Source organism: Paraburkholderia sp. RL17-373-BIF-A (genome assembly GCF_046030175.1).
GTDB lineage: Bacteria > Pseudomonadota > Gammaproteobacteria > Burkholderiales > Burkholderiaceae > Paraburkholderia.
Map to the genome: position 1 here is coordinate 57672 of NZ_JARESO010000013.1, position 115343 is coordinate 173014.

At 62.7% G+C, this 115343-nt stretch carries 101 protein-coding genes, 3 pseudogenes and 3 riboswitches (1 of these 107 only partly in view); of the genes and pseudogenes, 52 read left to right on the forward strand and 52 right to left on the reverse strand.

From position 1 onward, the window contains the following. The first annotated feature begins 45 nt into the window (after positions 1–45). The 4 genes from P0D80_RS18000 to P0D80_RS18015 all read left to right on the forward strand — a co-directional run bounded on the left by P0D80_RS18000 (position 46) and on the right by P0D80_RS18015 (position 8287). Entirely contained in the window at positions 46–2214 is a 2169-nt protein-coding gene (locus tag P0D80_RS18000) for a hybrid sensor histidine kinase/response regulator family protein (protein WP_408285783.1), read from the forward strand. Between the two features lie 142 nt (positions 2215–2356). Then, the gene (locus P0D80_RS18005; protein ID WP_408285785.1) at positions 2357–2647 is read left to right on the forward strand and encodes a hypothetical protein; all 291 of its coding nucleotides are present in this window, start codon (positions 2357–2359) and stop codon (positions 2645–2647) included. Between the two features lie 251 nt (positions 2648–2898). Then, on the forward strand, positions 2899–7098 hold the full coding sequence (locus P0D80_RS18010) for a CheR family methyltransferase (protein ID WP_408285787.1): 4200 nt from the start codon (positions 2899–2901) through the stop codon (positions 7096–7098). A 166-nt stretch (positions 7099–7264) separates the two neighbouring features. Continuing rightward, positions 7265–8287 carry an alpha/beta hydrolase gene (locus P0D80_RS18015; protein ID WP_408285789.1) on the forward strand — a complete coding sequence of 341 codons (1023 nt, stop codon included), beginning with the start codon at positions 7265–7267 and terminating at the stop codon, positions 8285–8287. 58 nt (positions 8288–8345) lie between these two features. On the opposite strand, the gene P0D80_RS18020 is transcribed toward P0D80_RS18015, so the two are convergent. Together P0D80_RS18020 and P0D80_RS18025 are read right to left on the reverse strand one after the other, a co-directional pair. Beyond that, positions 8346–8765 carry a secondary thiamine-phosphate synthase enzyme YjbQ gene (locus P0D80_RS18020; protein WP_408285791.1) on the reverse strand — a complete coding sequence of 140 codons (420 nt, stop codon included), beginning with the start codon at positions 8763–8765 and terminating at the stop codon, positions 8346–8348. Between the two features lie 57 nt (positions 8766–8822). Next, on the reverse strand, positions 8823–9143 hold the full coding sequence (locus tag P0D80_RS18025) for a thioredoxin family protein (protein WP_408285792.1): 321 nt from the start codon (positions 9141–9143) through the stop codon (positions 8823–8825). A 253-nt stretch (positions 9144–9396) separates the two neighbouring features. Here P0D80_RS18025 and P0D80_RS18030 point away from each other — a divergent pair, with 253 nt between their 5' ends. From P0D80_RS18030 to P0D80_RS18050, 5 genes are all read left to right on the forward strand, one after another. Beyond that, positions 9397–9693 (forward strand): DUF2628 domain-containing protein, encoded by a 297-nt coding sequence (locus P0D80_RS18030; protein ID WP_132377249.1) that lies wholly within the window; start codon positions 9397–9399, stop codon positions 9691–9693. Between the two features lie 144 nt (positions 9694–9837). Next, positions 9838–10350: a hypothetical protein gene (locus tag P0D80_RS18035; RefSeq protein WP_408285793.1), complete on the forward strand. Its 513-nt coding sequence runs from the start codon at positions 9838–9840 to the stop codon at positions 10348–10350. A 173-nt stretch (positions 10351–10523) separates the two neighbouring features. Then, a complete protein-coding gene (locus P0D80_RS18040) occupies positions 10524–11852 on the forward strand; it encodes a sugar efflux transporter (protein WP_408285794.1) in 1329 nt (442 codons plus the stop codon). Between the two features lie 373 nt (positions 11853–12225). Further along, on the forward strand, positions 12226–13263 hold the full coding sequence (gene gnd / locus P0D80_RS18045) for a phosphogluconate dehydrogenase (NAD(+)-dependent, decarboxylating) (protein WP_408180157.1): 1038 nt from the start codon (positions 12226–12228) through the stop codon (positions 13261–13263). Positions 13264–13278: 15 nt separating this feature from the next. Beyond that, on the forward strand, positions 13279–13971 hold the full coding sequence (locus P0D80_RS18050; protein ID WP_408285796.1) for an HAD family hydrolase: 693 nt from the start codon (positions 13279–13281) through the stop codon (positions 13969–13971). A gap of 82 nt (positions 13972–14053) precedes the next feature. Here the strand turns inward: P0D80_RS18050 and P0D80_RS18055 are convergent, their stop codons facing one another. Together P0D80_RS18055 and P0D80_RS18060 are read right to left on the reverse strand one after the other, a co-directional pair. Next, positions 14054–14590, reverse strand: a complete 537-nt coding sequence (locus P0D80_RS18055; protein WP_408285798.1) for an ankyrin repeat domain-containing protein — start codon at positions 14588–14590, stop codon at positions 14054–14056. A gap of 124 nt (positions 14591–14714) precedes the next feature. Next, a complete protein-coding gene (locus tag P0D80_RS18060) occupies positions 14715–14840 on the reverse strand; it encodes a hypothetical protein (RefSeq protein WP_408180155.1) in 126 nt (41 codons plus the stop codon). 397 nt (positions 14841–15237) lie between these two features. Between P0D80_RS18060 and P0D80_RS18065 the strand changes: the two genes are divergently transcribed. Further along, a complete protein-coding gene (locus tag P0D80_RS18065; protein ID WP_408285799.1) occupies positions 15238–17631 on the forward strand; it encodes a phosphoketolase family protein in 2394 nt (797 codons plus the stop codon). 13 nt (positions 17632–17644) lie between these two features. Beyond that, entirely contained in the window at positions 17645–18805 is a 1161-nt protein-coding gene (locus tag P0D80_RS18070) for an acetate/propionate family kinase (RefSeq protein ID WP_408285926.1), read from the forward strand. A 3-nt stretch (positions 18806–18808) separates the two neighbouring features. On the opposite strand, the gene P0D80_RS18075 is transcribed toward P0D80_RS18070, so the two are convergent. Further along, complete coding sequence (locus P0D80_RS18075) at positions 18809–19069, reverse strand: BON domain-containing protein (RefSeq protein ID WP_408285802.1); 261 nt, start codon at positions 19067–19069, stop codon at positions 18809–18811. A gap of 121 nt (positions 19070–19190) precedes the next feature. Continuing rightward, entirely contained in the window at positions 19191–20402 is a 1212-nt protein-coding gene (locus tag P0D80_RS18080) for a D-amino acid dehydrogenase (RefSeq protein ID WP_408285804.1), read from the reverse strand. A 184-nt stretch (positions 20403–20586) separates the two neighbouring features. Then, positions 20587–20680: riboswitch (glycine riboswitch) on the reverse strand. Between the two features lie 209 nt (positions 20681–20889). On the opposite strand from P0D80_RS18080, the gene P0D80_RS18085 reads away from it, so the two are divergent. Then, positions 20890–21522, forward strand: coding sequence for a LysE family translocator (locus P0D80_RS18085; protein ID WP_408285806.1), 633 nt, complete (start codon positions 20890–20892; stop codon positions 21520–21522). A 30-nt stretch (positions 21523–21552) separates the two neighbouring features. Here P0D80_RS18085 and P0D80_RS18090 read toward each other — a convergent pair whose 3' ends face one another. Then, positions 21553–22782, reverse strand: coding sequence for an MFS transporter (locus tag P0D80_RS18090; protein WP_408285807.1), 1230 nt, complete (start codon positions 22780–22782; stop codon positions 21553–21555). 283 nt (positions 22783–23065) lie between these two features. Between P0D80_RS18090 and P0D80_RS18095 the strand changes: the two genes are divergently transcribed. Further along, on the forward strand, positions 23066–23461 hold the full coding sequence (locus P0D80_RS18095; protein ID WP_408255127.1) for a PaaI family thioesterase: 396 nt from the start codon (positions 23066–23068) through the stop codon (positions 23459–23461). A gap of 26 nt (positions 23462–23487) precedes the next feature. Here P0D80_RS18095 and P0D80_RS18100 read toward each other — a convergent pair whose 3' ends face one another. Together P0D80_RS18100 and P0D80_RS18105 are read right to left on the reverse strand one after the other, a co-directional pair. After that, positions 23488–24015: a GNAT family N-acetyltransferase gene (locus P0D80_RS18100; protein ID WP_408285809.1), complete on the reverse strand. Its 528-nt coding sequence runs from the start codon at positions 24013–24015 to the stop codon at positions 23488–23490. Positions 24016–24023: 8 nt separating this feature from the next. Beyond that, the gene (locus tag P0D80_RS18105) at positions 24024–24596 is read right to left on the reverse strand and encodes a helix-turn-helix domain-containing protein (protein WP_408180147.1); all 573 of its coding nucleotides are present in this window, start codon (positions 24594–24596) and stop codon (positions 24024–24026) included. A 369-nt stretch (positions 24597–24965) separates the two neighbouring features. Here P0D80_RS18105 and P0D80_RS18110 point away from each other — a divergent pair, with 369 nt between their 5' ends. Together P0D80_RS18110 and P0D80_RS18115 are read left to right on the forward strand one after the other, a co-directional pair. Continuing rightward, complete coding sequence (locus tag P0D80_RS18110) at positions 24966–25670, forward strand: YceH family protein (protein ID WP_132377236.1); 705 nt, start codon at positions 24966–24968, stop codon at positions 25668–25670. A gap of 11 nt (positions 25671–25681) precedes the next feature. Then, entirely contained in the window at positions 25682–26410 is a 729-nt protein-coding gene (locus P0D80_RS18115) for a class I SAM-dependent methyltransferase (protein ID WP_408285811.1), read from the forward strand. A gap of 9 nt (positions 26411–26419) precedes the next feature. On the opposite strand, the gene P0D80_RS18120 is transcribed toward P0D80_RS18115, so the two are convergent. The 6 genes from P0D80_RS18120 to P0D80_RS18145 all read right to left on the reverse strand — a co-directional run bounded on the left by P0D80_RS18120 (position 26420) and on the right by P0D80_RS18145 (position 32813). Further along, positions 26420–26938 (reverse strand): SLATT domain-containing protein, encoded by a 519-nt coding sequence (locus P0D80_RS18120; RefSeq protein WP_132377235.1) that lies wholly within the window; start codon positions 26936–26938, stop codon positions 26420–26422. Between the two features lie 105 nt (positions 26939–27043). Next, the gene (locus P0D80_RS18125) at positions 27044–28321 is read right to left on the reverse strand and encodes an acyl-CoA dehydrogenase family protein (RefSeq protein ID WP_408285813.1); all 1278 of its coding nucleotides are present in this window, start codon (positions 28319–28321) and stop codon (positions 27044–27046) included. A 142-nt stretch (positions 28322–28463) separates the two neighbouring features. Continuing rightward, positions 28464–29369 carry an ABC transporter permease gene (locus P0D80_RS18130; protein ID WP_408285814.1) on the reverse strand — a complete coding sequence of 302 codons (906 nt, stop codon included), beginning with the start codon at positions 29367–29369 and terminating at the stop codon, positions 28464–28466. 2 nt (positions 29370–29371) lie between these two features. Continuing rightward, positions 29372–30286 carry an ABC transporter permease gene (locus tag P0D80_RS18135; protein WP_408285816.1) on the reverse strand — a complete coding sequence of 305 codons (915 nt, stop codon included), beginning with the start codon at positions 30284–30286 and terminating at the stop codon, positions 29372–29374. Between the two features lie 95 nt (positions 30287–30381). Further along, positions 30382–31677: an ABC transporter substrate-binding protein gene (locus P0D80_RS18140; RefSeq protein WP_408285818.1), complete on the reverse strand. Its 1296-nt coding sequence runs from the start codon at positions 31675–31677 to the stop codon at positions 30382–30384. 77 nt (positions 31678–31754) lie between these two features. Next, positions 31755–32813, reverse strand: coding sequence for an ABC transporter ATP-binding protein (locus P0D80_RS18145; RefSeq protein WP_408285820.1), 1059 nt, complete (start codon positions 32811–32813; stop codon positions 31755–31757). A 14-nt stretch (positions 32814–32827) separates the two neighbouring features. Between P0D80_RS18145 and P0D80_RS18150 the strand changes: the two genes are divergently transcribed. The 4 genes from P0D80_RS18150 to P0D80_RS18165 all read left to right on the forward strand — a co-directional run bounded on the left by P0D80_RS18150 (position 32828) and on the right by P0D80_RS18165 (position 35459). Next, entirely contained in the window at positions 32828–32986 is a 159-nt protein-coding gene (locus P0D80_RS18150) for a hypothetical protein (RefSeq protein WP_408285822.1), read from the forward strand. A gap of 176 nt (positions 32987–33162) precedes the next feature. Then, entirely contained in the window at positions 33163–34128 is a 966-nt protein-coding gene (locus tag P0D80_RS18155; protein WP_408285824.1) for a polysaccharide deacetylase family protein, read from the forward strand. Then, the gene (locus tag P0D80_RS18160; RefSeq protein ID WP_408285825.1) at positions 34125–34859 is read left to right on the forward strand and encodes a GntR family transcriptional regulator; all 735 of its coding nucleotides are present in this window, start codon (positions 34125–34127) and stop codon (positions 34857–34859) included. The genes P0D80_RS18155 and P0D80_RS18160 overlap by 4 nt, the downstream gene beginning before the upstream one ends. A gap of 9 nt (positions 34860–34868) precedes the next feature. Then, complete coding sequence (locus P0D80_RS18165) at positions 34869–35459, forward strand: flavin reductase family protein (RefSeq protein WP_408255102.1); 591 nt, start codon at positions 34869–34871, stop codon at positions 35457–35459. A 19-nt stretch (positions 35460–35478) separates the two neighbouring features. On the opposite strand, the gene P0D80_RS18170 is transcribed toward P0D80_RS18165, so the two are convergent. After that, on the reverse strand, positions 35479–37065 hold the full coding sequence (locus tag P0D80_RS18170) for a gamma-glutamyltransferase family protein (protein ID WP_408285827.1): 1587 nt from the start codon (positions 37063–37065) through the stop codon (positions 35479–35481). A gap of 552 nt (positions 37066–37617) precedes the next feature. On the opposite strand from P0D80_RS18170, the gene atzF (P0D80_RS18175) reads away from it, so the two are divergent. The 3 genes and pseudogenes from atzF (P0D80_RS18175) (at position 37618) to P0D80_RS18185 (ending at position 40662) form a co-directional block, all read left to right on the forward strand. Further along, positions 37618–39420 (forward strand): allophanate hydrolase, encoded by a 1803-nt coding sequence (gene atzF / locus P0D80_RS18175; RefSeq protein ID WP_408285928.1) that lies wholly within the window; start codon positions 37618–37620, stop codon positions 39418–39420. Between the two features lie 59 nt (positions 39421–39479). Next, a pseudogene (locus P0D80_RS18180) lies at positions 39480–39866 on the forward strand (BMP family ABC transporter substrate-binding protein); the annotation flags it as partial. A 64-nt stretch (positions 39867–39930) separates the two neighbouring features. Beyond that, the gene (locus P0D80_RS18185; RefSeq protein ID WP_132377225.1) at positions 39931–40662 is read left to right on the forward strand and encodes a GntR family transcriptional regulator; all 732 of its coding nucleotides are present in this window, start codon (positions 39931–39933) and stop codon (positions 40660–40662) included. 30 nt (positions 40663–40692) lie between these two features. Here P0D80_RS18185 and P0D80_RS18190 read toward each other — a convergent pair whose 3' ends face one another. The 3 genes from P0D80_RS18190 to P0D80_RS18200 form a co-directional block, all read right to left on the reverse strand. After that, positions 40693–41736, reverse strand: coding sequence for a rod shape-determining protein (locus P0D80_RS18190; RefSeq protein ID WP_007177320.1), 1044 nt, complete (start codon positions 41734–41736; stop codon positions 40693–40695). Positions 41737–41895: 159 nt separating this feature from the next. Next, positions 41896–42960 (reverse strand): ABC transporter substrate-binding protein, encoded by a 1065-nt coding sequence (locus P0D80_RS18195; protein WP_408285830.1) that lies wholly within the window; start codon positions 42958–42960, stop codon positions 41896–41898. Between the two features lie 166 nt (positions 42961–43126). Beyond that, positions 43127–43264, reverse strand: a riboswitch (guanidine-I (ykkC/yxkD leader). A 108-nt stretch (positions 43265–43372) separates the two neighbouring features. Beyond that, on the reverse strand, positions 43373–43741 hold the full coding sequence (locus P0D80_RS18200) for a MarR family transcriptional regulator (protein ID WP_408255093.1): 369 nt from the start codon (positions 43739–43741) through the stop codon (positions 43373–43375). 156 nt (positions 43742–43897) lie between these two features. Between P0D80_RS18200 and P0D80_RS18205 the strand changes: the two genes are divergently transcribed. Further along, on the forward strand, positions 43898–44788 hold the full coding sequence (locus P0D80_RS18205) for a sugar phosphate isomerase/epimerase family protein (protein WP_408285831.1): 891 nt from the start codon (positions 43898–43900) through the stop codon (positions 44786–44788). Positions 44789–44797: 9 nt separating this feature from the next. After that, complete coding sequence (locus P0D80_RS18210; RefSeq protein WP_408285833.1) at positions 44798–45859, forward strand: isopenicillin N synthase family dioxygenase; 1062 nt, start codon at positions 44798–44800, stop codon at positions 45857–45859. Between the two features lie 26 nt (positions 45860–45885). Here the strand turns inward: P0D80_RS18210 and P0D80_RS18215 are convergent, their stop codons facing one another. After that, complete coding sequence (locus P0D80_RS18215) at positions 45886–46113, reverse strand: hypothetical protein (RefSeq protein WP_408285835.1); 228 nt, start codon at positions 46111–46113, stop codon at positions 45886–45888. Between the two features lie 159 nt (positions 46114–46272). After that, positions 46273–46404: riboswitch (guanidine-I (ykkC/yxkD leader) on the forward strand. Between the two features lie 58 nt (positions 46405–46462). On the opposite strand from P0D80_RS18215, the gene P0D80_RS18220 reads away from it, so the two are divergent. From P0D80_RS18220 to P0D80_RS18255, 8 genes are all read left to right on the forward strand, one after another. Next, entirely contained in the window at positions 46463–47218 is a 756-nt protein-coding gene (locus P0D80_RS18220) for an urea amidolyase associated protein UAAP1 (RefSeq protein WP_408180133.1), read from the forward strand. Between the two features lie 11 nt (positions 47219–47229). Further along, on the forward strand, positions 47230–47886 hold the full coding sequence (locus P0D80_RS18225) for an urea amidolyase associated protein UAAP2 (protein ID WP_408285837.1): 657 nt from the start codon (positions 47230–47232) through the stop codon (positions 47884–47886). Further along, positions 47883–51476, forward strand: a complete 3594-nt coding sequence (uca, locus tag P0D80_RS18230; RefSeq protein ID WP_408285838.1) for an urea carboxylase — start codon at positions 47883–47885, stop codon at positions 51474–51476. The genes P0D80_RS18225 and uca overlap by 4 nt, the downstream gene beginning before the upstream one ends. Beyond that, positions 51473–52954: an allophanate hydrolase gene (gene atzF / locus P0D80_RS18235; RefSeq protein ID WP_408285840.1), complete on the forward strand. Its 1482-nt coding sequence runs from the start codon at positions 51473–51475 to the stop codon at positions 52952–52954. The genes uca and atzF (P0D80_RS18235) overlap by 4 nt, the downstream gene beginning before the upstream one ends. Next, the gene (locus P0D80_RS18240; protein WP_408180130.1) at positions 52941–53912 is read left to right on the forward strand and encodes an ABC transporter permease; all 972 of its coding nucleotides are present in this window, start codon (positions 52941–52943) and stop codon (positions 53910–53912) included. Before atzF (P0D80_RS18235) ends, P0D80_RS18240 begins: the two co-directional genes overlap by 14 nt. Positions 53913–53976: 64 nt before the next feature. Continuing rightward, on the forward strand, positions 53977–54891 hold the full coding sequence (locus P0D80_RS18245) for an ABC transporter ATP-binding protein (protein WP_342960411.1): 915 nt from the start codon (positions 53977–53979) through the stop codon (positions 54889–54891). Between the two features lie 266 nt (positions 54892–55157). Beyond that, positions 55158–55835, forward strand: a complete 678-nt coding sequence (locus P0D80_RS18250; protein ID WP_132377213.1) for a heavy metal response regulator transcription factor — start codon at positions 55158–55160, stop codon at positions 55833–55835. Continuing rightward, positions 55835–57295 (forward strand): heavy metal sensor histidine kinase, encoded by a 1461-nt coding sequence (locus tag P0D80_RS18255; RefSeq protein ID WP_408285843.1) that lies wholly within the window; start codon positions 55835–55837, stop codon positions 57293–57295. The genes P0D80_RS18250 and P0D80_RS18255 overlap by 1 nt, the downstream gene beginning before the upstream one ends. A gap of 14 nt (positions 57296–57309) precedes the next feature. On the opposite strand, the gene P0D80_RS18260 is transcribed toward P0D80_RS18255, so the two are convergent. From P0D80_RS18260 to P0D80_RS18270, 3 genes are read right to left on the reverse strand one after another with little or no spacing between them, the layout of a single operon-like run. Beyond that, positions 57310–58788, reverse strand: a complete 1479-nt coding sequence (locus P0D80_RS18260) for an efflux transporter outer membrane subunit (RefSeq protein WP_408285930.1) — start codon at positions 58786–58788, stop codon at positions 57310–57312. 40 nt (positions 58789–58828) lie between these two features. Then, complete coding sequence (locus tag P0D80_RS18265) at positions 58829–60145, reverse strand: efflux RND transporter periplasmic adaptor subunit (RefSeq protein ID WP_408285844.1); 1317 nt, start codon at positions 60143–60145, stop codon at positions 58829–58831. Positions 60146–60164: 19 nt separating this feature from the next. Then, positions 60165–63413, reverse strand: coding sequence for an efflux RND transporter permease subunit (locus P0D80_RS18270; protein WP_408285845.1), 3249 nt, complete (start codon positions 63411–63413; stop codon positions 60165–60167). Between the two features lie 305 nt (positions 63414–63718). Here P0D80_RS18270 and P0D80_RS18275 point away from each other — a divergent pair, with 305 nt between their 5' ends. Continuing rightward, positions 63719–64006 carry a DUF4148 domain-containing protein gene (locus tag P0D80_RS18275; protein WP_408285847.1) on the forward strand — a complete coding sequence of 96 codons (288 nt, stop codon included), beginning with the start codon at positions 63719–63721 and terminating at the stop codon, positions 64004–64006. A gap of 42 nt (positions 64007–64048) precedes the next feature. Here P0D80_RS18275 and P0D80_RS18280 read toward each other — a convergent pair whose 3' ends face one another. The 4 genes from P0D80_RS18280 to P0D80_RS18295 form a co-directional block, all read right to left on the reverse strand. Next, positions 64049–64219 (reverse strand): hypothetical protein, encoded by a 171-nt coding sequence (locus tag P0D80_RS18280; RefSeq protein WP_165923918.1) that lies wholly within the window; start codon positions 64217–64219, stop codon positions 64049–64051. A gap of 130 nt (positions 64220–64349) precedes the next feature. After that, positions 64350–65495: a substrate-binding domain-containing protein gene (locus tag P0D80_RS18285; protein ID WP_132377208.1), complete on the reverse strand. Its 1146-nt coding sequence runs from the start codon at positions 65493–65495 to the stop codon at positions 64350–64352. 67 nt (positions 65496–65562) lie between these two features. Continuing rightward, positions 65563–66564, reverse strand: a complete 1002-nt coding sequence (locus P0D80_RS18290; RefSeq protein WP_106308951.1) for an ABC transporter permease — start codon at positions 66562–66564, stop codon at positions 65563–65565. Continuing rightward, positions 66561–68177: a sugar ABC transporter ATP-binding protein gene (locus P0D80_RS18295; RefSeq protein WP_408285849.1), complete on the reverse strand. Its 1617-nt coding sequence runs from the start codon at positions 68175–68177 to the stop codon at positions 66561–66563. The genes P0D80_RS18290 and P0D80_RS18295 overlap by 4 nt, the downstream gene beginning before the upstream one ends. A gap of 251 nt (positions 68178–68428) precedes the next feature. Here P0D80_RS18295 and deoC point away from each other — a divergent pair, with 251 nt between their 5' ends. The 7 genes from deoC to P0D80_RS18330 all read left to right on the forward strand — a co-directional run bounded on the left by deoC (position 68429) and on the right by P0D80_RS18330 (position 77881). Then, positions 68429–69439: a deoxyribose-phosphate aldolase gene (gene deoC / locus P0D80_RS18300; protein WP_408181406.1), complete on the forward strand. Its 1011-nt coding sequence runs from the start codon at positions 68429–68431 to the stop codon at positions 69437–69439. Positions 69440–69455: 16 nt separating this feature from the next. Beyond that, positions 69456–71843 (forward strand): aldehyde dehydrogenase family protein, encoded by a 2388-nt coding sequence (locus tag P0D80_RS18305; protein ID WP_408285851.1) that lies wholly within the window; start codon positions 69456–69458, stop codon positions 71841–71843. Positions 71844–72024: 181 nt separating this feature from the next. After that, on the forward strand, positions 72025–72987 hold the full coding sequence (gene rbsK / locus P0D80_RS18310; protein ID WP_408285853.1) for a ribokinase: 963 nt from the start codon (positions 72025–72027) through the stop codon (positions 72985–72987). Between the two features lie 34 nt (positions 72988–73021). Beyond that, positions 73022–74068 (forward strand): ABC transporter permease, encoded by a 1047-nt coding sequence (locus P0D80_RS18315; RefSeq protein ID WP_132377203.1) that lies wholly within the window; start codon positions 73022–73024, stop codon positions 74066–74068. A gap of 95 nt (positions 74069–74163) precedes the next feature. Further along, positions 74164–75168 carry an autoinducer 2 ABC transporter substrate-binding protein gene (locus P0D80_RS18320; protein WP_132377202.1) on the forward strand — a complete coding sequence of 335 codons (1005 nt, stop codon included), beginning with the start codon at positions 74164–74166 and terminating at the stop codon, positions 75166–75168. Positions 75169–75247: 79 nt separating this feature from the next. Continuing rightward, positions 75248–76807, forward strand: a complete 1560-nt coding sequence (locus P0D80_RS18325; protein ID WP_408285855.1) for a sugar ABC transporter ATP-binding protein — start codon at positions 75248–75250, stop codon at positions 76805–76807. A 15-nt stretch (positions 76808–76822) separates the two neighbouring features. Further along, positions 76823–77881, forward strand: coding sequence for an ABC transporter permease (locus P0D80_RS18330; protein ID WP_408285856.1), 1059 nt, complete (start codon positions 76823–76825; stop codon positions 77879–77881). Positions 77882–77936: 55 nt separating this feature from the next. Here the strand turns inward: P0D80_RS18330 and P0D80_RS18335 are convergent, their stop codons facing one another. Then, positions 77937–78662 (reverse strand): DeoR/GlpR family DNA-binding transcription regulator, encoded by a 726-nt coding sequence (locus P0D80_RS18335; protein WP_132377199.1) that lies wholly within the window; start codon positions 78660–78662, stop codon positions 77937–77939. Positions 78663–79140: 478 nt separating this feature from the next. Here P0D80_RS18335 and P0D80_RS18340 point away from each other — a divergent pair, with 478 nt between their 5' ends. The 3 genes and pseudogenes from P0D80_RS18340 to P0D80_RS18350 all read left to right on the forward strand — a co-directional run bounded on the left by P0D80_RS18340 (position 79141) and on the right by P0D80_RS18350 (position 81682). Then, complete coding sequence (locus P0D80_RS18340) at positions 79141–79542, forward strand: hypothetical protein (RefSeq protein ID WP_408285857.1); 402 nt, start codon at positions 79141–79143, stop codon at positions 79540–79542. Further along, positions 79539–79991 (forward strand): hypothetical protein, encoded by a 453-nt coding sequence (locus P0D80_RS18345; protein ID WP_408285858.1) that lies wholly within the window; start codon positions 79539–79541, stop codon positions 79989–79991. Before P0D80_RS18340 ends, P0D80_RS18345 begins: the two co-directional genes overlap by 4 nt. 360 nt (positions 79992–80351) lie before the next feature. Further along, a pseudogene (locus P0D80_RS18350) lies at positions 80352–81682 on the forward strand (alkaline phosphatase family protein). 475 nt (positions 81683–82157) lie between these two features. On the opposite strand, the gene P0D80_RS18355 reads toward P0D80_RS18350, so the two are convergent. Next, positions 82158–82658, reverse strand: a complete 501-nt coding sequence (locus P0D80_RS18355) for a hypothetical protein (RefSeq protein ID WP_408285860.1) — start codon at positions 82656–82658, stop codon at positions 82158–82160. Positions 82659–83412: 754 nt separating this feature from the next. On the opposite strand from P0D80_RS18355, the gene P0D80_RS18360 reads away from it, so the two are divergent. After that, on the forward strand, positions 83413–84069 hold the full coding sequence (locus P0D80_RS18360; RefSeq protein ID WP_132377193.1) for a hypothetical protein: 657 nt from the start codon (positions 83413–83415) through the stop codon (positions 84067–84069). Positions 84070–84158: 89 nt separating this feature from the next. Here the strand turns inward: P0D80_RS18360 and P0D80_RS18365 are convergent, their stop codons facing one another. From P0D80_RS18365 to P0D80_RS18385, 5 genes and pseudogenes are all read right to left on the reverse strand, one after another. After that, positions 84159–84752 (reverse strand): hypothetical protein, encoded by a 594-nt coding sequence (locus tag P0D80_RS18365; protein WP_408285861.1) that lies wholly within the window; start codon positions 84750–84752, stop codon positions 84159–84161. 822 nt (positions 84753–85574) lie between these two features. Further along, the gene (locus P0D80_RS18370; protein ID WP_408183647.1) at positions 85575–85991 is read right to left on the reverse strand and encodes a hypothetical protein; all 417 of its coding nucleotides are present in this window, start codon (positions 85989–85991) and stop codon (positions 85575–85577) included. A 12-nt stretch (positions 85992–86003) separates the two neighbouring features. Next, positions 86004–86651 (reverse strand): hypothetical protein, encoded by a 648-nt coding sequence (locus P0D80_RS18375; RefSeq protein ID WP_408285863.1) that lies wholly within the window; start codon positions 86649–86651, stop codon positions 86004–86006. 139 nt (positions 86652–86790) lie between these two features. After that, on the reverse strand, positions 86791–87483 hold the full coding sequence (locus P0D80_RS18380; protein ID WP_408285934.1) for a hypothetical protein: 693 nt from the start codon (positions 87481–87483) through the stop codon (positions 86791–86793). 136 nt (positions 87484–87619) lie between these two features. Continuing rightward, positions 87620–88062 (reverse strand): annotated as a pseudogene (locus P0D80_RS18385) (acyl-CoA dehydrogenase family protein); the annotation flags it as partial. 59 nt (positions 88063–88121) lie between these two features. Between P0D80_RS18385 and P0D80_RS18390 the strand changes: the two are divergent. Together P0D80_RS18390 and P0D80_RS18395 are read left to right on the forward strand one after the other, a co-directional pair. Then, a complete protein-coding gene (locus tag P0D80_RS18390; RefSeq protein ID WP_408181394.1) occupies positions 88122–88844 on the forward strand; it encodes an ABC transporter ATP-binding protein in 723 nt (240 codons plus the stop codon). 127 nt (positions 88845–88971) lie between these two features. Next, entirely contained in the window at positions 88972–89853 is an 882-nt protein-coding gene (locus tag P0D80_RS18395; RefSeq protein WP_408181392.1) for an alpha/beta fold hydrolase, read from the forward strand. Positions 89854–90068: 215 nt separating this feature from the next. Here the strand turns inward: P0D80_RS18395 and P0D80_RS18400 are convergent, their stop codons facing one another. After that, positions 90069–90995, reverse strand: coding sequence for a LysR family transcriptional regulator (locus P0D80_RS18400; protein WP_408285866.1), 927 nt, complete (start codon positions 90993–90995; stop codon positions 90069–90071). Between the two features lie 136 nt (positions 90996–91131). Here P0D80_RS18400 and P0D80_RS18405 point away from each other — a divergent pair, with 136 nt between their 5' ends. Both P0D80_RS18405 and P0D80_RS18410 read left to right on the forward strand, forming a co-directional pair. Further along, on the forward strand, positions 91132–91677 hold the full coding sequence (locus P0D80_RS18405; protein WP_408181390.1) for a carboxymuconolactone decarboxylase family protein: 546 nt from the start codon (positions 91132–91134) through the stop codon (positions 91675–91677). Positions 91678–91738: 61 nt separating this feature from the next. Beyond that, a complete protein-coding gene (locus P0D80_RS18410; RefSeq protein WP_408285867.1) occupies positions 91739–93340 on the forward strand; it encodes a 2Fe-2S iron-sulfur cluster-binding protein in 1602 nt (533 codons plus the stop codon). Positions 93341–93502: 162 nt separating this feature from the next. Here P0D80_RS18410 and P0D80_RS18415 read toward each other — a convergent pair whose 3' ends face one another. The 4 genes from P0D80_RS18415 to P0D80_RS18430 form a co-directional block, all read right to left on the reverse strand. Further along, entirely contained in the window at positions 93503–94069 is a 567-nt protein-coding gene (locus P0D80_RS18415; protein WP_408285868.1) for a cysteine hydrolase family protein, read from the reverse strand. Between the two features lie 424 nt (positions 94070–94493). Then, the gene (locus tag P0D80_RS18420) at positions 94494–95462 is read right to left on the reverse strand and encodes a zinc-dependent alcohol dehydrogenase family protein (protein WP_408285869.1); all 969 of its coding nucleotides are present in this window, start codon (positions 95460–95462) and stop codon (positions 94494–94496) included. Between the two features lie 203 nt (positions 95463–95665). Continuing rightward, positions 95666–96397 (reverse strand): SDR family NAD(P)-dependent oxidoreductase, encoded by a 732-nt coding sequence (locus tag P0D80_RS18425; RefSeq protein WP_408285871.1) that lies wholly within the window; start codon positions 96395–96397, stop codon positions 95666–95668. Positions 96398–96577: 180 nt separating this feature from the next. Continuing rightward, positions 96578–97546, reverse strand: coding sequence for a quinone oxidoreductase family protein (locus tag P0D80_RS18430; RefSeq protein WP_408181380.1), 969 nt, complete (start codon positions 97544–97546; stop codon positions 96578–96580). Between the two features lie 102 nt (positions 97547–97648). On the opposite strand from P0D80_RS18430, the gene P0D80_RS18435 reads away from it, so the two are divergent. Next, positions 97649–98242 (forward strand): TetR/AcrR family transcriptional regulator, encoded by a 594-nt coding sequence (locus P0D80_RS18435; RefSeq protein ID WP_408181378.1) that lies wholly within the window; start codon positions 97649–97651, stop codon positions 98240–98242. Positions 98243–98252: 10 nt separating this feature from the next. Here the strand turns inward: P0D80_RS18435 and P0D80_RS18440 are convergent, their stop codons facing one another. The 3 genes from P0D80_RS18440 to P0D80_RS18450 form a co-directional block, all read right to left on the reverse strand. Then, the gene (locus P0D80_RS18440; protein WP_408285931.1) at positions 98253–99143 is read right to left on the reverse strand and encodes an NAD(P)-dependent oxidoreductase; all 891 of its coding nucleotides are present in this window, start codon (positions 99141–99143) and stop codon (positions 98253–98255) included. A gap of 140 nt (positions 99144–99283) precedes the next feature. Then, a complete protein-coding gene (locus P0D80_RS18445; RefSeq protein ID WP_408285872.1) occupies positions 99284–99751 on the reverse strand; it encodes a MaoC family dehydratase in 468 nt (155 codons plus the stop codon). Between the two features lie 259 nt (positions 99752–100010). Then, on the reverse strand, positions 100011–100910 hold the full coding sequence (locus tag P0D80_RS18450) for a LysR family transcriptional regulator (RefSeq protein WP_408181414.1): 900 nt from the start codon (positions 100908–100910) through the stop codon (positions 100011–100013). 325 nt (positions 100911–101235) lie between these two features. On the opposite strand from P0D80_RS18450, the gene P0D80_RS18455 reads away from it, so the two are divergent. After that, positions 101236–101883, forward strand: a complete 648-nt coding sequence (locus P0D80_RS18455; RefSeq protein ID WP_408285874.1) for a glutathione S-transferase family protein — start codon at positions 101236–101238, stop codon at positions 101881–101883. A gap of 68 nt (positions 101884–101951) precedes the next feature. Continuing rightward, positions 101952–102359, forward strand: coding sequence for a DUF427 domain-containing protein (locus P0D80_RS18460; protein ID WP_132377170.1), 408 nt, complete (start codon positions 101952–101954; stop codon positions 102357–102359). Positions 102360–102443: 84 nt separating this feature from the next. On the opposite strand, the gene P0D80_RS18465 is transcribed toward P0D80_RS18460, so the two are convergent. Further along, positions 102444–103388: a LysR family transcriptional regulator gene (locus tag P0D80_RS18465; RefSeq protein WP_408181370.1), complete on the reverse strand. Its 945-nt coding sequence runs from the start codon at positions 103386–103388 to the stop codon at positions 102444–102446. A gap of 173 nt (positions 103389–103561) precedes the next feature. Here P0D80_RS18465 and P0D80_RS18470 point away from each other — a divergent pair, with 173 nt between their 5' ends. Next, a complete protein-coding gene (locus tag P0D80_RS18470; protein WP_408285876.1) occupies positions 103562–104779 on the forward strand; it encodes an FAD-dependent monooxygenase in 1218 nt (405 codons plus the stop codon). Positions 104780–104992: 213 nt separating this feature from the next. On the opposite strand, the gene P0D80_RS18475 is transcribed toward P0D80_RS18470, so the two are convergent. From P0D80_RS18475 to P0D80_RS18515, 9 genes are all read right to left on the reverse strand, one after another. Next, complete coding sequence (locus tag P0D80_RS18475; RefSeq protein ID WP_408285932.1) at positions 104993–106984, reverse strand: sigma-54-dependent Fis family transcriptional regulator; 1992 nt, start codon at positions 106982–106984, stop codon at positions 104993–104995. A gap of 356 nt (positions 106985–107340) precedes the next feature. After that, positions 107341–107547, reverse strand: a complete 207-nt coding sequence (locus tag P0D80_RS18480) for a hypothetical protein (protein ID WP_408285878.1) — start codon at positions 107545–107547, stop codon at positions 107341–107343. Positions 107548–107647: 100 nt separating this feature from the next. After that, on the reverse strand, positions 107648–109285 hold the full coding sequence (locus tag P0D80_RS18485) for a molecular chaperone GroEL (RefSeq protein ID WP_408285880.1): 1638 nt from the start codon (positions 109283–109285) through the stop codon (positions 107648–107650). Positions 109286–109327: 42 nt separating this feature from the next. Continuing rightward, positions 109328–110212 (reverse strand): iron-sulfur cluster assembly protein, encoded by an 885-nt coding sequence (locus P0D80_RS18490; protein ID WP_408285882.1) that lies wholly within the window; start codon positions 110210–110212, stop codon positions 109328–109330. Beyond that, positions 110209–111234 (reverse strand): amidohydrolase family protein, encoded by a 1026-nt coding sequence (locus P0D80_RS18495; RefSeq protein WP_408285885.1) that lies wholly within the window; start codon positions 111232–111234, stop codon positions 110209–110211. Before P0D80_RS18495 ends, P0D80_RS18490 begins: the two co-directional genes overlap by 4 nt. Positions 111235–111316: 82 nt before the next feature. Beyond that, entirely contained in the window at positions 111317–111670 is a 354-nt protein-coding gene (locus P0D80_RS18500) for an MmoB/DmpM family protein (protein WP_018434416.1), read from the reverse strand. Between the two features lie 44 nt (positions 111671–111714). Beyond that, positions 111715–112797, reverse strand: coding sequence for an aromatic/alkene monooxygenase hydroxylase subunit beta (locus P0D80_RS18505; RefSeq protein ID WP_408285887.1), 1083 nt, complete (start codon positions 112795–112797; stop codon positions 111715–111717). 60 nt (positions 112798–112857) lie between these two features. Next, the gene (locus P0D80_RS18510) at positions 112858–113940 is read right to left on the reverse strand and encodes an NADH:ubiquinone reductase (Na(+)-transporting) subunit F (protein WP_408285889.1); all 1083 of its coding nucleotides are present in this window, start codon (positions 113938–113940) and stop codon (positions 112858–112860) included. Positions 113941–113997: 57 nt separating this feature from the next. Further along, positions 113998–115343: the 3' portion of an aromatic/alkene/methane monooxygenase hydroxylase/oxygenase subunit alpha gene (locus P0D80_RS18515; RefSeq protein WP_132377163.1), read on the reverse strand. The gene runs 325 nt beyond the window's last position; 1346 of the gene's 1671 nt are visible here — the last part of the coding sequence; the start codon falls outside the window, past its right edge — the gene reads right to left on this strand; it ends in the stop codon at positions 113998–114000.

The window sequence follows — 115343 nt, forward strand, 5'->3', positions numbered from 1 at the left end:
CCGAGCATGTCGTGCCGTGGCATCCCTGACCTGTATTGACCTTTCATGGAGATCGTGACCGTGCAGCGTGCGGAACGTGCCGCAGTCGATTTCCCCATGCCGTCGCGCAATTTCGCGGCGACGCGGCGCATGCTGCTGATCGTCCTCGCCGTTTCGGTCGTCTTTCCTCTGATCTGCCTCGCGGGCTACGGCTACTTCGATTACCAGCGCCGGATCGCCGATTCGAACGACATGATCGACCGCCTCGCGCGCGTCGCCGAGGAACAGGCCGTCAAGGTGCTGGACCTGAACCAGCAGATGTCCTCGCGCATCGTGGAACTGCTCGGCAATGACGACGACGCGCAGATTCGCGCGCGCGAAGCGATGTTGCACAACCGTCTGCGCGGCATCGGCGGCGACTTTTCGCAGGTCGCGTCGATCTATCTGCTTGGCGCGAAGGGCGATCTGCTGGTGTCGAGCCGCACGTTTCCCGCGCCCGTCATGTCGATCGCGCAGCGCGAGGATTTCACGAGCGCGAGAGCGATGCGCCCGCATCCGTATTTTTCGCTGCCGATGTTCGGCCCACTCTCGCAGACCGATGTGTTCACCACCGCGACGGGCCGTTCGGGCGCCGACGGCCAGTTCCTCGGCGTGGTCACGGTGGCGCTGCGCAACGAGTACTTCTCGCGCTTCTATCGTGAACTGACCAACGGCGATTCGTCGCTGGCGCTGGGCCTGTACCGGCAGGACGGCAATTTGCTGGTGCGCTATCCGCCGTGGCCGGCGGGCGCGAAGCCCAGCCCGCGGAGCAAATTCACTCAGGCGTTGCGCGACAAACAGCTGTCCGGCCACGTCCGTCTGAATTCCACGGTGGATGGTGTGGAGCGCCTGCTGGCGTTTCGCCGTGTCGGCGACTATCCGCTCTATGTGATGAGCGCCTACGCGACGTCGTCGATCGGCGAAGCATGGCGGCGGCACTTCATCATGATCGCGGCACTCACGGCCGTGCCCTGCATCGCCATCTGGCTGCTGGTGTTCTACTCGCTGCGCCAACTGGAAGGCGAGCGCCGCGCGTGGGAACGTTGGCAGGGCGAAGTGGCGATGCGTCTGTCAGCCGAAGCCTCGAGCCGGCAACTGCAGCGCATGGGCGCGCTCGGCAATCTCGTCGCCAACGTCGCGCACGATTTCAACAATCTGCTGATGGTGGTCGCCGCCAACACGGAGCTCGCGCGGCTCAAGCGCTTTAACAACGTGGAGAAGGAAGTGCTGGCGGTGGAGCGCGCCACCGCCACCGCCGAATCGCTCACGCGGCGTCTCCTGAGCGTGGCGCGCAAGCAGCCGCTCAAACAGCAGCCGCTCGATCTCGCCACGTGGATGCCCGGCGCCGCCCCGCTGATCGACGCCGCGCTCGGCGACAACGTCGAGCTGGTCTTGAACATGGTCGATAAGGTCTGGCAGGTGCTGGCCGATCCGACCGACCTCGAATTCGCGATCATGAACCTGGCCGTGAACGCGCGCGACGCGATGCCGCGTGGCGGACGCTTCGTGATTCGCTGCCAGAACAACCGGCTGGTCGGCAGCGATACCTTGCTGCCCGACGGCGAATACGTGCTGATCGCCTGTTCCGACGACGGCGAGGGTATGCCCGAGGCCGTCGCGCGGCGCGCCTTCGAGCCGCTCTTCACCACCAAGCTGCGCGGTTCGGGCACGGGCCTCGGCCTCGCGCAGGTGCTTTCCATGTGCGAACAGGCAGGTGGCACGGCGAAGATCGACAGCGTGCCGGGCAGCGGTACGACGGTCAGGTTGTATTTGCCGCGATATCGCGAACGCCAGAAGGCGTCCGTGGTTCAAGCCGAGACGGTGCAAGCGCCGGTGCCCGCGCCGAGCGGCGTCGTGCTGCTGGTGGAAGACAACGAAGATGTCGCGGCGGGCGTGGCGGCGGTGCTGGAGACCTTCGGCTGCGAGGTGCGCCATGAACCGACCGCCGACCAGGCGCTCGATGTGCTGACAGGCGGCGCGCGCTTCGAGCTCGTGCTGTCCGACATCCAGATGCCGGGCAAGCTCAACGGCATCGACCTCGCGGAGAAGGTGCGCAGTGCGTGGCCGTCACAGAAGATCGCCTTGATGACCGGCTACGCCGACGAACTCGAACGCGCGCGGCGGCTGGGCGTGGCGATACTCGCCAAGCCGTTCAACATCGACGAATTGCACGCTCTGGTGGCGTGTGAACCGTAAGGCTCGCCATTCGCGGCGCACGCCTGGCATGTTCGAAGTGTTTCATGACTCACGGCACACCCCTTGCTGAGGGGAAGATGAGGTATGCGTATTTGGCTGAACCGGCCGGCGCAACCCACTTCTTTTCGCACAGGAGAAAGTCATGCACCTCAGAAACAAGACTCGCAGCGCAGTCCTCATCTCGGCCTTGCTCGCCGCTTCCTCAATTGCGATGGCGCAAGGCAGCGGGGGTGGCGGTCCGGCCGGCAATGACCCGAGTGGCGGCACCAATGCCGGCGCGACCCGTGAGGGTGGCGACATGCAGGCATCGGGCGCGATGGCGCATTCGAAGTCGACTAATAAACATCACATGAAGTCGTCGAAGGCGAAGCCGGCTACCGACTCGACCAATATGCCGGGCGCGGACGCGAGCAGCGATACGAAGGGGCAGTAAGGTAGAGAAGCACAGTGGGCAAAGCTGAACGAGGATTCCGGAGCGCTTGCTGCTGCGGGCGCCTCCGATCCCAACCGATGACACGAAACTCCCGCACCCAGCCTCGGCAGGCGCGCTTCGCACGGGCGCCGAAGCCGGGCTGGCTTTGCAATGCGGTGCAACACACGCGACAATATGAGTTGATACAGCACAGGCCCGTGCCAAGACGAGACGAGGTCGGCTGAGACGCAGCGCAGCGCACAAGGATGAGTATGGCTGGCAGTGAAGCAGGAGCGTCTCAAACGAACACGCAGAGCGTTGCGCAAACGAGCACGCAGTCAGGCACACAGACGAACTCCGATACCGCAGGGAGCACGGCGGCCGCTTCAGGCTCGCTGGACTTTCCTGTAGTCGGCATTGGCGCATCCGCGGGTGGCGTGCAGGCGCTGCTGCGTTTCTTCGAGAACGCGCCGGCCGATATCGGCATGGCGTTCGTGGTGGTGCTGCACCTGTCGCCCGACCATGCAAGCAGCGCCGACCAGGTGTTGCAGCACGCCACCCGCATGCCGGTGCGTCAGGTTCAGCAGCCGGTCCAGGTGGAAAAGAACCACGTCTATGTGATTTCGCCGTCACACGATCTCTCGCTCGACCACGGCCATCTCACGCCCGTTGAAGCCGATCGTCCGCGTGGCCGGCCGATCGCCATCGACCTGTTTTTTCGTAGCCTCGCCGACGCGCACCGCGAGCGGGCGATCGCCATCGTGCTCTCGGGCACGGGCGCGGACGGCGCGACCGGCATCGGGCGAATCAAGGAACAGGGCGGCGTGACGATCGCGCAGGACCCGGCCGACGCCGAGTACCCGGAGATGCCGCAGAACGCGATGGCCACCGGCATGGTCGACCTCACGTTGCCGGCGGCCGACATGCCGCGCAAACTCCGCGAGCTGGCCGAAAACGCGCGCGCCATCCGCCTGCCGTCCGCGGACGACGAACCGGAAACGCTCGCCGTCAAACCGCCCGATGCGGCTTCGATCGCCGAACGGGCCTTGCTCGGCGTGCTCGCCACCTTGCGCGCACGCACCGGCCACGATTTCCAGCACTACAAGCGCGCCACGATTCTGCGGCGCATTGAACGTCGTTTGCAGGTCAACGGCATTCCCGATCTGCAAGCCTACCAGGACTACGTTCTCACGCATCCCGACGAGACGCCGGCGCTGCTCAAGGACATGCTGATCGGCGTGACCAATTTCTTCCGCGACCGGGAGACCTTCGAAGTCGTCGAGCGCGAGATCGTGCCGAAGCTGTTCCAGAAGAAGTCCGCGGACGATCCGGTGCGTGCCTGGGTCGCCGGCTGCGCGACCGGCGAAGAAGCCTATTCGCTGGCCATGCTGCTCGCCGATCATCCGGAGCGGCATGAAGGCATTCAGGCACAGCTGTTCGCAACCGACATCGACGAACGCGCGATTTCATTCGCGCGCGCGGGGCTGTATCCCGAATCGATCACCGCGGACGTGCCCACCCAACGGCTGCGCCAGTTCTTCACGGCCGAGCGCGCACACTTTCGCGTCACCAAGGCGATCCGCGAAAAGGTGCTGTTCGCCGTGCATAACGTGCTGCGCGATCCGCCGTTTTCCCGCGTCGACCTGGTGTCGTGCCGCAATCTGTTGATCTATCTGGACCGCAGCGTACAAACCCAGGTGCTGCAGATGTTTCACTTCTCCCTGCAGCCCGGCGGCTATCTGCTGCTCGGCAGTTCGGAATCCGCCGAGGCGGCCGGCGATCTGTTCACGGCGGTCGACAAGAAAAACCGGATCTATCGCGCCAACGTCGTGGCCAGCACGGTTCGCCCGCCGATCAGCATGCCGGTCGTTGCACAAGGCGGCGCGGCCAGTGTCGCCAACGTCGGGCCCGCGGCGCCGCTACCGCAGTCGCTGCCGTTTTCGGCCTTGCATCACCGGATCCTGGAGTCGTACGCACCGCCGAGCGTGGTGGTCGATACGGACGCGAACATCCTGCATATGTCCGAGCACGCGGGCCAGTTTCTGCGCTTCGTGCGGGGCGAGCCGTCGTACAACCTGATCATGCTGGTCCACCCGGATTTGCGTCTGCAACTGCGTGCGACCTTGTTTCAGGCATTGCGCGGCAACCGCGAAGCGGCCACTCCGCCGATCGATTTCACGCCCGGCAAGCAGGTGCGGATCGTCGTGCGCCCTTATCGGCGCACGGAAGATTCACCGGAATTCGCGCTGGTGCTGTTCGAGGAAGTTGCGGCCGGCGCCGCCGCGCAACCGTCGAAGCAGCCCGCCGGTCCGGCGGCGCAGGATTCGCTGCTGGTGCATCTCGAGGATGAACTGCATCGCACGAAACAGGAGTTGCGCTCCACGGTCGAGCAGTCGGAGGCGTCGACGGAAGAGCTGAAAGCGTCGAACGAGGAATTGCAGGCGATCAATGAAGAGTTGCGCGCGGCTACCGAAGAACTCGAGACCAGCAAGGAAGAACTGCAGTCGCTGAACGAGGAGTTGTTCACCGTCAACGCGGAATTGCAGACCAAGATCGAGGAGACCGGCAAGGCCAAGGACGACTTGCAGAACGTGATCGCCTCGACCGGCATCGCCACGCTGTTCGTCGATCGCGAGATGCGGATCAAGCGGTATACGCCGGCTGCAACGGATCTGTTCAACGTGATTCCGTCCGACCTCGGCCGCCCGCTGCACGACATCACGCACCGGCTCCACTATCCGCAACTGAACGACGACACGCTCACTGTGTTCGAGTCGCTGCAACTGATCGAGCGCGAGATTCGCGGCACCGACGGGGGCTATTTCCTCACGCGCCTCTCGCCGTATCGCACCACGGACGATCACATCGACGGCGCGGTGTTGACCATCGTCGATATCACGGCGTTGCGGCGCGCGGAGCAGCTCGTGCGCGTCGGCGAGGAGCGCCTGCATCTCGCCGCGCAAAGCACCAACGACTTCGCGATCATCGTGCAGGACATGGATGGCCGCGTGGTGACGTGGAACAAGGGCGCGGAACGCATCTTCGGTTACAGCGAGAGCGAGATGGCCGGGCAGACGCTCGACCGTGTCTATCTGCCGGAAGATCGCGAAGCCGGCGAACCCGCGAACGAACGGCGGCGCGCGCAGACCGACGGTCGTTGCGAGGACGAACGCTGGTACATCCACAGAAACGGTACGCGGCTCTATTGCAGCGGCGTGATCACACCGATGGCGTCGGACACCTTCAGCGGTTTCGCGAAGATCGTGCGCGATCTGACGCAGCGCAAAGGCACCGAGGCGCTCGAGCAGCGCAAGATTTCGTTGGAGCGCTCGGTGCGGCAGAAGATGGAAGCGGCCAGCCGTCTGAAGGACGAATTCCTCGCGGTGCTCTCGCACGAATTGAAGAACCCGCTGAACCTGATTCATGTAAAAGCGGACATGCTGGACCGCGCGCCGTCCACCCAAGGCCTGCCGGTAGTGCGCGATGCGGCCGATGCGATCCGCCGTTCGGTGATCAGCCTAGCAAAGATCATCGACGACCTGCTCGACCTGTCGCGCGTGCGCACCGGCAAACTGGCGCTGGAGCGCTCGCGGGTGGATATCGCGGCGATCACGGCGTCGGTGGCGAGCGCGATCGAAGCCGATGCGCTGTCGCATCAGGTCGAGGTGAACGTGGAGGGTGCGGCCGAACCGTTTCTTATCGACGCCGACGCCGTGCGCTTCGAGCAGATTCTGTGGAACCTCGTCAGCAATGCGGTGAAATTCACGCCGCAGGGCGGAAGCGTGACGATCAGGCTCGCGCATGAGGACGGCTTCGCGTGTGTCGAGGTGCGCGACACCGGGCGCGGCATCGAACCGGCCTTCCTGCCGCACGTGTTCGATATGTTCAGCCAGGCCGAAGGCGCGCACCGGCGGCATAGCGGCGGTCTGGGCATCGGGCTCGCGCTCGTCAAGCAACTTGCCGAAATGCATGGCGGGCATGTGCAGGCGGAGTCCGCGGGTGCGGGCAAGGGTGCGCGTTTTCGCGTCTGGCTGCCCGCCGATAGCGCCACAGTGCAAGCCGAACCCCGCGAAAGCCAGGGCGACGTCAGTCTGCTCAAGGGCATGCGGATTCTGCTGGTCGACGACGCGGTCGAAAGCCTGCAGGCGTTCCAGAGCCTGCTCGAAATGGAGGGCGCGCAAGTGTGGCCGCAAACCAATGGCGCGGCCGCGCTGGAGGTTGCCGCGCATCAACAGTTCGACCTGATCCTCTCGGATATCGGCATGCCGGGCATGGACGGCTATGAGCTGATCGCGGCGTTGCGCAAACTGCCGGCCACGGCGTCGGTGCCCGCGCTCGCGCTCACCGGCTTCGGCCGTCCGCAGGATGCCACGCGTGCGATTCGCGCGGGCTACGACGCGCATCTCGGCAAGCCGGTTTCGCTGCAGGCGCTGCTCGATAAGATTGCGCGCGCAACCACTCCGAACCGTTGAGGGTTCGATCTGATTTTTCGTCTTGGCGCGGGCTTCGGACAGCCCGCGCGACCTGCCGTCGACGGGTATAGCGCTTGCTGAAATTGACAGCATGCACGGTTGTCGAGCGCCGGTCCTGAAAGCCTCCGATGAGTCCGTGCCCTTCATTTTCTGCAGGAGCATGGACATGACACTCGGCGATACGATCAAAGGCATGGTCGGCATGGATCCAACGGGACATGCCGATCCCGATATGAAAGCGGTGCTCGACGCGCTCAAGAGTCTGGACCCGAAGCCCATCGAAGATTGCACGGTGGAGGAGGCGAGGCACCAGCCCACGCCCGCCGACGCCGTCAAAAAACTGATGCAGAACCCCGCGTTCAGCGCGCGGCCTGCGCTGGAACTGGAGGCGGTGCGCACGCAAGACATCATGATTCCAGGCGCGGCCGGCAGCAATTCGGCGCGGGTGTACACGCCGCAAGGCGAGGGACCGTTCCCGCTGATTCTGTATTTTCACGGCGGCGGCTGGGTGATCGCCGACCTCGATACCTACGATGCCACGCCGCGTGCCATGGCCGCCCAGAGCCGGGCGATCGTGGTGTCCGCGCACTACCGGCAGGCGCCGGAGCACCGGCTGCCGGCCGCTCACGACGACGCGTTCGCCGCATGGGGCTGGCTGATCGGGAATGCAATGAGCGTCGGCGGCGACCCGGACAAGATCGCGATCATGGGCGAGAGCGCCGGCGCCAATCTGGCGATCAACGTATCGATCCGCGCGCGCAACACGGGCATCCGCATGCCGATGCATCAGGCGCTCATCTATCCGGTGGCGAGCAACAACATCGTGTCGATCTCTTATGAAGAGAATCGCAATGCCAAGCCCTTGAACAAGCCGATGATGCTGTGGTTCATACATAACGTGATCAACAGCGAGAGCGATCTCACCAGTCCGTTGATCGACGTGGTGAGCGCGGATCTGTCACGCTTGCCGCCGGCTGTGATAGTGACCGCGGGCATCGATCCGCTGCGCTCGGACGGTGAGAAGCTCGCGCAGAAACTGCACAGCGCGGGCGTGCCCGTCGAGCATCGCAATTATCGGGGCGCGACGCACGAGTTCTTCGGCATGGCAGCGGTGGTGCAGGCGGCGCGCGACGCGCAGGCCTTCGTGTCGCTCGCGCAGCGCCAGGCGTTCGGCGGCGCGCCGCTTTGAAGCGGTGAGCGGTCCGTTTGGTTCTCTATCGAACTTTCGAGTGCAATGGAGCGCGCCGTCATTCGCCGATCAGATGCAGCACGATGTCCCGATGCTGCGTGTGAAGGCGATGTTCGAACAGATACAACCCTTGCCAGGTGCCGAGCACCATCCGCCCATGTTCGACCGGCACCGATAATTGCACTTGCGTGAGCGCGGTGCGCAAATGGGCCGGCATGTCGTCCGGGCCTTCGGCGTCGTGTTCGTAACGCTCGGCGTCTTCGGGCGCGAGGCTCGCGAAGTAGCGCTCCAGGTCGCGCTGTACCGAAGGGTCGGCGTTTTCCTGAATCAGCAATGAAGCCGACGTATGGCGGCAAAACAGCGTCAGCAGCCCTGTGTCGATGCCCTGCGCGGCGACGAAGCGGCGCGCTTCGTCAGTGAATTCGACGAGGCCGCGGCTGCGGGCCTTCACGCTCAGGTGGTGGATGGCTTGTCGCATGATAGTTGTCGGGTGGAGATGGCGCGGCGCATGAGGCGCAGCGTGCGCCGCTAGACCTCAGAGCGACGTCAGCACGTCCGCGATTTCCGCGGCGTTGGCCGGACGGACCACCCGCGCGACTTCCGTGCCGTCGCGCATCAGGATCAGCGTGGGCCAGAGCTTGACCTTGAACGAGCGGCCGAGCGGGCGGCCCGGGCCGTCTTCGATCTTCAGATGCCTGAGGCCGTCGTGCGGTTCGAGGGCTTGCGCAATCGACGCCTGCGCGCCCTGGCAGTAGCCGCACCAGTCCGTGCCGAATTCGACGAGGGTGGCGCCCGCCAGGGCGTCGAGTTGGGCTCGCGAGGGGGCTTGGGAAGAATAGGCTGTCTGGGTTGCCATGCTTGCTCCGGAGCGGTTCAACCTGTGCAGGCAGGGGCTTGGGCCGCCGTGGCGCCCCTGCGGGTGGAATTGCCAAGAGTAGCAGCTATCCCCGGGATCGTCAGTGAGCCTGGCTTCGCCCGATGCGCGGCCCGGCGCGGCGCGCGGCCGCGTAAATTTCACGCGAACTCATATTCTTGCCGCCATGGCGTGTTAAACATTCGTCCGGTGCTGCCGGCAGGCAGCGAAACATCGAAGGCAGGAAGGGAAAGAAATGGGCGAAAGGATTTATCTGCGCTACCCCGGCAAGGAAGAAACAGTCGCGGTGGCTACCGGTTTCAGTTGGGGTGCGTGTCTGCTGGGCTTCGTCTGGGCCTTGTCGAAGAAGATGTGGTTTGCTGCTTTCGTCATGCTGGCGATCAACTTGCTGCTCTTCTGCTCGGGTCTATGGGGCGAAACCGCCGACCTGATCGGACTCGTGCTGTCGGTGCTGTTCGGTATCGCTTGCGGTATGTATGGCAATCAGTGGCACCGCTGGACGCTCGAAAAACGCGGTTACGTCGTGCAGTAACGCGCGCTGCAAGGCGCGGTCGGGAGTTGCATAGCGGGAGCGGATATTGCTAGCTTCACGCCGCACGTGCATGCACCGAAGCGAAACAAAGACAACGAAGCGCGCGCCGTCGAACCGATTCCCAACGCGTCATGGAGGCATCCCATGCCAAATGCAGTTGCTCCACGCCGTTCCGCCGTGTTGTTCAACCTGCTGCGCCGCAACCGGGCCGGGGCCGCGCTGGCCGTGTCGCTCGGCGTCGCGCCGCTTGCGCATGGCGCCGAACCGAGCGCCGCGCCGGGCGCGGGCATGGCTGGCGCACCCGGTGCTTCGAGCGCCACGGCACCGGCAACGGCCGCCGCATCCGCGCCCGACGACACCTTTCTGCTCACCATCTTCCTGCGGCACGACGAGTCCAAGCCGCTGCCGAAGATCAACGACCAGTTGCGCGCACAAGGATTCTTCAAGACTTTTCCGCCGCCCGGCATCGAAGTGGTGTCGTGGTACGTGATGATGGGCATCGGCCAGGTGGTCACGCTGCGCGTGCCGGCGAGCCGCCTGCGCGAGGTGAACCGGGCGATCGAAACCACCGCGTGGGGCGGCTATCGCACCGAGTTTTATCCGACCTACGACTACAAGGCGCAAGCGCAGCAGATGCGCGCGGCGGACGGCAAGTAGCGTGCTCCACGCCGTCGGTGGCGCGGCAACGGTGCGGTCTGCAATTTTGGGATGCGGTGGCGCGGGTTTACGCGCCCGCGAGCTAAGCCGATAATGCCCCGGTCGTTCCGGCCACGAAGTGTGCGGCGTGCATAGCGCGTCGCAGGCTCGCTTTCCCTGACCCACCGCCCCTCGTGTTAAAAACCTCACGTTTTTTCGACCTGCTGCGCATTCCCGGCTTCAAGCCGCTCGCCGCCGCGACGCTCATGCTCGGTGTGGCGATGTCGTTCACCGCTCCCTATCTCTCCCTGTTCGGCGTCGAGCGCGCCGGCATGACGCCGTTCAGGCTCGGCGTCTTCATGACGCTGATCGCGGCGAGCGGGGTGCTCGCCAGCACCTTCGCGGGCCGCTGGAGCGACGCGAGCGGGCGGCACCGGCCCTTGCTGCTGGCCGCGCTGATCGCGGCGGCGCTCGGCTATCTGTGCTTATGCGTCGTGCGTGATTACCGGCTGCTGCTGGTGGTCGGGATCGTCTTCATCGGCGCGGGCGGCTCGGCCATTTCGATGGTGTTCTCGTTCAGCCGCGCGGCCTTGCCAGTAGCGGACCCCGCGGAGCGCGTGTTCGCCAGCGCGACCTTGCGGACCATTCTGTCGGCGGCGTGGGTGTTCGGGCCGTCGGTGGGCGCGCTGGTGCTCGCCGCCAGCAGCTTTTACGGGCTCTTCCTGTTCGCCGCCGCCAGTTTCGGCGCCTGCGCGACGATCGTATGGCGCATGCGGGAGCCGCAGGGCCACCTCGGCGATCACACGGTGGAAGACACGGCGTCGGAGCCGTCGGCTTCGATCACCGTGCCGCCGCTGACCGCGCCCGGCGAAGATGCGCACGAGGACTTGCCGGGCGTCGCCTCGGCCATCGACATCGGCCGCGCGGTCGCCGCCCTCACCTTGCTCGGCCTCGCCGCGAACGCGACCATGATCGTGCTGCCGCTCTACATCGTGCATGGGCTGAACGGCACGCATCTGGATGTGTCGGTCATGCTCGGCCTCGGCGCCTTGATGGAGATTCCGATGATGCTCGCGCTCGGCGCGAAGTCGTCGGCGCTGCACAAGCCGAACTGGCTGGCCGCCTGCGCCGCGGTGCACGCGGTGTATTTCGTCGGCATGTCGCTGGCGGGGAATGTCCACATGCTGATCCCGATGCAGATGCTCAACGCATTCGTGGTGGCCGTGACCTCGTGCCTCGGCATGACCTATGTGCAGGATCTGATGCCGCAGTCGCCGGGCCGCGCCACCGCGCTGTTTTTCAATGCGGCGCGCGTCGGCTCGATTCTCTCGGGCGTGTTGTCGGGCTTGCTGGTGCAGGCGTTCAGCTATCGCGGCACGTTTCTGTTCTGCGGCCTGCTGGCGCTGTGCGCGCTGGTGCTGTTCGCCGTGCCGGGCTATCGCTATCCGTTGATGTGGAACGCCGTGAAGCGTTTTAAGCGTTCGCAATACGGCAAACTCCAGGCACGACAGCGACAGCGCTAGACGCGCCGGCTTCAAGGGCAAACACGAACTGCAAGAAAGCGGTCAGCCGAATCGAAGCCTGCGCGGGCGCCATGCCGCGCAACCCTGACGCAAGCGCACACTGCCCAGGAACTTTACGCCGCGCAAAACCTCTGCAAAAAGGCGTATCGTCTTTCGATGCATGGGCGATGCCCGCTTCGCTGCAAGAGCGAATCAGGGCTGCTACCGTGTGTCCGGCGCACGCGAAGAAACACCACTACAGTAAGTGTAGCCACGTGCGATTCCTGACGCCGCCACTGAAGCGCTCAGCGAAAACGCAACATAGCCGCGGTAGAACGAAGCAAAACGTCGAAGCAAATCCAGCAGCGCAACGAGGCACTTTCCGGAGCGAGATATGCAGCTAGGCATGATTGGATTGGGGCGCATGGGCGCCGACATGGTGCGGCGCCTGACGAACGGCGGTCAGCACTGTATCGCCTTCGACGTGCAACCGGCGGCGGTGGAGAGGCTGAAACAGGACGGCGTAGCGGGCGCGGCGTCGCTGGAAGACCTCGTCGCGCAACTCGAGAAGCCGCGCGCCGTGTGGCTGATGGTGCCCGCCGCCGTGGTCGACATGACGCTGGAGAAACTCGTGCCGTTGCTGGAGCCGGGCGACATCGTGATCGACGGCGGCAACTCCTATTACCACGACGACATCCGCCGCAGCGCCGAACTGGCCGAGCGCAAACTTCACTATGTGGACGTCGGCACCAGCGGCGGCGTGGCGGGCCGCGAGCGCGGCTACTGTCTGATGATCGGCGGCGAGCCTGAGGTCGTGAAGCGGCTCGAACCGATTTTCGCGACGCTCGCGCCGGGTGCCGGCTCAGAGCCGGCCACGCCGGGCCGTGTCGCCGGCTCGAGCACCGCGGATCAAGGCTTCCTGCATTGCGGGCCGCAGGGCGCGGGGCACTTCGTCAAGATGGTCCACAACGGCATCGAGTACGGCATGATGGCCGCGTACGCCGAGGGTCTGAACATTCTGCATCACGCCGACGCCGGCAAGCAGGCGCGCGAGGCTGACGCCGAAACCTCGCCGCTGCGCCGACCCGAGCTATACCAGTACGATCTGAATCTCGCCGACGTCACCGAAGTCTGGCGGCGCGGCAGCGTGATCAGTTCATGGCTGCTCGATCTGATCGCCGGGTCGCTCGTTAGCGATGTCGAGCTGAAAAACTACGCAGGACGCGTATCCGATTCAGGCGAGGGGCGCTGGACCGTGGCGGCCGCCATCGACGAAGGCGTGCCTACGCCGGTGCTGAGCGCGGCGCTGTTCGCGCGTTTCAGTTCGCGCGGCGAGGCGGATTTCGCGAACCGCGTGCTCTCGGCTATGCGGAAGGATTTCGGTGGCCACGCCGAGAAATCGGCCACGCCGTCCGATAAGCCGAAAAGCTGATTCCAGGGAGCCGCGATGCAAGCCACCACCTCCACGCCGCACGACGTCGTGTTTCTGTTCGACTGCGACAACACCTTGCTGGACAACGACCACGTGCTCTCGGATCTGCGCGCGCACATGATGCGCGAGTTCGGCGCGGAGAACAGCGCGCGGTACTGGGAAATCTTCGAGAACCTGCGCACCGAGCTCGGCTATGCCGATTACCTGGGCGCGCTGCAGCGCTATCGCTCGGAGCATCCGCGGGACACGCGGCTGTTGTTGATGTCGTCGTTCCTGATCGACTATCCGTTTGCGAACCGCCTGTATCCGGGCGCGCTGGATGCGCTCCGGCATGTGGGCGAGCGCGGTCCCACGGTGATTCTCTCCGACGGCGACGTGGTGTTCCAGCCGCGCAAGATCTCCCGCTCTGGGCTATGGGACGAGGTCGAAGGGCGCGTGCTGATCTACATCCACAAAGAGTTGATGCTCGATCAGGTGATGGAGTGCTATCCCGCGCGCCACTATGTCATGGTCGACGACAAGCTGCGCATTCTGACGGCCATGAAAAAGGCGTGGGGCGCGAAACTGACGACGGTGTTTCCCCGCCAGGGGCACTATGCATTCGATCCGAAAGAGATCTCCAGCAATCCGCCGGCGGATGTGACGGTGGAGCGGATCGGCGAGTTGGCGGAGATCGACGTGGAGTTGTTGTTGGCTGAGAAACGCTAGAGGGTTCGCGGCGCTGGCGCGTCTCCATGAATGTGTCATTCACATGGAGAGCAACAGCGCCGCCTGCCAATACCGTTTCGCTTTATGAACCGAGTTCCTTCAGGCGCGCTTGCGCATCGCCGGCGCCCATGCGGCCCGCCGCATCCAGTGCCGTCACGCCGTTCGCATCGCGGGCCTTCGGGTCCGCGCCATGCGCAATCAGCAATTCCATGATCGCCGTGCGATTGAACATCGCCGCAATCATCAACGCGGTGCGTCCGTCCGGCGACGCCCCTTCGACATCCGCACCATGCGCGAGCAAGGTTTCGATCACGGTGTCGAAGCCCTTGAACGCCGCGCCTGCAATTGGCGTCTGTCCGTTGTCGTTACGCAGATCGGGATCGGCGCCGTGTTCGAGCAGCGTGCGCACGGCGTCCGCGTGACCGTGGTAGCTGGCGAGCATGACGAGGCTGTCACCTTTGTCGTTGCGCAGATTCGGCGGCACGCCTTTTTCGATCACCGCCGCGAGCATGGCGGCATCGCCGCTCCGCGCGAGGTCGAAAACCTGGTGCGCCAGTTCGAGCAACTTCGGGTCGATCGGCTGGCCGGAGGGCGGGGAGGTATCAGCGTGGTCCGTCAATGGAATCTCCTTGCAATCAGGCTGGGCGCCCCAGGTCTCGGAAAGGCGGGAGACCACACGTGAAGGCGCCGGGAAGATTGCTCAGGATACACATTTTGCGCCGGCGACGCCCGCGCAGCGGCACTCAGGCGTGGCCGAACAGCTTGACCAGCAAGCCGAACACGCCGATCAGAATGGCGACACCCGCGAACAGGAACACCAATGTCAGAACAAGGATCAACGGCGCTTTGAGGCGACTGGGTGTCGGCATGATGGAATGTTTGGTAAGGGGCGAGCAAGGCGGTACGCGCCAGATGCGGTCCGCCGTCGCGCATGAAGCATGAGCAGCTTAAAGGCATTCGCTTAATATGCGCTTAAAGTCTAACGCATGCGTCATGAGGCGGAATGTCATCACGGTCGCGCGGTCGCAGATGGATCAAGCTTTGGACGATTGCGTCGAACCATGCGGCCCGCTTCCTGTCACACTGACGATCACCAGACAAGGGCGCAAAGGCCCGCTGCCACGGGCCTTTGCCCTTACGCTTTCGTTGTGTCATCCGCATGACAGCATGGCCGGTACCGCTGATTTCTTTCGCGCCGGCCGCCTCACGAATCATCGTTGCCGCATCCGCCAACCTGCCTGACAGTCCTTTCCAAGGAGTGACACCATGGCTGAAGCAACCTCTCATCCCACGCCGCCGCAAACATTAGACCCCGACACGTTGCGCAACATGGACCGCTACTGGCGAGCCTGCAACTACCTGTCGGCCGGCATGATCTATCTGCGCGACAATCCGCTGCTGCGCGAACCACTGAAGCCCGAACACATCAAGAACCGCCTGCTGGGCCACTGGGGTTCGGACCCGGGGCAGAGTTTCCTGCTCGTGCATCTGAACCGGCTCATCAAAAAGCTCGATCTGGACATGATCTACGTGGCCGGTCCCGGTCATGGCGCGCCGGCCACGCTGGCTCATTGCTATCTGGAAGGGCACTACTCGGAAATCTACCCCGACCGCAGCGAAGACGAAGCCGGCATGCAGCGCTTTTTCCGGCAGTTTTCGTTTCCCGGCGGCATCGGTTCGCATTGCACACCCGAGACGCCCGGCTCGATTCACGAAGGCGGCGAACTCGGCTATAGCCTCTCGCACGGCTACGGCGCCGCGTTCGACAATCCCGATCTGATCGTCGCCGTGATGATCGGCGATGGCGAAGCGGAAACCGGCCCGCTCGCCACCTCCTGGCACTCGAACAAATTCCTCAATCCGATCCGCGACGGCGCGGTGTTGCCGGTGCTGCATCTGAACGGCTACAAGATCGCCAATCCGACCATTCTCGCGCGCATTCCCCGCGAGGAACTCGAAGCTTTGCTGACCGGCTACGGCCACAAACCGTATTTCGTCGAAGGCGACGATCCCGCCGTCATGCATCAGCAGATGGCCGCGACGCTCGAACAGTGCATCGGCGAAATCCGCGCGATCCAGCAGCGTGCGCGTGAAAGCAACGACGCGTCGCGGCCGCGCTGGCCGATGATCGTGCTGCGTTCGCCCAAAGGCTGGACTGGCCCGAAGGAAGTCGACGGACACAAGGTGGAAGGTTCGTGGCGCGCGCATCAGGTGCCCGTGCTCGATCCGGTGACCAACGGCAAGAGCCTGAAGCTGGTGGAAAGCTGGCTGCGCAGTTACGAGCCTGAGACGCTGTTCGACGAAGCAGGGCGCCTCGTGAAAGAACTGCGCGAACTCGCGCCCGTGGGCGCGCGCCGCATCAGCGCCAATCCGCATGCGAACGGCGGCTTGCTCTGCAAGACACTCGACATGCCGCCGTTTCGCGATTATGCGGTGGCGGTCAAAAAGCCGGGCGGCTCGTACACGTCGCCGACCGAGGTGCTCGGCAAGTTCCTGCGCGACGTGATGCGCAACAACATGACGAACTTCCGCGTGTTCGGCCCCGACGAGACCGCGAGCAACAAACTGACCGCGATCTATGAAGCGTCGGAAAAAACCTGGCTCGCGCAAACCGAGCCGAGCGACGCAGACGGCGGCGACCTTGCGGTAGACGGCCGCGTGATGGAAATGCTCAGCGAACACACGCTCGAAGGCTGGTTCGAAGGCTATGTGCTGACCGGCCGCCACGGTTTGTTCGCCACGTATGAAGCCTTCGTCCACGTGATCGACTCCATGTTCAACCAGCACGCCAAGTGGCTGGAGAAAGCCAAGCGCGATCTCGGCTGGCGGCAGCCGGTGCCATCGATCAATCTGCTGATCACGTCGCTCGTGTGGCGTCAGGATCACAACGGCTTCACGCACCAGGACCCCGGCTTTCTCGATGTCGTCACAAATAAAAGCCCGGACGTGGTGCGTATTTATCTGCCGCCGGACGCGAACTGCCTGTTGAGCGTCGCCGATCATTGCCTGCGTTCGCGCGACTACGTCAACGTGATCGTCGCCGACAAGCAGCCGCACCTGCAGTATCTCGACATGGACTCGGCGGTCACGCATTGCACCAAGGGCATCGGCATCTGGGACTGGGCGTCGACGGATCAGGGCGTCGAGCCGGATGTGGTGATGGCCTGCGCGGGCGACATCGCGACCATGGAGGCGCTCGCCGCCGTGCAGATTCTGAAGGAGCAGTTCGCCGACCTGAAGATCCGCTTTGTCAACGTGGTCGATCTGTTCCGCCTGATGCCCGAGCATGCGCATCCGCACGGTTTGTCCAACCGCGATTTCGATTCGCTGTTCACCGCGACCAAGCCGGTGATTTTCAACTTCCATTCGTATGCGTCGCTGGTTCACAAGCTGACCTATAACCGCACGAATCACGACAACCTGCATGTGCACGGCTATCACGAGAAGGGCAACATCAACACGCCGCTCGAACTGGCGATCATCAACCAGGTCGACCGCTTTTCGCTGGCGATCGACGTGATCGACCGCGTGCCGAAGCTGCGCGGTGTCGGCGATCATGCGAAGGAATGGTTGCGTGGCCAGATCATCGAACATCTGGCTTATGCACATTCCGAAGGCATCGATAAGGAAGAAATCCGCAACTGGACGTGGAAAGGCTGAGCGAGGCATGACCATGCACACTGCAAACAGCGCTGACGATCGAACGATTCTGGTGTTGAACAGCGGTTCGTCGTCGCTGAAGTTCGGGCTGTTCAGGCACGCGGGCGATGACGAATCCCTGTTGCTGGAAGGCAGTGCGGAAGGCATCGGGCGCGACGACGGCAGTTTGCGGATCAAGGCGCCCGACGGCCGCGTGCTGGTGCAGCAGGAGCGCGTGCTCGAATCGCAGATCGATGCGTTGCAAAAGCTCGCGCAGGTGCTCACGGAGCAGCACCATGCGCGGCCTTCGGCCGTGGGGCATCGGGTGGTGCATGGCGGACCCCATCTGCGCGCGCATCAGCGCATTACCGCCGACGTGCGCCGTCAATTGCATGATGCCGTGCACTTCGCGCCGCTGCATATTCCGCCTGCGCTTGCGTTGATCGACGAGGCCGAGAAGATTTTCGACGACGCGCCGCATTTCGCCTGTTTCGACACGGCGTTTCACGCGACACTGCCGCCGCGCGCGGCACACCTTGCGTTGCCGCGCCGCTATGCGGAAGCCGGTGTGATGCGCTATGGCTTTCACGGTCTCTCGTACGAATCGCTGGTGACGCGGCTCGGCGCCGACTTGCCGGCGCGCGCCGTGTTCGCGCATCTCGGCAACGGTTCGAGCGTGTGCGCGTTGCGCGACGGCCAATCGATCGATACGTCGATGGGTTTGACGCCGACCGGCGGCGTGCCGATGGGCACACGCAGCGGCGATCTCGACCCAGGCGTGCTGCTGTATCTGATGCGCGTGGAGAAGCTCGACGCCGGCGCATTGGAGACGCTGCTGAATCGCCAGAGCGGCCTCGCCGGTTACGCGGATGGCGAAAGCGATATGCAAGCTCTGGAAAAACGCGCAGCAGCGGGCGATGCCAATGCGTCACTCGCGCTCGATGCGTTCGCGACCGCCGTGCGCAAGACGATCGGCGGCTATGCGGCGTTGCTGGGCGGAATCGATTTGCTGGTGTTTACCGGCGGCATCGGCGAGCACAGCGGAGAGATTCGCAGGCGCGTGTGCGACGGGCTGGCTTTCATGGGGCTAACGGAAAGCGATCCGGCGGGCAAGGTGAGGGCGATTCACACCGAAGAGGAAAAGCAGATCGCGCGGCATTGCCGCATGCTGCTGCGGCAAACGCAGACCGGCTGACCTTCACCTTGCCTTGACGACGGTGTGATCCGACACGCCCGTTACGCCGAACAGGCGTGTCACGTCTTCGAGCGCCGCGGTGCGTTGCTGATCGCGTTGCAGTTCGCCGCGCAGCGTGATGCGGCCGCGCGAGACGTGGACTTTCACGGCGTGTTCGGGGACCGCGGCGTCCCAGGCGAGACGCCGGGTCGCCTCCGCGGCGATCTGCGCGTCGCTCAGGCGTGCGCTGTCTGCCTTGTGGTTCGCTGCACGGGTGTAGGGCATGGAGTTCTCCGCGGCACTGATGCGTATGGGGAGAACACTAGCAGAAGTGGCGAATTTTGCATTCGGCGGCGGCAGTGGTGACATCGCGCTACCGCCGCCTGCAAAACCCTGTCAGCAAGCGCTACTGAATCGCGCCCGCCAACACCTGCGCCGTCGCGGCCGACAACGTCCAGCCCAGATGTCCATGCCCGGTGTTGTAGAACACGCCGCGCCGTTTGCCGCGGCCCACCTTGGGCAACATGCTCGGCAGCATCGGCCGCAAGCCCGCCCACGGAATCACGCGCGAGGTCGACACCTCGGGGAAATAGCGCCGCGTCCAGTCCACCAGCGGCGCAATCCGGTCCGAACGGATATCGCGGTTGAAGCCGTTGATCTCCGCCGTGCCGGCCACGCGAAAACGATCCACGCCGAGCCGGCTCGTGACGATCTTCGCGCTGTCGTCGAGCAGGCTCACCCACGGCGCGCGCTGCTGGCTGAGTTCGTCATCGAGACAGACGGTGATCGAATAGCCTTTGACGGGGTAGATGTTCACGTGGTCGCCCAGCATCGAGGCGAAATCGCGGCTCTTCACGCCCGCGCACACGACGATCCGCTCGAACGCGAACCGCTGCGACTCGCCTTCGAGATCGACCGTCAGCGTAAAGCGGCCCTCCGGCGGCTGCTCGATCGACGTGATCTGCGCATCGTAATGAAACTCGACGCCGTGCCGCACGCACGCCTGAGCGAGGCCGCGCGTGAACTTGTGAATATCGCCGGTCGAATCGGATGGTGTGAAAAAGCCGCCGTAAAAATCGCCGTGCAGCGTGGGCTCGATGCCATGCAGCTCGCTCGCCGTCACCGGATTGCGGTCGAGCCCGCCTTCGCGCAGCAGTTCGTTCACCTTGCTCGCGGCGTCGAATTCCTTGCGGGTCTTGTAGATGTGCAGAATGCCGCGCCGCTCCAGATCGAAGTCGATGCCTTCGGTCTCGGCGATCGAAAACAGATGTTCGCGCGCGGCAATCGCGAGCCGCACGGTTTCAACCGTGTTCGTCCGGTAGTGTGGAATCTCGCGCAGGAATTCGCCCATCCACGAGTACTTGTGCCAGGTGGGCGTGGGGTTGAGCAGCAAGGGGGCGTCGCGCGTGAGCATCCAGCGCAGGCCCTTCATGACGGTGGCCGCGCTGTTCCAGACTTCGGCATTGCTGGCGGACAACTGGCCGCCGTTGGCGAACGAAGTCTCCATCGCCGCATAGCGATGGCGCTCGAAGACGGTAACGTGGTGGCCGCGCTGAGCGAGGGCGTGAGCGGTCGTGACGCCGGTAATGCCGGCGCCGATAATGGCGATTCGTGACATGACATGGTCCAGAGTAGTTGAGCATCACCGGTGTCGATTTCGTGTCGAAACCGGCGTCGATGCCCCATCTGTCCATGTACCTGAGAGTTTCTTCCCCGCGGCAGCCGGGCCCGATGCGAGCCGTGTGCGGGGAATCCCCTTCGGTGGGCGCACAGGGTAGTCCAGTGCGCCGCTCTCCAGATGTTCCTGCTGCGCGGTCCTTTTGCCTGAGAGTTTCCGGGGCGGTTGCTCCGTCGGCGTCGTCACGAACGTCTGACGATCTCTCCCGCGCTGCATTGCAGAACGGCTCGACAATACCGTTCAAAAAATTTCACCGCAAGTCTTTCCTGCGATGCACTGCGCAAGCGGCGGTCTGAAACTGCTTGAGTGGAGATGAAGGCGGGGCATGCGTCGCTACGAATTTTCGAGCCCGTACGTCGCGCCGAAATGGCCGGCATCGGCTATATTTGGCGGCACCGCCCAACCTTCATTTGCAGAGGAGAATGACGTGCCCGCTTTCCCAACGCTGCTCGCCTTCGGTCTGGTGTCGCTCGGCATGGTGCTCACGCCGGGGCCGAACATGATCTATCTGATCTCGCGATCGCTCTGCCAGGGGCGGCGCGCGGGCCTCGTTTCGCTCGGCGGTGTCGCGCTCGGCTACGTGTTCTACATGTTCTGCGCCGCGTTCGGCATCACGGCGCTGCTGTTGACGGTGCCGTACGCGTACGACGCGTTGCGCTTCGGCGGCGCGCTCTATCTGCTGTATCTGGCGTGGCAGGCGGTCAAGCCGGGCGGCCGTTCGCCGTTCCAGGTCCGCGATCTGCCGCACGACAGCCGCCGCAAGCTGTTCACCATGGGCCTCGTCACCAACCTCGCGAATCCGAAGATCGCGGTGATGTATCTGTCGCTGCTGCCGCAATTCATTTCGCCGGGGCACGGCAGCGTGCTTGCGCAGTCCATTGCGCTTGGCTGCGTGCAGATCGTCATCAGCGTGACGGTGAATGCGCTGATCGCGAGCATGGCGGGTTCGATCGCCGTGTTTCTCGCCGGCCGTCCGATGTGGCTGCTGATGCAGCGCTGGCTGATGGGCACCGTGCTCGCCGGACTCGCGGTACGCATCGCGTTCGATTCGCGTCGTTGATTCGCTTCAGACGCGCTATCCGTTGCCTGGTCAGCCAGACCGGGCACCCGAGCCTCTGAACACCCAGCCGTTGAACAGCGCCCCGCAGAGCATCAACGCGCTGGTGATGAGGAACACCGCCTGCATGCCGAAATGCGCGCCGGCAAAGCCGCCCGCGAGCGGACCCGCCACCTGGCCCGCGTAATTCGCCGAAGTCGCATAACCGAGAATGTAGCCGGCCGAGCGGTCGGGCACGTTGTGGCGGATCACGCTCGTGATCGACGGCAGCAGGCCGGCCAGCGCCAAGCCCATCAGAAAGCGCAGCGCCACCAGTTGCCAGCCGCTCGTGACGAACGCCTGCGGCACCAGCAAGGCCGCGCACACGGCGAGACACACCACGATCACCCTGGGCGCGCCGATGCGGTCGGCCAGACGCCCCACACGCGAAGCCGCCAGCACGCTGCCCAACGCCGACGCCGACATCACGAAGCCGGACACCAGCGTGACGTGCCTTGCGTCGTGCACCAGTTGGGCGACGTACACGGTGATGATCGGCTCGATCGACATGTTGGCGAACATCAGCAAGCCGGAGGTGAACAGCATTGCCAGCACCGGCCGCAGGTCGGGCACGCTGGCCCAGCCGGTCGCCGCGTCCGCTGCGTGCGCCTTGCCGCCCTTGCGCTCGACCGGTTGCTCCTTGACGAGCAGCGTGGTCGCGATGAACGCGCAGAAGATCATCGCGCCGGCAATGAAAAACGTGTTGCGGATACCGATCAGCGGCGGCAGCGCGCCGCCCACCAGCGGGCCGACGAGACTGCCCGCCATCACGCCCGAAGCCAGCGTGCCGAGCGCCCATCCGGTGCGTGAGCGCGGCGTCTGCGTGGCGATCATCACGGTCGCACCCGATGCATAGCCGCCGACGAGACCCGCCAGAAACCGCAGCCCCACCAGTTGCCAGACATTTTGCGCGAGCCCGAGCAAGGACATCACGATGGCCATGCCGAGGCTCGCGCGAATCAGGATCAGCTTGCGTCCGTAGCGGTCGGCCATGCGTCCCCACAGCGGCGACACCAGCGCGGCGGCGAGGAACGTCGCACCGAACGCGACGCCGGACCACTGCACGGCGGCCGCGGCCGAATGGACGCCGAGCTGTTGCACATAGAGCGGCAGGAAGGGCAGCAGCAACGTCATCGCGACGATGGTCGTGAACGAGCCGAACAGGCAGACATAGAGATTGCGCTGCCAGTGCGGCGCGCCGTCGGTGGAAGTGGCTGAACTCATCGAGGCAGGATGGAATGCGGGCGAATGACGTCGGGCCGCGGGCGCGGCGAAAAACCGATTGTGCCTGAGAGCGGGCAATCGGGCCGGTGAAGCGGGCAGGGGCGTGGCCGATCAATGGGTCATCGAGCGATGCAGCGAGCGCAAGCCGAAAACAGTTAGCCGGCGCAGTCTGGTGCCGCCTCAGACAATTGCCGGTCGTGAATCCTGGTATGCTGACTGTTCATCATTGGCCGCGCACCACGCGCGCCCCCGCATTTCTTATCTCGAACACAAAGGCACGCCCATGTCCGACTTTCCCATCGACAATCCGTTTCTCGAATCGCTCGGCGTTCGTCTCACGCAATGGCGCGATGGCTACGCCGAACTGCTGATGCCGATCGATGCGAGCAAGCTCAATCGGCAGGGCGTGCTGCAAGGCGGCGCGATCGCGACGCTGCTCGATGCGGCGGCGGGCTACGCCGGACTCTTTGCTGCAAGCGGCGAACCGGCACGGCATGCTTTCACGCTGTCGCTGACCACCAATTATCTCGACAAGGGACTTGGCGAATCGGTCACCGCGAAGGGTTTTCTGGAGCGCGCGGGCCGTTCGATTTTCTTCTCGCGCGGCGAGGCTTGGGTGGACGGCAAGCTGCTGATTGCCAGCGCGCAGGGCACGTTCAAGTATTCACGGACGACTTGAGCCGTAGCGACCAGTCTGCACGCTCGTCATAGCGCCTTGTACATGATGGTGGTTGCATCGTACTCGTGGCTATGCGTGCCGCGCGCATAGCCCGGGATCACGCCGGCCGTCCGATAACCCAGGCCGGTATAAAGCGGCTCGGCGTGGTCGCCGGTGCGAGTGTCGAGCGTGAGCAGGCTGCGCTGCAACCCATGCGCATGGCGTTCGAGTTCCGTCATCAGCGCCCTCGCGATGCCCTGACGGCGGAACGCGGGATGGACCAGCAGCTTGCGCACCTCGGCGCGATGCCTTTGATTCGGCATCGTGTCGTAGTCGAGTTGCACGGTGCCCGCGATCGTCTCCCCTTGACGCGCGACCAACAGCACCAGCCCGCCGGCACGCAGCGAAGACAGCACTTTGCCGTTCCAGTACGCTTCACTCTCGTCGACGCCACACGGCATGACGAAGCCGACGCTGGCGCCGTCATGCACACAGGCGCGCAGCAGTGCGCCGAGTTCGGGAAGATGGCGCACGAGGTCGTCGGCGGTGAATGGGGTGATGGTGGTCTTGCTCATGCTTTGGCTCACACGATGAAGAGAATGTAGCGGGCCGCGCTATGCGCGGGCGTCACGAAAGCGCTGGGCCCGAACAGTTGATAGCGCAGGCAGTCGCCCGGTTGCAGATCGTGGCTCTGGCCGTCGACGGTGATCTGCAACTGCCCTTCGAGCAGGATCAGATGATGTTCGAGACCAGGCCGCGGCGACGCGTCGTAGGTGATGCGCACGCCGGCGTCGAGTTCGCATTCCAGCGCTTCGCCGCTCAGCGCCTGCGCGGGCGGCGACACGGAGCGCCGCCGGAAGCCGATGCTGGCGTCGGTCCAGAGCGGCTGGGCGTCGCGCGGCACGAGCGGCGCAAAGTCTTCTTCGACCATGTGCATGAGGCGCGACATCGGCAGGCCGTACGCGACGCAGAGCTTGCCGAGCACGCTCGCCGTCGGGCTCACGGCGGCGTTTTCGAGGCGTGACAGCGTCGCGCGGCTGACGCCGCTGAGTTTGGCGAGGTCGTCGAGCGACCAGTTGCGTTCGGCGCGCAGCGCACGTAGCCGCTGGGCGATGCGGCGGTCGATGGCGTTGTCGTCGGAGAGTGTGTTTTCCATATTGGGGAAATTATCTCTAATATGGAAAATCGTCAACAACGAAAAAATGCACGGGCCCGGCGGCTCCGCTTACGCGTGCCGGTTCATGCGCAGCGCCGACGTGTCGTAGAGGGACGAGCGAACGCGCTCGATCAACGCGCCTTTCCCGCTTGCAGCGGGTGTGGCGACACGCTCGAGAGCATCCACAGATAACGCCGCTCGACTCATGCCACACGAGCCTCGCGCGCGCCTTTTCGTTGCGGAGATTCATACACCTGCGCGGCTTGGGCCGTTTATCATAGTGCCCACAAACCAGAAAGCGCCGCCCGGCTGTGCAGCGGTAACGCACATCATCCACGAGACCCGGCGGCTCATGCCGCGACATCATCTATGAACTCCACTCCCGACGCTTTTTCCCGTCCTTCGATCCGCGCGTTGACCTTGCTTGAAGGACGCGTGCTCGGCGTGCTCGTCGAAAAGCAACACACGGTGCCGGACAGCTATCCGCTCTCGCTCAACGCGCTGACTTTAGGCTGCAACCAGAAAACCGGCCGCACGCCGGTGATGAACGCCACGGAAGCCGAGGTGCTGACCGCCGTCGACGGATTGAAACGGCTCAGCCTCGTGATGGAAGGCAGCAGCAGCCGCGTGCCGCGTTTCGAGCACAACATGAATCGCGTGTTGGGGCTGCCGAGCCAGTCGGCGGCGTTGCTCACCACCTTGCTGCTGCGCGGTCCGCAAACCGCGGCCGAATTGCGCCTGAACAGCGCGCGTTTGCATGGTTTCGCGGATATCTCGTCGGTCGAGGCATTTCTCGACGAACTCGCGGCCAACGACCCGCCACGGGTCGTGAAACTTGCCCGCGTGCCGGGCGAGCGCGAGAACCGCTGGACGCATCTGCTGTGCGGTGAAGTGAGCGCAAGCGAGTTGGCGCAGCCGGGTGAGGAAGACGATTCGGTGCCGCTGTCCGCATTCGAAGCGGTCAAGGCCGAACAGAAGCGTCTCGCGGATGAAGTCAGCCGGCTGCAGGCCGTAGTCCGCCGCATGGCAGCGGAGTTGGGGATCGACGCCAGCGACCTCACCGCAGGCGAATAAAGCCGTCAACCATGACGCAAAACATTTACGACGATCCGGCCTTTTTCGAGAACTACAGCCAATTGGGCCGCTCGCAACAGGGGCTCGCCGGCGCGCCCGAATGGCCGGCTTTGCGCGCGCTGCTGCCGCCCATGCACGGCTTGCGGGTGGTCGATCTCGGCTGCGGCTATGGCTGGTTCTGCCGCTGGGCGCGTGAGGCGGGCGCAGCCTCGGTGCTCGGCGTCGACGTATCGGAGAAGATGCTCGAACGCGCCCGCGCGGGTTCGAGCGATGCGGCTCTCACGTATGCGCGCGCCGATCTCGAACAGCTCGACTTGTCGCCGGCAGCCTTCGATCTCGCGTATAGCTCGCTCGCGTTTCACTACATCGAAAATCTGCGCGGCTTGCTCGACCACGTGCATCGCGCGCTGGTGCCGGGCGGGCGGCTGGTGTTCTCGATTGAGCATCCGATCTTCATGGCGCCACAGCAGCCCGGCTGGTCAATCGACGCGAATGGCCGCAAACAGTGGCCGATCGACAGTTATCAACTGGAAGGCCCGCGCGTCAGCAACTGGCTGGCCGAGGGCGTCGTCAAGCAGCACCGCACCATCGGCACGCTGCTCAATCATCTGATCGGCGCGGGCTTCACGATTGCCCATGTCGACGAGTGGGGACCAACGGAGGCGGACCTCGCCGCGCGCCCCGAACTCGCGGAAGAACGCGAACGCCCGATGATAATGCTGGTGTCCGCCACGCGTTGAATTCACGCATTAGTTGTCGCGATTGCGCTGCCGATCCGCTGACAGCGTTCGCTGCGTGCGATAGAAAACGCGCGGAGGCACGTTAGGCGAATCTTCGGCGAGCCGGTCGAGCTCGTCGCGGATCGCGGTGAGGTAGTGGCCGTCGCGCGCATCGGCATCGCCCGCGAAAATCGCTTCGAGCCTGCGGCGCACCGCGCCATAGCGCGCGCCGGCCGCACGATGCTTTTCGGCGCGCTCCGCGTAGCGCAGGAACGTTTGCAGCGCGGCCGAGACCGCGGCCGTCACGCTCACGAAGCCGATGAAAATCCTGAGTCCCGGCGAAACTGCGGACAAATTCAGCGATGCGAACACCGCCGTGCCGACGAAAGCGGTGAGGGCGGTCACCAGCCAGCCGACCTGGCGGTCGCGCGCCGACAGCAGGTCGGCCATGTCGTAATGGCTCATCTGGGATTCGCGCGCGCGCCGGATCCATTTCAGCAGAAGCTGGTTCTCGTCGACCGGCGGCTCGTAGGCAGGCAGATTCTTCATGTTGCTCGTCAGGGCTGTTCGGTTGCGCAAGCTTAGCGCATGCGTCTGACGATACTGTGCCACATGAAGCCGGCGACCCGCGTTCCGGTCGCGCGATAGTGGTCTTTATGCCGGTGCCGCTGCCAGTTCCGTCGCCGATGCCGCTTGCCGCGCCACACCGAAGCGCTCGCTATGCGCCTTGCCGTTCAGGTAAAAATCACCGATCGCGGCCTCGCGAATGATCGCGGGATTGTGCGACGCCAGCACGCGAGCATTGCGCCAGTAGCGATCGAAGCGGCGCGTCTCGCTGGTCGCCGACGCCCCGCCCACTTCGAACAGCAGCGTCGCGGCTTGCAGCGTCTGCTCGATGGCGATCTGTTGCGCCTGGAAGGTCTGGATGTCCAGGTTGATGTACGTCTGTTCGCTGGTGCGGCCTTCATGCCGGGCGACCGAGACATCGTCGATGGCGCGCGCAAGCGACGCGCTGATGCTCTGCGTCGAGTAAGCCAGGCTCGCGAGGCGACCGACCACGCGATGCACGAGCGGATTGTCACGCGGACTCGATTCGCCCGGCACACCGAACGTGCGGGTCCTGGCTTGTGTGAACGCGACCGCATCGCGCAACGCCGCGCGGCTGATCCCCGCGAGATTCGCGACATGCAGCGCCTGGTAGTAAGCCGTGAGCAGGCTGTTGCGACGCGGCTCGGAGGCGTTATAGCGACGGTAGAGGTTGTCGTGCGAAACCGGCACATGCGTGAAGCGCGCCGTGCCGCTGCCCGTGAGCCGTTGCCCGAAACCATCCCAATCGTCGATGCGTTCGAGGCCCGGCGCGTCGGCTTTGACGAGCACGCGCACGTCGCTCTGGCCGTCGTGCGCGGTGACGTCCACCCAGTCCGCGTAGAGCGTGCCTGTGGTGTAGTACTTCTCGCCGTCCAGATGCCATGCGCCGTTGGTTTGCGTGAGACGCACGCTGTTGTTGGTGACGCTGGAGCGCTCGGACACCGCGCCACCGACGATCTGACCTTGCGCTATCCGCGTGAGCCAGCGGTCGCGCAGCGATTCGTCGTCTTGTTCCAGCAGCGACTCGATAAAGCCACCATGCACGCGCAGGATTTGCGGCAGATTCGAATCCGCCTCGCCCAGGCGCGTCACCAGCGCGAAGAACTGCGCGAGCGAGATGCCTTCACCGCCGTATTGCCTCGGCACGCGCAGTTTGGTGTAGCCCGCTTCGCGCAGCCACTCGACGGGCGCATAAGCGAGTTCGCGATGCTGCTCGCGTTCGACCGCGCCCTCGGCGATACGCGCGAAAACCGGCGCGAAGCGACGGGTCAGCGGGTCGTCGCCGAAAAGTTGCGCGGCGTCGGCGATGCTGTGATCGGGATTCGTTGATTGAACTGCGGACATGGGTTCTCCGAAACGGGGTGCGCGTGAGGCGCAATCAGAGAACGGTAAGGGACGCGGCAGGGTGCTAGCAACCAAGTATTTGGCCGATTCTTAGCAGCAGGAGTGAAATGGTCCAGGCGCTTGCCACGGCAAGGCGCGCGGCTTATTTCAATCCTGCCACTGCGCGCCTGCGCGCCAGCAATCGCACGGCAAGCAGACACACGCCCATCACGGTCAACGACAACACCGTCGTCATGGTGCCCAGCGCGTAGATCACCGGCGTGGTCACCGACGTGGTGAGGCCCTGCAACTCCAGCGGCAAAGTGTTCTGATCGCCGATCGCCTGGGAAGTGCGGGCAATCTCGTCCCATGAGAGCGTGAAGCCGAACATGGCGACGCCCACTACCGACGGACCGATGATAGGCAGCACCACGTGCCGGAAACTCTGCCACGGCGTTGCGCCCAGATCGCGCGATGCTTCTTCGTAAGCCGGATTGAAGCGGTTGAACACCGCGAACATGACCAGCAAACCGAACGGCAGCGTCCATGTCAGATGTGCGCCGAGTGCGGACGTGAAGAGGCCCATCGAAGTGGTGTAACTGTCAGCGAAAGACTGATAGCCCCACGCGGAGGCGAAGTACTTCACGCCGTTATCCAGCAGACGGAACGTCAGGCCGATGCCGAGCGAAACGATAATGGACGGCATGATCAGACTGGCCACGGAGACATAAAACACCGCTGTATCGCCGCGAAATTTTCGGCGAAACGCGAGGCCCGCCGCGACGGAAAACAGCACCGTCAGCACCGTGACCGCCAACGCGAGCCGCACGGAGCGCCCGAACGCGCCCCAGATGTCGACATCGCCCACACCGTCGCGCAGCATCGCGAACCAGTGCAGCGACACACCTCGCATCGGAAACGTGAGGCCGCCCTCGGGGCCCTGAAACGACAGAATGAAAATGGTGATCACCGGTCCGTACAGAAACAGCACGAACAGGCCGAACAGCAGCGCGAGCCAGTAGAAACTCGCCGGACGGCGCTCCCGATGTTTGACGCGAATGGCCTGCATCTTCATAGCTCCTTGCGAATGTCGACGACCCGCGTCAAACCCCACACGATCATCAGCACCACGGCGAGCAGCATGATCGCGTTGGCGGCTGCTGCGGGAAATTGCAGGTAGCCGGTTTGCACCTGAATGATCTTGCCCACCGACGCGATCTGCTGGCCGCCCATCACGCCGACGGTCAGGAAATCGCCCATCACGATCGTGATGACGAAGATCGAACCGATCACGATGCCGGTTTTCGACAGCGGCAGGACCACGTCGCGCACCACTTGCCAGCCGCTCGCACCGGCATCGCGCGCGGCTTCGAGGAGCGAGCGGTCGATACGCATCATCGCGTTGAAGATCGGCACGATCATGAAGAACGTGTAGAGGTGAACGAAAGCGAGCACCACCGAAAAGTTCGAATACAGCAGCCATTCCAGCGGCTGATCGATCACGTGCGTGCCGAGCAGGGCCTGATTCACGAGACCGTTGCGCCCGAGCAGCGGCATCCACGAAATCATGCGGATCACGTTCGAAGTCCAGAACGGAATCGTGCAGACGAGGAACAGCACGGTCTGCATGCTCGTGGTGCGCACATGGAAGGCGAGGAAGTAGGCGATCGAAAACCCCAGCAGCAAGGTCACCGCCCACACGATCGCGCAGAACTTGAGTGTCGACCAGTACGTCTTGAAGGTGACGCAGACGTCCGTCAGCGACGAACAGCCGTTGAAGATCGCCGCGTAGTTCTTCAACGTAAATGCGGGAATGATCTGGTATTCGTTGAAGTCCCAGAAACTGACGATCAGCGTGATGACCAGCGGCACGATGAAAAACAGCAGGAAGGTCAGCGAGAGCGGCGTCGCCTGTAACCACGCCGGCGCTCGGCGGTGTTTGACGGGCTCGTCCTGCGCGTGCGAGGGAAGGTCGATCGTTGCCATGGGCGTGTTTCTAAGGAATGACTATGCGTTGATTCGGACAGCTGGTGACAGCCGGCGTGTCGCGTGCCGGCTGTCATATCGAACCACGGCGCCGATCAAGCCGCGATGAACTCGTTCCACTTCTGGACCATGTAGATGTTCTCGTCCATCACCGCGTTCCAGCAGGCAATCGCGCCCATGCGCTGGTTGTACGAACCGCCGTCACGCACGGTGCCGGTCTTTTCGAGCAACTGGCCGTCCGGCGCCTTGATGTCCTGCGCGGCCGGTTTGCCCTCGATCCAGTAGTCCCACTCGTAGGGCTGCATGTGCGTCTTCGCGGTCTCCAGCACGCCCGAGTAGTAGCCCTGACGCATCAGGTACGCACCCGCCCAGCCGTCCTGGAACCAGTTGACGAACTCATAGGCGGCGTCGAGCTTCTTGCCTTGCAACGAGCGCGGGAAACCGAAGCCCGACGCCCACGAGCGATAGCCTTCCTTGAGCGGCTGGAATTTACAGGCGACACCCATGGTGCGGACTTTCGTCACGGCAGGCGACCACATCGACTGGATCACCACTTCACCCGAGGCCATCAGGTTCACGCTCTCGTTGAAGTCTTTCCAGAATGCGCGGAACTGGCCGGCGCGCTTCGCTTCGATCAGGATCTTGATGGTCTGGTCGATCTCGGCCTTGGTCATGTTGCCTTTGTCGCCGTATTTCATGTGCCCCATCGCCTCGATCGCCATGGCCGAGTCCATGATGCCGATCGCGGGGATGTTCAACAGTGCGGCCTTGCCCTTGAACTGCGGATTGAGCAGTTCCGCCCAACTGTCGACGGGCCGTTTGATCAGGTCGGGCCGGATGCCGAGCGTATCCGCGTTGTATGTCGTGGGAATCAGCGTCATCCACTCGGTCGGCGTGGCGGAGAATTCCGTGGAACGCGGGCCGGTGAGAAACATGACCTTCCTCGGCGCCGTGCCTTGATCGCCGATCTTTTTGCCGTTGACTTCGCCGCGCGTGAGCACTGGCGTGATCTTGTCGGCGAGCTTGATGCGCTTTGCGTCCATGCCGGCCAGCGTGCCCGCCGGAATCAGCTTCTTGAGCGCGAAGTATTCGGTGTCGACGATGTCGAACGAGTTCGGCTGGGTGATGATGCGTTTGGCGACGTCGTCGGTGGTTACCGGCACGTATTGAATCTCGATGCCGGTGTCTTCCTTGAATTTCTTCGCGATGTCGGCGCTCTGGTTGACCGCCGTGCCGAGGTAGCGCAACGTGATTTTTTCCTGCGCGTGCACGTACGGAAAACCGGCAATGCCGGCCGCCGCCACCGCGCCCTTGATGAACGTGCGGCGCGACAGGCCTTTTTCCTTCCCATCCGTTGCGGCCGCTGCCGGGCTTTCGTTCGTTTCACTCATTGCTTTCTCCTCAGTTGACGTTCGTTTGACGTTCGTTGATGTCGCTTATCGCCTGGCTGATGCGCGAGATTCAATACTCAGGCTGCGAGCGGATGCGCGTCCCGCTCCTCCCACCAGACCACCACGCGCGCGTCGGGACCGAGCCGCGCCGGGTCGTAATCGCCGTCGCTCACGAGCGAGACCAGTTCGGGCGAGCCGTCGAGCGGATCGAGCGTTACGCGTAGATGCGTGCCCTGATATTCGGCTTCACGCACTGTGCAAGGCACGCCGCCGATGCGCGTCAAGCCGTTGTCGCCGCTCGCGGTCTGCACCGGCGTAATGCCATGCGGCACGATGCGCAGATGATCGGCGCGCACGGTAAACGACCGGCCATTGGTATTGAAGACGTTGTGGCCGCCGAGAAAGCGCGCGACGAATTCGGTGCGCGGACGATTGAACACTTCGTGCGGCGTGCCGCTTTGCTCGATACGGCCATGGCTCATCACCACGACGAGATCGGCCAGCGCCATCGCTTCTTCCTGCGAATGCGTAACGTGTACGAAGGTAATGCCGAGTTCCTTCTGCCAGCGCTTGAGTTCGGCGCGCATCTGCACGCGCAGGAACGGGTCGAGCGCGGAGAGCGGTTCGTCGAGCAACAGGCAGCCCGGCCGGTTCAGCAACGCGCGGGCGAGCGCGACACGTTGTTGCTGGCCGCCGGATAGCTGCGCCGGTTTGCGTTCGCCATACGCCGACATGGCGACCAGTTCGAGCAACTCAGCGGCGCGCTTGCGCCGTACGTCCTTGGCGATGCCGCGCATCTTCAGGCTGAACGCGACGTTGTCGAGCGCGCTCAGATGCGGAAACAGCGCGTAGTTCTGGAACACCATGGCCGTGCCGCGAGCAGCGGGCTCGGCGCGCGTGACGTTGCGGCCGGCAATCAGAATGTCACCTTCGGTGACCGATTCATGCCCGGCGATCATGCGCAAGGTCGAGGTCTTGCCGCATCCCGACGGCCCGAGCAGGCAGCAGTACTGGCCGCCGGCGATGCGCAGATCGATCGCGTCGACGGCGAGCGAGTCGCCATATTGCTTCGACACGTGCACGAGTTCGATGTCGGCGGCTTTGGTTTCGAGCACCGTTGAAGCAGACTGAATCATGAAGAGGTGTCCTCGTGAACGACGAAAAAGCGACGAAAAAGCGGCGAAGAAGCGACGAAGAGCAAGGCGCACGAAAACCAATGCCGCGCCTGATCGACGCCAAGCAAATGCAAGACATGTGCCATCGTTCGCATCGCGAGGTTGATCGATTGCCGACGCGCCGGTGTGCTTAACGTCTACGAGTTGGCTCACATATTGCAAACGATCCGCAGCGTCGATCGTTAGCGATTTCAACGATTCTTTTTGCGCGATCACGGTGCGTGCCGGGTCCGTCGCGGGGCATGAACTGGCCATTCCGGTTCATGCGCTGCTGCGGCCAAGCGCTTTTCCTCACCCACGGCTTCTTCAAATGAACGACACACGGAACATGCCCGCTGCAGAGAACCGCGCGCGTCAATTGCTCGCCACGCATGGCCGCTTCGCGTACCGCCCGATCACCGACAGCGACGCGTACCGCTGGCCCGGCGGCAGCGGCCTCGCGGTTTATCTGGGCTTCAACATCGAGCACTTTGCCTTTGGGGAAGGGCTCGGCGCCGCGCTCGGTCCGGTCTCGCCGCAGCCGGATGTGCTGAACCATAGCTGGCGCGAGTACGGCAATCGCGTCGGTGCGTGGCGCTGCATCGAACTGTTCGATCAACTTGAGTTGCCCGCGGGCACGCTCATCAACACCGCGCTCTACGATCATTGCCCGGAGTTGATCGCAGCCTGCGTGGCGCGCGGCGACGAACTGATCGGGCACGGCCACACGAATGCGCATCGCCAGAGCGATCTCGACGAAACCAGCGAGCGTGAGCTGCTTCTGCATTGCCGCGAACGGATCGCGGAAGTGTCCGGCACAGCGCCGCACGGCTGGCTTTCGCCGTGGATTTCGGAGTCGCACTTGACGCCTGATCTGCTCGCCGAGACCGGCTACCGCTATACGCTGAACTGGTGTCACGACGATCGTCCCGTGCGAATGGCCACGCGCGGTGCACCGCTGTGGTCGATCCCATATCCGCAGGAACTCAACGATCTGCCGATGATGGTGGGCCGCCATATGGATGGCCGTGCCTTCGCCGATATGATCATCGACCAGTTCGACGAGATGCTCGAACAGGCCAATCGCGGCGCGCAGCCGCAGGCACTCGTGATGGGTATCGCACTGCATCCGTATCTGGTCGGGCAGCCGTATCGCTTGCGGCATCTGCGCCGCGCGTTCGAACATATCGCCGCGGCACGTGCCCGAGGCGACACGTGGATCACCACGCCGGGCGCGATTGCGAATCAGATGGACGTGCTGGAGCGGGACGGTATCGTGCGCCCGGCGGTTGCGTGAACGCGAAAGCCGGCGCGGCCACCGCAAAGAAAGTCGTGAAAGACGACGCGGATCAAGACGCACGCATCTACCAGTCGATTTTCGACGGCGTGCTGAATCATCGTCTGACGCCGGGCACGAAGCTGCCGGAGCCCGAGTTGTGCCAGTTGTTCGGCGTGGGCCGCGCGGTGGTGCGACGCGTGCTGGAAAAGCTCGCGTATGACGGTATCGTCGTGTTGCGGCCGAACAAGGGCGCAGTGATCGCCGAACCCACGCCCGAGGAAACTCGCGAGATCTTCGAGGCGCGACGCTCCGTCGAACGGATGCTGGTCGAGCTGGCCGTGCAGCGCGCGAACGCCAAAGACATCAAGGCATTGCGTCAACAGCTCGCGAGCGAACATGAAGCGATGCATCGCTTCGACCAGCCTTCGTGGGCGACGCTCGCCAGCGGTTTTCATATGCGCATCGCCGCGCTGGCGCGCAACTCGATTCTGCAAAACTATCTGAAGGAACTGGTCTCGCGCTGCTCGCTGATCGTCGGCGTGTATGAACCGCCGGGGCATGCGCCGTGCGAGCACGCGGAGCATGCGGCAATCGTCGATTGCATCGAGGCGCGCGATGCAGCGGGCGCGATCGCGCATATGGAAGCGCATCTGCGCGACCTCGAAGAACGCATCGAAACCTCGCGGATGCGCGGCGAAAAAAGCCTCGGCCAGTTGCTCGGCATCACCGCATCAGCGACTCCCAACTAGGCGGCGGACATGGAAATCGACTTCGAAGCGATCACCGAATACCAACGTTACAAACTGATGGCGAGCCTGATCGTGCCGCGTCCGATCGCACTCGTCACCACGCTCGGCGCGGACGGCACGATCAACGCCGCGCCGTTCTCGATGTTCAATATGCTCGGCGAGGAGCCGCCGATCGTGATGATCAGCGTCAACCGCGTGGCCGACGGCACGCTGAAGGACACGGCGGTAAATATCGTGCGCACCGGCGAGTTCGTGGTGCATCTCGCGGACGAAGCCATTGCCGGGAAAATGCACCGCTGCGGAGAACGGTTGCCGCCGAATGTAAGCGAGCTTGCCGAGGTCGGCTTGACGCCGGTGCCGAGCTCGCATGTCAAGCCGCCGCGCATCGCCGAAGCGCCGGTCGCGTTCGAGTGCACGACATGGGAGACGCTGGAGACGACGAGCCGGCAGATTTTCATTGGACGCGTGCACCGGCTGCACGCGCGGGACGAGTTGATCGACACGGAAACGTGGCGCGTGCGCTTGCAACACTATTTCCCGGTGGGCCGCTTCGGCGCGAGCGACTATGTGACGACGCGGGACCGCTTCACGTTAGAGTGACGCGTCGGCGCCCATCGCGTCAAACAGCAAGCGCGCGGCCATCGCTGCGAGGATCGTGCGCGCCCGTCGCCGACCCGTCCGCCTCGATGCGAATCACGCCGGGATGCCCCGCCAACGGACTTTGCGCATCGATCGCGCTCACTTCATGTCCGCGTGCGGCGAGCGCAGCGAAGACGTCGGCGCCGGCGTCCGCTTCGAGTTTCAATGCATCACGCGTGTCGGAGAAGGTCTTGCCGAGCAGAAAACGCGGGCGCGCGAGGGCGCTCAGCGGGTCCATGCCGTAGTCGATCAGCCGCGTGAGAATCGCGGCCAGCGTTTGCGGCTGACCGTCCGCGCCTTGCGTGCCGAACAGCAGTTGCGGGCGGCCGTCCTTCACGTACATGCCGGGGTTGAGCGTATGGAAAGGCCGTTTGCCTGGCTGCACGGCGTTGTGATGCGCGGGGTTCGTGCTGAACGACGCGCCGCGGTTGTGCCACAGAATACCGGTGTCGCCCGCCACCACGCCGCTGCCCCAGTCGAAGTAAACCGTTTGCAGCACGCTCACGCTGCGGCCCTCGCGATCCGTCGCGCCGATGAATACCGTATCGCCCGGACGGAAAACATGCGGCCATACGCGTGCTTTGCGCTGATGGATCGAGCGGGCATGGGCGTCGAGCGTGGCAGGCGAGAGCATCTCTTCGACCGGCACGATGTTGAACTCGGGATCGCAGACGAAGCGGTCGCGATCCACGAACGCGCATTTAACGGCTTCCACCAGCAGGTGATAGTAATCGGCGCTGCCTTCCGGAATCGATCCAAGATCGAAGCGCTCCAGCGTGCCCATGATCTGCAAGGTCGTCACGCCTTGCGTGGGCGGCTGCAGGCTCACCAGTTCGCCGCCGCGATAAGCGACACGCAGCGGCGCTTCGTTGCGCGCATGCGTGCGGGCGAGGTCGCTAGCAGTGAGTGGCGAACCGGCTTGCCGGAGACCATCGGCAATTCGCTCAGCGAGGTCGCCTTCATAGAATTCGCGCGCGCCGAAACGCGCAATGCGCTCGATGCTTTTCGCCAACGCCGGTTGCACGAAGCGCTCGTCGATCGCGGGAATAGGGCCATGCGGCGCGAAAGTTGCCGCGAAACCGGGCAACGCCTGCAATTCGCCGGCGCGCATGGTTTGCCAGAAATGCTGTGACGGCGTGACGGGGAAGCCGTCAGCGGCAAGCTCGTGCGCTCGGTCGAACAGCGACGACCACGACTGCATGCCGCCCCAAACGCTTTGGCTGATTTCGTAAGCCTGATTCCATGTATCGACGGTCGCGGCGGTGGTGATCGCGGACGCGGGACCGCGCAACGGGATCGCGCCGTTGAACGCCGGCAGTTGCGCCGCGGCCTGGCCGATGCCCGATAACGTGCGCAACGTGCCTTGCCGGTCGCCGATCACCCAGAAGGCGTCGCCGCCAAGGCCCGTGAAGTGCGGGTACGTCACGCACAGCGCCGCGCCGATCGCGATGGCGGCTTCGATGGCATTGCCGCCCGCGCGCAAGACATCGCGGCCGGCCTCGCTGGCTAACGCATGAGGACTGGTGACCATGCCGCCGTGGGTGCCGGCGGGATTTGGATTGTGCATCGAAGCTCCGCTACTGAAGGTTCGCCGGAAGGTGCCGCGAGTATAGACCGCCAATTGTTAGATGATGTGAGCCGCGAATCGCACGTGGGCCAGCGCGCTTTGCAAACGCTAAACACATTGCGCGATGTCTGCGCGCCTGGCGATTCGGCCCGCGCGGCGAACCGCGTTGATTCGTCGGATTCGTTGCGCTCGCGTGCCGCGAATGCTTCGGTCATACGCGTAAGCGGCAAGATCACGAAACGAGGCGCGCGAAAAGTTGCGTGCGTTCATCATGGCCGTCGCGTCGCAGCCGGCGTTCCCGATGCGCGCGTCGGCGCGAATCCAGGGCGCGTGAGCCCCGAGTTGGTGAGCGCTGCACCATCGGCAGCGCGGCGCGGCGTCGTTTCAAGCGCGGCACGGCCACTGTGACTGAAGCAGTGAAGCGCCGTCCGGCTCGGCTTTGAACCGATTTTCCGCGATCAAATAAGCAACTGGCATAGCTCCTGCTAATTTGAGTCCAAACTTGTATTCAAGATTGAACTCAAGGAAAAACAGGTGCCCATTTCCTCACCCATGACGGTCAAAGGTCTACTCGCGGCATACGCCGCGGGCAGCCTCACGCCGACCGAAGCCGTGACCTCGGCGCTAGCGCAGATCGATGCCATCGACCGGCCGGAAGTCTGGATTCTGCGCGTGCCGACAGCCGACGTGCAGGCCCGCGCGAAAGCGCTCGAAGCGTTATACGAAGCGCAGGGCAGCGCCGTGTTCGAACAGATGCCGCTGTTCGGCGTGCCGTTCGCGGTCAAGGACAACATCGACGTAACCGGCCTGCCGACCACGGCCGCTTGCGACTCCTTCGGCTATACGCCGGACACATCGGCCTTCGCCGTGCAGCGGCTCATCGACGCCGGCGCCATCCTGATCGGCAAGACCAATCTCGATCAGTTCGCCACCGGCCTGGTCGGCACGCGTTCGCCGTATGGCGCCGTGCGGCACACTGAGTCGCCCCTGCGCGTGTCGGGTGGTTCGAGTGCGGGCTCCGCGGTCGCGGTAGCGGCGGGTTGCGTAGCGTTTTCGCTCGGCACCGACACCGCGGGTTCGGGTCGCGTGCCGGCGGGATTCAACGGTCTGGTCGGTCTGAAACCTTCGCTGGGACTGGTCAGCAAACGCGGCGTGGTGCCCGCGTGTCGAAGCCTCGACACGATCTCCGTGTTCGCCCACGACGTCGACGATGCCTGGCGCGTGCTCAACGAAATCGCCTGTTTCGATGCGCTCGACGGCTACTCGCGCAAGGTGCCGAGCCTTGGCCTGCTGCGTTCGGCGCCGCGCATCGGTGTGCCGGAGCGGTTGGAGTTTTACGGCGACGCCATCGCGGGTCGGGCGTTTTCAACCGCACTCGACACGCTCACGACGCATCTCCATCTGCCGACGCAAGCGATCGACTTTGAACCGCTCAAGGCCGTTTCCGCGTTGCTCTACGACGGCCCGTGGGTCGCGGAACGGCGCGCGGCGCTCGGCACATTCTTTGAAACCCATCACGAAGCGATAGATGCGGTCGTGGCCAAAGTGATCGGCAAGGCTGAGCAGTTCAGCGCCGCCGATGCCTTCAATGGCCAGTACGCGCTGGCCGATCTCAAGCGGCACGCCGAAGCGCTCTTCGACACGATCGATATCCTGATCGTGCCCACCACGCCGACGCATCCGCTGATCGCCGACGTGCAGGCCAATCCCGTCGAACTGAACAGCCAGCTCGGCTACTACACCAACTTCGTCAACCTGCTCGATCTGTGCGCGCTGGCCGTGCCGTGCCAGCGGCGCAGCGACGGTTTGCCGGCCGGCGTCACGCTGATCGCACCGAGTGGCGCGGACCGCCGTCTCGCCGAACTCGGCGCGCGGATTCAGGCTTTGTTCGCGAATGCCGCCGAGGCGTTAGCAGCAACGCCCACGCTCATCCAGCCGTTGCCGTTCCAGGAGCCCACCATCACCCTCGCGGTGGTCGGCGCTCATCCGCGCGGCCAGCCGTTGAACTGGCAGCTCCAGGAAGCCGGCGCGCGTTTCGTGAAAGCGACGCACACCGCGCCCGGCTACAAGCTCTACGCGCTCGCCAACACGCAGCCGCCGAAACCCGGTCTCGTGCGCGCGACGCAGCAGCAAGGCCAGCCGATCGCCATCGAACTATGGGAAGTGCCGCTGCGCACCTTCGGCCAATTCGTCGCCGACGTGCCCGCGCCGCTCGGCATCGGCACGTTGCAACTCGCCGACGGCCACAGCGTGAAAGGTTTCATCTGCGAGCCGTCGGCCGTGGATGACGACAGCGGCGCGCTCGACATCACGCCGTTCGGCGGCTGGCTCGCGTATCTCGCCAGCCTGAAGTGAAACACGTCAACCGATCCCCGGACCCGCGCTCTTTAACCTTCGATCGGGAATTGGACGCCATGACCAGCCGCCGCCATTTCATCAAGAACGCCAGCCTGTCGACGCTCGGCAATATTCTGCCCATCCAGTCGGTGTTCGCCGCGCCGAAGACCACCGTCGGCGAGATCTACGTCGGCGCGCGTGGCGACTACGGCGACAACCAGGCACAGGCGCAAGCCGCCGCGGTGATCAAGAAGATGCCGGACGTGAAGGTGGTGGAAGAAGAGAACGTGCCCGAGACCATCGCCGTGCAGAAGACGATGGAAGCGATGATCGAACAGGACGGCGCCACGCTGATCTTCGCGACCTCGTTCGGCTACTTAGACCCGCACGTGCTGAAGATGACCGCGAAGTATCCGAAGGTGCGATTCGCTCATTGCGGCGGTTTGTGGAAGCAGGGCAACCCGCGCACGTGAGCCTTATCGCCAAGCCATGAAACGCTGATAACAAGAAAAAAGGGACCTTGGCATCATGAACGACGACCCGACCAATCTGCTGGAGACGCCCGCCGCGCCGGCCGCGGCCAACCCGCTCGCCGAGCAGGTTTATCAGCAGCTCAAAAACGACATCTTCAGCTTTCGCCTGTTTCCCGGCGACCGTTTTTCGGAGAACGGCATTGCGCAACACTACGGCGTATCACGCACGCCGATGCGCGACGGTCTGTTCCGTCTGCAACGCGAAGGCTATCTGGAAGTGGGTTTCCGGCGCGGCTGGAAAGTGTCGCCGATCAATTTCGATCAGCTCGATCAGCTCTACGATCTGCGCATCGTGCTGGAAGTCGCGGCGGTGGAGCGGGTCGGCGCGGGCGGCGATATCGCGCATGCGGCCGTCGAGGAATTGAAAGCGATCTGGTGCGTCGCGCCGGAATTGCGTGAGAGCGATCCGGTGAAAATGTTCGGCATTGACGAAAACTTTCACCGTCAACTGGTCGCCGCCACCGGCAATGCGGAAATGCTGCGCGTGCATAACGAAGTGACCGAGCGCATCCGCATCGTGCGGCGGCTCGATTTTCTGAAGCCGCACCGCACCAGCGCCACTTACGACGAGCATGCCACCATGCTCAACCTGATCGAACGCAACCGCCTGACCGAAGCCATCATTCTGCTGCGCGCGCATATCACGCAGAGCAAGCTGGAAGTGCGCAAGATCACACTGTCGATGCTCGCCGCGGCGCGCGATAGCAAGCTGCCCTTCGTGTCGTGAGCGGCTTGAATCTCCTGATGCGAGCCAGGCTCACTCGTAAGAGAACGCCCCGCCGAACTTGTCGATCCGTTCGAGCGCCATACCCGAGCCGCGCACCACGCAGGTCAGCGGCGCTTCGGCGACGAACACCGGCAAGCCGGTTTCCTCGGCGAGCAACCGGTCGAGATCGCGCAGCAGCGCACCGCCACCCGCCAGCATGATGCCGCGCTCGGCGATGTCCGCGCCGAGTTCCGGCGGCGTCTGTTCCAGCGCGATCTTCACGGCCGAGACGATCTGGTTGAGCGGATCGGTCAGCGCTTCGAGAATCTCGTTGCTGGACACCGTGAAGCTGCGCGGAATCCCTTCGGACATATTGCGGCCCTTGACTTCCATTTCCTTGACCTCGGAGCCCGGAAACGCGGAGCCGATTTCCTTCTTGATCGCTTCGGCCGTTTGCTCGCCGATCAGCATGCCGTAGTTGCGGCGAATGTAGTTGACGATCGCGTCGTCGAACTTGTCGCCGCCCACGCGCACCGAGCCTTTATAGACGATGCCGCCGAGCGAGATCACGCCCACTTCCGTGGTGCCGCCGCCGATATCGACCACCATCGAGCCGGTCGCTTCCGACACCGGCAAGCCCGCGCCGGTGGCCGCGGCCATCGGCTCCTCGATCAGATAGACCTGCGAGGCGCCCGCGCTATGCGCCGCCTCCTTGATCGCGCGCCGCTCCACCTGAGTGGACCCGCACGGCACGCAGATGATGATGCGCGGCGACGGCGCGAACATACGCGACTCGTGTGCCATCTGGATGAAGCGCTTGATCATCTGCTGGGTGATGTTGAAGTCGGCGATCACGCCGTCCTTCATCGGGCGGATCGCCTCGATATTGCCCGGCACCTTGCCGAGCATCTGTTTTGCTTCCTTGCCGACGGCCAGAATGATCTTCTTGCCGTTCGGACCGCCTTCCTGACGAATCGAGACCACCGAGGGTTCATCGAGAACGATGCCCTTGCCGCGCATGTAAATCAGGGTGTTCGACGTGCCGAGGTCGATTGCCAGGTCGTTGGAAAAATAGCCGCGCAGAAAACCGAACATGCAAATTCCTGTCTCTCGGAAGTCGGGCGCAAAAGCGCCGCTTGGAGTGCCGCCCGAAGGCGGCAGGCGACCAGTTGACGGTCGGGAGAGACGCAAGAATAACAGTTTCGGGTCTGCGGGCTATTTCAGCTGTTATGGATGCCGTGCCTGGCGGGTCGCTTACTGCGCGTTGGCGAGTGCCGGATCGATATAGGCGCTCACATTCTGCGACTGTTTGTACACGGCGTTGCGCACGTTGAACTTGTCGGCGTTCACGCTCGAACCGTACACGGAGTCGAGCCCGTCGCCCTTGGTGAAGGCTTTCCTGGCCGCGGCGGAGTCAAGCAGATGCGTGCCTTTCAGCAAGGGCAGATACTGCGCCGGCGTGAGACCGACCCGCGCGGACATGATCTTGACCGCGTCCGGCTGTGTCTTCGGATCGTTGATATAGGCCACGCAGCGGTACCAGACCTTGATCACCTTGGCCCAGTCCGCCTTGCGCGATTGCAGGCTGACGGGATTGACGGTGATCGCGTCGTAGATCAGGCCGGGGGCGTCGGCGGAGGTGAAGATCGGCCGCGAGCCCGGCACGCGTTTGAGCGCTTCGCCCGCGTTCGGCTGCCAGGCGCCGACCGCGGCGACGTCGCCGGACGAGGCGAGCACCTGCGGCAATTCGTTGGTCTTCGCATTGACGAGCGTCAGGTCCGATTCCTTCAGCGCGTGTTTTTCGAGCGCCGTGTCGAGCAGCAGGTGATCGACGAGGCCCATTTCGACGCCGACCTTCTTGCCCTTCAATCCTTCCACTGTGCGCACCGGCGGCTTGGCGACGATCATGTCGTTGCCGCTCGAATAGTCGGTCAGCAGGATCATCACGTTCTTCGCGCCGCTTGCACCGGTCACGAGCGCGTCGCCGTTGGTCGCGCCGACCGCGTCGAGCTTGCCGGCGGAGAACGCATCGAGCGACGCCGAGTAATCGAACCACTGGAAATTGACGTCCACGCCGGCTTCCTTGAACCAGCCTTTTTCGATGGCGACCTGGAAGGCGACGAAGCCGGGCCAGTCGCTATAGCCGATGGCGAGCGGCGCGGCCGCTTGCGCCGGCGTGGCGGCAAGACCCGCGGTAAGACCGAGAGCGAGTGCGGCGGCGGCCGTGGCGAGGGCGCCACGCACGCGAAGGGCCGAGGCGAAGCGGGCAGGCAAGGCGAGTGAAGCACGGGAAGTGCGGACGGATTCGAAGCGTTTCATCGTTTTCTCCAGGAGACCGGTCAATTGCGATTGTTGAGTTGGACCGCGCGGCGACTGCGCGATGAAACAACATGACCGGTTCCCGCGAGCAAGCTACGATCAAGCGCGGAAACTGCGGGAGACACACACCGGCCACGGAGAGGCACGATAGACATTGCTATCGCCAATCTCCCGGGCTTTTGTCCCGCCGTGTAGTGCGGCCGTCGGTTCGTGCTTGCAATGAAGCCTGCATCGAACCAGTCGGCGCACCGGGCTGCTCTCGGACCAGACATTCTCGCGAACCGGAACCCTAGCATCCCTAAGATGCGACGCTGCCGCACCTCTCGGTCAAACATCTAGCGAGAAATATGCCAGCGGGATTTGCGGCGGAGAGTATGCGGACGCTTTACCCCCACGTCCCGCGTAGGCACTGTCAATCCAGCGCCGCAAACCGTTGATGCACATAGGCAAGAAACTGCTCCAGACGTTCTTCGATCGAGGCCGCGAGGCGCACCTGCTTGATGCGGCGATCCGCGGCGGAACTCGTCTCCAGCAGCCAGCCGCTGTCGATCAACTCCTGCACGTAGCGCACGGCGGTGCGGCGGCTCACGCCCGGCATGAATTCGTAGAGCGCGGTCTTGGCGAAGTAGTCGTCCTGATCCACCCACATGCGGCAGAACAGATCGCTGTAGTTCAGGTCGTTCAGGCCGAGATCGCCGAAATGCGCCGACCACTGCCAGTCCATGTCGAGAATGGCGCGCGCGACGGCTTGCCCCTTGGTACGCGCAATTTTCTTCTTCATCGATTCACCACGAGGAGGAGGGCTGCACAGTTTAAGTGCTAATTGAGCCGGAAATCGGGCGCGCGGAAATAATGTGCGGCCACGCTCCGATAGTTTATTGACTCGTGCTTTTCATGTGTACTATTGCATGCAATTTTGCATGCAAATGGAGAAGCGATGAAATTCGAATTGTTCAAAACGTTCTGGGGATTCGACGGCGGTCCTCGCGATGCCGCTCCGCTCGTGCGGGCAGCCGGCTTCGACGGCATCGAAGCGCCCGTGCCGGCCGGCGGCGCGGCGCGCGACGCGTTTGCGCAGGCCATCGCGGACGAAGATTTTAGTTTCATCGCGGAGATTACTACGGCCGGCAGCTATGTGCCGGAGCGTTCGGCGACGCCGGCCGATCATCTGCGGGACTTCGAGGAGAAGATCGTCTGGGGCAAGCCGCTCGAACCGCGCTTCTTCAACGTGATGGCCGGTTGTGACGCGTGGCCGGCGGCGGTACAGGTGGACTTTTTCTCGCGCGCCGTGGAGATCGCCGCGAAACACGACGTGATCTGCAGCTTCGAAACGCATCGCGGGCGCTCGTTCTACAACCCGTGGATCACTCGCGACGTCGCGCGCGCCGTGCCCGCGCTCAAGCTGACCTGCGACTTCAGCCATTGGGTGTCGGTGTGCGAGCGGCTGCTCGACAGCGAGTGGGACACGATTCTCGAACTGGCGCCGCATGCGCATCATCTGCATGGGCGTGTCGGTTATCCGCAAGGTCCGCAGGTGCCGCACCCGGCGGCGCCCGAGTACGCGGACTGCCTCGCCTCGCATCAGCGCATCTGGGAAGCGCTGTGGACCGCGCAGATCGAGCAGGGCTACACCCTCACGACGATGACGCCGGAGTTCGGCCCCGACGGCTATCTGCACACGCTGCCGTTTACGAACGCGCCGGTGGCCGATCTGTGGGAGATCAACACATGGATGGGCCGCGAGGAACGGCGCCATCTGGCTGCATTTCTCGCCGCCCGTGAGGTTCGCGGCGGACGGCAAACGCACACTAACCCGCAGCTTGCGTAGGCGCCTCTCATGAGCCAAACCCACACCCGTTTTCAGCAGTTACCCATCGTCGACGTCAGCGGCCTTTTCAGCGACGACAAGAACCAGCGCCTCGCGACCGCGCGCGAACTCGATCGCGCGGCACGCGAGGCCGGCTTCTTCTATGTCACCGGCCACCAGGTATCACGCGAACAGCAGCGCGCGCTGATCGAGCAGGCCAAGCGCTTCTTCGCCGCCGAACATGACTGGAAGATGCGCTACTACATCGGCAAGTCGGCCGCGCATCGCGGCTACGTGCCCGAAGGCGAGGAAGTTTTCGCGGCCGGCAAGCGCGACAGGAAGGAAGCCTTCGACACCGGCCGCGAACTGCCCGCCGACGACCCCGACGTACGCGCCGGCACGCCGATGCTCGGCCCGAATAGCTGGCCCGAACAAGCGGGTTTTCGCGAGGCGGTGGGCGGCTATTACGAAGCGGCATTCGAACTCGGCCGCGCCCTGTTTCGCGGCTTCTCGCTTGCGCTCGGCTTGCCCGAACAGCACTTCGACCAGTATCTGCGCAAGCCGCCGAGCCAGTTACGCCTGATCCACTATCCGCTCGATCCATCCGCGGAAGACCGCCCCGGCATCGGCGCGCATACCGACTACGAATGCTTCACGATCCTGTTGCCGACCGCGCCCGGACTTGAAGTGATGAACGGCGAGGGCGAGTGGATCGATGCGCCGCCGGTCGAGAACGCGTTCGTCGTGAACATCGGCGACATGCTGGAAGTGTGGACAGGCGGGACCTATGTCGCGACGTCGCATCGCGTGCGCAAAGTGAGGGAGGAGCGCTACTCGTTCCCGCTCTTTTTTGCCTGCGACTATCACACGATCGTCGCACCGCTGCAGCAGTTCGCGACGCCCGAAGCGGTGGCGAAATATCCGCCCGTGTCGGCCGGCGACCATCTGTTCGCGCAGACGGCGCAGAGCTTTACCTATCTGAAGGAACGTCTCGAACGAGGGGAGTTGGTGTTGCCCGACGGTTCGAAGGCCTTGGCGAGCTTCGGCCAGCAGGCGCGCTATGCGAGCACGGAACTGGATGCCCAAGGTTGAGTGTCACGACAACAGCGCCGCTCTGACTACGAGCGGCGCTGCTGCTTTTGCAGTTCGATGAAACGTGCCGACATCAGGGTGTACAGCGCGCGTCGAATAGCGGCAAGCGTCGGCATGGTCGAGTGATGAAGGTGGTGGACGTGGTGCATTGATACGCACACACCATGCCATCGGCTAGAGCCATCGCCAGTGTCGCGCGCGCTCATATCGAGCCCAATCGTGGTGCCCGGCGCATTCAACTGGTGCGGATTCACAAACGACGCTGGTGCGCGTGCCGCCGACCCTCACCTAGCAAACTGAATCGCTCATCACATCCAATCCCTTGCCACGCCGCGCTTGCCGCATGCTCGACATGAGCCTGGCACACAACTCGCTTAGCTACGCAGCGAGAGGTGCGAAGTAATTTGCATCATCTTCAGGATCGCTAGGGTTCCGGTCGAGTGCTTCATGCGCACGATGCCTGGTCCGAGAGCAATCCGGTCTTGCCGTTCACCTTCTTTCAAGGCGCCGGCGAGGCTCCACGGAGGGATAAAAGCCCGGGAGGTCGCGATGTCGGTCAATCGCCCTCTCACGCTTATTCCCAACCGATACCCTGGAGCCTCCATGTCGACGCAATCCCCTGTCGAACTCGCACCGATCCCGCATGTGGCGTGGGAAACGGTGATTCCCGCCGGCACGCACTGGTCCGGCGTGCTGCGCCGTGGCATGGCGTTGCGCGTGGTCGATACCGAAGGCGGCGCGAACCTGGCCGCCGTGCTCTACCGGCACGACGAACCGCTCGAACGCTACAACATGGCCGATACGCTGAAGGCGCAGCACACCGCGCATCTGACGCGCGGCCACGTGCTCTATTCGGATATGGGCCGCGTGCTGGCCTCGATTACCGCCGACACGCTCGGCTGGCACGACCCGCTCGGCGGCGTCGGCGACGCGGAACTGTTCGCCGCAAAATACGGCGTGGCCCGCTATCAGCAGCATCGCAATGCGATGATCCGCAACGGCCGCGACAGCCTGTTGCTCGAACTGGCGAAGCATGGGCTCGGCACACGCGACCTCGTCGCCAACATCAACTTCTTCAGCAAACTCGCGATCGGCGAGGACGGCGCGCTCGACTTCGTGGTGGGCCATTCGCCGGCCGGCGCCGCGTTCGACCTGCGCTTCGAAATGGATACGCTCGCGGTGTTTTCGAGCGCGCCGCATCCGCTCGACCCTTCATCCGAATACGAACCGAGGCCCGTCAAGCTGATCGCGTACCGCGCGTATGCGGCCGACGCCTGCGTACCGGCCGACGATCCCTGCCGCTCGGCGTGCCCCGAGAACGGGCGCGGCTTTGTCAACACCGACCGTCTGTTCGTTTAAGGAGACCCGCGATGCCTATCATCGAAAGTAAGCTCGAACTCCGTCATGCGGTCTACGACCTCACACTGCCTTCCGGCGAACCGTGGCTGCACGAAGTCAAGCGCGGACAGGTGTTCCGCATTCTCGACCTGGAAGGCAATCAGGCGGTCGACACGCTGTTCTATAACAGCGCCGATCCGCTCGAACGCTATAGCGCGCAGGACACGATCCGCGCGCAACGCAATCTTTATCTGTCCGCCGGCAGCGTACTGGTGTCGAACCTCGGCAAGCCGATGCTGAGCATCGTGGCCGACACGTGCGGCCGCCACGACACGCTCGGCGGCGCTTGCGCGGCCGAAAGCAACACGGTGCGCTACACGCTCGACAAGCGCTACATGCATAGCTGCCGCGACAGCTTCCTGCATGCGATCACGCATTGCACATGCGGCGTGGGGACGCGACTCAACAAGCGCGACATCGTCAGCAACATCAACTTCTTCATGAACGTGCCGGTGACGCCGCTCGGCAAACTGACCTTCGAGGACGGCATCTCCGCGCCGGGCAAATACGTCGAGATGCGCGCCGAGATGGATGTCACCGTGCTGATTTCGAACTGCCCGCAGTTGAACAATCCGTGCAACGGCTATAACCCGACGCCCGTGCGACTGACGATATGGGACGCCCAATGAGCTTCCGCAAAGTCCTGATCGCCAATCGCGGCGAGATTGCCTGTCGAGTGATACGCACGCTCAAGCGGCTTGGCATCGCGTCGGTCGCGGTGTACTCCGAAGCCGATCGCCACGCCATGCATGTGATGCTCGCCGATGAAGCCGTGTGCATCGGCCCGGCGCTCGCGGCGCAGAGCTATCTGAACAGCGCTGCGATTCTCGAAGCGGCGCGCGCGTGCGGCGCCGACGCCGTGCATCCCGGCTATGGTTTTCTGTCCGAGAATGCGGCCTTCGCGCAAGCGTGCGACGACGTCGGGATTCGCTTCATCGGCCCAACGCCCGCGCAGATGCGCGAGTTCGGCCTGAAGCACACGGCGCGCGAACTTGCGCGAGCCAACGACGTCGCCTTGCTGCCCGGCACCGCGCTCCTGCCCGACGTGGGCGCGGCGTTGCGCGAGGCGGAGGCGATCGGCTATCCGGTAATGTTGAAAAGCACCGCGGGCGGCGGCGGGATCGGCATGTCGCTGTGCCGCGACGCGGTGCAACTGGAGAGCGTGTTTGCGTCGGTCGCGCGGCTCGGCGAGGCGAACTTTGCCAACGCGGGCGTGTACCTCGAAAAGTTCGTGGAAAACGCGCGCCACGTCGAAGTGCAGATTTTCGGCGATGGCCGTGGCGGCGTGATATCGCTCGGCGAACGCGATTGCTCGGTACAGAGGCGCAACCAGAAGGTGATCGAGGAGACCCCCGCGCCTGGACTCACACACGCGGAACGAAGCGCGCTGCATGCGAGCGCCGTGCGGCTCGCCCAGGCGGTGAAGTACAAATCCGCGGGCACCGTGGAGTTCGTTTTCGATGCCGACACGCGCCGTTTCTATTTCCTCGAAGTGAACACGCGATTGCAGGTGGAGCACTGCGTTACGGAGGAAGTCACGGGTATCGATCTGGTCGAGTGGATGATTCGCGAGGCCGCGGGTGAACTCGCGCCGCTCGACACGCTGGCGCCGGCGCCGCAGGGCGCGAGCATCCAGGTGCGCCTGTATGCGGAAGACCCGCACAAGCAGTTTCAACCGAGTGCGGGCGTGCTGACGCATGTCGCGTTCGCCGCCGACGCGCGGGTCGACACCTGGGTCGATTCCGGCACGGAAATCAGCGCGTTCTACGATCCGTTGCTCGCGAAGCTGATCGTCAAAGGCGAGACGCGCGAGGCCGCGCTTGCCGCGTTGCGTGCCGCGCTCGAACAAACGCAGCTCTACGGTATCGAGACGAATCTCGACTATCTGCGCGCCATAGCCGGCTCGGCGACGTTTGCGCGTGGTGAGCAGACCACCGCGTTCCTGTCGCGCTTCATGTTCGCGCCGCATACGATCGACGTGCTCGACGGCGGCGTGCAGACCACGGTGCAGCAGACGCCGGGGCGCACCGGCTACTGGGACATCGGCGTGCCGCCGTCGGGTCCGATGGACGATCTGTCGTTCCGCCTCGCCAACGAACTGCTCGGCAATCCCGCCGACGCCGCGGGGCTCGAATGCGCGATGGTCGGCGCCACGCTGCGCTTTAACACCGCGACGCTCTTCGTGCTGGGTGGCGCGCCGCTTGCCGCCACGCTCGACGGCGAAGCGGTCGTACTCTGGCAGGTCACACGCGCGCCGGCGGGTTCGGTGCTCAAGCTCGGCGGCGTGACGGGCGCGGGCATGCGCGCGTGTCTCGCGCTCAAGGGCGGTCTGCAAGTGCCGGACTATCTGGGCAGCAAGGCGACCTTCACGCTCGGCCAGTTCGGCGGCCACGCGGGGCGCGCGCTGCGCAAGGGCGACGTGCTGCATCTCGCCGACGGCGCGGGCCGCGGCGAAGCGGGCGCGCAACTGGATCCGGCGCGGGTGCCGGTGCTGACGCACGACTGGACGCTCGGCGTGCTCGACGGCCCGCACGGCGCGCCCGATTTCTTCACGCCCGACGACATCGCGATGCTCTACGGCACGCGCTGGACAGTGCACTACAACTCCAGCCGTACAGGTGTGCGCCTGATCGGCCCGAAGCCGCAATGGGCGCGCACGGACGGCGGCGAGGCGGGGCTGCATCCGTCGAATATTCACGACAACGCGTATGCGGTCGGCGCGGTGGATTTCACCGGCGACATGCCCGTGATTCTCGGCCCTGACGGTCCGAGCCTGGGCGGCTTTGTCTGTCCGGTCACCGTGGTGGGCGAGGAGTTGTGGAAGCTCGGTCAACTGCGCCCCGGCGATACGGTGCGCTTCGAACGGGTGCCGGTCCTAGCGGCGGAACGCGTGACGCAGGCGAGCGAGCCGGCCCACGATTGCATCCTCTATCGCGATCCTACCGCGGGCGAGGGCACCGGCGTGGTCTATCGCCGCTCCGGCGATCAGAACGTGTTGATCGAATACGGTCCGCTCGTGCTCGACCTGAACCTGCGCTTTCGCGTGCATGCGTTGATGAACTGGCTCGACGCGCACCGCTTGCCGGGCATCGTCGATCTGACGCCGGGCATCCGTTCGCTGCAGGTGCATTTCGACCCGCGCGTGCTGTCGCACGACGCTTTGCTCGCGCATCTGCAGCAGGCCGAGCGCGAGCTGCCCGCCGTGGACGCGATGCGCGTGCCCAACCGCATCGTGCATCTGCCGCTCTCCTGGGACGACCCGTCGACGCGGATCGCGATCGAACGCTACATGCAATCGGTGCGTCCCGACGCGCCGTGGTGCCCGAGCAATATCGAGTTCATCCGCCGCATCAACGGGCTGAATAGTATCGACGACGTGAAGCGCATCGTGTTCGACGCGCGCTACCTGGTCATGGGTCTAGGCGACGTGTATCTCGGCGCGCCGGTCGCCACGCCGCTCGATCCGCGCCACCGGCTCGTCACCACCAAATACAACCCGGCGCGCACCTGGACGCCGGAGAACGCGGTGGGCATCGGCGGTGCGTATCTGTGCGTGTACGGCATGGAAGGGCCGGGCGGCTATCAGTTCGTCGGCCGCACCGTGCAGATGTGGAACCGCTATCGCACGACGCGCGAATTCGAGGCGGGCAAGCCCTGGCTGCTGCGCTTCTTCGATGAGATCCGTTTCTACGAAGTCAGCGAGGCCGAACTGGCCGAGCTGCGCACGGATTTCATCGCGGGCCGCGCGAGTCTGAAGATCGAGGAGTCCATGTTCGATCTCGGCGCGTACAACCGCTTCCTGAAGGCCGAAGCCGAGTCGATCGCCACCTTCAAAGGCGCGCAGCAAGCCGCCTTCGACGCGGAACGCGAGCGCTGGAACGCGGCCGGACATGCCGAGTACGTCGGCGAAACGGATGGCGATGCAGCCGCCGGCAACCCTGCGAACGACGCGCTTGCGGCCGGCCAGCAAGGCATCGTCGCCGACGTGTCGGGCAGCGTCTGGAAGCTGCTGGTCGGCAAAGGCGAACGGGTGAGCGACGGGCAAGTGGTGGCGATCGTCGAGTCGATGAAGATGGAAATCTCCGTCACCGCGATCGGCGACGGCGTGATCGAAACGATCGACTGCGCGGAGGGCGCGGCGGTCGTCGCGGGTCAACGCTTGATGGTGATGCGCGCCGGCATTGCAGCCGACGCCGCCGAGGAGGCTACGTGCAAATGAAATCACCCGACGATCTGTTCCCGTCCATGTCGATCGCCGGGCTGCGGGCGCGCTACCGCGCCGGCAGTCTCACGCCCGCGCAACTGGTGGACGCGATTGCCGCCCGCACCTCGGGCGACGACCCGCATCACGCGTGGATCCGCCCGTTGAGCCGCGCTGAGATGATGCGTTACGCCGATGCGCTCGAAGGCCGTGACATGCACACGCTGCCGCTCTACGGCGTGCCGTTCGCCATCAAGGACAACATCGATCTGGCGGGGATTCCGACCACCGCCGCGTGTCCGGCCTATGCGTACACGCCCACGGCCAGCGCTGCGGTGGTCGCGCGCCTGATCGCCGCCGGCGCGATTCCGATCGGCAAGACCAATCTCGACCAGTTCGCCACCGGCTTGTCCGGCCAGCGCTCGCCGCATGGCGCGTGCCGCAACGCGCTCGATCGGCGTTACGCGTCGGGCGGTTCGAGTTCCGGCTCGGCGGTATCGGTCGCGCTCGGGCTGGCGGCGTTTTCGCTGGGCACCGACACGGCCGGATCGGGACGCGTGCCCGCGGCATTTCACGGCCTGATCGGGCTGAAGCCGACCAAGGGCGTGTTGAGCACGCTCGGCGTGGTGCCGGCGTGCAAATCGCTCGACTGCGTGTCGATCTTCGCGCGCTCGGCGAACGACGCGCAGTGCGTGTTCGACGCCGCGCGCGGCGTGACGGCGGACGACCCGTATGCGCGCGAATTCCAGCCGCCGCAGACATCCGCACCGCTTGCCACGCAAGCGTCGCTGCGCGGTGTGCGCTTCGGCGTGCCGCGCGCGAGCCAGCTCGAATTTTTCGGCGACGCCTCATACGCGCACGCTTTCGACGCCGCGCTGACGTGCTTGCGTGCGGCCGGCGCCGAACTGATCGAAATCGACTTCGAGCCGTTCCTCGCCACCGCGCGGCTGCTCTACGAAGGGCCGTGGGTGGCGGAGCGGCTCGCGGCGATCCGCGAGTTCGTCGACACGCAGCCCGACGCGCTGCATCCGGTGATCCGCGAGATTATCGGCGGCGCGGCGCGCTGGAGCGCGGCCGATGCGTTCGCCGCCTTCGACCGCCTCGCGTTCCTGCGCATGCAGGCCGCCGACGTCTGGCAGCGGATCGACGCCATCGTCACGCCGACCTCGGCGACGACCGCCACCGTCGACGAACTGGAAGCGGACCCGATCCGGGTGAATTCGCGCTTCGGCTACTACACGAACTTCGTCAACCTGCTCGACCTGTCCGCGCTGGCGGTGCCGGCCGGCGTCTGCACGGTCGGCAAACACGCGGGTCTGCCGTTCGGTGTGACCTTTGTCGCGCGCGCGCACGAGGACGCCATGCTGCTCGATCTGGCGCGTGCGTGGCTCGACGAAAGCAACGAAATCGACAAAATCGACGAAAGGGCCGCGGTCCCGACGTTCGCCCACGACGCAACCGCAGTCCGCCCCGGAGAATCACATGGCCGTCATTGACAGAACCGAATGGTTCGCGGTGCGCCGCGAACTCTCCGCGCGCGGCAAATGGCTGCTGGGCGCGGGCTCGTTCCTGCTGCCGCTTCTCGTCTGGTGTCTGGTCAGCTACGTGCCGATCATCTGGCATCCGCAGGTGCTGATCGACAGCCCGGGCAGCGTCGACTATTTCCAGCCGGGCATGCGCGTCGACAAGGAGGTGTTCGCCGACGAACTTGCCCACGCGCGCGAGGCCCATACGGCCTTGCCGGCAGGCGAGCCGGTCAACCCGGTGTATCTGCCCGCGCCGCATGAAGTGCTGCGCGCGTTCTACACCGCGTTTACCACGCCGCCCGCATCGCGCGACGGCGTGTGGCTGCATCAGAGCCTGTGGCACAGCATTCAGGTGATTTTCTGGGGCTTCGTGCTGTCGTCGGTGATCGGCGTGCCGATCGGCATCGTGTGCGGCACGTACAGCGCGATCGCCCGCCTGCAGGAGCCGTTCTTCGAGTTCTTCCGCTACTTGCCGGCGCCCGCGTTCGGCGCCTTGATGGTGGCGATCCTCGGCATTTACGACGGCCCGAAGATCGCGATCATCGTGATCGGCACGTTGTTCCAGCAGGTGCTGATCGTGGCCAACACCACCCGCAAGCTCGAGTACGGCCTGTTCGAAGCCGCCATGACGCTCGGCACGAAGAAGCTCAAGCTGCTCACCCATGTGGTGATTCCCGGCATCCTGCCCGACCTGTACCGCGACCAGCGCATTCTGCTCGGCTGGGCGTGGACCTACCTGATCGTGGCGGAACTGGTCGGCACCAGTTCCGGCATCACCTGGTACATCACGCAGCAGGCGCGCTACGAGCACTTCGACAACGTCTACGCGGCGATCATGATGATCGGCATCATCGGGCTCGGCACCGATCTCGTGCTGGCCTTGCTCGGCCGCAAGCTGTTCCCGTGGGACCGCACGCTCAAGGCGTAGTGGACGGCTTCGTGACACGGCCTATCGCAAGCACAGCACCGCACCGCATTCAAGGGATTCCATCATGTTAAATCCGCAACCGATTCCGTCGTACCTGATCCAGTCCGAAGCGGTACGCGAGCGTTTCGACCGCCTGAAATCGCGCGAGGTGATTCTGGAGGTGCGCGATCTCGGCAAGCGCTTCGAGACGCCGCAAGGCGAGTGCACGGCGCTCGACGGCATCAGCTTCAAGACGCACCGGCGCGAGTTCGTCTGCGTGATCGGACCGTCGGGCTGCGGCAAGTCCACGCTGATCCGCATTCTCGCCGGGCTGGAGCGGCAGACGAGCGGCAGCGTGCTGCTCGACGACAAGCCCGTGCAGGGGCCGGGTGCCGACCGCGGCATGGTGTTTCAGGGCTACACGCTGTTTCCGTGGCTGACGGTCAAGAAGAACGTCATGTTCGGTCTGAAGATGAACGGCCACAGCACCCTGCATGCGGAACGCGAGGCGCTGCAATGGCTCGATCTGGTCGGCCTGACGAAATTCGCCAATGCCTATCCGCATCAGTTGTCGGGCGGCATGAAGCAGCGCGTGGCGATTGCCCGCGCGCTCGCCAACCGGCCGCGCATTCTGCTGATGGACGAACCCTTCGGCGCGCTCGACGCGCAAACGCGCGCGAAGATGCAGACGCACCTGCTCGATATCTGGCGCAACATCGACGTGACCGTGCTGTTCATCACGCACGATCTGGACGAGGCGATTTTTCTCGCCGACCGTATCCTGGTCCTGAAGGCGAATCCCGGCGAGGTGCAGGAGCTGATCGAAGTGCCGGTGTCGCGGCCGCGCGATTATTCGCAGGTCACGTCGCCCGAGTTTCTGGCGACCAAGGCGCGGCTCGAAGCCTTGATCCATCCGCCCACGGACACCCATGACGACGAGGACGACGTCGTCAAACCGCACATGATCCGTATGACCGATGTCGCGGACAACGTCGAATAGGTCGCAACCCTCGCGGCGGTACCGCCGTTACGCCGCATTGCAGCGGGCGGCGCGGCCTGTTCGGCCGGGTGAAGAAACTACGGTATGCCGGTGCTGCGGCGCCGCATGCGGGGGAAACAGGCTGGGCTCTGGCGCCGACCATGCAGGGTTCGTCGCAAACGGCCGGCGCGCATCCTGAGTGAGCGCGTGAACATTACCGGATCGTAATCACCCGCCGGAGTGCTTGACGGTATGATTTCACCGTCAACGCCCACGCGGAGCAACCGATGCGAATCCTGGTGATCGAGGACGAGCTGAAAACAGCGGCCTACCTCAAGAAAGGCCTGGAAGAATCCGGCTATGCGGTCGACGTGGCGAACGACGGCCCGCAAGGGCTGATCCTCGCCCAGGAAGAAGAGTACGACGTGATCGTGCTCGACGTGATGCTGCCCGGCATGGACGGCTGGACCATCGTCAAGACCTTGCGCGCCACGCGCACTACGCCCGTGCTGTTCCTCACCGCGCGCGACGACGTCGACGACCGCGTGCGCGGTCTCGAACTCGGCGCGGACGATTACCTCGTCAAGCCCTTTGCCTTCGTCGAATTGCTGGCGCGCGTGCGCACGTTGGCGCGCCGCGGCCCGCCACGCGAAAGCGAACTGATCAAGGTGGGCGATCTGGAAATGGATGTGAACCGCCGGCGCGTGAAGCGTGGCGGCATGCGCATCGATCTCACGCCGCGCGAATTCTCGCTGTTGCAACTGCTCGCGCGCCGTCAGGGTGAAGTGCTGAGCCGCACGCAGATCGCGTCGTATGTGTGGGACATGAATTTCGACAGCGACACCAATGTGGTCGAAGTGGCGATCCGCCGCCTGCGCACCAAGATCGACGACAACTTTCCCGTCAAGCTGATCCACACCGTGCGCGGCGTGGGCTATGTGCTCGAACTGAAGGACATCGCTTGATGCGCGGCCGTTCGCTTGCCGCGGCGCTTGCGCTGGCGTTCGGCGCGACGACGCTGGCGGTTTTCGTGCTCGTCGGCAGCTTTCTGTATGTCGCGCTCGAAAAGCAGATCAAGGCGCAGGACAATCTCGACATCGTGCTCGCCGCGCGCCACGCGCGGCGGCTCGCCGAAGAACTGGATTCCGCGCAGGGCATTCGCGAGCACAGCGAACGCTTGACAAGCATCGTGCTCGGCAACGAAGCCATGTCGATGGAAGTGTTCGATCCCGACGGCACGCGGGCGATCGAACACAACATCGCCGGCGCACTCGCCGTGCCGGATGCGGCAAGCGGCGCCGCGACCATTGCGGCATTGCCGCCGCTCGCGCGGGTTGCCGCGACGGCGCGCATCACCGAGACGGATATCGGCGACTGGACCGGCCGCGGCGGCGCGCCGATCCGCGGCATTCTCACGGACGCGCGGCTGCGTAACGGCGACACGGCGAGCGTGCTGGTGGCGCGCAACATGAGCGACCGCTGGCTCCTGCTGGACCGTTACCGCGACAAGCTCAACATGGCGGGCGTGGCCGGCGTGGCGCTGGCCATGCTGCTCGGTTATCTGCTGATTCGTGCGGCGCTGAGGCCGTTGCGCGATATAGCGGCGAGCGCGAGCCTCGTCACGGTGAATCGCCTCGATACGCGGATCTCGGTGGCGCGCGTGCCGAGAGAACTCGAGACGCTGGTGGCCTCGCTGAACGCGATGCTCGAGCGCGTCGAGCATGGTTTCCAGCGTCTGTCGCGTTTCACCGCCGACCTCGCGCACGACATGCGCACGCCGCTCAGCAACATGCGCGGCGCCGCTGAAGTCGCGCTCGCCCGGCCGCGCTCCGTCGATGAATACGAAACGCTCCTCGCCTCGAATCTGGAAGAGTGCGACCGGCTCTCGCGAATGATCGAGAGCGTGCTGTTTCTGGCGCGCGCCGAACATCCGCAGTTCGTCAAACAACTGCGCGAATTCGACGCGGGGCAGGAGTTGACCCATATCGCCGACTACTTCGAAGGCATTGCCGAAGAGGCGAATGTGCGCGTGCGCGTGAACGGCGCGGCCAACGTGACGGCGGATCTCGAACTGTTTCGCCGCGCCGTGAGCAATCTGCTCGCCAACGCCATCCGCTATACGCCGCCGGTCGGCGAGATCGTGCTGGACGCGAGCGCGTCCGCCGACGCGGTGCGCGTGACCGTGGAGAACCAGGGACAGCCGATTCCCGCCGAGCATCTCGAACGGATTTTCGACCGCTTCTATCGGGTCGATCCGTCGCGCAGTTCGCTGCCGTCGGCGGGGTTGTCGCAAGGGTCCATGGGGTCGACGGGGCTCGGGCTTGCCATCGTGCGCACCATCATGGAACTGCACGGCGGCTCGGTGCATGCGGAGAGCGATGCGCGCAGTACGCGGTTCGTGCTGAGGTTTCCGCGCGCCAGGTGAGGACGCACAACCGGTTACACAGACCCCGCCGCGCTCTGGCTTTCGCCACCCCACGTCCCGCCTAACGCCTTCAGCAGCAACACACTCGACTCCAACTGCCGCTCGGCAATCTGATCCGCGATGCGCTGGTTCGTCAGCGCAATCGTCTGCGCGGTCACCACGTCGAGATAGCTGACCGCGCCCGCGTTGAAGCGGTTCGTCGTGAGCCGCAGCGACAGGTCCGCGGCCGTGGTGGCGCGCTGTTGGCTGGCGGCTTCGTCGGTGAGCGCATGCAAGGCGGACAGGTTGTCCTCGACCTGCTGGAACGCCACCAGCACCGACTGACGATAGTCCGCGACCGCGCCGTCGTATTGCGCCGTGGCGCCGTGCAGGCTGGCCTTGCGCTTGCCGCCGTCGAACAGCGTGCCGGCCAGTTGCGGTCCGAGCGACCAGAACAGACTCGGCGCGCTCAGCCACGGCGCGAAAAACGTGCTTTCGAGACCGGCGCTCGCGGACAGCACCAGATCCGGAAAAAACGCCGCATGCGCCACGCCGATCTGCGCATTCGCGGACGCCACGCGCCGTTCGGCGGCGGCGATATCGGGACGCCGTTCCAGCAGTTGCGACGGCACACCAGGTGGAATCGCGGGCGGCGTCGCGGCCGAACCGTTCGGCGGCAGCGTAAAGGTCGATGCCGGCTCGCCGATCAGCGTGGCGATCGCGTGCTGCATCTGCGCGCGCGTCACGTCGATGTCGGTGTCTTGTGTGCGCGTCGCTTCGAGCTGCGTCGTGGCCTGGGCGACGGCGGAGGCATCGATCGCGCCGTCTTTCAACTGCTGCTGCAACAGCTTCAACGCGGCGGCGTAGGCGCTCACGCTGTCGTCGAGCAGCTTCTTCTGCGTATCGAGCGAGCGTAGTGAGAAATAGTCGACGGCCAGATCGGCGCTCATCGACAGGCGCACGCCTTCGAGGTCCGCTTCGCTCGCCTGCGCGTCGGCCTGCGCGCCGTTGACGCTGTCGCGTACCCGTCCGAACAGATCCGGCTCCCAACTCGCGGCCACGCCCGCCGAATAGTCCGGCACGGTCTTGCCCGCGAGCGATCGCCCTTCGACGTTCTGCGAGGTCCGGAAGCGCTCCTGCGCGACACCGGCGGTGATGGTCGGGAAGAATCCGGCACGCTGATAGTCCACCATCGAGCGCGCCTGCTGAACCTGCGCGACGGCCTTGCGCACGGTCTGGTTCGACACGTCGATGCGCGCCTCGAGCTGGTTCAGCACGGGATCGTTGAAGAGCGTCCACCAGGGGCCGCGCGGCGCGGCGTCGGCCGGCGCGGCCTGCGCCCAGCCGGGTGCGGCGCCCGTATGCACGGCGCCCGTCTGCACGGCGCCCGCGTAGTGCGCCGGAATGTCGGCGCTCGGGCGCTGGTAGGGCGGCAAGGTCGAGCACGCGCTGAGCAGCGCGCCGATCAGCGTGGCCGCCAGCGCACGGCGCGGCAGCGGCCTTGAAAGAGACAGGGAAACATCGGCAAATCCTTTCTGTGACGTGACGAGGCACTCAGCTGTGCATGGCCGGCATGATTTGCACCATCTGGCCGGTGGCGAGCGAATCGCCGGGGTTGTCGATCACGCGATCGGTGGCGGCGAGTCCCGTCGTGATTTCCACGTGCGTGCCGAAATCGCGGCCGATGTGCACGGTCTTGAGCAGCGCCCGCCCGTTGCTGTCGACCACGGCGACCGTCACGCCGTCCGGCCGGAACAGCAGGGCGCTGACGGGCAGATCGAGCGCCGGTGTGGTCGATTGCAATTGCAGATGCACCTGCGTGTAAGCGCCGGGCATCAGCGCGCCGTCCTTGTTGTCGACGTCGACCTCGACGCGCAGCGTGCGGCTCGTCGGATCGATCGAGCCGGTGCTGCGCGCCACCTTCGCCGCGATGCGACGGCCCGGATACTGCTGGGCGGTCAGATACACGCCGGTGGCCGGCGTGACGTACGGCGCGTCGTTCTGCGGCACGTCGACGAACACGCGCAGCACGCCGTTCTGCTGGATATGGAACAGCTCGCCCGACATGCCCGCGGTGCCGGGCGTGCCGCCCGCTGTCACCAGCGCGCCGACGTCGACGTTGCGCGCGGTGATCACACCGTCGAACGGGGCGGTGATCTTCTCGTACGAAACCAGCTCGGCGAGATGCGCGACATTGGCCTGCGCCGACGCCAGCATCGCGCGGCGGGCTTCCATGTCGCTGACCTTCATGTCCGTGTCCTGTTGCGCGACCGATTGAGTCTTCAACATCTCCTGCCAGCGCTGCGCGGTGGTCTTCGCGAAGTCGAAATTAGCCTGCGCGGTGGCTTCGTCGGCGCGGGCCTGGCGCAGTTGTGCGTCCAGATCCGGGGCTTCGATCGTCGCGAGGGTCTGGCCGCTTTTCACCTGCGCGCCGATGTCGGTGTTCCAGTGCGCGAGGTAGCCGCTCGTGCGCGCGTAGATCGATGCTTCGGCAAATGGCGTGACGGCGCCCGGCAGCAGCAGTTCGTTGACGGTCGGCGCGGCGCGCGGTGCGACCACCGACACGCTGAGCATGCTTTGCGCTTGCGTTTGCTGCGTGAGCGCGGCGCTTGCATGCAGACGCGGCACGATGCCGACGATCAGCAAGGCCACTGCAAGACCGCTCAGCGCGAACGGCCAGAGACGGCGGCGCGGTTTGACGGTGGGGTCGCGGTGGGACGTGGGGTCGGCGGCGTGCATGCTTTCGTTGCCGCTTGCAGGCTGAGCGGCCGCGCCGGCTTGCGCAGCGCCAGCGGTGTGAGCGGTGCCGGCGGTTGCCACGCCCGTGGTTGCCTGCTTACCCGACTCCGGCGGAAATGATGAATCGTTCATGGGATAGGTCTCGTCGAAATCAAAGAGTGCGGGCCGGGACGGCGGATTCGTGTTTTTCGCTGCGAGCCGCGCGGCGTTTGTCGAGCCACGCATGCACCATCCCGTAGACGACGGGGACGAACAGCAAGGTCGACACCGTGCCGAGCGCGAGGCCGCCGATCACGGCGCGGCCGAGCGGCGCGTTCTGTTCGCCGCCGTCGCCGAGGCCGAGCGCCATCGGCAGCATGCCGATCAGCATGGCGAGCGCCGTCATCAGCACCGGACGGAAGCGGCTGAAGCCGGCTTCGAGCGCGGCCGCGAGCGGCGGCTGGCCGCCGTGGTGGAATTCGCGCGCGGTGTTGATGACGAGAATGCTGTTGGCCGTGGCAATGCCGATGCACAGAATGGTGCCGGTGAGCGCCGGCACGCTCAGGCGGGTGCCGGTGCTGAACAGCATCCACGCGATGCCGGCGAGCGAGCCTGGCAAGCCGCTGATGATGATGAACGGGTCGAGCCACGACTGGAAATTGACCACCATCAGCAGATAGACGAGGCCGATGGCGAACACGAGGCCGCTCGCGAGGCCGCTGAACGAATCGTGCATGGCCTGCACCTGGCCGCGTACGACGATGGACGCGCCCGGCGGCAATTGCGGCCGGATCTGATCGACGAGCCGGTTCACGTCCGCCGCCACGCCGCCGAGATCGCGCCCTTGCGCCGACGCGAAGATATCGAGCACCGGCTGCACGTTGTAGTGCGAGACGACGGCTTGCTGCGTGCCGCGTGTCAGCGTGCTCAACGCGCCGAGCAGGTTCTGCGGCGCGGGACCGGCGCCGCCCGCCGAGGCCAAAGCCGCTGCCGTCGTCGCGCCGGAGCTGCCGCCGCTCTGCGCGACCGGAATATTGGCGAGCGCCTGCAGCGAGTTGACGTCGTACTGCGGCATCATCGCCATCAGCGGATAGCTCACGCCGTTGCGCGGATCGAGCCAGAAATTCGGCGAAGTCTGCGAACTGCCGGAGAGCGCGATCAGCAGATTCTGCGACACGTCGCGTTGCAGCAGGCCGGCCTGAATCGCCCGGGTGCGGTCGACATTGACGTTGATCGCGGGCGCGTCGCCGGGCTGTTGAATGCGCGCGTCGACGAGGCCGCGCACGCCGCGCAGTTGCGCGAGCAGGCGGTTCGCCACCACGCGGTTGGCGTCGAGCTTGTTGCCGACGATCTGGATATCGATCGGCGCGGGCAGGCCGAAGTTGAGAATCTGGCTGACGATGTCGGCGGGCAGGAAAGCGAACGTGACGCCGGGGAAGTCTTTCGTCAGCGTGGTGCGCAGCGTCGCCACGTATTGCGCGGTCGGCTTGTGTTTCGGCGCGAGCGTGATCATCACGTCGGCATCCTCGGAGCCGATCGGGTCCGACGAGTCGTAGGTCAGATTGATGCCGCTCACCGGCACGCCGATGTTGTCCAGCATCGCCGCGAGTTCCTGCTTCGGGATCACGTCGCGCACGCGGGCTTCGACCTGGTCGGTAATGCTCGCGGTGTCCTCGATCCGCGTGCCGGTCGGCGCGCGCAGATGCAGGCGGATTTCGCCGGTGTCCACCGCCGGGAAGAAGTCGCGCCCGGTGAACGGCACCAGCGCAAGCGAGCCGATGCAAAGCAGCAGAAAGATCGCGATGAAGCGGCGCGGACTCGCTATCGCCGCGCCGAGCACGCCGCGATAGCGTTCGCGCAGCCGCTCGAAGCGCTGCTCGAAGCCGGCCTGAAAGCGGATCAGGCACGCAATCGGACCGTTGCCGGTGACCGGCGCGTTGCTGCGCGCGCGCATCAGATACATCGCGAGGGTCGGCACCAGCGTGCGCGAGAAAAAGTACGACGCGATCATCGCGAACACCACCGCTTCGGCGAGCGGCACGAACAGATAGCGGGCCACGCCGGAGAGCAGGAACATCGGCACGAATACGATGCAGATCGACAGCGTCGAGACGAAAGTCGGCACGGCGATTTCGCCGGAGCCGTTCAGGATCGCGTCGTGCAACGGCTCGCCGTTCTCCAGATGATGCGTGATGTTTTCGATGGCGACCGTGGCGTCGTCGACGAGAATCCCCACGGCGAGCGCAAGGCCGCCGAGCGTCATGATGTTGATGGTCTGGCCGAGCGCGGACAGCGCGATCAGCGAGGTCAGCACGGCGAGCGGAATCGATACCGCGATGATCAGCGTGGCGCGCCAGCTGCCGAGAAAGAGCAGGATCATCAGGGCGGTGAGGGCGGCGGCGATCAGCGCCTCGCGCGCCACGCCCACCACGGCCGACTTCACGAACACGGATTGATCGGACAGCGCGGTGATGTGCAGCGCGCTCGGCAGGCCGGCGGCGATATGCGGCAGCATCGCCTTGACCTGCTGGATGATCGTGAGGGTCGAGGTGCTGCCGGATTTTTCGATGGTCAGGAGCGCCGCGCGTTTGCCGTCGCTGCGCACGATGTTGGTTTGCGGCGCGTAGCCGTCGCGCACATGGGCGACGTCGCGCACGTACACCACGCCGCCGGCGACCGTCTTGATCGGCAGATCGTTGAGCGCGGCCACTGTGTCGGTGCTGCCGTTCATCTGCACGTTGTATTCCTTCGTGCCGATCTTCGCCGTGCCGCCCGGCAGGATCAGGTTCTGCGCGTTGACCGCGTTGACCACGTCGAGCGGCGCGAGTCCCTTGGCCTGCAGCGCGCGCGGATCGATATCCACCATGATCTGCCGTACCTTGCCGCCGAACGGCAACGGCACCGACGCGCCTTGCACCGTCGCCAGTTGCGTGCGGATCTGGCTATTGCCGAGATCGTAGAGTTGCTGTTCGGAGAGCGTGTTGCTGGACAGGCCGAGTTGCAGGATCGGCACCGTCGACGCGTTATACGTGATGATGTTCGGCGGCAATGTGCCCGGCGGCAGCACGCGCAGGATCGACGCCGAATTGGAAGCCGCCTCGGCAATCGCACGATTGATGTCCGCGCCCGGATGAAAAAAGATCTTCACCACGGAGACGCCGTTCAGCGATTGCGACTCGATGTGCTCGATATCGTCGACGTCCGAGGTCAGCGCGCGCTCGTAGTTCGACGTGATGCGGTTCGCCATGTCCTGGGCGGAGAAGCCGTTAAAGCTCCAGACGATGCTGACCACCGGAATATCGATGTTCGGAAAGATATCGGTCGGCGTGCGCAGTATCGCCAGCGGGCCAACGATAAAGATCAGCACGGCGAGGACCACGAAGGTATAAGGGCGGCGCAGCGCGAGCCTGACTATCCACATGACGGATTCCTGAAAAAAGGCCGATGGAGGCACGCGTCGGTGCAGTGCTGCGGGGGGGGCGCGTGACGCGGGCTTCGTGATTCAGGAGTGTGGCGTGGCGGCGCTGACGGGCTGCCGTCGGCTAGATTACCGTTCTGTTATGTAGGCGCTGATGCGAATGCGCCGGGACGTGGCGTCGCGTGTCTTCAGGCGCGCGTAGATAACAAAACGGTAATCGGGAGGTCAGTGCTTCGACAGGGGAAATGACAAGAATGGCAAGCGTGGTTCAGGCCACGCATTGCTTGCCCCTAACCCGGAGAGACATCATGAAATTGCTTACCGCTGTTGCCGTCACCGCACTTAGCCTGGTGTTCGGCGCGAATGCCTTTGCGCAAACGAGTCCAGCTGGGCTGACGCGCGCCGATGTGATGGCGCAGTTGCAGCAGGCACAGGCTGAAGGTTTGGTGCCGTCAAGCAAAAACGACTATCCGCCGTCGGCCACCGAAGTGGCGCGAAATCGGGAGATCTATGCGATTCGGCACGGCACGGATGACGCCGCTGCGGCGCGCACGGCGCAGATGCCGGCAACGCAGGGGGAACCAGCTTCGAATTGAGGTGGGAGGGTCCGGTTCCCCGCCGGCGACCGGTTGCTGACGCTACGAACGGTCGCGGTTGCGCGCCCGCGTTGCGCCGGTAATGACCGCGACGCCGAGCAGAATGACCGCCACGATGGCAATCGTATGTTGAGCGACGTGCATGGCCATCAATCCCCAGGACACGCCGCCGATCAGAATGATCCAGCCAACCAGATATATGAGCAGGGTCATCTTTTCTCCTAGTTCGAGTCGACGTAGTAGGTCTATCGAGTAGCAGGATTCGCGCCCGACGCCGGCTGGTCGCGCCGGCGTTCGGAAGCTGAAGGAGAACAGCGCGATGACGAAGTGCGGCTCGCCCGCTTCAACCGCAAGCCGGCGCGGCCTTCTTGCACGCCTCGGCCAGTTGCGGCGGCGGATCTTTCTTGAACACGGTCTTATAAGACTCGAGCACGTTCGACTGAATCACCGGCAACGATTGCACGCCGATCCATGCCGGCGGCGTCTGGCCGATCAGCGCCTTCATCATCGCCATCGCCTCGGCGACGCCTTGATCGTACGGACGCTGCGAGCCGGTGGCCTTCAGCGGCCCGCCCTTGGCGATTTCGATCGCGGATTGAAGTCCCAGATCGACCGTTGTCATGGGGATATTCACGCCTTGCGCGCGCATCGACGTGAGCGTGTCCAGCGCCGGCTGATCCCAGACGGCGAACAGACCCTTGACGTCAGGATTGCCGGTGAGGAAGTCGCCCGCGATCTGCCCGACTTTGGACGGGTCCGTGAAAGCGACCTGCTTGATCTTGATGTCCGGACGGTTTTTCTTCAGCCAGTCGTTGACGGCCTTGGTGCGTTCCGTCGTGCTGAAGTAATCCACGCCGAAATTCACGAGCCCGACCGTTGCGCCTTGCGGCACGCACGAGGCGAGCACTTTGGCCGCGATCTGGCCGTTGCCTTCGCTGTCCGCCGAGATCATCGCCGAGTATTCCTCCGGATGCTTCAGGCCGGTCGGCACGTTGTCCATGAAGACGAGCTTGATGCCGGCCGCGGACACTTTCTTGTAGGTGGCGGCCGTCGCCGTGCCGTCGACCGGAATCGAGATGATGCCGTTCGGGTGGCGCTGGATCGTGTTCTCGATATCGGCGATCTGCTTGTCCACCTGATATTCGGCCGACGCCGTGCCGATCACTTCCACGCCGTACTTCTTCAGCGTATCGGTGATGCCCGCCACCTGCAGTTGCGACCAGTCGAGATTCATGGTCTGCATCGAAATGCCGACCTTGAACTTGCCGGCTTTGATCTTGGCGATGTCGGCGTCGGTCAGCTTCACGGCATCCACCGATGCGGCTTTTTCGCCGTTCGGTCCTTGCCCGACAATCGTCTTCGGTCCGATCGATCCCGCAGGCAGGCTGGTTACGCATTGCGCGTAGGCGCCCGAGGAAGCCAGACAAGCGGCGGCGGCCGCCGCCACGACACTGGCTAACGCTATTCTTGAGCCACGACGTTGTTTCATGTTTCTCCTCCGTTGGTCTGCATGTCTGTGCTTCACGTCTTCACGTCCGAACTACTCTGATTCCTGCCTACTTTCTGGTGAAGGCAACCGCCGCGACGATGATCACGCCTTTGATCACCAGTTGCAGCGACGAACTCACGCCGAGCAGCACCAGCCCGTTATTGAGCGTGCCGATGATCAGACTGCCGAGCAGCGTCCCCAGCACGAAGCCGCGGCCGCCGAACAGACTGCAGCCGCCCAGCGTGACGGAGGCGATCACATCCAGCTCCATGCCTTGCACGACATCGGGCCGCGCCGCGTGCGAGCGCGCCGAGAGCACGAGCGCGGCGAGTCCGGCCAACATGCCGGTGAGAATGAAGGCGAGGGTGGTCACGCGCCGCGTGTTGATGCCCGAATAGAGCGCCGCCGTCGGATTGCCGCCCGCCGCGTAGATCTGCCGGCCGAACACGCTGTAGTGCAGCAGCAGAATGCCGGCGATCACGGCGAGCAGCGTCCAGATGATCGGCACCGGCACGCCGAAAATATCGCCCTCGCCGAAGATCGAGATGAACGAGTCGTTGTCGATGATCACGGGCTTGGTGGTCGTGACCATCAGCGCGAGTCCGCGCGCGGCGCTCAGGGTGCCGAGCGTGACGAGAAACGAAGGAATGTTGACCCGCGTGGTCACGATCCCATTGATCGCGCCGACGATCGCGCCGGTGCCGATGCCGGCAATCGCGCCGATGACCCAGTTGTTGCCCACATACGCCATGGCGAGCGCCGCGGACATGCCCGAGAGCGCCAGCGTCGAGCCGACCGACAGATCGATCTGCCGCGCAATGATCACGAAGGTCATGCCGATCGCGATGATCGAGACCAGCGCGGTTTGCCGGCCGATATTCAGGAAGTTGTCGATGGACAAGAACCACGGCGACGCGAAGCTGAACACCACCAGCAGAATTGCGAACGCAGCATACAGCGCATAGGGCCGGTCGCCTTGCAGCAGTGCTTGCGCGATGCGCCGCATACGGCTTTTCTGCGGCGGCGATGCCTGCCGTTCGGCCGTCAGCGGCGAGACAGATTCATTCATGTTGCGGGCGCCTCGAGGGAAGAACGGGAAAGTTGGATCAGGTGATGCAGCGCTTCGGCGTTGGCGAGTTCGGCGCGCTCGACGGTGTTGACGATGCAGCCGTCCGCGACAATCGAAATCCGGTCGCACAGGCGCAGGAGTTCGTCGAGGTCCGACGACACGATGAGCACACCGGTGCCCGCCTGCGCGGCGTCGCTCACCACGCCGTAGATTTCCTCGCGCGCGCCGACATCCACGCCGACGGTCGGCTCGTCGAGCATGAGCAGCTTGGGCCGCGGATGATTCCACTTCGCGAAGACCACTTTCTGCTGATTGCCGCCGGATAAAAACTTGACCGCGGTGGAGGAGTTGGGCGCCTTGACGGCCAGCTCTTTCATGGAGCGCTTCGCCTGCTGAACGGCGGCCTGGCTGCGCAGCCATCCCCAGCGGGAAAAATGCGGCAAGCGCGGCAGCGTCAGGTTGCGTTCGATCGAATGGTCGAGCACGAGGCCTTCGAGATGACGGTCTTCGGGCACCAGCGCCACGCCGAGTTGAATGGCCTCGGCGGGCGTGATGCGGGCACGCGTTCGGCCTTCGATCTCGATGGCGCCGGCGTCGACGGAGCGAAGGCCGAAGATGGTTTGCAGAATCTCGGTGCGGCCGCTGCCGATCAATCCCGCGAGTCCGTGGACTTCGCCGCGGCGAAGCACGAGGTCGATGTGATGCAGGCGGTCGTTGCTGACGTTCGATAACTTGAGCACGGGCGCAGCGCCGGCATTGGACGCTTCTTCGGAGGTCGCCGCAGTGCTTGCGGTTGCGGCAACCGCTCCATCGCCCACCGCTGTTTTCTGCCGTGCCTGCAACGCGGCATGAGCGGGACCGACGATGGCCGCCACCAGTTGCTTCATATCCGTTTGCGCCGTCGTGAACGTGCCGGCATTCGCGCCGTCACGAAACACGGTGACGCGCTGCGAAATCCGGAACACCTCATTCAACCGATGCGTCACATAGATCACGCCGACGCCGCGGGCCGTGACCGCGCGGATCGCGTCGAACAGAATCTGCTCTTCGCCGCCGGTCAGCGCGGAAGTGGGTTCGTCGAGAATCAGCACGCGCACTTCGCCCATCAGGGCCTTGCAGATCTCGGTCATTTGCCGGTAGGCGAAGGGCAGCGAACCGACCGGCACTTTCGGATCAAGCGGGATGCCATGCGAGCGCAAAAACTCGCCGACCGTGGCCATGAGCTGGCGGTTCTTCACGAAGCCCAGACGCGTGCGCGGCTCGCGGCCCAACATGAGATTGGCGCCGACCGACAGCGATTCGACGAGACTCAGATCCTGGTAGACCACGGCGACACCCGCATCACGCGATTGCGCCGGCGAGCCGAACGCCACTGCCTGACCGGCGATTTCGATGACGCCGTCGTCGTAGGCGTGCACGCCGCTGAGGATCTTGATCAGCGTGGATTTGCCCGCGCCGTTTTCGCCGAGCAGGGCGTGGACTTCGCCGGGCAACACTTCGAGGTCGACGCCGCGCAGCGCTTGCACGCCGCCAAATCGCTTGGTGACGCCCGCAACACGGATCAATGGAACCTGAGGCGATGACGCGGCCGCGACCGCAACCGGCTCACTCATCTGGCATGTCTCCTTCGTCCACGCGACGAAATTCTTTTCTTTGTATCACGCTATCCGGCCGAAACCGTGTTGTGATCTTCGCATCATGAATATGGTGCGTCAATAACATTCACGGGCCTTCGCCGGGCTTCAGCGGTTGTTCGTGTAACGATTGCTCGCAAAGCTTGTTATGATTCTATCAATCGTTGTAGCATAAGTGCGAACAAATTGTCGGCGGCTGTTGTGCGTCGCATCATATTTTCGGATGTCTTATGCCAGAAGCCCCATTGCAGTCTTCCTCGGTCGTCGCGCTGCGCGGCACACCGATCGTCCATCCCGAGCGCAATCCGGGTATGCCGTTCGACGCGTCCTGGCTCGACGGCCTGCGCGTCAATCAGTCGGCGGTGGAACGGCGCACCGCCACGCTCGGCACGCGCCGCAGCGTGAAGAAAGATGCGCAGGCGGCCTGGCTGCTCAAGGCCGTCACCTGCATCGACCTCACCACGCTCAACGGCGACGACACCGAAGGCCGCGTGCGCCGGCTCTGCGCAAAAGCGCGCCAACCGGTGCGCGCCGATCTGCTCGAAGCGCTCGGCATCGCACCGCAAGGCATCACGACGGGCGCGGTGTGCGTGTATCACCGGTTCGTCGCAGCGGCGGTCGATGCGCTGCACGGCAGCGGCATTCCGGTTGCGGCGGTATCGACGGGTTTTCCCGCCGGCCTGATCCCGCATCCGTTGAAGCTGAAAGAGATCGAAGCGTCGGTCGCGGACGGCGCGCAGGAAATCGACATCGTCGTCACGCGTGAATATGTGCTCACCGGCAACTGGCAGGCGCTCTACGACGAAGTGCGCGACTTCCGCGCGGCTTGCGGCGCGGCGCATCTGAAGACCATTCTCGCCACCGGCGACATCCGCACGCTGTCGAACGTGGCGCGCGCCTCGATGGTCTGCATGATGGCCGGCGCCGACTTCATCAAGACATCCACCGGCAAGGAAGGCGTCAACGCGACGCTGGACGTGTCGCTCGTGATGGTGCGCATGATCCGCGAATACCAGGAGCGCACCGGCGTGCTGATCGGCTTCAAACCGGCGGGCGGCGTATCAACTGCGAAGTCGGTGCTGTCGTATCAGATCCTGATGAAGGAAGAACTCGGCCGTGCGTGGCTCGAACCGGAGCTCTTCCGCATTGGCGCATCGAGCCTGCTGGCCGATATCGAACGCCAGCTCGAACATTACGTGAGCGGCCGTTACTCCGCTTTCAACCGTCACCCCGTAGCCTGAACAGAAGACCGATCCCATGAGCGTAGCCGAGTATTTTTCATCGATGGAGTACGGTCCCGCACCCGAGGACGATCAACCCGCGCGCGCCTGGCTGGCGCAGCATGAGGGCAGCTTCGGGCATTTCATTGGCGGTGCGTGGCATGCGCCCGCGGCGGGTGAGCGCTTCGCTTCGCACGCGCCCGCGACGGGCGAGCAACTCGCGGAGATCGCCCAGGGCGACGCGGCCGACATCGACGCAGCGGTGGCCGCCGCGCGCGCCGCGCAGCCGGGTTGGCTCGCGCTAGGTGGCGCGGGGCGGGCACGCCATCTGTACGCGCTCGCGCGCATGGTGCAGCGTCATAGCCGGCTCTTTGCCGTGCTCGAAGCGCTCGACAACGGCAAGCCGATCCGCGAAACGCGCGACATCGACGTGCCGCTCGTCGCGCGTCACTTCCTGCATCACGCGGGGTGGGCGCAGTTGCAGGAGAGCGAGTTCGCCGATTACGCGCCACTCGGCGTGGTCGGTCAGATCGTGCCGTGGAATTTCCCGCTGCTGATGCTCGCGTGGAAGATCGCGCCGGCCATCGCCACGGGCAACTGCGTCGTCCTGAAGCCTGCTGAATACACGCCGCTCACCGCGTTGCTGTTCGCCGAACTCGCGCATCGCGCGGGCTTGCCGGCCGGCGTGCTGAACGTCGTCACCGGCGACGGACGCACGGGCGCGGCGTTGGTCGAGCATCCGCAGGTCGACAAGATCGCCTTTACCGGTTCGACCGAAGTGGGCCGGCTGATCCGTTCGGCCACGGCCGGCTCGGGCAAATCGCTGACGCTCGAACTGGGCGGCAAGTCGCCCTTCATCGTTTTCGACGATGCGGATCTGGATGGCGCCGTCGAAGGCGTCGTCGACGCGATCTGGTTCAACCAGGGGCAGGTCTGTTGCGCGGGCTCGCGGCTGCTCGTGCAGGAAGGCATCGAGGCGCGCTTCATCGCCAAACTGAAACGGCGCATGGAGACGCTGCGCGTGGGCACGTCGCTCGACAAGAGCATCGACCTCGGCGCGATCGTCGATCCGGTGCAACTCGAGCGCATCCAGTCGCTGGTGGAAACCGGCCGCCGTGAAGGCTGCTCGGTGTGGCAGTCGCCTGACACGACGATGCCTGCTAACGGCTGTTTTTATCCGCCGACGCTCGTCACCGGAGTCGCGCCGGCTTCCACGCTGGCACAGGAAGAAATCTTCGGTCCGGTGTTGGTGACCATGAGCTTTCGCACGCCCGATGAAGCGATCGCGCTCGCCAACAACTCGCGTTACGGACTCGCCGCGAGCGTGTGGAGCGAAACCATCGGCCGCGCGCTCGATGTCGCGCCGCGGCTCGCAAGCGGCGTCGTCTGGATCAACGCGACGAATCTGTTCGACGCGGCGGTCGGCTTTGGCGGCTATCGCGAATCGGGTTATGGCCGTGAAGGCGGACGTGAGGGCATCTACGAATATCTGAAACCGCGAGCCTGGCTCAATCTTGCGGAGCGTCGCAAGACGCGTCTCGTGGAGAGCGCGGCCACGCTCGGTCCGTTGTCGAACGTGACGTCGATCGATCGCACCGCGAAACTCTTTATCGGCGGCAAGCAGGCGCGTCCTGACAGCGGCTATTCGCTGCCGGTGCATGCGCCGGACGGCACGCCCGTTGGCGAAGTGGCCGCGGGCAATCGCAAGGACATCCGTAACGCGGTCGAAGCGGCGCGCGCGGCGCAGAAGTGGTCGCAGGCGAGCACGCATAACCGCGCGCAAGTGCTGTTCTATCTGGCGGAAAACCTGGCCGTGCGCGCGGACGAATTCGTGCGCCAGCTCGTGGTGCGAAACGGGGCGACGGAAGCCGCGGCGCGTGCCGAAGTGGACGCCTCGGTGCAGCGTCTTTTCACTTACGCGGCTTGGGCCGACAAGTTCGACGGCGCGGTGCATACGCCGCCGTTGCGTGGTGTCGCGCTGGCCATGCATGAGCCGCTCGGCGTGATCGGCATCGCCTGCCCGGACGAAGCGCCGCTGCTCGGCTTCGTTTCGCTGGCGGCGCCCGCGCTGGCGATGGGCAATCGCGTGGTGGTGTTGCCGAGCGAGGCGTCGCCGCTCACGGTCACCGACTTCTATCAGGTGGCCGAGACGTCCGACGTGCCCGGCGGCGTGCTGAACATCGTCACGGGCGAACGCGGCGCATTGCTGCCCGCGCTCGTCAAACACGACGACGTGGATGCGGTCTGGTGCTTCGGCAGCGCGGCGGATTCGACGCTGGTCGAGCGTGAATCGGTCGGCAATCTGAAACGGACGTTCGTCGATCACGGCCGCCAGTTCGACTGGTTCGACCGTTCGAGCGAAGGCCGGCCGTTCCTGCGTCAGGCCGTGCAGGTCAAGAACATCTGGATACCGTACGGAGATTGACCGCCAAGCCGGCAGCCGTACCAAACGTCTTAAAGCAAAGACACGCACGCCAACCAGAAAATGGAGGAGACAACGTGCTGAAGAATCTGGATCCGCTGTTGCATGCCGAAGTGCCGCGCGCATTTCAGGCATCGAAGGACGTTCCCTTTAACCCGGCTGTTCAGGAACAGGGGCAACGCGCATGAACACGTCTTCGCAACCAAACGGTCGCATCGTCATTCTCGGCATCTACGTCACCGATCTGACGTTTCGCGCCGGACGTATGCCGCAGATCGGCGAGACCATCGCGGGCACGGCGTTCGCGATGGGGCCGGGCGGCAAGGGCTCGAATCAGGCGGTCGCGGCCGCGCGTGTCGGCGCGGAAGTGGTGTTCTGCACGCGCATCGGCAACGACGCGTTCGGCTCTATCGCACGCGCCACGTGGGCCGCTGAAGGCATCACGGCGCGCGCGTCGGTGATCGACGGCGTCTCGACCGGCGCGGCGCACATTTTCGTGGACGACAACACCGGCATGAACGCGATCATCGTCGCATCCGGCGCGGCGGGCACGATGGAGGCCGCCGACGTCGACGCAATCGAAGCCGATATCGCCGCCGCCCGCGTGTTCGTCACGCAACTCGAACAGCCGCTCGAAGCTGCACGCCGCGGGCTCGAAGTAGCGCGCAAGCACGGCGTCATCACCGTGTTCAATCCGGCGCCCGCCATGCCGCTCGACGATGCCATCTTCCCGCTGTGCGACTACATCACGCCCAATGAAACCGAAGCGGCCGCGCTCACCGGCGTGCCGATCGCGAATGCCGACGACGCCCGGCGCGCCGCCGACGTACTGCTCGCCAAAGGCGTCGGCACGGTCATCGTCACGCTGGGCGAGGGCGGCGCGCTGCTGCATTCGGCGGAGCAATCGATCCTCGTGCCCGCCTACCACTGCGGCCGCGTGGTGGAAACCGCCGGCGCCGGTGACGGCTTCACGGGCGGCTTCGCGGCAGCGCTAGCACGCGGCGACGACGCCATTACGGCATTGCGTTTCGGTTGCGCGCTCGCGGGTATTTCCGTGACGCGTCCGGGCACGGCGCCTTCCATGCCGACACTCGACGAAGTGAATCAAGTGCTGAGCCAACCGACCGGCGTGTCCCAGTCATCCTGACCGTTTGCGAAGCCTGAAGGAGGGTGTCGTCACCATGAAGTCTTCGTTCACCGCTGGAAAACTGTTCGGCGACCGGCAACTGAATTTCCTGCTGATCGTCAACGTGCTCGTCGTGCTGGTCGCGACGTGGCTCTCGCGCGGCCAATTCGTCGATATCGACAATCTGCAGTCGATGGGCGGCCAGTTGCCCGAGCTCGGCCTGCTCGCGCTCGGCATCATGCTCTCGATGGTGTCGGGCAACGGCGGCATCGACCTGTCCGGCGTCGGGCTCGCCAACCTGTCGGGCATGGTCGCCGCGTTGATCGTGCCGCGCTTCGTCAACGGCGACGATTCGCCCGCGCTTTACACGTCACTCTTCTGCGTGATCGTGGTGGTGATGGGTTTGCTTGGCGGACTGCTGAACGGCGTGGTGATCGCGCGCCTCAGACTCACGCCGATTCTCTGCACGCTCGGCACGCAGCTGCTGTTCACCGGCTTCGCGGTGGTGCTCAGCAACGGCGCCTCGGTGCATGTCGACTACGTGGACCCGTTGTCGAATATCGGCAACGGCACGGTGTTTCAGGTGCCGATCGCGTTCTGCATTTTTATCGCCGCGGTGATCGTGCTGGGGTGGCTGCTCAAGCGCAGTCCATTCGGCCTGCGTCTCTATCTGATGGGCACCAATCCCAAGGCGGCCTTCTATGCCGGCATTCCGCGCGCGCGCATGCTGATCACGACGTATGCGATGTGCGGCGTGCTCGCGTCGCTGGCCGGGCTGATCAGCGCGACGCATACGTCGAGCGCGAAATGGGACTACGGCAATTCCTATCTGCTGATCGCGATCCTGATCGCGGTGATGGGCGGCGTGAATCCCGCCGGCGGGCATGGCCGCATCATCTGCGTGTTCTTCGCCGCGACGGTGCTGCAGTTTCTTTCCAGCCTGTTCAACCTGATGGGCGTGTCGCAGTTCTTCGGCGATTGCGCGTGGGGGTTTCTGTTGCTGCTGTCGCTGGCGTTTGCGGGCGGCGAACGGGTGCGCGCGATCTTTGGTTTCGGCGGCGCAAGCAATGCCGGCGCTTCAAGTGCAGCGCCTAAGCGTTAGTGGCGCGCGACAAGGTTTCAGTACGCGGCGGACAACGAGCCCTGGCTGTCCGCGACGATCAAGTGGGCGACATCGAACGATAAAGGAGACTTTGCATGAAATTGACTCGACTGGGTGCCGCGCTCGCAGCGGCCGCGCTGACGGTAGGTGTGATCGCTGCCGCGCAGGCTGCCACGAACGAAACGATCGTCACGGTCGTCAAGGTGACCGGCATCAACTGGTTCAACCGGATGGACGACGGCGTCAAGCAGTTCGCCAAGGACAACCCCAACATAAACGCGTATCAGACCGGGCCCGGCCGCGCGGACGCGGCGCAGCAACTGAAGATCATCGAAGATCTGATCGCCAAGAAGGTCACCGCCATTGCCGTGGTGCCCTACGATCCGCCGACGCTCGAACCGGCGCTGAAGAAGGCGATGGATCGCGGCATCAAGGTGGTCACGCATGAAGCCGACAATGCCAAGAACACGATGGTCGACATCGAGGCGTTCGACAACACCGCCTACGGCGCCGGCCTGAACGAGCGTCTCGCCTCGTGCATGCACGACGACGGCAAGTGGGCCGTGCTGGTGGGTTCGCTCGGCAGCCGCTCGCAGGTGCAATGGGCGGACGGCGGCATCGGCAACGCCAAGGCCAAGTATCCGAAGATGAACCTGGTCGAGCCCAAGCTCGAAACCAATAACGACGGCGAGCGCGCCTATGAAGTCGCCAAGGAAGTGCTGCGCAAGCATCCGGACCTGAAGGGCTTCCAGGGTTCGTCGTCGCTCGACGTGATCGGCATCGGCCGCGCGGTGGAAGAGGCCGGCATGCAGGGCAAGATCTGCGTCTACGGCACGGGCCTGCCGACCGAAGCCGGCAAGTTCCTCGAAAGCGGCGCCATCAACGGCATCGCGTTCTGGGATCCGAAGCTCGCGGGCATCGCGATGAACAAGGTCGCGCAGATGCTGGTGGACGGCAAGACGGTCGAGAACGGCGCCGACCTCGGCATTCCTGGCTACACGAAGGTCACGGTCGCGAAGGGACCGGGCAAGGGCATCATTGTGCGCGGCCAGGGCTGGGTGAACGTCGACAAGACGAACTACAAGCAGTATCCGTTCTGAGCTTTCTGGCGGCTTTGACTTTTGTTTCATGTGTCACGGCGTCCCCGAAAGGGGACGCCCCAACCTGCGACTCGCCACAATGAATCAAGACGCAACCTCACCGAAGTCACCACAGTCCGACGTTTCGCAGCCATTCCTGGAGGTGGTCGGCGTGCACAAGCGCTTCACTGGCGTGCATGCGTTACGCGGCGTGAGCCTGTCGTTCGAGCGCGGCCAGATCTATCACCTGCTCGGCGAAAACGGTTGCGGCAAGAGCACGCTCATCAAGATCATTTCCGGTGCGCAGCCACCCGACGAAGGCGAACTCGTAATCGAAGGCGTGCGGCACGCGCGGCTCTCCGCGCTCGAATCGCTCGCGGCCGGTATCGAGACCGTTTATCAGGATCTCTCGTTGCTGCCCAATATGAATGTGGCGGAAAACGTCGCGCTCACGTCCGAGTTGGCCACGCACGCGGGCAAGCTGGCCCGCACCTTCGACCGGCGCGAGCTGGCCCGCACGGCGGCGCGCGCGCTCGAAGCGGTCGGGCTGCCCGGCAACGCCGAGTTTCAGGCAACGCTGATCGAGCAATTGCCGCTCGCCACGCGGCAGCTCGTGGCGATTGCCCGCGCGATCGCCAGCGAGGCGAAGTTCGTCATCATGGACGAGCCCACCACGTCGCTCACGCAGAAGGAAGTCGACAATCTGATCGCCGTGCTCGCCAATCTGCGCGCGCAGGGCGTCACCGTGCTGTTCGTGAGCCACAAGCTCGACGAGTGCTATGCGATCGGCGGCGAAGTGATCGTGCTGCGCGACGGCCAGAAAATGGCGCAAGGACCGATCGCGCAATTCACCAAGGCGCAGATCAGCGAGTTGATGACGGGGCGTCATCTGTCTAACGAGCGTTATCGTGAAGGCGCCTGCGAGCCCAACGTCGTGCTCGATGTGCGCGGTTATACGCGCGCCGGCCAATTCAGCGATGTGTCGTTCGCGCTGCACGGCGGCGAGATTCTCGGCATTACGGGTCTGCTCGACTCGGGGCGCAATGAACTTGCGCGCGCGCTCGCGGGCGTCGCGCCGGCGCAATCCGGGCAGGTGATGCTCGACGGCAAGGCCGTCTCGCTGCGCACGCCCTCGGACGCCAAGGAGCATCGCATCGGCTATGTGCCGGAAGACCGCCTGAACGAAGGGCTCTTTCTCGACAAACCGATCCGCGACAACGTGATCACCGCGATGATCTCCAGCCTGCGTGACCGCTTCGGCCAGATCGACCGCACTCGCGCGCAGGCGCTCGCGGAACAGACGGTGAAGGATCTGCAGATCGCCACGCCGGGTGTCGACAAACCCGTGCAATCGCTGTCGGGCGGCAACCAGCAGCGCGTGCTGATCGGCCGCTGGCTCGCCATTGACCCGCGCGTGCTGATCCTGCATGGACCGACAGTCGGTGTCGACGTCGGTTCGAAGGACATCATTTACCGCATCATGCAGCGCCTGTCGCAACGCGGCATCGGCATCATCCTGATCAGCGACGACTTGCCGGAACTGCTGCAGAACTGCGACCGCATCCTGATGATGAAGAAAGGGCGTGTCGCCAGCGAATACCAGGCCGACACGCTGAGCGAAGCCGATCTGTATCACGCGCTGCTTTCGGAAGCCGCATAAAGGACGTCTCTACTCATGAACTCGCGCATCGATTCGCGCCTGAACCAGACCATGACCACCCCGACCGTCGTCGAAGTCGCCCCCGAGGTCAAGCCGCCGAGCTTGCGGGCCAAGCTCGCGCGCAATCCCGAATGGTTCACCCTGGCATTGATCGCGGTGACGTGCCTGATTGTCGGTGCGATCAATCCGCGTTTCTTCCAGTTGGCGACGCTGTTCGACCTGTTGCATTCGGCGACCACGATGTCGCTGTTCGCGTTAGGCACGCTGGTGGTGCTGGCGTCCGGCGGGATCGACGTGTCGTTCACCGCCATTGCCGCGCTGACGATGTACGGCATCACCAAGGCCGTGTTCGCGTGGTGGCCGGACGCGCCGTTTGCACTGATCCTGATCACGGGCGCGCTCGGCGGCATCGTGCTTGGCGTTGTCAACGGGGTGCTGGTGCATCGGCTGAAAGCGCCTTCGCTGATCGTCACGATCGGCACGCAGTATCTGTATCGCGGGCTGTTGCTGACGTTCATCGGCACGACGTTCTTTATGAACATTCCGCACAGCATGGATCATTTCGGCCGCATTCCGCTGTTTTTCTATCACACGGCTGACGGCTTGCGCGCCGTGTTGCCGGTGTCGGTGATAGCGCTGGTGGCGGCCGCGGTGGTCACGTGGTGGCTCCTGAATCGCACGATGATGGGACGCGGCGTCTATGCGATGGGCGGCAGCCTCGCGATTGCCGAGCGGCTCGGCTACAACCTGCGCGCGATCCATCTGTTTGTGTTCGGCTATACCGGCATGCTCGCCGGCATCGCGGGCATTCTGCATGTGTCGAACAACCGGCTTGCGAATCCGTTCGATCTGGTGGGCTCGGAACTCGATGTGATCGCGGCGGTGATTCTGGGCGGCGCGCGCATTACGGGCGGCACGGGCACGGTAGCCGGCACGTTGCTCGGCGTGGTGCTGGTCACGCTGATCAATAGCGTGCTGATTCTGGTGGGCGTGCCGAGCACCTGGCAGAAGGTGATTATCGGCGCGTTTATTCTGATCGCCGGGACGCTGTTCGCGTTGCAGCGTAAGAACTAGAAGAGTTGCGGCCTTTGCATTGCTAACGCCGCAATGCAGAGGCACGCATACGCGCTTACCGGCGCTTGCGGAGTTCCTGGCCTTTCTCGGTGATGATGGAATCGAAGTCGTCGACTTGCGAGAAACGCACCGCTTTGACGACACCGAACTTGCTCTGATCCACCACCAGATGCCGCTCGACTGCGCTCGCCATAGCCGCCTGCTTGAGGGCGACCTCATGAAAATTCCAGCACGTCACACCGCGCGCCGCGTCCACGCCGCCGGCGGAAATGAATGCCTTGTTGATGCCCATGCGGCGCAGCATCTCCAGACTTTCTTCACCTGCGAACGAATCTGACGAAGGTACATAGACGCCGCCCAGCAGAATCATCCGCACATTGGGTTTGCGCCGCAAAATTTCCGCGACGTTCAGCGAATAGCACACCACCGTGACATGCCGCTCGACCGGAATCAGCCGGGCCAGCGTAGTGAGGGTCGTGCCGCAGTCGATGAACAGCGTTTCGTTGTTGCCGATAAGTCCCGCCGCGATCGCCGACGCCTCGGCTTTGGCCTGCGCGAAGTGGTCTTTCTCTTCTTCGAGTGAATAGCCGGCGTTGTTCGGTACGTCGGTCGCGCTGACGATATAGCCGCCGAGATACGTGAATCGCTCGGGACTGCCCGCAATGTCGCGCCGGACAGTCATTTCCGAAACGCCCAGCAGGCCGGCGGCGTCGCGCAGGCGCATCACGTTTTGCCTGGCCAGCGCATCGGCAAGGGCGCGGAGGCGGTCGGGTTTCAGCATGGAGCTCCTGTCGCGCAGTATGGGAGGGCGTTATGTTTTGTTCGATTTGGTGAAAGAATTATAACAAGAGGCGGTGCGCACGGCGAGCGAGATATCGGTCGATTGAGAGGACCGGCGGCACGCGTTTCCTGGTTCCGCCGATGCCGCAGTTGGCAAACGCAGCAGTGCTGGCGATGCTCAATGCGAATGCGGCTGAAGCGAGCAGGGCGTTGGATTTTATTGCGTCGATTTGTTAAATGAAGCGAGGCGTTTATTTGATCGGCGGCGGGCCGGGCGGAATGTGCGATTATCGCGGAGAAAGACATGGGGCGGCACACGATTGCATTCAGCATGGATGCATGATTTTTTAATTCGCAGCACGCCACGCCATTCATTCATTTACATTTCCGTAAGCCTCGTTATAATCCGAACGCTTACGTCGCGGCTTTTTGCGGCCGGAGAAAAACCGACAACATCACATGCGAAACGGATAACGATAATGGCTGGCGGACAAAATATCAAAACCCTGTGTGAGAACCACTGGACGCAATGGAAAGCCGATTGCAGCGGCTTCCTGAAGGCAGTCGCCGCGGATCTCGATATTACGCTGACGGGTGATGCGAACAGCATTATCGACGCCATTGGCCGCGCACCGTGGACTCAACTCGGTTCGGATGCCGACAAGGCCGTCGCTTATGCCGGACTCGGCTATCTGGTGGTTGCCGGATTGAAGGCGACGCATCACGGCCATGTCGTGATTATCATGCCGGGTCAATCGAAACCTTATCCGCTTGCGTATTGGGGCCGATATGGCGGCGTCGGACGGAAAAACACCGCCATTAACTTTTCCTGGACGCATGCGGATCTCGCGAATGTTCAGTATTACGCCATCAAACCATGAAGCAGAGTCTTATCACGCGTGCGGTCGTGACCGTTGCCGGTCTGTTGATCTCGGGTCCGGTTGCCCTCGCGCAATCATGTCACTACAGCGAAGTGAATCCCGGCACGGGCAAGGTCAGCGTCGGCGATCTGTCAATCGATCTGGGTCAGAGCGACGGCACGGATAGTCCGACGGCCTGGCTCGGTCCGGTCACGCTGAGCCGTGCGGGCGGGGCATCGTGCTCCGTGGATCCTGACGTCAGCATCGTCGAGCGGCCGCTTTATACGAACGGCAAGCAACTTCTCGTCTCCACGTATTCCGGCAGCGAGCAGGTCGTTTACGCGATCGATTCAGCGACCTGCAAGATCCAGTGGAAGAGCGCTTCGTTTTCCGGCAAGGTCAAACTGAGCGGCAATCGTCTGCAACTGGACAAGCGCAAGGTGAAACTAGGCTCGAACTGCACGCCTTGAAAGAGCCTGAAGGTTCGCGCTTTGGGTTCGCGCTGTGTGCCATCAAGTTGAGCGAGCTGATCGACGATCATCTCGCTCAAGTCGCTTTTTAAGGTCACGCAAGCGCAGCGCGCGACTCTTGCTCGTCCGCCGCGAGATATCGGACGGGTGTCGTTCCCATCGCTCTGCGGAACACCAGAGGGGAGGGAAGTCGATCACATCAGGCACTTCGTGTCATGACCTCAGGGAATTACCTGAGACGCGAAAACAATGGTTTTCGTCTACCTTTTCCGATACTGAGTCGGTTAACGCTGAATGCCGGGTGCTCAAGGAGCTTTGATGACTGCTCTGGACCAGATTGACACCGTCGTGATCGTCATGATGGAAAACCGTTCCTTCGATCACGCACTCGGTTATCTAAGCTTGAACGGCAGCCAGGTTAACGGTCTTTCCGCGGATCTGGCGTGGCAGGCGAACTTCATCAACGTATACAACGGCAAGCAATATCCCATTCATGCGTTGAGTCCGAATGGACCTGCCATATCGGACCCGCCTCACGACCGCGGCCCGATCGCCACGCAGATCGACACACCGTGTGTGCCGGGAGGATGCCCGGAACTCGGCGGATTCGTGCAGAGCTATGCAACCCGCAAGCCGGCACCGTCGAATCTGGCCGACGTGATGGGTTATTACGACGCTCGCACTGTACCCACTTTCGACTTTCTCGCGAAACACTTCACCGTGGCGACAACTGGTTTGCTCCGTTGCCCTCAGGAACTCAGGCAAACCGTCTGATGGCGATGGCGGGGACTAGCCTGATCAACGATAACGTGCAAGGGCTGAGCTTTCTGCCGGATCAGCCACTTGTCTATGATTGGCTGCGCCAGCGCGGCATACCTTGGTGTGTCTATCAGTCAGGGAGCTTCTTTCCGTTCTTCAGCATGATGAAGGAATGGCTTCCGGAGATCCTGCTGTCCTTGACCTTGCCGCTCAACGACGCCGGCGGAAACTTCTGGCGGTATTCGAGGTTTGCCCATGACTGGCAGGGCAACGGCATTCTCCCGAAAGTGATTTTCATCGAACCGGAATACACGGACGGCCCTCACAACACCGCCAACGACGATCACTGCCCAACGGGGATGGCTGGTGGGCAAGCGTTCATCGCTGATATTTACCGGACCTTGATTTCGAATCCGACCAGGTGGAAAGAGACGCTGCTGATCGTGACGTATGACGAGCACGGCGGGTTCTTCGATCATGTGGCGCCGTTGGACATTGCGGTCGATATCGCGGGGTTTTCGTTCAAGACTAGTGGGCTGCGGGTGCCGGCTTTTCTGGTGTCGCCGTTTGTCACGCCGGGGAGCGTCTTCTCGGGGAGACTCGACCATACTGCGGTGCTTCAGATGCTTGCGGAGAAGTTCGACGCGCAGAAGAAGTATTCCGATGCTGTCACTACTCGCAATGCGCAACTTGACCGGCTGGCAAGTGCTCTTAATGGTCAGCCTGTGGCTCAACCTGCGCCAGCGTTAACGGGCGCGCCGATACATGCCGCCGCGACTGCATTCAATGGAGTCGTGCAAGCGGGCGTGTCGGATACGACGCAGGGTTTTCATAATGTCGCGCTTCAGGTGGCAAGAGATCATCCTCAATTGCTGACCTCGCCGCAGTGGACGGGGCTGGCGGAGTATCTGGCGACGTATGGGAAGCATTGAGGAATGGAGGCATGTGTTGGGAGACGGGTCTGGTGGGCTTGAGCCCCAACTCCAGAATCGCCTGAATCACTTTAAACGGTTGAGTTCGCGCATGTTCAGTGTCACCAGTGCAGTTGCATGCATCGCCGGCTCCGCAGTCCCACGAGGAACCGGCAAGCATACCGAGGTCCAAAACACGACATTTCAATTTAGCTCAGATACGACATTACAGCTTTGCCGTAACAGATGAAAGGTTGATTCTTGGCACCTATGGTGACATGTTGCGTTGGTGTAGTTTTTCAGTTTTTTCTTATCTCTCAACGGGTAAGGCGGCCGAGTTATCCACAAGTTGCCCACTTTTCTGGAAATTCCTGTTGCGTGACCGTGACGCTGCTATTTGTTGCGTCCGTGGCTACCCGAGGACGCAACAGTGTGAGACCGGTAAACGTGGTTTTACCCGACTCAGTGTTGCGTTCTCATCCCCCTTGCTGCCGACCTAGGGGCGGCTTTTCGGTTTCACACCCAGCTCCCACAAAATGTCGATGTTTCTGAGATACGTAGCGACGTTCTCGGCTGAACCGTGGATGATCGAATGTTCGTGGACGTCAACGCTGTCGACTTTTGCCGACCATGGGTCTTCCAAGCACTGGCAGATGTCGTTGATATCGTCGCGATACTGCTCCAGTGTGCCTAGGTTCCAGTTCCGAGCAACATCAGGGGCCAACAGTACTGAGAGCGTGCCTTTCCTCTCGCCGATATACCGTACCGGCGCAAGCAGGCCACTGATGTAAAGGACCATGATTGCATCGACCACCCGATCGTCATGATCCTCATCCCAGATGATGGCGAAGTCGAGGAACGCGCACCGCTCAAGCCGATTGATCGCTTCATCGTGCCAGACCGGAGCCCGCAGAACCGAATAGTGGGTTCCCCGGCCAAAATGCCCCACTGGTTGTGTTTCGTCATGCAGCGTCTGGAAGAAGGGACAGTAGGACATTTCACACCCCTTTCGGGAGAGAAGCAGCTTCCGCCGCGGCTCTCGGCTATTTCGTGGCTAAGAGATCTGACCATGCTGCGCCAATTTCTTGCTTTGGCAAATGCTGTCTGCGAAAGCACTGAATCTAGTCTTTGAGCGACCAAGCAACATGTTGAAAAGTCGGCAGTCGGCGCATGAGGCGCCGCTCGCTGGCTCCGCATCATGGCCGCGCAAATGTCCCCATTCCATTCGGCAAACGGCACGCCGTAGCCTTCCGGCTCAAATTGCGGCGGGGTCGAGGTAAAAGAGCGTGGGCGGCCAGTCGTAGCGCTTGACGCATGCTTTCAGTCCAGGTTTTCGACAGCGGCGTTCGAAAGGCGCAGGTGTCCGGCGGAGAGGCTCCCCTCCCTCAGTTAGCGAAGGGCCGGGACCGCCCCTAAAGAGACGCTCAACTTTCTTGTTAGCGGACGGTCGCGGAAAACAATTCGGGGTATTCACTTGAGTGAGGCGAATCATTCCGTTACTGCACAACGTTGATATACTGCCGCTTCAGTTCGTTAAATATTGCGACACACGTTATTAATCAATGTTACTTAGAAGGATGTCTATGTTTTCCGAGAGTCTTACGTCATCTTTTCATAAAGACGCGGCAAGCCCGCGGACATATATAACGAATGCACCCTCGACAGCAACGGTGTTCTTGCGCAGCGTCGTAGAAATATGTGACTCGGTAACCCACTGTGAGCGCGCTCTTGAGAACAGTGGCGATAAAGCGATGATCGATAAATCGTCTGAATCGCTTCGCGTGTTTGTGATGGCAGCGTTCGCGATGCTGATGAGCAATTTTGAAGTATTTCAAAAACAGCAGTTTTCAGAGCTAGTGGATTCGAATGATTTTATGGATGGCTTTGACGATCTCGAGTTGGCAAAGCGACTCGAAAAAGAAGGATGTAACATCACGCTCTATCGGATACTTGCTGCACGTGGAGAACCTCGTGAACCCGGTCAAATAGTCGCAGACTCACTGGTATCTTGGCACAATCCATCTAGAGTGAATCAATATTTTCAAATTATTTTTCCGAAAATCAATATATATTCAAATTCCGTCATAGCGGAACTGGAGTTAATGTGGCAACTTCGGCATTCTATCGTACATACTGGCGGCACCATTACTCGGGAGGACGCCGCCAAAGTATCATCGTTGCGGAGATTCAGCGATCGAAAGCTTGTGTTAGAGGGGTCTTTCATATTAGAGGTGGGAAGGCGATTGCACGTTATCGTTAAGCAGGCGTCGGCTATCTTGGAACGCGAATTGCGCAAGCGATTCATACGCCAGGAGGGAGAGAGCGATGCTGAAGTTGATGAAATAATAAAAGAGATAGTCGGCTGTACGTCGCCAGTGCCAAGTTGGTTCGAAATCAAAACGACGTAATTTACAAGCAGTGTCTTCAATCGGGTGAAACAGTGAGCATCTACCACTAGGAAACATGTCTCGCAGTGCTAGGGTATTCGATGCGATTATTACCGCAATCGATGTTTCGTCAAATTATCCCCAGTACATTCCTTATAGAGCACGGCAAGTCCGTCAGAAACTTCCTGAAGTGTACCTAATGCGTAATCAACAAAACCAAACAAATGCATCTCATCCTGATTATCTTCTGGTTCAACAAAATAAATCAAGCTTTGGCGGACATGCTCTAGCTCAGCAACTGCGTCATAAGCTGACTGCAGCGCAGCATAGAGTTTTTTGTCTAATGTCGCCGCGTCTAATAGATATCGATCCATAAGTTCCCTATGCGTCTCAGTCAATGATGATCCGCTTTTAGTATCGTCATTCTTCCGTTTTACACGAAATAAAGTCTTTCCACTTCTGGGGAAAATGAATTCGAACCCGGCGCCGAGCTCTGCTTCGTCTCGAATCGTTTCGACAATATATTTAATAGATTTTATGGTCCAGAGATTTAATTCGCACTCACGGGAAATAAGCATTTTAATTGCTTTTATTTTTCGTTGCTCTCCGCGATAGCGTCGCACTCCCTCAAGTATTTCTTTTGTGAAAAATAGTGCGATAGCAGAAATTACGGCAATAGGAATAACAGTTACTGTAGGTTGCATAATTTTTTATGGTTATCCGTTTTGTCAGAAAACCTCGGCGTGAGTACGCGCCCGATATTCCTAATCTAGTCTTGGTGCAAAACGTAAAAATTGTCGGTCGCTAGCAGTATAGAAAAACAGCCCTAATGATACATTGGCGACGGCAAACTTACGATTATCAAGGCGCATTGGCGAACGTCCGTTGATGACCGAACCCGGTCCGGCACAGAGCGGCCGGCGTGGTGGGCCGTTGATCGGCCCTGTCGGTCAGAAGTCGACCCACTGCCGCCGCTCGTGCTGTCAGGGGTTGAACGGCAGGTAACGGAGTGGTCCGGTCATCCAAGCCGGCTTCTCGGGGACAGCAGTTCGGCCAATGCCGACATTGGGGCGGGCTGGATGCTACGTCAGCAATGTGACGCATCGCTGACGGTGGCGGCATCGAGCAGCCGGACGGCAGCTTCCTGCATCAGCGAACTCACACTTTCGACCCTGCAGCGACCTGTCACCTTTCTCGGGAGCGGACGGTCACCGGCAGCTGTGTTCGAGTCCTGTCGCGTGTGAAAAGCCGACTTGAAAATGGTGGAAAATATAGTCGCGATTGAATTCGGAATGGTCTTGGTTGCTCGGCGAGCATTTTCGCAGACGATTTTTTTGATCCACATCGCATAACTTGCCGCTCTTAACCTCGCGTGGAAGGATCTTATTGATACTATCCGCCTGCAAGTGGGATCCGTCTGAGCGCATCAGCTTTGGAAGCACGTGGTTCCTAGTCTCCGATTGAGTGAGCTGTCGGCCGTGGGTCTGTTTTCCACTGGCGCATGCGCGGTCTACATATTAGACCTTTTACCACTTGCAGCTGCCCTGCGTCATTACACCGGTATTTAGCAAAAACCCTGTCTTTTGATTTTTCTTTTTGCTGGTGTAGACCATGGAGGACACGTCCGTTCCTTGAATGATCATTTCGTACTCGCCGGACACTTGTCCGTTAAATACCTCGATCCACGTCGTGGTTTCCTGATCTGGCGCATTCTTGTCGAGCGTTTCGCTTGCCGAATTGGCTAGCACAAGCGGGATCGGCTGCTTCGCGTTCTGGTATCTGACGAATCCGGCCGAGAATTTGCTGGACGAATCGTAATACGTGCGCATCTCGAAGTTGACTGACTTCGCACCGCCGGAACTGAAGCAAAACGTTTCACTCGTCACTTCCGCATGGGCGACGAACGGCAGAGCGAGAAGCGCAACGGCAAAAAACGATTTCATAAGCATCCGAATTTATGGTTTTTGCAATTCAAGGGACGACGTGATTGTATGCTGTGTCGCGTAATACTTCTTCTTGGGATGAGGTGGATTGCCGACCATCACAGGATGTCCCTGAGCGTCGAGCACGGGTTCCTGCTGGCTGTTTCGTCGCCACTCGAACGTAAGCGAAACGGACTGGCCGGGAAAGATGTCGTCGAGCAACGCATTGCGCAGATACAGGACAGATTGCAGTCGCACTTCGAGGCCATTCAGATTCTCGATGGCGACATAGCCGTTCACGTCCTTGCTTACTGTAATCGCGTTGTCCTGACTGACACCCGCATCCATGTGGCATAGCATGTTGGCGCGGTTTGCGACATAGAAGCAGGCGCTATCGACGCAGTTGTAGGCGTTATGATGGCCGTCGTTGTCGCGCGCAATGAAGACGTTAGGGTCCCAACCAAGCGCCGCATATTCGGCTGGTACACCGCCTGCAGCGAATTTTCTGAAATCCCCATATGCCTGATAGTTGTCGAGATGAGTCAACTGGATGAGGCCGCGCCCATAGTACGGATTATAGGATTTTGTTTCGCCACGTATTTCGCGGACAAAATGCAGATTGCCGGTTTCCGGCACTACGTGAGAGAAAAAGTGCAGCAGGCGTTGCCGCGAAGCGGACACGCCATATCTTCGCGTGGCCTGATTGAACGGCAACGCCCAAGTACTTGCGCGCGAGTGCGCGTCGTTCCAGCTTGTGGTCGAGGCGTGAAACTGCGCCAGAGTCAGATGGAGAGGGCTGCGCGGGAAGCACCTTGCCATTTCAATAACGCAGCGTTTGTCGTTTCCTGTCGAAGCCGGATTTCACACAGTCTGCTGTAAGCAGCAGTAACTCGCCGCGCCGCAGGCCTTGATGCAGCATCAGCACGAAGGCAATGTAAACACGCCAGCGGGTCCTCGCATGCTTGAACGGATTCCGACCGGACTCCGGGTCCAGAAGATCGTAAAGCGCCTCCACGACGGAGGCTGGCAACGAGCGGATAGTTTCAACCTGACCGCTTTTCCGCACGTGCAATTGGTTGTACAAGGTCGAAAGCCTGTGCAGCCGCGCCTCTATGCCTCGCAGGCGGTCGTCCGGAATCCGGCTCTTGGAAAGCCAGGTCAGCACATCGGTCACAAACCCGAGGCCGACGTGCCAGCGCAACTCCTCGGCTCGGGTGGCTCGCGCCCGGTTTCGGATCGAAACAAACCACGATTCAAGAACGTCGGCCAGTGCGCCGTCATCGACGCCAGCAAGAGCATCGTCGAGACCGTTTGGTCCCAGAATCCGGTCCGCATGCTGGTACAGATCTTCGATATACCGTAGCTTGCCGGTTTGGGTAGATTCGGCCAGGTGGCCCATCGACATGATCAGCCAGACGTTGGCCCAATATCGCGGAATCGGAGGTTGACCGACAAGCGTGACGCTTCTCAGTTGCCTTGGAACCAACGAATTCGATAACTGAAGGAAAGCCATTGATCGATGCAACGGTAAAAAGGTGCCAAATGATACATGACCGTTGCGTTCGATCTAGGCTATGAAGGCAAACTATGCAACACCTCTTTAGGTACCACTGAGGTTGATAATTTATATTATGTAAAATTAAAGAACAGACGTCTTGCCTGCCGACAGCAAAACGCGCCGCATTTATCATGATGAACATGTATGGTCGCCGAATTGCAGCACCGCGGTCGGGCTCGCCTTGATGCCGAGCTTGTGTTCGATCGACACGCGGTGCACGTCGTTGCGCTCGCCGAGCGAACCGTCTTCATTCACGAGAAACCTCGGCACGATGGAGAGCGAAATGCCCTTCACACCTTCCGGCGCATTCGGCGTGCGCGCCAGCACGAGATGCGCGATGTTCTCCGCTATGGCGTGCTCGCCCCACATGATGAAAATCTTCGTGCCGAACAGCTTGAACGAACCGTCGCTTTGCGGCTCGGCACGCGTGCGCACCAGCGCGAGATCGAAACCGGCCTGCGGCTCGGTCAGGTTCATCGTGCCGGTCCACTCGCCGGAAATCAGCTTCGGCACATAGGTTTGTTTTTGCACTTCGGTGCGACGCACGGTGTGGCGATCAGCTTGGGCAGGCCTTGGCCTTCGTAGTCGACGGGATGAAAACGATCGTCGGGCCTAACGGCGCGGGAAAAACCACGCTGCTGCGCACGATCATGGGTCTGATTCCGGTGTTGCGTGGCCATACCTCGCTGGTTGGTAGGGACACGTCGAGCGAACCAACCTGGAACATGGCCGCAAAGGGCGTGGCACTGATTCCGGAAGGCCGCATGATTTTCCGCGACATGACCATCGAAGAGAATCTCATGATGGAGGCATTCGCGAAGCCATGCCGCTATGCGGTTCGAACCAACCTCGAACGCGTTTATGAGCTGATTCCGCTGCTGCGCGAACGCAGCCGTCATCAGGCAGGCACCCTCTCGGGCGGTCAGGCGCAGATGCTGGCGATGGGGTGCGGACTCATTTCGGACCCCAAGGTGCTGCTGATCGACGAGCCCTCGCTCGGACTTTCGCCCGTTATGGTGCGAGAGGTGTTCGATATTCTGAAACGGCTGAAGTCAGAAGGCCGCACGATCTTGCTGGTCGAGCAGAACACGCATATGGCGCTCGATGTCGCCGATCATGTGTATCTGGTGCAAGGCGGCAAAGTGACATTGTCGAAGCCCGCCGCCGAAGTGAACTTGACGCAGTTGCACGACCTGTATTTTTCTCGCTGCCGTCAACAAGAGGGCCGGCCAGAGATGTATCAACATTGTTGCGCAGGTGGAAAAAGAATGAGCAACCTGTTCACTTGTCGACGTCAAGCCGCCCGGATAGGATGACCGCATGAACCCAACTCGAACCGCTTCAAAGCGCACTTCTACGTTGTTAGCATGACTAACCGGGCGATTCGCCACCGCACAACGAGCCGCCAATCCCGTCAACTAGAAGCAATCCTGGAGTACACAGATGAGCGAGCATGCCCACGTAGACGGGGTTTATCCCTTCCCGGCTGAGATGCAGACGCGGACGATCGAAACCAACGGTGCATCCATCCATGTGCGGGTCGGCGGTCATGGCCCGGCAGTGGTCATGCTGCACGGCTTCGGCACAACGGGCGACATGTGGGGTCATCTGGCGAGCGCACTCATCGAAGACCACATGATTGTCGTGCCCGACCTGCGTGGGCTGGGCCTCTCGTCGAAGCCTGACGGCGGCTATGACAAGAAGAATCAGGCGGCGGACGTGGTGGGCGTCCTGGACGCCCTGGGTGTGCGTACGGCCGAACTGGTGACGCACGACATCGGCATCATGGTCGGCTTCGCAGTTGCCGCCACCCACCCCGAGCGTGTGAGCCGATGGGTGGCGATCGATGCGCCGCTGCCCGGCGTCGGACCATGGGATCAGATCAGACAGGATCCGGCGATGTGGCACTTCGGCTTCGGTGGTCAAGACATGGAGCGCCTGGTCGCCGGCCGCGAGCGCATCTATCTCGACCGTTTCTGGAACGAACTTTCCCGGGACCCGAGGCGGTTTGATGAAGCGAAGCGCCAGCATTATGCGGCGCTCTATGCGCAACCCGGCGCAATGCGAGCGGGCTTTGCCCAGTTCCTGGCGTTCAGCCAGGATGCGATCGACAACAGGACGTTCCTCGCTCAGGGCAAGCTTCAGATGCCGGTCCTGGCCTTGGGTGGCGAAGCTACATTCGGTCCTATGATCGGCACGGTGATACGGTGTGCGGCTGATAACGTGGAAGATGTGATCATCCCGGATTGCGGCCACTGGATCACGGAAGAACAGCCGGCCGCGACTACAAGACTTGTCGTCGACTTCCTGCGGCGGCGTTCGTGAGTTAGCGAGCGTGACGTAGTGCGGCGCCGCAGCCCCTCGACTGGCAATGGATTTGCCGTGCCTTCTGCCCGCTCAAGGTGTGATGCGGTTTCGCGTGCGGCCACCGTCCGATTGCGCAGATCCCACGCCGATTCACCGCATCACTGAGCCACAGCTCGTGCTGTCATGAAACCTCTGAGCGCCAAGCGCCCGCGGCTACCGTGGCAACCCGCCAGCTAGCGCCCTGTCCTGCCGCGCTTCTTCAAAGTCAAAGCCGGGTCGCCGCGCAGTGCTTCCGTAGCCATGTCCAGAAACGCCCGAACCTTCCCTGGTGCGTGACGTCCTTCGTGCTGCATGACATGAATGGGCACAACGGTGGTTTCATGCTCGCGCAACACTTCCGTCAGCGTCCCCGCCGCCAGATGTTTCGCCACCATGTATGACAACAGCCGCGTGATGCCGAATCCATCGAGCGCCGCGACGATCGCGTCGTCATTGGACGACACCGTCAGCCGCGGACGCACATGAACGACGGCCGGCTCCTCGGCATGGGCAAACCGCCAGTCCGGCGACGGCGTCAGGCCTGCCGTCGAGATCAACACGTGCTGCGTCAGATCCGCCGGCGTGAGCGGCGTGCCGTGCTGCCGCAGATACAAAGGCGACGCGCAGACCACCCGCCGTACCTGCCCCACGGGTAGCGCCTGATAGCTCGAGTCCTGCAGCGGGCCGATTCGGATCGCGACGTCGACCCCCTCGTCCATCATGTTGACCACCCGGTCCAGAAAACGGCACTCGACTTCCGTGTCGGGATAGCGGCGCAGATAAGCGGTCACGATCGGCGTGACGAACATCCGCCCGAACAGCGACGGCGCAGTGATGACCAGCCGCCCGCGCACCGAGCGATGCGTGCCCGCCGCAGCCTCCTCTGACTCCGCCAGGTCGGCGAGCACGCGCCGGCAATCGTTCGCGTAACGCGCCCCGACCTCGGTCAACCGGACGATGCGCGTGGTCCTTGCAAGCAACCGCACGCCCATCATGGCCTCCAGGTTATTCACCGCGCGCGTGACCACCGGCGGCGAAATCTTCATCTTGCGCGCCGCGGCGGCGAACCCGCCCTCCTCGACCACCGCGACGAAGATGGTCATTGCTTCGAGTCGATCCACGTTATTCCCCGTCTGGTAACAATCCATTCCCGGTAGCAACGATTCCTATTATGGCGGGAATCAACCAGACTGAGATCGTCCGCTCAAAACGGCGGTTGCCGCAGCGGTCCCCCTTCAATTCAATCCGGGAATCACCATGAGCCGCATTACCACCGTTGACAACACCAACGCCAACGAAGAACAGCAAGCCCTGCTGGACGCCATCCACGCCCAACTGGGCATGGTTCCCAACTTCCTCAAGATCTTCGCCAACTCTCCGGTCGCGCTGCGCGCTTTTCTGGGCCTGCACGGCATCGCGAACGCCGGCACCCTGGACGCATTGACGCGCGAACGGATCGCGCTGACCCTCGCGCAACAGAACGGCTGCGAATACTGCGTCTCCGCGCATACCGCCATCGGCCGTAAAACCGGCCTGTCCGCGGAAGAAGTCGCGGCGGCCCGCAATGGCACCAGTGAAGATGAACAAGCCGCGGTTGCTGTGAAATTCGCGCGCAGCCTGATGGAAAACAAAGGCGAAATCAGCACACTCGAACTCGCCGAGGTGCGCAGTGCCGGCTACAGCGACTCCGATATCGTCGAAATCATCACTCATGTCGGCATGAACTTCCTGACCAACGTGCTGGGCAAGGCGAGCCAGGTCGATATCGATTTCCCGAAGGTCAGCCTGAAGCTGGCCGCCTGAGGCGCCGGCGTGCCGACAACTTGATGACGTGATTGCCTGACTCGACGACGAGGAGCTGACCATGGGACGTGCTTTTTCCGATATCGCATTCACCGCCCAGGTGCGCGAAATCCAGACCCTGATGGGGAGCCGGGAACAGTATGCGCATCTGGACCGGACGTCGGACCGCGGTGATCGCCTGGGCCGCCGCGAGATCGACTTCATCAAGGCCGCCGACCACTTCTATCAGGCCACCGTCAGCGAAACCGGCTGGCCCTATGTGCAGCATCGCGGCGGCCCGGCCGGTTTTCTGAAAGTCATCGACGACAGGACGCTGGGCTTTACCGACTTCGTCGGCAACGTCCAGTACATCAGCGTCGGCAATCTGAAGAAAGACGACCGTATCGCGATGATCGTGATGGACTACGCGAACCAGCGGCGCCTGAAGCTTCTGGGCCGCGCGCATACCGTCGAGATCGCGGATGATCCCGCACTTGTCGAGCGCGTGCGCACGCCGGGCTACGACGGCCGCGTCGAACGGGTCATTGTGATTAGCATCGAAGGATTCGACTGGAACTGTCCGCAACACATCACGCCGCGCTTTACTGAAGCGGAAATAACCCGCATGGTCGCGCCAGTTCACGCGCGGTTGCGCCACATGAAAGAACAACTGGCGCAAGTGTCGGCCGAGGCGTCGGCGCAGCGTCAACCCGACCAGTTCGGCGATGGCCCGCTCACGCTCAAGATCACTGGCGTGCGTCAATTGACGGCACGCGTGCGCGCGTACGAACTGCGCGATATCGCCGGCGCGGCCTTGCCCGAAATCAGCGCGGGTGCGCACCTGGAGGTGCCGGTGAGGCTTGCCGATGGCACTGCAGGCACGCGCCGTTATTCGATAGCTTCGGATCCGGGACAGCGCAACGTCTATGAAATCGCGGTGCTGCGCGAGGACGCCGGCAGCGGCGGCTCGACAAGCGTGCATGACGCGTTCCGGCTGGGTCTGACGCTTCATTGCGGATTGCCGGAAAACCACTTCCGTCTCGACGATCATGCGCCTCGCACGATATTGATCGCAGGCGGTATCGGCATTACGCCGATCAAGTCGATGATGCATGCGTTGTCTGCGCGAGGCCAGCCTTTCGAGTTGCACTACGCGGTCAGGTCGCGCAGCGAAGCTCCATTCCTCGAAGAACTCGAAGCACAATTCGGAGGGCGCCTCGTCGTCTATCCGGCTGATGAAGGTACGCGTATCGATCCCGCGGCATTGATTGGCGCGGCGCCGCGCGACACGCTCTTTTGTGTCTGCGGACCGGCGCGCCTGATCGATGCTGTCCGCAACGGCGGCCGCATTGCCGGCGTTGATGAAAAGCGCATCCGTTTCGAGCGCTTTACGAGTACTGTTAGCGCGACAGAGAATCACCCACTCACAGTGACGCTCGCGAGGAGCGGGAAAATCATTGAAGTAGCGGCGGATCAAACTGTTCTGGATGCCGTTCACGCCGCCGGCATCGACGCACCTGCGTCGTGCCGCACGGGCCAGTGCGGCACGTGCGCGGTTAAGGTGACTAGCGGTAGCCCGGATCATCGCGACGACGTGCTGTCGAGCGAACAGCGTAATGATGAAAAACTGATGTGTATCTGCGTTTCGCGTGCGACCGGCGCGAATCTGACGCTGGATCTATAGATGGATGCGATGCCGAAGTACTCGCAATAGTCCTGATCTGTCGGCCGCTCAAGACCACCCTGCGTGGCTCTTGAGCGGCCGCTTGCGCATGAGCCGCCAGACAATGCGGACGCGGAAGTCCGATTGACGAAAGCCCGGCATGCGTGCCGGGCTTTCGTTTCTTTAAGCGGCTCTTTGCCCCTTGGAGTCTAAAAAGGCTGCGGCAGAGACAATTTCCGCGTAGCCGAAACTCAGTGCTGCCATGAACGCGGCATGTACTTGCGTAGCGGGCACCTTTACACCGTTGAATTCAAGATCGTGAGTGGCGCACGCATCGTGAACGACTGTCGTCCTGTAGCCGAAGTCGACCGAAGCGCGAGTGACCGCGTCGATGCACATGTGGCTCATATTTCCGACTACGACAACCGCTTCGATTCCGTGATTCTCGAGAATCTTCTGAAGGTCGGTCTCGCGGTAGGGGTTCATGTGATGTTTGACGATCACACGCTCGTCAGGCAGATTCGCAGCCTTCGGATGGAGTTGGGCACCCTCGGTGCTGGGCACAAAAAACGGCGCATCTTTCGCCAGGGTTTCATGGCGTATATGGACGACGAGGTCGCCGTTGGTTCTTGCAGCATCGATAACGTCACGTGCGTTGTCTGCCGCGTCGTCGACCCCGTCGAGTATCCATTTACCTCCAGCGAAATAGTCGTTCTGTATATCGACCACGATAAGTGCCTGTTTCGTCATATTGCCTCCACCTCGAACGGTGAGTAAGTTTCGGGCGCCATAGGCGCTTCATGAATGTGCCAGATGCGCGTGCACACCTTTTTCAGGTGCAGCATGACTGCCGCGCACTGAGACTTATATTGCTCGAAACATGTAGCCGGCGGAATGATCGAATTGCAGAATGCACTGTTCGTACTAAGGGAAGAATTTCCTGACTCGCCGTTGCGCCAGAACGTGTTTGACGTGATGTGTTCTTATCGCCGCGCATTGAAGACGACATCAGACGCTAAGAACCGTTCGTGGCCGGACAGCGACCGACTACCGTCCCAGCGACCGTGGCTAAAAATTGCGGCTTCTGCTGCCTCAGCGTTGCCCGCGATGCAACGCGTTGACCAAGGCAAAATATCACGCACTCGCAGTTTGGCCATTGCCTGATGTGCTGCACCTAGCCGCTGACTTTCAGAAGAACTTTTCCGCCTCGCATCTGATGGGAGATTGCGGCGCCGATTTCCTCCAGCCGATATGTCGCGGCCACTGGAATTGCAACTTCGCCTGCCGCTACCATCTTTGACGCCTGCATGATGGCGCCGGGAATCTGTCCGGCGAAGTCCGGATTGCCCAAAGAAAAGCCACGAATGGTCAGGTCATTGAAGATGACGTCGAAAGGGCTAACCGCTATGGCAGCAAAGCTTGGTGCAGCATACGACACCAGTGTGCCGCGAGGGCCCAGCAGCTTCGCCAGACGGCCAGCAGCTTCCCCGCTGACAGCATCCAATGCAAGCCGCACGCGCTTTCCGTTCAGCGCCGCTGTCATCTTCGTCGGCGCGTCATCATCGTCCAGCAAGACCAGGTCGCATCCCGCTTCTTGCGCGGCACTCACAGCCTCAGCGCGGCGCACGAGTCCGAGAGTCCTGACACCTTTTTGCTTGGCGAAGCCGACTATCCAGCGCGCTATGGCCGAATTGGCGGCGTTGATTGCAATCCAGTCATCCGACTCAAGGTGCACATATGTTTCGAGCAGCAGGTGCGCGGTGGGCGGATTGATAGTAAGCATCGCCAACTGACTAGGGTCGGCGTCGGCGGGAAGCGCGACTATGCCGTCCACGTTGACGACCATCCGCTCGCGCCAGGTGAAGCTGCCCATCGGCAGAGTTACGCGATCGCCGACCCTGACGTTGCTGACTCCGGCGCCAACTTCCAGCACACGCCCCGCACCTTCGTTGCCGATCACGGATGGCAATTCCGGATGTAGCGGATACAAGCCCCGCGCGACGAGAATGTCGCTGAAGTTGATAGGAGCGTAGTCGACCGCGACCATCACCTGGCCCGCGCCCGGACTGGCGGGTTCGGGCAACTCACGGAATTCAAGTCCCGTTGCAGGGTCGCCATATGCGGTGAGCACAATAACTTTCATGATGAAACTCCATCTTCGATGGACGCCTAAGTGGACGCGGCGTCCGGGCATGCCTCATAGGACATCGGGTTGCGGAATGTCAGCCAATCCATTTGGGGAAGGCGCGCGCTGTAGTCACGATATTCGGAGCTTCGCGCAACACGTCGATTCTTCGGTTTTCGACGTGCGAACAAGGCGGCGGCGGCGAAGCGAATCGATCGATGTCAAATCTGAGCCCTGCCCCCGTCCACGAAGAGTTCGATGCCCGTGACGAAACTCGAGTCATCCGAAGCGAGAAATAGAGCAGCTTTAGCAACTTCGTCGGCTTCCCCCATGCGTCCCATCGGGATAGTGGATAAAATTCTCGCAATGGCGTCCGGAGGCTGCTGATCAATGACCGGGGTATCAATTGGCCCCGGGCTAAGGACGTTGGAACGGATGCGACGATCCTTCAACTCCACAGTCCAGCCGCGTACGAAATTGCGGATGGCGGCCTTGGTCGCGCCGTAGACCCAGAAGGCAGGCGTCCCTTTGGCGCTCGCGACGGAGCCCGTGAGAATGATCGATCCGCCGTCATTCAGGAGAGGCAGAGCCTTTTGGACGGTGAAGAGCACTCCCTTCACATTGGTATTGAACAGCTTGTCGAAATGCGCTTCGGTGATATTGCCCAACGCGCCGAACTCAGCGATGCCAGCGTTGGCAAAGACGATGTCGATTCTTCGCCCTGTCGCGTCGACGCTCTCGTAGAGACGGTCAAGATCATCCAGATTGGTGACGTCTCCATGGATGCCAGTCACATTGCCTCCGATGGCCCTCACGGCTTCGTCGAGCTCCTTCTGGCGACGGCCGGTAATGAACACGTAGGCGCCCTCGGCGACGAAGAGCTTCGCGGCGGCGAGGCCTATCCCCGACGAACCGCCAGTGATGACGGCCACCTTTCCCTGCAACTTATCCATAACGACTACTCCGTTGATTGCTGATTCCGGTTGACAACGCCTCTGGGCTGGCGGTCAGCTGCCAGCCAGTCGATCATCTCCTTGGCTGTCCGGCGGCTAGACCTCGAACCGGAACGCCGTCCCGTTGCACGAATGGAATAGGTGCGCGTGGGAGCTGTGAATATCCGCTAGCGATGCCGGTCACATCGTTAAAATGACTTTTCCAAATGGCCGATCCTCTATCAGGTGACGCAGGGCTTCGCCCGCATCAGCGAGGGGGTAGACCCGCTCGACGATCGGTTTGACTGATCCGCTTACGATCAATGGGATGATGTGCTGCCACGCGGTGGCGATCGTCGCCGGTGACTGGGCGAACAGGGAGAAGCCGGCCATCCGCGCGCCCTTCCAGATGAGGTCCGTGACGTCGATGGTCGTTCTGCGGCCAGCGGAGTAGCCCAACGTGATCAAGACACCGTCGCGACTCAGGCTGCTCAGCGCCTCACTCGTCACAGTGCCACCGATGCTCTCGATGACGATATCGACGCCCTTGCCGGCCGTTATCCGACGAACACCGTCGGCGAGACCTTCCGCGGTGAGGTCAATCACGTGCTCGAAGCCAAGTTCGCGTGCCCTCGCGGCTTTCGCCGCGCTGCCAGCCGTAGAGATCACCTTGCCGGCGCCCTGTGCCCGCGCGAGCTGATAGGTCGCGTTGCCGACCGACCCGCCGATTCCAGGAGCCAGAACGGTCATGCCCGGCTTGAACCCGGCGTCGGTGAGGCTGATCTGTGCCGTCAGATAGGCCACCGGAATGCTGGCTGCGACGACGTCCCCGATCGCGTCAGCCAACGCCAGATGTTCCGGCCTCACCAGCAGCCATTCCTGCCATGCGCCATTCTCAGCAACGCCATAGGGTCCCGTGAACATCACGCGGCTTCCTACCTCGAACCCCGAGTCGCCTGCGTCCTCGATAACGCCGACGCCCTCGTTGCCGAGCACCAGCGGCGCCTTGGCGCGTGGGTGTCCGCCCGACAGGAGCGTGTATTCGAGCGGCGTGACGCCAGCGGCCCTCACGCGAACCAGCACCCTGCCCTTTGCCGGTTGCGGCTTGGGTGATTCGATCTGCCGCAACCCGTCATAGCCCGAAAAGGTTTCCGCTTCGATCACCCGCATTGGCGTATCCTATAAAGTAACACACCTGTACGTAACTTTCATAGTAGGTACCGATCTGTTACTTTGTCAACCAGAAAATCCGAATGAAAGGAGTTGGCGGATATGAAGGCAGGAGCCCGACCCCGCAGGGGAGCCCCGCCAAAGGGCGAAGTAAGCGCACGTGAGCGTATCCTCGCGACGGCAAGCGATCTGTTCTACCGCGAGGGCATCCGTGCCATCGGCGTCGACACGGTCGTCGAGCAATCCGGGGTGTCGAAGACGAGCCTCTATCGCGTGTTCGACTCCAAGGACGCTTTGATCTCTGCTTTCGCAGCGGAGAAAGATCGGTTGTTCTGGGCGTGGTGGGATGACGTTGAAAAGAAGCACGCTGAGGACCCCCGCGCTTTGCTGGACGCGCTGCTATCAGGAATCGCGAAACGGATTGCGCACCCCGCCTTTCGTGGCTGCCCCTTTCTTAACCTGGTGGCGGAGTTTCCCGACGACAGCCATCCTGGCCGGGTTATCGCCCGAGACAATAAGGACGAAATGCGGGCGCGGCTCGCAACGATCGCGATCAGGCTGGGCGTTGATGATCCCAACCGTACCGCGTCTCAGATAGCGCTCCTCATTAACGGCGCATATGTCACCGGCTTAATAGCGGAGTCGGGTGATCTGCGTGGCGACCTCATTGATGCCGCCACGAAGTTATTGGCCTAGTCGAACGCGATCATTTGCTGGAATCGGTTCTTGCCTCGAGTGCGTGGACAACGGCCGCGATGTCGGACTGTCCGTGCCCCAACGCCAGCGTCTCGCCGAATAGTGCATGGCAGACATCCAATAGCGGCGACGCGACCCCGGCGTCCCTGGCCGCCTCCGCAATCAATCGATTGACCGTCAGCACATTGGTGATCGATCCCTGAACATCGAAGTCACGCATCACCAGTTTGAGAATCTTCACGCGTGAGATGTCGCTCGCCATCTGACCGGCGTCCAAGATGGCGCGAAACTGCTGCATGTCCAGACCATGCCGATCGGCAAAATGAGCCGCTTCCGCAAGGCCGGCGACCGTGGTCATCAGAAACAGGTTCACCGCAAGCTTCATGAGAAGCCCATTCGGAACCGGGCCGCACACAATCGTCTGATGGCACATAGGCTCGAGCAGAGGGCGGACGACTTCGACGGCCGCGTCTTCGCCCGCCAGCATCGCTACAAGCTGGCCCGCCTCGGCGGGCTTGCGCGAGCCCGAGACGGGCGCTTCCACGTAGCTGCCACCGGCGTTGCGAATGTCGCTTTCGAGTCCGCGCGAGTAGTCGGGCGAAGTCGTCCCCATGTGGACGATCGTGTGATGCGCAACGTTCGCACTGAACTGCGATGTGCCGCGGCCGAGCACGGTGTCGACTGCGTCGCCATCGACCAGCATCAGGAATACCGTGCGGGTCTGTTTAAATATCTCGGCCGGATTCGTCGCGACCGTTGCGCCCGCCGCTCGCAAAGACTCGCTCCTGTCAGCGGAGCGATTCCAGACAACGAGTTGTGTGCCCGCGCGGGCCAGATTGAGCGCCATGGGCTGTCCCATGACGCCTAAGCCGATGAAACCGATGTCCATATTCACCTCCATCCCAAGACGGTTGGCGCTTGTGGCGACACCGTCGGATACGTTGCCGCGAACGCCAGGGCCCGTTCGGATTCGGCGCATTCGGTTCGGGATCCGAAATTTCCATTATGAGCATTCTTCTCCGGTGATCCCGCTTTGCGGCATCAACACGAAGGTTGTTTCCGGCGCGGCACGACCATATTCACGACATACATCAGCACGGCCTCGTCGTCCTGGTTCAGGGTGGTCGTTCGGAGCTTGATCAGACCCTGCTCCGGACGCGACTTCGACGGTCGCACCTCGATCACCTCGCACTCGACGCGCAACTCGTCACCGGGGCGCACTGGCCGGGGCCAGCGGCACTCATCGAGTCCAGCGCCGATGAAGCCGCCGGCCGGCTTGAGTTCGGTCTCTATCAGCAAGCGCATCGTCACGGCAGCGGTGTGCCAGCCGCTAGCGGCCAGTCCACCGAAAATCGAGCGGCGGGCCGCCTCCTCATCGAGGTGAAAAGGCTGCGGATCGAACTCGGCAGCGAACGCGATGGCCCGTTCCCGGTCGATACGCAGCCGTCCTGACCCGAACGCCTGCCCCACCGCAAAATCCTCTAAATAGCGCTCGGTCAACTGATTCATGAATCAACTCCAGGTTCGGGTGATGGTTTCAAGCGGAAGCGCGAAGTCTTCCCCCGCGGCCAGTGCACAAGGTGACAGTGCCCGACTCGTAGCCATCACGGCACATCGAATTATTTCCAATAAAGTCACCAACCTGTACGTAACTTTAATACTAGGAACAGGTCTGTTACTTTGTCAAGGGAGAAATCGGAGCGGAAGGAGCTTACGGATATGAAGGCAGGAGTCCGACCCCGGAGGGCTGCCGTCAGCTTAAGCAGAATCACGAAGATCTCTTCGCGACGCCGGCGATTAGCTCATCCACTCTCGAGAGGAACAGCTTCAGAATCGGAGAGGTATTTGCCTTTCTGTAACCGATAACCAAGTCGATCGTCGGCGCCCCGCCTTCGAGCGGACGGCTAACGACCGACCCAGGCATCAGGTTTTCGACATAGGCCGGGATCAGCGTCACGCCTCGCGTCGACGCAACAAGTGACATCACCACCGCGGGGTTGTCCACACTCTGCGCCGACGTGATATGGACTCCAGATCGATCCAGGTAATCGTCGATCACCGCGCGTAGCACCTTGGCCTTGTCACCCATGGCGATGAAAGGCTCACCAACGAGTTCTTGTGGAAGGATTGCAACGCGGGACGTCAGCGCGTGGTCACCAGGCATGAGCACCACGAGCGGTTCCCGACCCACAACCTGGTAGGCGAGATTGAAGTCCGGTTCGGCACGCAGGAACGCCAAATCCAGCTTGCCGCGCGCGAGTCCTTCGGCAAGATCCGGCGAATAGTCGCTGGACACGATGACGTCGATGTTCGGCAACTCGCCGCGCAGAATGCGCATGGCCTCAGGCAGCCAGGTCATTTCCTGCCCAGTGAGGAAGCCGAGAGAGAAGCGCTGCTTGGCAGGTTGCGCTGCCCTTCGGGCAGCTTCGACTGCGGCTTCCACCTGGGTCAGCGCCAGTCGGGCGTGATCGATGAATGCCTTGCCCGCTGGCGTCAGTTCCACGCCGCGTGCGCTGCGGCTCAGCAACTCGACCCCAACCTGATCCTCCAAATCCCGAATCTGCCGACTCAGTGACGGCTGCGAAGTGTGCAGGCGCCGTTCGGCTGCCTCCGTCAGGCTGCCCGTCTCAGCGACAGCGATGAAATACCGAAGATGTCGCAGTTCCATTGCGGATCCCATGCCTGTGAAGTATGCCGACCAGCCTATAAAGTCTTTTTCAATGTTGCCACAAGTCTCTAGATTCTTTCCCACGGACGTTTCATGGAGTGTGCTCCCAGCGCTCGGGCCGGGGTCGCCGCTCAGTCAGTTCGTGCACCTCAAGCCATACCTTTCTCGCCCCGGATGCAACGCGCTGGATTAACGGTGAGACGCTGTGTGTCGACGGCGGATCGAGACTCTAGATCAACCTGATTCACGCCTGTTTCCGGTGTCGTCGAGACGCCTAATTAATCAGGTATCCATATTTATCGAAGCATCATAGAGGACGATTCAAATGACAACCGAAACACCCATACTGTACGAATCAAAGAGTTCTCCGAACTCACGCCGCGTACGCATCTTCATCGCCGAGAAGCGAATCGACATCCCGACGAAGCCTGTCGACCTGGGCGCCAAAGAGCAGTTTTCCGATGCTTACCGAGCAATCAACCCGCGCAGCCAGGTGCCAGCGTTGGCCCTCCCCGACGGCCCCGTCATCGCCGAAGTGCCCGCCATCTGGCGTTATCTGGAAGAAGCGTATCCGCAGACCCCATTGCTGGGCACCACGGCAAAGTTGAAAGCCCTCGTCACGATGTGGGAACGCCGCGCAGAACTGGACGGCTTCGCGCCAGTCATGGAAGGAGTACGTAACGCGGTCGCGGGACTGAAAGGTCGTGCACTGTCAGGTCCGCATGACTATGACCAGATTCCAGAACTGATCGCGCGAAGCAAACAGCGCGTAGCCCACTTCTTCGCCGACTTCAACGTACGGCTCGAGACAGTCCGGTTCGTCGCCGGCGATGATTTCTCCGCTGCGGACATCACGACGCTCGTGACGACCGACTTCGCGGCCAACGCGCTGAGGATGCCGATTCCAGTCCAACACACCGCGTTTAAGCGATGGTACGACGAGGTATCTGCCCGGCCGAGCGCCACTGCATAACGCATTGCGCCGGCGCCGACTCGTTGCCGGAACGAACGCCCCTGAGGCGCCAACTCAAGGAGAAACCCATGATCACTAACACCACTCCCGCCCCCCGGCCAGTGAAGATTCCGGGCAAGGACCATCCGATCACCATCGAACGCAACCCATCGCGGGTGGTAGTCACGGTGGCCGGCAAGGTCATTGCCGATACGCAGGACGCGTTGACGCTGCGCGAGGCCAATTACCCGGCAGTTGTCTATGTCCCACGAAAGGATATCGACATGACGTTGCTCGAGCGCACCGACCACGCAACCTACTGCCCATATAAGGGTGATTGCGCGTACTTTTCGATTCCGGCTGGCGGCGTGCGCGCGGTCAACGCCGTTTGGAGCTACGAGCATCCTTACGAAACCGTCGCACGAATTCGCGATCACCTCGCGTTCTATCCGGACCGCGTGGACTCGATCGACGAGCGGCCGGCTGCGTCGAGTTGAGCGCCCGTAGTCGCTCCACGTCGCACGCACCCGGTTGCCTCGATCGCCCATGATTGAAGCGACCGGCCCTTTCGACCTCGAGCGCTATTTCTTTTGCTGCGCCCCTGCTTTGCGCACATGCGTTGCCGTGTCCGCAAACAGCTCGATCACTACCCCGCGCAGCCAACGATTGCCTTCGTCCTGCTGGACTCGTGTGTGCCAGAGCAGATGGATCGGTGCGGCGGGCAGCGTCATGGGCAACGCGCACAGGTTGAGCGAGAAAGGGGTTGCCAGTTGCAACGCAAGTCGCTCCGGAACCGTGGCGATCAGATCCGTGCGTTGCAGGATGTAGCCCACGCTCATGAAGTGCGGCACCGTCAGTCGCACCTGACGCCGTACGCCGCGCCGTTTCAGCCATTCCTCCACCTGCCCGTGGCCGGTGCCGGCCGACACGACCACGAGATGCTCGGCCTCGCGCCATGCAGCGAGCGTGAGCGGCGCGTCATCGAGCGGATGGCCGCGTCTGAACAGGCAGACATAGCGCTGATCAAACAGGCGGCGCTGATAGAAACCACCTTTGAGCTGCGGCAGCAAGCCAATGGCCAGATCGACCCGGCCGTCGGCCATCTCGTTGCTCAGATTGACGCTTGTATCGCGGACCGTATTGAGTGCGACGCCCGGCGCGACGCGCGACAGTCGTTCGAGCAGCGCCGGCAGAAAAACGACTTCACCGATATCGGTCATGCCGATCGTGATGGTGCGCATCGCGCGCAGCGGATCGAAACCCGTTACCGGATTGAGTGCGGCGTGCAGGGTGGCGAGCGCCTGCGAGACCGGTTCCGCCAGACGCAGCGCGAATGGCGTGGGCACGACTCCGCCCGGCCCGCGCACGAACAAGGGATCGCCAAGCCGGCGACGCAGCTTGGCGAGCGCGTTGCTGACGCCGGGCTGGCTCATGTTCATCTGCTCGGCGACGCTCGCCACGCGCCGTTCCTGCATCAGCCGCTGAAACAGCAGCAGCAGATTAAGGTCGATTTCACTCAGTTCCATGACTCACGCCTAGCCGGGTCTCATTCAATCCAGTGATGAAGCAGATTCATTTCATCTTATTGAGGAATGAACGTCTAGTGCTGAAAATACTGACACGGCATGCGCATTCGACATGGCGCCGGGATATGCCATGGCGACCCAAACCCACCAATCTGGATATAGGAGACACAGTCATGAAGCAGATGGATCTAAAGATTGCGATCGTCGGCGCCGGCGTCGGCGGCCTTACGCTGGCGCTCGCGCTGCGCGAGCATGGAATCGATGCGCAGCTCTACGAGCAGACCGAAGAGCTGCGCGAAGTGGGCGCGGCTGTCGCGCTCTCGGCCAACGCGACGCGCTTCTACGAGCGCATGGGACTGCGTCCGGACTTCGTCAAGGTGTGTGCTGAAGTGCCGGGCCTCATCTATCGCGACGGACGCAGCGGCACGGTCATCGGTCATCATCGCGGCGCGCCCAGCTATCGCGAGCAGTTCGGCGGCTCGTACTGGGGCATTCATCGTGCTGATCTGCAGGCGGTGCTGTCCAGAGCCGTCGGCCTTGAGCGCATCAAACTGAGCCATCGGCTGGTCGACCTCGTGCAGCACCCGGATCGCGTATGTCTCGCGTTCGATAACGGCCAGCGCATCGACGCCGACCTCGTGATCGGCGCTGACGGGGCGCGCTCGATCACGCGGCGCTGGATGCTCGGCTATGACGACGCTCTGTATTCGGGTTGCTCGGGCTTTCGCGGCGTGGTGCCGGCTGAACGCATGGACCTGCTGCCCGATCCGGAGACCATCCAGTTCTGGGTCGGGCCCGGCGGCCATCTGCTGCACTATCCCATCGGCGACAACGGTGACCAGAATTTCCTCCTGGTCGAGCGTCATCCATCGCCGTGGCCGTTACGCGACTGGGTGATGCCCGCCAGCGAGGGCGAGCAACTGCGCCTATTCAAGAACTGGCATCCGGCCGTCGTGCAGATGATTACGGCTGTGCCGATCAGTCAGCGCTGGGGATTGTTCCACCGTCCCCCGCTCGGCCGCTGGAGCAAAGGCCGCGTGACGCTGATCGGCGATGCCGCGCATGCGCTTGTGCCGCATCACGGCCAGGGCGCCAACCAGTCGATTGAAGATGCCGTGGTGTTGGCCGCTCAATTGGCCTCGGCGGGTCCAGGCAATTGGCGCGAGGCGCAGGAAGCCTACGAGCGCCTGCGCCGGGGCCGCACGCGCAAGGTGCAGTACGCGTCGATAACCACTGCGGACGTGCTGCACTTGCCCGACGGACCGGCCGCGCAGGCCCGCAACGCGCGCCTGCGCGCACGCGACAGCGTGCTGAATCACCTGGACTGGATTCACGATTTCGATGCGCTTACGGAAGAGCCGAGTGAACGGCAGGGTGGCACCTGGCTTTGAGTAAGTCGTGTGACAACGTGTGGCCACGACGCTTGTGCAACGAGTCGTTGCACAAGCTACTGTGCCGAAAAAAACGGATAAGGTTCATCGCGCTCGGAGCAGAACCAGGCGAAATCGTCTGGGTCGCTCGGATCAGGTGCGCAGTCCCTCTGCGCCCGACGCGGTCATCTGCCGCCCCCCGCGAGCAGCCAATGCACAGGTCTCCGCACAACCTCATTCCTTTCCCGCTGGCTTGACGATCCCTTCCAACTGATAAAGCTCGATCTTGCGATAAAGGGTGCTGCGCGAAACGCCCAAGGCGCGGGCGGCCTGCGCAAGATTGCCGTGCGCATTGTGCACCGCGCGTGCAATGGCTAAACGCTCCGTTTCTTCGAGACTCGCCCCCTCGTCCCGCAGCAACGGCACGTCCCCGGACGTCGCGATTTCATCGAGCAACTCGGCTGGCAGATCATCGAACGACACAGCGGGTTCGCCGGACGTCAAAAGCATATTCTCGATCACGTTGCGCATTTCCCTTACGTTGCCTGGCCACGAATAGGCGCGCAACACCGCCATGATCTCCGCGCTCAGTTGTCGTTCGGGGACCCCGTGGCGCAACGCAAGCTTGCGGTTAAAGTGCTCGACGAGCAGATCGATATCAATGTCCCGTTCACGCAGCGGCGGAATACGTATGCGCGTAACACTGATCCGGTAATACAGATCGCGGCGAAAGTGACCGGACTCGACCTCTTCGCGCAGATTGCGGTTGGTCATTGCCAGCAGGCGCACATCGACGCGCCGCGGTTGCGTGTCGCCAAGCCGGTAGATGATGCCTTCTTCCAGCACACGCAACAGGACAGGTTGCAGCTCGAGCGGCATCTCACCGATCTCGTCGAGACAGAGCGTCCCACCATGAGCCAGCTCGAAACGGCCGGCCCGCCCTTCCGTCGTCGCGCCAGTAAAAGCGCCGCGCACGTGCCCGAACAACTCGCTCGCAATCAGTTCTTTCGACGCCGCCCCGCAGTTATACGCGACGAACGGGCCGCCTCCCCCTTCTTCGCCATGAATGGCGCGCGCGAACAGTTCCTTGCCAACCCCTGTTTCGCCCTCGATCAGTACCGGTACGCGCCTGCTGGCAAGTTGGCGTCCACGATTGACGGCCGCCAGCATCGCCGCACTTCGCCCCTGAATCTGCGCGAAGCAGTTGCGCAGCGGATCAGCCTCTCCGCTGCGCTCCGCGACTCGCGCATGGATGGGGCGCGTTCGCGCGGGCACGACCAGCATCGCGCCAATCGTGTTGCCGTCGACGACCACAGGATTGAACCATTCGGCGTGCAACCCTGCGGGCAAATGCTGCGTCCAGTCCTCCACGGCGGAAGTCTCGCTCATCCCCGGGAAACGCTCACCGATGCCGACCGGCAATGCGACTCTGCCCGTGGTATGCACGAGCCGGCCGCTGCGGTCTATCGCCACCATGCCGGTTGCATCCGACGACGACAACCGTTGCAGACAAAAGGCCAACAAACGCATATGCTCGCGCGCGGCCTGCTCGGCGAGCACCATTTCGATCTGGCGCGCCGCGGTCACGGCCAACGTGAGGTTGTTGATCTGATAGGTGGAAGGCGGTCCGGAAATATCGAGCACACCGATCACCGCACCAGTGCCCGGTTCGCAAATCGGCGCGGCTGCGCAACTCCATGACTTGATGCCTTCACAGAAGTGCTCGGAGGCGTGGATATAGGTCGGCTCGCGGGTCGCCAGCGCGGTGCCGATCCCATTCGTGCCGGCTCTGCCCTCGCCCCAGTCGCCACCGATCGTCAGATGGATTTTTTCGCCCGCCGCCCGCGTGCGCAAATCGCCCGCCGCTTTGAGGATCACGCCGTCCTGGTTCGTGAGCAGCAGAATTGAATGTGAATCGGCGAAAAGGTCGGCCGTGACCGTGAACAGGCGGTCGGCCGCTGCCAGCAGGTCGCGATGGCGCCAGCACAGCGCCGCAACCGCGTCGCCGTGTACCGCGATCGGCGCCGAGACCGCGGTCGGACTGACGCCGGACTGCAAGCTGCGTTGCCATGAGTCGATAAGCGCCGGGGGAGCAGACGTCGACGGCTCGCCCGCCAGAAAACGTTCCCACGCGAGCATCGTACCCCGATCGGAATGACGGAGATTGGCGCGCTGCGCGTTGGCCACGATGCTGCGCATCGCGGCCTGATTACCTAGACCCAACATGCTGCCAATCTGATGTCTCCTCGCCACAACTTTCCTCCTGGGCGATGGGTTAACGCGGAACCGGGCTCTACGGCTGGCTTCGTCTTGACTAGCTAGGATGTTATGGCTGGGCGTATCTGGTGGACTTCTATTTTTTTCAAACCCAGCAGCTAACGCGCGTGCAGTATAGCCCTGGATCTTCAACATGTCTTTTGGGGGAAACACGGTCAGCGCACCGGATCGCGCCCCTTTCTTAGCTTCTTTTGTCGTGCCCCTGAATTCGTCACGCACGTTCGCTGAACGCGATCATCCAGGCGTGCGTTCTCCTTCTCGCCGCAATCCGCAAGAGCGACCGCCCAGGCAGGCAAGCATGTCGACTATGCCATTGCTTTAATGATCGCACCGGCGACGCCACGTAAAAACGGAGCGATCGTTGCGCTTACATCATTTACCAGAATACCTGTCCCACACAGTGTAATGCTGCAGCCCAGTGTGAGCTTGAGCAGACGCGTCGAAGGCATCGCGCAAAGATAACGCGCAGTCATCGCAATTGCGTTGAAGCGGCGGGCCGTTCCTGTAGCCATCGTTCGTCTCCTTCTACCGGTGGCCGCCCGATTCGTGCCGGCAGCGGCCTTGCTGTGCCGGTCCCCGGATACGGAGACCGGCTATGTCGATCTCACGCGTCTATTGGCGGCCGAGCAGTTCGGCGCCTGCGCCTAGTGCCGGTCCGACGGTCGGATCGATCGTCTCCGGTTTCTTGGCGATCAGCGTCTGGGTGGTCAGAATCAACCCCGCAACCGATGCCGCATTGCGCACCGCGCTGTAGCTGACCTTTACCGGATCGATGATGCCGGCCTCGACGAGATTGACGAATGCGCCGCTACGCGCGTCGAGACCCATGCCGGGTTCTGCCCGCACCGCTTCACTTACGATGGCCGCGCCGTCGAGGCCGCAATTCGTCGCGATGTGAAAGAGCGGCTTCGCCAACGCACGCTGCAAGAGCCGTGCGCCTTGCTGCACGCTGCCGTGGCTACGCGCGATGACGCCCTCCAGTTCCGACGAGACCCGCAACAGGGCCATGCCGCCGCCCGGCACGACGCCTTCGGCAATCGCTGCGCGCGCCGCGTGGATGGCATCGTCGATCAGATGCAGTCGACGTTTCTGTTCGACCGGCGTCGCGCCACCCGCGAGAATCAGCGCGGTGCCGCCCGACAGTTTTGCAAGGCGCACCTGAAACTTGTCGCGCTCAACGTTTTCCGGCGCCATCTCATACTGGCGCGCCACCTGCTGACGACGCGCCGCTACCGCCGACGGATCGCCCCCGCCGGCCGTGATGATGGTCTGGTTCGACGAAATGCGCACCTGCCGCGCGCTGCCGAGGTCGCGCAATTCAGTGGCTTCCAGCTTTCCGCCCAGGTCGCGGGCAACGACCTTGCCGCCTGTGACGATTGCGATGTCCTCGAGCATCGCCTTGCGCCAGTGTCCGTACTCCGGTGGATGAATCGCGGCGACAGGCATGCCGCCGTTGTCGCGCCATGCGAGCAGCGTCATGACGCAGGCCGGCGCCACCTCCTCGGCAATGATCAGCAGCGGACGTTTACTCCGGCTCGCCAATGCCTGAAGCGCTGCGACTTCTTCCTGCGATTGCAGCCGCTGGTCGGTCATCAGAATGAGCGGGTTATCCAGCACCACCTGCATTCTCTCGATGTCCGTCACCATATGGTGTGACAGGTAGCCGCGATCGAAAGCCATCCCGTCTACCACTTCCAGACGGGTTTCGACGGTGGTGCCGTATTCCACATCGACAATCCCATCGGCGCCCACCCGCTCCAATGCTTCGGCCACCAGCTTGCCGGTGAATTCGTCGTTGGCTGCCACCACCGCCACGGCGCGCACTTCGTCACCGCTGCGCAGAGGCGTCGCAGCGCGTTTGAGCGCGTCGATTGCTTCGTTGACGGCCAGTTCCAGACCTTGCACCAGTTCGACCGGATTGGCGCCTTGCGCGAGGCAAGCGAGCCCGTCCTGGACCAGTGCGTCGGCCAGAACGGTCGCGGTGGTCGTGCCGTCCCCGGCCACTTCATTGGTCTGCTTGGACACTTCGCGGACGACTTGCGCACCGATATTCTCGAATGGATCTTCGAGTTCGATCTCGTTGGCAATGCTGACACCGTCGCGCGAAATGATCGGCGTGCCGATTGGCCGGTCGATGATCGCGTTCATTCCACGTGGGCCGAGCGTGCCTCGCACTGCCTTGGCCAGTTTCGCAACGCCTCGACCTAGCGCCATACGCGCGTCGTCGTCATGCAGCATGATATTCGGCATGATCCTGCTCCTCCTGATCCGGTTAGTTCGGATTGATGTTTTTTACTCTGCTGCGCCGCGTGTCTCTCGCGGTGGCGCGAACGTGCCTCCGGGCTTCGAACCGCCAGTGCGGACGAAATGCACCGGTTTGATCTCGACCGCTGACGCCGGAGTGCAGCTTTCGCCATAGCGGGCAGCCAGAAGACCGCGGCATAACGCGCCGTTGAATTCGGCATTGACGCCGACCCTTCGCAACGCGCGCAGGTAGGCACCCAGCCCGTCAGGATTCAGCGGCGCACCTTCCGTGTCGATAAAAGCCGGTTCATCCGTCTGCTCAGCTTCGTCGATACAGCGCCCCACTACAAAACGGCGCTCGCGATATCGCGCGACCAGGCGCTGGGTTTTCCCGTCGTCGTCCGTGCTTGTGCTTGCGAGCGCAGACAGCTGCGCCATGTTCAAGCGCACCAGCATCGCAGGCTCGTTGCCTTGCGCCAGCAGCCAGCTTAAAAGCGCTTCCTGCCGCCGCTGAAAAGCCTTGACGAGAAAAATGCGCCGCACGTCCTCCACTTCGCCATTCGCTTCGTTGCCGAAGGTTTGCTGGAACGACCGTCCGGCGGCTACACCTCGATTGATCTCGGCGGCATACATATGCTCGTCGAGTGTGATCGTGATGTCTGTCACCCATTGCAAGGCCGCTATCGCCTGTCGCATGTCGTCCGCCATCAGGTAGGCGAAGTTAGCCGCACACCAGTAGGTCGGCAGGCGGAAACCGATCGATACAGAGCCGCCGTCGACCTCCACCGCGGTGACGAAACCCAACTCCGTCACCGACTCATCGAGCTCCGGGTCGTCGACCGCCGCCAGCCGGGACCAGACCTCGGCGACCCGGTCGGCAGCGCTCCTCGACACGACGACAGCCGGTGTTTGCACAGCGCGCGCGGTGCTCATGCGCCGACCGCTGCCGGTTGCCGGACGTCCTCCAGCAGCGCCTTTTGCGCCTCGATGTCGATGCCGTACAACCGCGCAGCATTGAGCCCAAGGATCTTTTTCTTGGCCGTCAGCGACAACTGCACGCCGGTTTCCTTGCTCACCGACTCGGGCAGTTCGAAGGCCATGAACTTCTCGATCAGCCATTTCGGCGTCCAGATGCCATAGTCGCTGCCGTAGAGGATCTTGTCTTCGCCGATCCAGAACAGCAGTTCCGAGATCACATGCGCGAAGTACTCAGGCCGGGTATGGATGAACGGCAGCACCACGGCGAGACCACCGTAGACATTCGTCTCCTGGGTCGCGATCCAGCAGAAATCGTCAAGTCGTGGCAAGCCGCAGTGCTCGACGATGAAATTCAGGTTCTGAAAGCTGGTGGCGGCATCGTCAACATCGGCCACGTCGAACGCGTCGCGATTCAGCGGCAGAATCGTCGGTCCCTTGTGGACGTGGATGTTCTTGATGCCCAGCTTCTCGCAGCGTTCGAAATAACGCTGCACGCCGGGGTCCGACAGCTTGTAGCCCTTGCTGTCGCCGCGCCACTCCGCCGTGTAAAGCTTGACGCCCTGAATCTTGTAGAGGGACGCAAGCTCCTCGAGACGATCGAGTCCGGCTTCCCCATCGCGCGGATCGAATGCGCCGTTGACGATAAAGCGGTGCGGATACTTCTGCTTGAGCACGTAGTTGGCTTCGGTCGTGTTGAAGCCGTTCTTGTAGAAGTCCGTCAGATAGGTTGGCTGACAGATCGCCATGTCGTCGTAACCCGTGACGAACAGGTCGTTGTACATGGCTTCTTCGCCGTACTTGTCGAACTTCTCCTTCGGCCACAAATACTCCTTGGGGCTCAGGTTCGAGTGATACGCGTAGAAGCAGTCAATGAATTGCTGACCGTGCACGTTTTTAAGGTTGGCCTTGCTGCCGTCCCATAGATGAACGTGTCCGTCGATGACGAAGATTTCTTCACCGTCCGTGGTTCGATACATGGCATTCGTCTCCTTGGTTGCATGGGCGGCCCGTAGCCCTTTGAGGACACGCGGCCGCCTGATTAGCTGGCGGGGTGTTCGCTCACTCGTAAGCCATCGCATCGTCCATATTGCCGAACAGCACCACCGTCTCGTCGTCGATCATCACCATCCGCCCGTAGTGGGTCGAGGTGGAGATTTCGAACAGATGCGGCGTCATCTCGCGACCGAGCACTTCGCTGATCTCGCCCATCTTGAACTCGATCTTGCCCTGCCCGTCGATACGGATCATCGCGGGCAGATAGGTCACCGTGATGCCCGGCTTGGCGGACATCAGTTCGGCAATCGCCCGGGCCTCGACGCTGTCGTTCATCGTCACGCCGCATTGATGCGAAATGGTCTGTTCGAAGCGGACGTCCTTCATCGACTTGAAAATATTGTCGGTATGCACTGACATTGCGTACTCCTCTTCGCGGTTGGTTCGATGGGTTCGAGAAGCGCTCAGGCGCGGATCGACGACGGAAAGTGAACGCCGATTTCTCTCGCGATCATCTCCGCCCGCTCTATGGAACTGTTCAGACAGTCGTTGAACTGGGCCGTCTTCACGTGCGGAATCGACCAGATCGGCTGCAACTGTTTTGCTGCCGCCGAGGCCAGCGCACCGTGTTTTTCCAGCCACTCGCCGAACAGCTTGCGATTGGCTTCGCCGTGTTGCGGGTCGTTGGCGAGCATATGGAACAGTTCGACGGCATTGGCCAGATTGCGCTCATAGTCGCCTTCCGCCGCGGACACGACGGTCGGAGTCAGAAAATCGTTTTGCGAGGCGGCGACCTGCATGATGAATCCGCTGCGAAACAGATCTGCCACGAGCGGCTCGAATACGATGTTCACGGCGAAGTACTTCTCGAGAAAATCGGTGGCGCCGCCGATGGTCTCTATCGCCCGGCGCGTGTCCTGCCAGATTGGGTCGGTGAGCCAATGCTGCTTGCCGGCATCGAGGTCGAGGTTGGGCAGGTCCAACGCGATCTCGCCTAAATAAAGCGTCAGGTCCTGAGCAAAGCGCAGCTTGTACGACGCGTTCGTGAGGATGGCGCTATTGATCATCTGGGTGTAGCCGTAGCGCTGCGCATGCATCGTGGCCGTGCCCAAGCCGAACTCCGCATGCTTGTATGCGCCCAGATGCTGTTCCAGCACCTTGATCCAGGTTTTATCGAAGCGCTTTACCGCACCCGAGCGCCGCGCGTTCTGGATCGCGCCGGTGATCATGCCGACAATGGTCGACTGACGCTGGTAATGGGTGCGCTCCCACTCTTCGTCCACCGCGCGGAACCGATGCCAGTCCGAGCTTTTGGCCGCCGTCCAGGTTTTCGAATACGTTGGCGTGCCGTCAGCGAATTCAAGAATCCAGTCTTGCAGCAGATACCGATTCGGGTCCGGCTGTACATCCACTGTCATGTCTTCGTAGTGGCTCGCCTTGCGTCCCTTCGGCTCGAAGTAGTTGTACTTGCGGCTGTCCCAGCCGGAAAACTGGGCCGCGCCGGCCGCGCCCGACTTCACTGGCGACTGCTCTGCCAACGTACTCATGTTAGTCCTCCATCGTGTTTCGGTTATAGGCACTTCGAATAGGCGTGTTGCCAGATTCGGTCAGCGAACCGCCTGCGTAAACTTGTCGAAATAGAGCCGCTCTGGCGCGACACCCGCCATCTGAAGAACCGGCATCACCGCCTCGATCATCGGGGTGGGACCGCATGTGTAGGCGTCGATCTCGCCAGCGAGCGCCTCTTCGCGCAAGGTGCGGCTGAGCACCTCGTGGATGAAGCCGGTCTCACCCATCCAGCCGTCATCTGGTTCGGCATTCGAGAGCGCCGGAATAAAGCGGAAATCCGGCAGCTTTTGTTCCAGCTCCTCGAACTCGTCGAGATAGAACAGATCGCGACGGCTGCGCGCGCCGTAGAAAAAACGGATCGGTCGCTCTTCGCCGCTTTGCACGTGGTCGCTGAGGATCGACCACAGCGGCGACATGCCCGACCCTCCGCCCACCAGAATCATCGGTCCGGGTTGGTCCTCACGACGAAAACAGGTGCCGTACGGCCCCTTCGCGATCAGCCTGTCGCCCGGGCTCAGACCACCGTCAAGTTGCGACGAAAACGCGCCATTGGGATACTTCTTGATGATGAATTTCAGCGTCGATTCGCCGTCAGGCGTATTCGCCATCGAGAAAGATCGCGTGATGCCCGCGCCCGGAATCGTCAGGTCGACATACTGTCCGGCCCAAAAGCGCAACGGCCTCGACAACCTCACTTCCAGCAGCCTGATGTCGTGCGTGAGCGCGGTGATCTTCGTGAGCGTCGCATCATATTCGCTCACCGCGATCGAGCGGCGCATCAGGTCTTCGTCATAATTCAGTAGCTCGACGGTCAGATCGCTATAGGCGAGCGTGCGGCAAAGCAGGATGTGGCCGGATTCGCGTTCGTAGTCGGGCAGCGCGAACGTCGAGTACTTCTTGAGTTCGACATCGCCTTCGATCAACAGCGACTTGCAGCTGCTGCACTGCCCCTCCTTGCATCCATGCATCACCGCAATGCCCTGGCGAAACGCTGCATCGAGCACTGTCTCGCCTTCCGCCACCGACATCTGCACACCGACCGGCTCGAAGGAAACGGTATGGAATACTTTGTCGTCGCCTGTGTCCGTCATCTCGTGCCTCGTCTCTTGCGTGTCGCTCATCTTGTGCTCCTGATCCGTCCGGCGGCGATATAGGCGCCGCCGGATCGGATAGCTTCGTCAATTCACCGGATTGATCTTGAAGCCGGCGCGATACTCGGCAATGTGTTTCTCGCGCTGCTCCGGTGTCATGGCGCGCAGCAGCACGATCGGGCTCTGGATCGTGTTGCCGCGCACGTGGTCGAGCGTCCACATCTGCTTGTCGTCAAAGCGCAGATGGGGCTGCGGCACGAGCGTCTTGCCGTCGCTGCGCACAAAGCCGAGATCCTTGATGCAATCAGCCAGATCCCAGCCGTGGTAGCACTCTTCCCATTGGCGGCGTCCGCTGAAGCGGCCCATAGCCGGGGTCGGTCTGCCCTCGTATTCCGGCGCGAACGCCACCTTATGCGTCCAGCGGCACAACTCCGAGCAATACGTATACAGTTGGCCGTCGACCTCATCCACCACGAAGTCTTCACGGATCAGACAGGGCACCAGACAGCTCCAGCAACGGTGCGGATACACGTAACCGTTTTCCTGATCGAACAGCATGTTGGTTTCGCCCGGCACGCTCTTCTTCGCGTACCACTTCCAGAAGTCGCCGAATTCGGCGTACCAGCCAGGGTACTTGTGTTCGAACCATTCGAAGTCTTTTTCAGTCTGCGCTTCGATGCGCCAGAAATTGACGGGCCAGCCCACGGAGAAGAACTGTGCGACCTTGTGGACATAGTTCTGCTTGACAATGCGGTCCCAGGCGGCGGCGACGTCGTCGTGGTGAATCTTGATGCCGTACTTTTCCAGCGGCAGCATGTAGGTGCGGTAGTAATCCTCGTAGATCCACCGGTGCCACAACTCGGCGTACGATTCCTTGTTCTTGTCGCGGTCCGTGGTGCCGTACTCGATGAAGGTGCCAATAGCGGCATCGACGATCGCGTGGTTCTGCCAGAACGCATAGCGCAGGTCGCGCTCGAGCAGCAGATGGTTGTCCGGATCGTTGATGATCGACATCACCAGCGAGTGACCATTGCCGATGTGGCGGCTTTCGTCCGACTGCACCGAAAGGAACACGGTCGGCAACGCGTAGTCGCCGTTGCGGGCGGCTTCCGATGGCATCGCGACAAACAGCGTGTTCGTGAAGGCCGTTTCGGCCACCACCTGCAGGAACACGTTAGCGGCCGTAACCGCATCGCCGGTGAGGAAGCCCTCGGCGAACTGACGGCCGATCGTGGTGGCATAGCACTTGCCAAATGCGGCTTCAGTAATATCGAACCCGGCCGGATCGATATAGTTTTCCATGTACCACTTTTTCAGGTTCATCTGGATCGTGGAGTGCCGGAACTCGTCGACCATCTGCATCGTAAAGCCGGTGCGTAGCTCTTCTCCCGGTGCGAGCCGGCCGAGCATCGCCATCGAACGCGCCGCAGAAA

What these genes read in the sequence shown, in the direction of transcription:
- P0D80_RS18000 (WP_408285783.1), top strand. Translation starts at nt 46, where the DNA reads ATGGAGATCGTGACCGTGCAGCGTGCGGAACGTGCCGCAGTCGATTTC.
- P0D80_RS18005 (WP_408285785.1), top strand. Translation starts at nt 2,357, where the DNA reads ATGCACCTCAGAAACAAGACTCGCAGCGCAGTCCTCATCTCGGCCTTG.
- P0D80_RS18010 (WP_408285787.1), top strand. Translation starts at nt 2,899, where the DNA reads ATGGCTGGCAGTGAAGCAGGAGCGTCTCAAACGAACACGCAGAGCGTT.
- P0D80_RS18015 (WP_408285789.1), top strand. Translation starts at nt 7,265, where the DNA reads ATGACACTCGGCGATACGATCAAAGGCATGGTCGGCATGGATCCAACG.
- P0D80_RS18020 (WP_408285791.1), bottom strand. Translation starts at nt 8,765, where the DNA reads ATGCGACAAGCCATCCACCACCTGAGCGTGAAGGCCCGCAGCCGCGGC.
- P0D80_RS18025 (WP_408285792.1), bottom strand. Translation starts at nt 9,143, where the DNA reads ATGGCAACCCAGACAGCCTATTCTTCCCAAGCCCCCTCGCGAGCCCAA.
- P0D80_RS18030 (WP_132377249.1), top strand. Translation starts at nt 9,397, where the DNA reads ATGGGCGAAAGGATTTATCTGCGCTACCCCGGCAAGGAAGAAACAGTC.
- P0D80_RS18035 (WP_408285793.1), top strand. Translation starts at nt 9,838, where the DNA reads ATGCCAAATGCAGTTGCTCCACGCCGTTCCGCCGTGTTGTTCAACCTG.
- gnd (WP_408180157.1), top strand. Translation starts at nt 12,226, where the DNA reads ATGCAGCTAGGCATGATTGGATTGGGGCGCATGGGCGCCGACATGGTG.
- P0D80_RS18050 (WP_408285796.1), top strand. Translation starts at nt 13,279, where the DNA reads ATGCAAGCCACCACCTCCACGCCGCACGACGTCGTGTTTCTGTTCGAC.
- P0D80_RS18060 (WP_408180155.1), bottom strand. Translation starts at nt 14,840, where the DNA reads ATGCCGACACCCAGTCGCCTCAAAGCGCCGTTGATCCTTGTTCTGACA.
- P0D80_RS18065 (WP_408285799.1), top strand. Translation starts at nt 15,238, where the DNA reads ATGGCTGAAGCAACCTCTCATCCCACGCCGCCGCAAACATTAGACCCC.
- P0D80_RS18070 (WP_408285926.1), top strand. Translation starts at nt 17,645, where the DNA reads ATGCACACTGCAAACAGCGCTGACGATCGAACGATTCTGGTGTTGAAC.
- P0D80_RS18075 (WP_408285802.1), bottom strand. Translation starts at nt 19,069, where the DNA reads ATGCCCTACACCCGTGCAGCGAACCACAAGGCAGACAGCGCACGCCTG.
- P0D80_RS18080 (WP_408285804.1), bottom strand. Translation starts at nt 20,402, where the DNA reads ATGTCACGAATCGCCATTATCGGCGCCGGCATTACCGGCGTCACGACC.
- P0D80_RS18090 (WP_408285807.1), bottom strand. Translation starts at nt 22,782, where the DNA reads ATGAGTTCAGCCACTTCCACCGACGGCGCGCCGCACTGGCAGCGCAAT.
- P0D80_RS18095 (WP_408255127.1), top strand. Translation starts at nt 23,066, where the DNA reads ATGTCCGACTTTCCCATCGACAATCCGTTTCTCGAATCGCTCGGCGTT.
- P0D80_RS18100 (WP_408285809.1), bottom strand. Translation starts at nt 24,015, where the DNA reads ATGAGCAAGACCACCATCACCCCATTCACCGCCGACGACCTCGTGCGC.
- P0D80_RS18105 (WP_408180147.1), bottom strand. Translation starts at nt 24,596, where the DNA reads ATGGAAAACACACTCTCCGACGACAACGCCATCGACCGCCGCATCGCC.
- P0D80_RS18110 (WP_132377236.1), top strand. Translation starts at nt 24,966, where the DNA reads ATGAACTCCACTCCCGACGCTTTTTCCCGTCCTTCGATCCGCGCGTTG.
- P0D80_RS18115 (WP_408285811.1), top strand. Translation starts at nt 25,682, where the DNA reads ATGACGCAAAACATTTACGACGATCCGGCCTTTTTCGAGAACTACAGC.
- P0D80_RS18120 (WP_132377235.1), bottom strand. Translation starts at nt 26,938, where the DNA reads ATGAAGAATCTGCCTGCCTACGAGCCGCCGGTCGACGAGAACCAGCTT.
- P0D80_RS18125 (WP_408285813.1), bottom strand. Translation starts at nt 28,321, where the DNA reads ATGTCCGCAGTTCAATCAACGAATCCCGATCACAGCATCGCCGACGCC.
- P0D80_RS18130 (WP_408285814.1), bottom strand. Translation starts at nt 29,369, where the DNA reads ATGCAGGCCATTCGCGTCAAACATCGGGAGCGCCGTCCGGCGAGTTTC.
- P0D80_RS18135 (WP_408285816.1), bottom strand. Translation starts at nt 30,286, where the DNA reads ATGGCAACGATCGACCTTCCCTCGCACGCGCAGGACGAGCCCGTCAAA.
- P0D80_RS18140 (WP_408285818.1), bottom strand. Translation starts at nt 31,677, where the DNA reads ATGAGTGAAACGAACGAAAGCCCGGCAGCGGCCGCAACGGATGGGAAG.
- P0D80_RS18145 (WP_408285820.1), bottom strand. Translation starts at nt 32,813, where the DNA reads ATGATTCAGTCTGCTTCAACGGTGCTCGAAACCAAAGCCGCCGACATC.
- P0D80_RS18155 (WP_408285824.1), top strand. Translation starts at nt 33,163, where the DNA reads ATGAACGACACACGGAACATGCCCGCTGCAGAGAACCGCGCGCGTCAA.
- P0D80_RS18165 (WP_408255102.1), top strand. Translation starts at nt 34,869, where the DNA reads ATGGAAATCGACTTCGAAGCGATCACCGAATACCAACGTTACAAACTG.
- P0D80_RS18170 (WP_408285827.1), bottom strand. Translation starts at nt 37,065, where the DNA reads ATGCACAATCCAAATCCCGCCGGCACCCACGGCGGCATGGTCACCAGT.
- atzF (WP_408285928.1), top strand. Translation starts at nt 37,618, where the DNA reads ATGACGGTCAAAGGTCTACTCGCGGCATACGCCGCGGGCAGCCTCACG.
- P0D80_RS18185 (WP_132377225.1), top strand. Translation starts at nt 39,931, where the DNA reads ATGAACGACGACCCGACCAATCTGCTGGAGACGCCCGCCGCGCCGGCC.
- P0D80_RS18190 (WP_007177320.1), bottom strand. Translation starts at nt 41,736, where the DNA reads ATGTTCGGTTTTCTGCGCGGCTATTTTTCCAACGACCTGGCAATCGAC.
- P0D80_RS18195 (WP_408285830.1), bottom strand. Translation starts at nt 42,960, where the DNA reads ATGAAACGCTTCGAATCCGTCCGCACTTCCCGTGCTTCACTCGCCTTG.
- P0D80_RS18200 (WP_408255093.1), bottom strand. Translation starts at nt 43,741, where the DNA reads ATGAAGAAGAAAATTGCGCGTACCAAGGGGCAAGCCGTCGCGCGCGCC.
- P0D80_RS18205 (WP_408285831.1), top strand. Translation starts at nt 43,898, where the DNA reads ATGAAATTCGAATTGTTCAAAACGTTCTGGGGATTCGACGGCGGTCCT.
- P0D80_RS18210 (WP_408285833.1), top strand. Translation starts at nt 44,798, where the DNA reads ATGAGCCAAACCCACACCCGTTTTCAGCAGTTACCCATCGTCGACGTC.
- P0D80_RS18220 (WP_408180133.1), top strand. Translation starts at nt 46,463, where the DNA reads ATGTCGACGCAATCCCCTGTCGAACTCGCACCGATCCCGCATGTGGCG.
- P0D80_RS18225 (WP_408285837.1), top strand. Translation starts at nt 47,230, where the DNA reads ATGCCTATCATCGAAAGTAAGCTCGAACTCCGTCATGCGGTCTACGAC.
- uca (WP_408285838.1), top strand. Translation starts at nt 47,883, where the DNA reads ATGAGCTTCCGCAAAGTCCTGATCGCCAATCGCGGCGAGATTGCCTGT.
- atzF (WP_408285840.1), top strand. Translation starts at nt 51,473, where the DNA reads ATGAAATCACCCGACGATCTGTTCCCGTCCATGTCGATCGCCGGGCTG.
- P0D80_RS18240 (WP_408180130.1), top strand. Translation starts at nt 52,941, where the DNA reads ATGGCCGTCATTGACAGAACCGAATGGTTCGCGGTGCGCCGCGAACTC.
- P0D80_RS18245 (WP_342960411.1), top strand. Translation starts at nt 53,977, where the DNA reads ATGTTAAATCCGCAACCGATTCCGTCGTACCTGATCCAGTCCGAAGCG.
- P0D80_RS18250 (WP_132377213.1), top strand. Translation starts at nt 55,158, where the DNA reads ATGCGAATCCTGGTGATCGAGGACGAGCTGAAAACAGCGGCCTACCTC.
- P0D80_RS18255 (WP_408285843.1), top strand. Translation starts at nt 55,835, where the DNA reads ATGCGCGGCCGTTCGCTTGCCGCGGCGCTTGCGCTGGCGTTCGGCGCG.
- P0D80_RS18265 (WP_408285844.1), bottom strand. Translation starts at nt 60,145, where the DNA reads ATGAACGATTCATCATTTCCGCCGGAGTCGGGTAAGCAGGCAACCACG.
- P0D80_RS18270 (WP_408285845.1), bottom strand. Translation starts at nt 63,413, where the DNA reads ATGTGGATAGTCAGGCTCGCGCTGCGCCGCCCTTATACCTTCGTGGTC.
- P0D80_RS18275 (WP_408285847.1), top strand. Translation starts at nt 63,719, where the DNA reads ATGAAATTGCTTACCGCTGTTGCCGTCACCGCACTTAGCCTGGTGTTC.
- P0D80_RS18280 (WP_165923918.1), bottom strand. Translation starts at nt 64,219, where the DNA reads ATGACCCTGCTCATATATCTGGTTGGCTGGATCATTCTGATCGGCGGC.
- P0D80_RS18285 (WP_132377208.1), bottom strand. Translation starts at nt 65,495, where the DNA reads ATGAAACAACGTCGTGGCTCAAGAATAGCGTTAGCCAGTGTCGTGGCG.
- P0D80_RS18290 (WP_106308951.1), bottom strand. Translation starts at nt 66,564, where the DNA reads ATGAATGAATCTGTCTCGCCGCTGACGGCCGAACGGCAGGCATCGCCG.
- P0D80_RS18295 (WP_408285849.1), bottom strand. Translation starts at nt 68,177, where the DNA reads ATGAGTGAGCCGGTTGCGGTCGCGGCCGCGTCATCGCCTCAGGTTCCA.
- deoC (WP_408181406.1), top strand. Translation starts at nt 68,429, where the DNA reads ATGCCAGAAGCCCCATTGCAGTCTTCCTCGGTCGTCGCGCTGCGCGGC.
- P0D80_RS18305 (WP_408285851.1), top strand. Translation starts at nt 69,456, where the DNA reads ATGAGCGTAGCCGAGTATTTTTCATCGATGGAGTACGGTCCCGCACCC.
- rbsK (WP_408285853.1), top strand. Translation starts at nt 72,025, where the DNA reads ATGAACACGTCTTCGCAACCAAACGGTCGCATCGTCATTCTCGGCATC.
- P0D80_RS18315 (WP_132377203.1), top strand. Translation starts at nt 73,022, where the DNA reads ATGAAGTCTTCGTTCACCGCTGGAAAACTGTTCGGCGACCGGCAACTG.
- P0D80_RS18320 (WP_132377202.1), top strand. Translation starts at nt 74,164, where the DNA reads ATGAAATTGACTCGACTGGGTGCCGCGCTCGCAGCGGCCGCGCTGACG.
- P0D80_RS18325 (WP_408285855.1), top strand. Translation starts at nt 75,248, where the DNA reads ATGAATCAAGACGCAACCTCACCGAAGTCACCACAGTCCGACGTTTCG.
- P0D80_RS18330 (WP_408285856.1), top strand. Translation starts at nt 76,823, where the DNA reads ATGAACTCGCGCATCGATTCGCGCCTGAACCAGACCATGACCACCCCG.
- P0D80_RS18335 (WP_132377199.1), bottom strand. Translation starts at nt 78,662, where the DNA reads ATGCTGAAACCCGACCGCCTCCGCGCCCTTGCCGATGCGCTGGCCAGG.
- P0D80_RS18340 (WP_408285857.1), top strand. Translation starts at nt 79,141, where the DNA reads ATGGCTGGCGGACAAAATATCAAAACCCTGTGTGAGAACCACTGGACG.
- P0D80_RS18345 (WP_408285858.1), top strand. Translation starts at nt 79,539, where the DNA reads ATGAAGCAGAGTCTTATCACGCGTGCGGTCGTGACCGTTGCCGGTCTG.
- P0D80_RS18355 (WP_408285860.1), bottom strand. Translation starts at nt 82,658, where the DNA reads ATGTCCTACTGTCCCTTCTTCCAGACGCTGCATGACGAAACACAACCA.
- P0D80_RS18360 (WP_132377193.1), top strand. Translation starts at nt 83,413, where the DNA reads ATGATCGATAAATCGTCTGAATCGCTTCGCGTGTTTGTGATGGCAGCG.
- P0D80_RS18365 (WP_408285861.1), bottom strand. Translation starts at nt 84,752, where the DNA reads ATGCAACCTACAGTAACTGTTATTCCTATTGCCGTAATTTCTGCTATC.
- P0D80_RS18370 (WP_408183647.1), bottom strand. Translation starts at nt 85,991, where the DNA reads ATGAAATCGTTTTTTGCCGTTGCGCTTCTCGCTCTGCCGTTCGTCGCC.
- P0D80_RS18380 (WP_408285934.1), bottom strand. Translation starts at nt 87,483, where the DNA reads ATGGCTTTCCTTCAGTTATCGAATTCGTTGGTTCCAAGGCAACTGAGA.
- P0D80_RS18390 (WP_408181394.1), top strand. Translation starts at nt 88,122, where the DNA reads ATGAAAACGATCGTCGGGCCTAACGGCGCGGGAAAAACCACGCTGCTG.
- P0D80_RS18395 (WP_408181392.1), top strand. Translation starts at nt 88,972, where the DNA reads ATGAGCGAGCATGCCCACGTAGACGGGGTTTATCCCTTCCCGGCTGAG.
- P0D80_RS18405 (WP_408181390.1), top strand. Translation starts at nt 91,132, where the DNA reads ATGAGCCGCATTACCACCGTTGACAACACCAACGCCAACGAAGAACAG.
- P0D80_RS18410 (WP_408285867.1), top strand. Translation starts at nt 91,739, where the DNA reads ATGGGACGTGCTTTTTCCGATATCGCATTCACCGCCCAGGTGCGCGAA.
- P0D80_RS18415 (WP_408285868.1), bottom strand. Translation starts at nt 94,069, where the DNA reads ATGACGAAACAGGCACTTATCGTGGTCGATATACAGAACGACTATTTC.
- P0D80_RS18420 (WP_408285869.1), bottom strand. Translation starts at nt 95,462, where the DNA reads ATGAAAGTTATTGTGCTCACCGCATATGGCGACCCTGCAACGGGACTT.
- P0D80_RS18425 (WP_408285871.1), bottom strand. Translation starts at nt 96,397, where the DNA reads ATGGATAAGTTGCAGGGAAAGGTGGCCGTCATCACTGGCGGTTCGTCG.
- P0D80_RS18430 (WP_408181380.1), bottom strand. Translation starts at nt 97,546, where the DNA reads ATGCGGGTGATCGAAGCGGAAACCTTTTCGGGCTATGACGGGTTGCGG.
- P0D80_RS18435 (WP_408181378.1), top strand. Translation starts at nt 97,649, where the DNA reads ATGAAGGCAGGAGCCCGACCCCGCAGGGGAGCCCCGCCAAAGGGCGAA.
- P0D80_RS18440 (WP_408285931.1), bottom strand. Translation starts at nt 99,143, where the DNA reads ATGGAGGTGAATATGGACATCGGTTTCATCGGCTTAGGCGTCATGGGA.
- P0D80_RS18445 (WP_408285872.1), bottom strand. Translation starts at nt 99,751, where the DNA reads ATGAATCAGTTGACCGAGCGCTATTTAGAGGATTTTGCGGTGGGGCAG.
- P0D80_RS18450 (WP_408181414.1), bottom strand. Translation starts at nt 100,910, where the DNA reads ATGGAACTGCGACATCTTCGGTATTTCATCGCTGTCGCTGAGACGGGC.
- P0D80_RS18455 (WP_408285874.1), top strand. Translation starts at nt 101,236, where the DNA reads ATGACAACCGAAACACCCATACTGTACGAATCAAAGAGTTCTCCGAAC.
- P0D80_RS18460 (WP_132377170.1), top strand. Translation starts at nt 101,952, where the DNA reads ATGATCACTAACACCACTCCCGCCCCCCGGCCAGTGAAGATTCCGGGC.
- P0D80_RS18465 (WP_408181370.1), bottom strand. Translation starts at nt 103,388, where the DNA reads ATGGAACTGAGTGAAATCGACCTTAATCTGCTGCTGCTGTTTCAGCGG.
- P0D80_RS18470 (WP_408285876.1), top strand. Translation starts at nt 103,562, where the DNA reads ATGAAGCAGATGGATCTAAAGATTGCGATCGTCGGCGCCGGCGTCGGC.
- P0D80_RS18475 (WP_408285932.1), bottom strand. Translation starts at nt 106,984, where the DNA reads ATGTTGGGTCTAGGTAATCAGGCCGCGATGCGCAGCATCGTGGCCAAC.
- P0D80_RS18480 (WP_408285878.1), bottom strand. Translation starts at nt 107,547, where the DNA reads ATGGCTACAGGAACGGCCCGCCGCTTCAACGCAATTGCGATGACTGCG.
- P0D80_RS18485 (WP_408285880.1), bottom strand. Translation starts at nt 109,285, where the DNA reads ATGCCGAATATCATGCTGCATGACGACGACGCGCGTATGGCGCTAGGT.
- P0D80_RS18490 (WP_408285882.1), bottom strand. Translation starts at nt 110,212, where the DNA reads ATGAGCACCGCGCGCGCTGTGCAAACACCGGCTGTCGTCGTGTCGAGG.
- P0D80_RS18495 (WP_408285885.1), bottom strand. Translation starts at nt 111,234, where the DNA reads ATGTATCGAACCACGGACGGTGAAGAAATCTTCGTCATCGACGGACAC.
- P0D80_RS18500 (WP_018434416.1), bottom strand. Translation starts at nt 111,670, where the DNA reads ATGTCAGTGCATACCGACAATATTTTCAAGTCGATGAAGGACGTCCGC.
- P0D80_RS18505 (WP_408285887.1), bottom strand. Translation starts at nt 112,797, where the DNA reads ATGAGTACGTTGGCAGAGCAGTCGCCAGTGAAGTCGGGCGCGGCCGGC.
- P0D80_RS18510 (WP_408285889.1), bottom strand. Translation starts at nt 113,940, where the DNA reads ATGAGCGACACGCAAGAGACGAGGCACGAGATGACGGACACAGGCGAC.